The following is a 112,987-nucleotide window of genomic DNA, read 5'->3' as shown; positions in this document are numbered from 1 at the left end:
CACCGAATCGATGTCGGACAGGTCGGCAGGTACGAAGCGCGCGTTGTCACCGATCCGCGCCGCCGCCGCCGCACCACGGGCGAGGTCGCGTCCGGAGATGATGACCTCGGCACCCTCGGCCGCCATCAGGCGAGCGGCCTCCCACCCGATCCCGGCCGTGCCGCCTGTGACCAGGACGTTCTGATTCGCAAGTTCCACCAACTCAGTCTGTCGACCGAGTTGGACCACGGGACCCTTGAAAGTCCGTAGTCATTGCATGGTGTGGCTAGGTGAGCTCGGGTCGCCACCGTAGCTGCCGACGGGATTTGATACCGAGCTTGGCGAACACCTTGCGCAGGTGCCATTCGACGGTGTGGGCGCTGATGAACAGCTGCGCCCCGATCTCCTGATTGGTCAGGCCGGCGCCGGCCAGCTGAGCGATCTGCCCCTCCTGCGCCGTCAGCCCGTCGCCCGTGCCGATCGCACGCTTCTGGGTCTTCTCGCCGGTGACGAGCAGCTCGCGGCGGGCCCGCTCGGCGTAGCTCTCCGACCCCATGCGGACGAACATGTCGTGCGCGGTGCCCAGATGCTCGCGGGCGTCGACCCGCCGATTCATACGGCGCAGCCACTCCCCGAACACGAGATGCGAACGAGCGAGATAGACCTTCATCCGGGTGCGACCGAGCCGTTCGATTGCCTCGCGGTAGAGCATCTCAGCGGTCTGGTCGTCGGCGACGAGAGCCCGGCAGCGGGCCAATGTGCCGAGTGCCCAATCTGTGTCGGCGACGGCCTGGGTCTCCATCAGCGCGACTCCGCGGGCGGCCGCTTCCCGGTCGCCGCACCGGACACCCGCCTCGATGAGTTCGGCGAGCGCCATCCGGTACGGGCCCAGGTCCTCGTGCTCGCACGCCTGCTTCGCCGCGGTGAGCGCTTCTTGATAGCGGCCGAGCCCGTTGTTGAGGATCGCGGTGAAGCATCCGACCAGCCCCGTGACTCGGCCCTCGCCGCGTGACTCCGCGAGCTTCGTGGTGGCCTCGAGCAGTCGCAACGACTCGGTCTCCGCGCCGCGCCAGACGGTGAGCGAGATCGCGTGGTACCGCACCGGCGCCAATCCCGTTGCGGCGGAGATCGTATTGGCCTCCTCGATCAGCGCCGCGGCCGCCTCGAACTCGCCCGCGAACACGTGGCTGCCCGCCCGTGTCGCCAGCGCCAGCGGGAGCATCGCGAGCGCACCCGATTCGCGTGCCAGGCGAACCGCGGTGGTGCCGACGTTGTGCCACATGTCGTCGTCCCACAATTCCCCCGCCGCGCACTCGAGCGCGATGGGAAAGCCCTGCCAGAACGATCGCATCACATCGTCGTCGGTGTGCTGCGCTGCCTCGAGGACCTTCGTCACGGCGGTGCGCAACGTCGGCAGGCTCGCGGCGTGGCCGTCGGTGAACCGCATTGCCAAACCGTCCAGCAGCAGATCGTGCGGGCGCGGCGGCTGCGGTCCCGGAGGTGCGTGGCGGGCCGGTTCGGCGACGACGATCGGCCCGCCGTACGGGCACAACCTGCCCGCGTACATCGCGGCGCCGAGGGCGTCCAGATAGGTCTCTCTCGCGAGCCCGTCCTCGAGCCCTTCCAGACCCCGGGCGGCATCGAGCAAGCCGAGCGCGGTGTCGGCCACCGGCGCGGCACCGTCCACGCCGCCGCGACTCTCCACGAAGGCGATCCGCGCACGCAGTCGCTGAGCACGCGCGCGCTGCAGCGCATCAAGGGGGCTCATCTCCGCGATCGCCAGCAGGCCGAACGCCGCTTCGGAGGACGTGGCCGCGAACTTGGCCTCGGCGGCGGCCAGCGCCCTGGCTCCTCGTTGTGCCGGGTCCGACGTCAGCTCGGTCGCCCGTTCCAGGAACGCCGCCGCGGCGGCGACACCGCCCCTGGCGGCGGCACGGTCGGCGGACCTTTCGAGTTCGTCGGCCACACCGTCGTCGGTGCCGAACGCGGCGTTGGCGCCGTGCCAGGCGCGACGGTCGGGGTCGGAGTTCGGATCGGTCTCTTCCGCGAGGGCGCGGTGCGCCTGTCGCCGATCGTCGATGTCGGCGGCGAGGTAGGCGGCCGAGCGCATCAGCGGGTGGCGGAACCGGACCCGGGTGCCGATCTCGATCAGTCCATCGGCCTCCGCGTGTGCGGCGTCGTCCGGGGTGATTCCCAGCCGACGCGCCGCTCGTATCAGGAGGGCTTTGTCGCCGACGGGTTCCGCCGCAGCGGCGAGCAACAGCTTCTGCGTCGGCGCGGGCAGCGACTTGACCCGTCGCACAAAGCTCTGCTCTAGATGGCTCGATGGGGCGCGCGCGTCGGGACGTCCGTAGCCACCCTCGGCCGCGGCCGGATCGCGCGGCAGCTCCAGCAGCGCCAGCGGATTGCCGCGCGCCTCGGCGATGATCCGTTCGCGCACCCGATCGTCGAGGCGGCCGCGAATCACGGTGTCCAGCAGGGCGCGCGAGTCGCCGTCGGACAGACCGTGGATCTCCATGTCGGGCAGCCCCGTCAACTCGTCGGCGACGGTGGTGTTGCGCACCGCGAACACCAAGGCGACGGGCTCGGCGAGCAGACGGCGCGCGACGAACGCGAGCGTCTGCGCCGAAACCTGGTCCAGCCATTGGGCGTCGTCGACGATGCAGATCAGCGGTCGGTCCGCGGTGAGTTCGGCGAGCAGGCTCAGCGTGGCGAGACCGACCAGGAAGCGGTCCGGCGGCGGTCCAGCACTCTGGCCGAACGCGGTGGCAAGCGCGTCGCGCTGCGGCGCGGGCAGGGCATCCAAACGGTCCAGCATCGGGGCGCACAGTTGGTGCAGGCCAGCGAAGGCGAGTTCGACTTCGGCCTCGACACCGGCTGCGCGGGCGACGTGGAACCCGGCGGCGCGCTCGGCGACGTAGTCCAGCAGTGCGGTCTTGCCCACGCCCGCCTCGCCTCGCAGCACGACGACCTGGCTCTCGCCCCTGCCGGCAGCCTTGACTAGACGGTCCAGCGCCTCGCACTCGTCATGTCGGCCGCGCAGGGGATTTTCCGCACCGCCTGCCATGTACACCGCCGTCGATCTTGAAGGGCGGCCTTCACGTTAGCCTGTGCTGCCGTCCGACGGCGATTTGGCCTTGCGCCGGGCCTCGCGCAGCCCGACCCAGAAGCGGGCCGCTTCCCTGATCGACTCCTCGACGGGTCGCGGCTCCCAACCCAATTCGCGCTTGGCTTTGTCACACGCCACCGGCGCCTCCGCACGCATGAGACGCAGCGAACCCATCGACAGTTGTTCGTCGGTGCCGCGCAGCTTGGCCTTCGCGCTGCCGAGCACGGCCATCGCGTACGACACCGGCAGCGGAATCGACTTGGTCGGTGCGGGCACCCCGGCGGCCTCGGCGGCGATGCGCACCACTTCGGCGTTGCTGATCATCTTCTCCGAGATCAGATAGCGCTCACCGTTCCGGCCCTTTTCGGCGGCCAGGATGAGCGCCCGCGCCGCGTCGTCGATGCCGACGGCCTCGAGCTCGATCTTGTCCATCACGAACGGCAGCTTGCCGAACGCGGTACCGGCGATGATCTGGCCGTGCGGGGTCATGCCCCAGTCGCCGGCGCCGTACGTCGTCGACACACACATCGCGACGGCGGGCAGATCGTGTTCGCGCGCGTACTGGAGCACGAGTTCCTCGGCCTGCACCCGGGAGCGGACGTACGGTGTCAGGCCTCGGAGCCGAGAGGTCGGCGACATTCCACCCCTGTCGACGATCATGTCGTCCTCGGTGGCGACCCGACCGCGTTTACGTCCGACGGTGACGTAACTGCTGGTGAAGACAAACCGGTGCAGCCCGGCATCTTTCGCGATCTCCAGCACGTTGCGGGTGCCGTCGACGTTGGTGTGGAACAGCGGCGCGGGGTCGCGCAGCCAGCCGCGGGTGTCGACGACGCAGTAGTAGACGTCGTCGACACCGGCCATCGCTTCGCGCAGGGTCTCGTTGTCCCAGATGTCGCCGACGAACCGCGTGACGTCGAGATCGTCGATGCCGATCGTGTTGGCACCGTCGCGCACCATCACGCGCACGTCTTCGCCCTTGTCGACCAGCTGACGGGTGACGTGCGAGCCGAGATAGCCGTTGGCGCCGATGACCAGTGCGGTCACTTCTGTCCGCCCTGCTGCCCGCCGAACTGCTTCATCCATTCGGCCGCTTCGTCGGGCAGGGTGCCCAGTTCCTCCGCCTTACGGCACCACTTCACCGCGGCCCTCACGAACCGCAACGGGTTGTAGATGTCCTCCTGACGGCGCCACAGCCCGTCGCCCGCGTACGTGATGATCGAGATGTTGGTGGCCGTGATGATCGTGCCGTCGCCGGGGTCACGCATCGGGTTGTCGAGCTCGCAGATGACCCGGCCGGTCGCCTCGTCGAACACCTTCCAGAGCGCCGGGAACGACGTCATGTAGCTGCCGGGGAAGCTCTCCATCGTCTGCCAGATCCAGGGGCGCACCTCGTCCCGGCCGCGCATGGTGCCCGCCGCGTGCTCGACGTAGAGGACGTCGGGTGTGTACTGCTCAACCCAGGGATCCCAGTCGCGGGTCTGCGCCGCGCGATCGACCGTCGCTTCGAATTGCTCGAACGCCGCGACCAACTCATCGCGGCTGAAAGTGCTGCCAGTCACACCAGAACTAGAACACGTTCTACTGAGGTTTGTCGAGCAGTCAGGACACGCTGAGAACCCGCCGGTCACCGAGCGGGCCGGCCAGCGGCACCTCGACGGTGCCGGATACCGCGATCATGATGCAGGCACGGCCGGCCGCCTCGGGCAGCGCGCCGGAAAGCAACTCGACGCTGACGGTCTCGGCGGTCTCGGTGACGGTGGCATGGACGCCGTAACACTCCGGTGTTCCGGTCGTGAAGTGCACGTCCACGGCCTGGTCGCCAGCGACGCGGCTGAACGAGTCGGCGGGCATCGGATGGGCGTCCACGATCGCCGGATTGTCGACGAAGACGACGCCTGCGGGTCCCTGCCGTTCCGGCAGCACCGTCGTCTCCGCAGCCGCCGCGGGTGCGCCCCAGACAGCGATCGCGACAGCGGCGAGGATCGGGAATGAACGCATCACACTTCGGTAATCTCCGCACGGAACAGCGCCGTTACCCGCGTCGTTAGTCGTTACATGAGCGTGCAATACAACAAGAATCCCGCCGCGGTCAGTGCGTTGTCGCCGGAGCAGTATCACGTCACCCAGGAGAACGGCACCGAGCGGCCGTTCACCGGTGAGTACTGGGACAACCACGAGCCCGGCATCTACGTGGACGTGGTGTCTGGCGAGCCGTTGTTCGCCTCGGTCGACAAGTTCGAGAGTGGCACCGGCTGGCCGAGCTTCACCCGGCCGATCGAGGACGCGAACGTGGTCGAGAAAGTTGACCGCACGCTGTTCATGAAGCGCACCGAGGTCAGGTCGGCACAGGGCGACAGCCATCTCGGGCACGTGTTCAACGACGGCCCGCGATCCGAGGGTGGGTTGCGCTACTGCATCAACTCGGCTTCGCTGAGGTTCATCCACCTCAACGATCTGGACGCCGAGGGTTATGGCGACTACAAGAGGCTCTTCGAGAAGAAGGAGGCACAGGCGTGACGACGAGCGAGAAGCCGGAGGCGAATCGCGCATCTGACGGTGTCAAGAAGGCGATCCTGGCCGGCGGCTGCTTCTGGGGTATGGAGGATCTGATCCGCAAGCAGCCCGGTGTCATCGACACACGCGTCGGCTACACCGGCGGCGAGAACGCCAATGCGACGTACCGCAACCACCCCGGTCATGCCGAGGCCATCGAGATCGTCTACGACCCGACGCAGACCGACTACCGTGCGCTGCTCGAGTTCTTCTTCCAGATCCACGATCCGACCACGAAGAACCGTCAGGGCAACGACGTCGGCACGAGCTACCGCTCAGCGATCTTCTACCTCGACGATGAGCAGAAGGCCGTCGCGCTGGACACCATCGCCGACGTCGACGCCTCGGGGCTGTGGCCCGGCAAGGTCGTCACGGAAGTGACTCCGGCAAGCGACTTCTGGGAGGCCGAACCGGAGCACCAGGATTACCTGGAGCGCTACCCGAACGGCTATACCTGCCACTTCCCGCGGGCCGGCTGGAAGCTGCCCAAACGCGCGGTGGGCCCACGGGCGTAGCCCAGGGGAGTCTAGGCCTACTTCCCGTGGGCTCGCAGTTGATAGAGCCCGCGGGTGAGCGCCACGGTCTGGCCGGCTTCATCACGGACGACCGCGTCCAGCATGAAGTCGGCCTTTCCATTTTCGGCGGCTTCGGCTTCGACGCGACGTAATTCGTCCTCGCCCAGGCTCGCTTCGGCGCGTAGGTCACTGCGCGCCGCCGCGGTGAACTCGATGTCGAGTTTCTTCACCAGCGGGTAGTACTTGGCGGCATCGAAGCTCGCGATCGCGATGATACCGCCGAGGATTTCGGCGACGGTGAACTCGACTCCGGCGTACACGACGCCGAAGTGATTGCCGTTGCCCGCCAATGGCACGGTGGCTGCGGCATAACCGCGGCGCGCCTCGACGGCCTTGATCCCCAGCTTGTGCGCGGCGGGGATGGTGGCTTCCATGCCGCCGTTGATCATCTCGACCAGACTCATGGGACGAAACTAGCCCACGCGCGTCAGCGCCGGTGCACGGTGACGAGCCCACCGTCTTTCGGAGTGAACGCGATGCCGCGGAAGTGGATCTTCTCCTCGGGGGCATCGTCGGTCTCAATGACGAAGTGCCGCAGAATGGTTCGCAGCACGACGTCCATTTCGACGTTGGCGAACGCGGCCCCGATGCAGCGGCGGGTGCCGCCGCCGAACGGTATCCACGCCGTCGGGGTCCTAGTGCCCAGGAATCGGTTGGGGTCGAAACGCTCGGGGTTCGGGAAGGCGTCGGGGTTGGCGTGCACGTTGCCGATCGAGACCATCACCGTGTAGCCGTGCGGAACCCGCCATTCGCCGAGATCGAAGTGCGGCGCCACGACGTGGCGACCGGAGAAGTCGATGACGGTCCGGTTCCGTTGCAGCTCAACGATTGTGGCCTGGCGATACTCGTTGCCGCCCTCGTCGTTCTCCTCGACCAGCTTGGCGAGCACGTCGGGGTGACGGCGCAAGCGCTCGAACGCCCAGCCCAGGGTCGACGCGGTCGTCTCGTGGCCGGCGCCCAGCAGGGTCAGCAGTTCGTCCGAGATGTCCTGGTGCGACATCGGGGTGCCGTCCTCGTACGTGGTGCGCAGGAGCAGCGCCAGGATGTCGGTGCGGTCTTCCAATCGCGGATCGTTCTCGGCCTTTTCGATCAGCGCGAACACCGTGCGGTCGAAGTCCGTGCGGAACTGGGTCAGCCGGCCCCACGGACTGTACCGCCCGGTGCGGAACGGAGGCTCGGGCAGCGTGGCCATCCGCGACGCCAGCTTGGCCCACGGCGGGATTATTGCGCGCAAGTAGTCCAGTTGGGCTCCGTCGGCGCCGAACACGGTGCGCAGGATGACATTCAGCGTGATCCTGTTCATCGGCTCGAGCGTCGCGAACTCGCGCCCCTCGGGCCAGGTCGACGTCTCGCGCAGGGTTTCCTCTTCGATGACCTTCTCGTAGTTCCTGATGCTCTGCCCGTGGAACGGCGGAGCCAGCAGCTTGCGACGCGCCCGGTGCTCTTTGTTGTCGAGTGCGAACACCGAACCGGGGCCGAAGATCCTGCTGAGGTTCGGCTTCACATTGATCAGGTCGTCGGCGCTCGCCAGGAACACCTGGCGGGCCAACGCGGGATCGGAGACCACCACGCTGCGGCCGAAGAACGGGACATTGATGGCGAAGACGGGGCCAAGGCGCTGCAGTGTGGTGCGCAGGAAGTAGCGCCGAAAGCCGGCGAGCAGCACCCCTTGCACCACCTTCGGCAGCCGCACCGCCGGTGGCATCTTGGCCGGCGGGGCCTCGGTGGCTTCAACATTGCTGGTGTCGCTCATGGTTGTATCCGTCATTGCTCTCCTAGCCCAGCGGGGTCTCGCGACGGTGCACGATGATGCGCCCGCCGTCTTTCGGGGTGAAGGCAACACCGCGCGAGTGTGCCTTTTCATCGGGAGCCGAGGTCGTATCGATCTCGAAGTGCCGCAATACCGTTCGCAACACCACATCCATTTCGACGTTGGCGAAGGCGGCGCCGATGCACCGGCGGGTACCGCCGCCGAACGGCATGAACGCGAACGTCGGCCGCGTGCCGATGAAGCGCGTCGGATCGAACATCGCCGGTTCCGCGAAATCCTCTGCGCGGTCGTGCACCTGCGCCAGGGCGACCACGATCGAATACCCGCTGGGGATCACCCACTCGCCGAGCTCGAAGGTCGGCGCATACACGTGCCGACCTGCGAAGTCGATGACCGTGCGGGCACGCTGTACCTCCAGGATGGTGGCCTGCCGGTATTCGTTGTCGTCGGTGGCCGCCTCGGCGACCAGCTGTGACAACACCTTGGGATGACGGCTGATGCGTTCGAACGCCCAACCAAGGGTGGAGGCGGTCGTTTCGTGCCCGGCGGCCAGCAGCGTCAACAGCTCGTCACCGATATCGCTGCGCGACATCGCCGAGCCGTCCTCGTAGGTGCTGCGCAACAGAAGTGCGAGCACGTCGTCGCGGCTGCCGAAGTTCGGGTCGGCCCTGACACGGTCGATCAGCTTGTCGATGATCTGGTCGTACCGGCGCCGGTATTCGGCGAGCCTGCCCCAGGGGCTGAACCGCCCGAAGGTTCGGTTCGGCGTCGGCAGCACGACCAATCGTGACGCGAGGGTGACCCACGGCGGAATGATGCGCTTGAGGTCGGCGAGCTGTTCACCGTCGGCGCCGAACACCGCGCGCAGGATCGAGTCGAGTGTGATCCTCAGCATCGGTTCCATCGTCGGAAACGCCTGGCCCTCTGGCCAATTGGCGGTTTCGCGCAGGGTCTCCTCTTCGAAGATCTTCTCGAAGTTCTTGATGCTCTTGCCGTGAAACGGAGGGGTGAGCAGTTTGCGGCGGAGCCGATGGTCGGCACCGTCGAGCGCGAACAACGACCCGTCGCCCAGCACCCTCGACAAGTTGGGCTGGACATTGCCGACGTCGTCGGTGCCGGCCATGAACAACTGCTTCGCCAACTCCGGGTTGGCCACGATGACCGTCGGGCCGAACACCGGCAGGTTCATTCTGAACACGTCGCCGTGGCGGCGGGCGATCTGCCTGTACGTCCAATTCCGGTTGATCGCGTAGCCAATGCCCTGCACCAGCTTCGGCAGCCGTGAACCGGGTGGCAGTTTGACCGCGCGCGGCGCAGCGGCGGCCTTGTCGAGGATCGCGGTCCCATTGCGCGTGGGGCCATTGCTCATGGTGCACTCCCAGCCATCTCGCCAGGACGCTAGAGTCCTGGAACTGCGGCGGACTGGTACTACGGTGTACCGCAGGTTCGTGTAGTACGGTACCGGTTAGTACCAGCAATGTGCAAGAGTCCGGAGGGAGGCGACGTGACGACAGCGCTCGGCCAGCGTGATTCGCAATCCGAAGAGATGGCCGATCCGTTTCGCGACCGCTTACTCGACGGCATGGCGGCGTCGATCGTCGAGCGCGGTTTCCGAGACACCACCGTCGCAGACATCGTCCGGCACGCCCGCACCTCGAAGCGCACCTTCTACGCGCAGTTCGCCAGCAAGGAAGACTGCCTGATCGAGCTGCTGCGCCGGAACAACGAGACCCTGATCACCAACATTCGCAACGCCGTCGACCCGGAGGCGGACTGGCAGGAGCAGATCCGCCAGGCCGTCGACGCGTACGTCGGGCACATCGCGGCGCGGCCGGAGATCACCCTTGCCTGGATCCGCGAGCTTCCCGCGCTGGGCGCGGTGGCTCAGCCGCTGCACCGCATTGCGATGGAACACCTGACCGACATGCTGGTCGATCTCAGCGACAGTCCCGGATTCCATCGCGCGCAGATCGCACCGATCTCCCGGCCGCTGGCGCTGATCGTGCTCGGTGGTCTGCGCGAACTGACCGCCCTGTTCGTCGAGGCGGGCCACGATATACAGGGCATCGTCGAGCCGGCGATCGTCGCATCGACGGCGATCCTCGGCCCTCACTAGCCGAGCATCAGCCGCGCAGACTTCTCCAACCGCTGCGCGATCTCGGCGTAGGACGCGTAACCCATTCCGGCGCGCACCAGCGCACCGGAGTACAACATTTCCAGCGAGTCGACGACGTCGGGATCGACGGCGGGTCCGAGCGCAGCGGTCAGCCGGTCACGGATGTCGCGCCCGATGCGCAGCCTCAGCACCTCGACGTCGGGATCCCGGCCGAGCAGCGCATTGGTTACCGCACAAGCGAATTCGGGTTCGTCGGCGACCAGCAGGGCGATGTGCCGGAGCACCTCGGTGACCCGCGTCGCCGGGTCATCGGTATCGTGGCTCGCCAGCGGCGCGGCGGCGAGACGGCGCCAGAAGACCTCGGCGACCAGGTGCTCTTTGGACGAGAAATACGTATAGGCGGTGGCCGCCCCGACTCCGGCCTCGGAAGCCACGCGGCGCACGGTCAAGCCGGTGAAACCATCCCTGTTGAGGAGCTCGACCGCGGCTCTTCCCAGGCGATCGACGGTGTCGGCCTGCTTGGCGGTCAGACGGCGCCGAGTCGACTCCAGGGTCGTGTCGGACACATGTCCGGACGCTACTACAACTGCCCATGACCAGCAACGGTAGGTTAGCCACCATGAGCACTACAGACACTGCCCTCTCCGAGGGCGCTGATAACGCGCTCCCCGAGGGCGGCGACACCGCCCTGCCCGAGGCCGCTGCCCGCCTGTTCGCGCTCGCCGACGAGGTGACCGGCTTCATGCCCGCCGACGAGGGGCGCACGCTGTACGACACCGCCGTCCGCTACCTGGGCGACGGTGTCGGCGTGGAGATCGGCACCTACTGCGGCAGATCGACGGTTTTGCTCGGTGCCGCGGCGCAGCAGAGCGGCGGTGTGGTCTTCACCATCGACCACCACCATGGTTCCGAAGAGCACCAGCCGGGCTGGGAATACCACGACGAGTCGATGGTCGACCCTGTCACCGGATTGTTCGACACGCTGCCGACGCTGCGTCACACGCTCGACGCCGCGGGGGTAGACGATCATGTCGTCGCGATGGTCGGCCGGTCGACGACGGTGGCCCGAGGATGGCGAACCCCGTTGCGGCTGTTGTTCATCGACGGCGGTCACACCGAGGAGGCCGCCCAGCGCGACTTCGACGGCTGGGTGCGGTGGGTGCTCGTCGGCGGCGCGCTGATCATTCACGACGTGTTCCCGAACCCCGACGACGGCGGCCAGGCGCCGTATCACGTCTACCGCCGCGCGCTGGACACCGGCGATTTCCGCGAGGTCTCGGCGACCGGGTCGATGCGGGTGCTGGAGCGCGTGTCCGGTGTGCCCGGCGAGGCCCTGTAACGGCTGGCGGACTGGATCAGCCGCGCGGTCCTCGGCCTAACGGGTTGATCGGACGCACGTAGTGCTGGTGATCAACCCGTTAAGCGCACTGAGCCCGTCGCACTACCCGTGCTAGCGGTCGCTGGTCGCGCACTCGCAGTCGTACTCGCCCACGAGGCCGCGCGGCAGATCCGCGCCGCGGAAGATGCCGTTGGCCGGTGTCGTGCACGACAGCGCGTCGGCGGCGAGGATCATCGCCGCGCCGGTCCACGTGGTGCGTTCCACCGGCCACCGTTTCCCGTCGGCGTAGACGAGGCCGGTCCAGTAGGAGCCGTCCTCCTCGCGCAGGTGGTGCATCGCCGCGAATTGCTCGTGTGCGCGGGCCGTATCGCCAATCGCGTCCAAAGCCATTACCAGCTCGCATGTTTCGGCCCCGGTGACCCACGGCCGGTCGTCGACGCAGCGGATGCCGAGACCGGCCACCACGAAGTCGTCCCACCGTTCGTCTATGCGTGTCCGCGCGGCGGCACCGCGCATGGCGCCACCCAGCACCGGGTAGTACCACTCCATCGACCAGCGGTCCTTGGTCACAAAGGCGTCCGGATGCTCGGCGATCACGTGGCCGAGACGACCGACCGCGAGCTCCCACTCCGGCTGCGGGTCCCCGAAGTAGTCCGCGAGCGCCAGTGCGCAACGGAGGCTGTGATAGATGCTCGAGCATCCGGTGAGCAACGCTTCGGGTTCTAGCCCGTTCGGGCTTCTGGCCCAGGAGATTTCGCCACCGCTGAGCTGCATGTCGAGCACGAAGTCGACAGCCTTGGCAACCACTGGCCACATCTTCTCGGCGAATCGGCGATCGCCGGTGATTAGCACGTGGTGCCACACTCCGGTCGCGATGTAAGCACAGAAATTGCTGTCGCTGTTGGAGTCCTCGACGACGCCGTTGCGGAATTGGATGGGCCAGGAGCCATCGGGACGCTGCGTCCTACGGCACCATTCGAACGCGCCGCGCGCGGGTTCCAGGAGTCCGGCCGCCGTCAGTGCCATCGCGTTTTCCACGTGATCCCACGGGTCGGTGTGGCCGCCCTCGAACCACGGAATCGCGCCCGAGGACTCCTGGGTGTCTGCGATCGACTGGGCGGTTTGGCGGCACTGCGCAGGCGTCAGGACGCCGGGCACTCCAGGGATGTCACGAGTCAACGTCACACCACCGGCTTCTCGAAGTACATCGCGACGCTCTTGCCGATCAGCGGGTTGAGCACCGATTCCGCGGTGCGCGTGAGCCAGGGCCGGCTCATCATGTCCCACACCAGCAGCTTGTGGTACGCGGTCACCGCGGGATGATCCGACTTCTCGGTTCCGACAGCACATTTCAGCCACCAGTACGGTGCGTGCAGCGCATGCGCGTGGTGCGTGCCGGTGAGCCGCAGGCCATGGGCGAGCACCTTGTCGCGCAACACGTCGGCCTTGTAGATCCGGATGTGCCCGCCCTCGTTGGCGTGATACTCGTCGGACAGGATCCAGCACACCTTCTCAGGCAGCCAGCGCGGCACCGTGATCGCCAGCGAGCCACCCGGTTTGAGCACGCGGACCAGCTCCGAGATCGCCCGGTCGTCCTCGGGCACATGCTCGAGGATCTCTGAGGCGATCACACAGTCGAAAGTTCCATCGGCATAAGGCAGATCGAGCGCATCACCTTTGACCGCCTGGGCGGTGGCCGAAGCAGGGGCCTCACCCTTGTCCTTCATGGCCTGCAGAATCTCGTCGACGTCGTTGAGGTCCTCGACGCTCTGGTCGAATCCGATGACGTCAGCGCCGCGGCGGTACGCCTCGAAGGTGTGCCTGCCGGCACCGCAGCCGACGTCGATCACCTTCGTACCCGCGCCGACACCGAGCCGGTCGTAGTCCACGGTCAGCATTTGGCGACTCGCTCACGTGCTTGTTCGTATACCGCAACCGTCTGCGCGGCAACGGATTCCCAACTGAAGACATCCAGCGCGCGCTGGCGGCCATTGGCCCCGAGGCGGCGCAGTTCCAGCGGCGAGTCGAGGAGTTCGGCGAGCACGCTGGTCAACTCGTCGACATCGGCCGGAGTGACCAACCGGGCGCAATCACCGTCGGCGCCGACGACCTCGGGCAGCGCCCCCGCGCGGCTGGCGACGATCGGTGTGCCGCTGGCCATCGCCTCCACCGCCGGTAGCGAGAAGCCCTCGTAAAGCGAAGGGATGCAGGCGATTTCAGCGGACGCCAGCAGGTCGGCGAGCTCAATGTCGGTTACCCCGCTAGAGCTGTGCACGATGTCGGAGATGCCGAGTTCGGCGATCAGCTTCTCAGTCGGTCCGTTGGGTTCGAGCTTGGCGACGAGCTGCAGTTCGAGATCACGTTCCACGCGCAGCCTCGCGACGGCGTTCAGTAAGTGTGCGACGCCCTTGAGCGGGACGTCGGCGCTGGCGATCGCGATGATGCGGTTGCGCACCCGCCGCTCGGACGGCTTGAACAGTTCGGTGTCCACGCCGAGCGGTACGACATGCAGCTGATCCGGCGACACCCCGAAGTCCTCGGCGATATCGGCGGCCGACGTCGACGAGACGGTCAGCAGCTCGGGGATGCGCCTCGCAACATCCTTCTGCATCTCGGCGAAGCCGTACCAGCGGCGCACCAGGGGCTTGCGCCACCACGGTGCCGCCGACACGTCCAGCACCCGGTCGCGGGTGATCGGGTGGTGCACGGTGGCGACCACCGGCATGCCGAGGTCGGCGATCTTCAGCAGGCCGGTGCCGAGGCACTGATTGTCGTGGACCACGTCGAAGTCGTCGAGCCGCTCGGCCAGTGCGCGGGCGGCGCGCAGGCTGAACGTCTTAGGCTCGGGGAAACCCGCAGTCCAGGTCGTCAGCAGCTCGCGCAGATCGATGCTCGTCTTGATCTCGCTGGGCCACGGAATGCGGAACGGGTCCGGCTCGCGGTAGAGATCCAGGCTCGGCACCTTGGTCAGGCGTACCCGGGGATCGAGGCCACCGGGGTAGGGCTGACCCGAGAAGACCTCGACGTCATGACCCAGCTCGACGAGGCCGCGGGACAGGTGGCGGACATAGACCCCCTGCCCTCCGCAATGGGTCTTGCTCCGGTATGAAAGCAATGCGATGCGCATATTCAGCTCATGCCGATGCGCGGAGGCGGACACGTCCAGGGCCGATGAGCAGGACAAATCGTGTCACTCAAATACTCCGAACCTCTCTGGACATGTGTCCAGACTATAGTTTGACTAGCTATCGGACGCAACGCGTGCGTACTGCTCTGACTACCACATACGCCGCGCTGCGCGCTCTCCGGCCTTTCGATTCCCAAGCCATCTGGGAGGGTATTCCCCCTCGATGACCACACAAATCAAGGCGGAATTCGAGATCGCCGGTTGGGACGAGAAACCGTTCGAGGACAGCGACGAGGAGACCAAGCTCACCGAGGCGTTGGTCAAGAAGCGCTACTCCGGGGACATCGACGGCACCTCGACCACCAAATGGCTGATGTCCTACGCGCCGGACAAGTCTGCAACCTACGTCGGAATCGAGCACATCACCGGAACCATCGGCGGCCGGCGCGGCGGATTGGTTCTCCTGCACGACGGTGAGTTCGCCGACGGTGTCGCGACGGCGGCCCTGCGCGCCGTGTTGGGCACCGGTGAGCTCTCGTCGGCGTCAGGCACCGGAGAGTTCCGCGCCGACCCGGCCGGCTCGCTGGTGCTCGACCTCGACGGCTGAGTGCTACTGCGCTTGCTCCGGCGGGAAGCCGCCGGTCGCCACCGGACCCCACCGCGTTGGCGTGACGCGGATCAAGCACTTGCCCTGGTCGACCATCGCCTTTCGGTATTCATCCCAGTCGGGATGTTCTCCGGCGACGGCGCGGAAGTAGTCGACCAGCGGCTCGACGGCATCGGGCAGTTCGATGACCTCGGCGTCGCCGTCGACTTGCACGTAGGCGCCGTTGAATTCGTCGGACAACACGGTGACGCTGGCCCTCGGGGTGCGTTTCAGGTTGGCCGACTTGGCCCGTTGCGGGTAGGTCGCGATGACGATGCGACCGTGATCGTCGACGCCGCCGGTCACCGGCGAACTCTGCAACGATCCGTCCGATCGAAATGTGGTGAGCACCATGCGATGTCGTGGCCGGACGAAATCGAGCAGCTGCGGCAGATCGACGGCGTCGGCGGTTGCGTACGTTCTAGCCATAGCAAAAGCCTAGCGACGGGATAGCGATGGAAGCCTTCGAGAAGCTGGTCTCAAAGCTCGACTATCCGATGTACGTGGTCACCACCCGCGCGGGCGACCAGCGAGCCGGCTGTCTGGTGGGATTCACCAGCCAGGTCAGTATCGGGCCACCGCGCTTTCTGGTCGGACTGTCGGACAAGAACCACACGTACCGGGTTGCGCAGGATGCGACGCATCTGGCCGTCCATCTTCTGCCGCGCACACATCGCGAATTGGCCCGGCTGTTCGGCAGTGAGACCGGCGATCGCACGGACAAGTTCGCGCGGACATCGTGGCACGAGGGTCCGCATGGCCTGCCGATCCTCGATGACGCGGCGGGCTGGTTCGTGGGCGAGGTGCTCGGACGTCACGCTCTGGGCGATCACGTCGGGCATCTGCTCGAGCCGGTCGCCGGCGATGCCCCCGACGAGTTCGAGCAGCTGGTGACCTTCGCCGATGTGCGTGATCTGGAGCCGGGACACGAGGCCTGAACGCCTGAGGACAACTTTCGTCACGTGTCAGAACCCGACGCTATGATTCGAACATGCGTTCGGATAGAGAAGCGCTCATCGAAGCGCTCGATGCAATAGAAGCGGGATGCAAGGCGGTCGGGGTGTTCCCCGTGGAGACGCTGTCGCGGACCGACGGCCAGGCCTTACTCGCGCGGCTCGACAAACTGGACCAGAAGTTGGTCGCACTGCAGCGGAGCCTGCGCGGCCGGCTCCTCATGACTCGGATGTCGGCCTAGGGCCGTGGGCGCGGCGCAGGCCGCTGTCGAGCGCCTTCGAGCGGCGCGCGACGAGGTGACGGAGTTGTCGCTCGACGCGTTGACCGTGCCCGAGCTGCTCCACCTGCTTGGCGAGCTCGAGGTGGATCGGCGTCGTCAGCCGACAGTCGAGCATCGCCTGATACAGGCGCTGCGCAGCCGGTGCGAGCCGGCCGCCATCGGCGCCAAAAACTGGACCGGCGCACTGGCCACCGCGTTGCGTATCACCGAGAAGGAGGCGCGACGGCGGATCAAGAATGCCGAACTGCTCGGACCCCGGCAGGCCATGACCGGAGAACCGCTGCCGCCAAGGCTGCCCAATGTCACCATGGCCCAGCAGCGCGGTGCCATCGGCCCCGAACACGTCAAGATCGTCAAAGAGTTCTTCGAGAAGCTGCCCTCCTATGTTCCGGCCGATCTGCGAGACGAGGTGGAGTCCCATCTGGCCGGTATCGCAGGCGGACTCGGCCCGACGGAGTTTCGCCAGGCCGCCGATCGGCTGGCGCACCTGGCGAATCAGGACGGCGACCCGCCCAACGAAGCCGAGCGCGCCCGCCGACGCGGTTTCACGATCCACAAACAGGACATCGACGGCATGAGCAAGATCAGCGGGTCACTCGATCCGGAGGCGCGGGCCACCATCGATGCGGTGTTCGCCAAACTGGCGGCGCCCGGCATGTGCAATGCGGACGATGAACAGCCTTGCGTCGACGGCGAACCACGTGAGGAGCGGGTTCACGGCGATGTGCGGTCGCAAGCCCAACGCAATCACGACGCGTTGAAGGCGATGGGCCGTGCGGTTCTGGCATCCGGCGAGCTCGGCAAGCACAACGGTTTGCCGACGAGCATCATCGTTTCCACCACGCTGCAAGATCTCGAATCCGCTGCGGGACAGGGTGTCACCGGTGGCGGATCGATGATGCCGATGCGCGATGTCATCCGGCTCGCCAGCCACGCTCATCACTATCTGGTGATCTACGACAAGCACACCCGCGAGCCGTTGTACCTCGGACACACCAAGCGCTTTGCTTCACCGGGCCAGCGGATCGTGCTGCACGCACTCGATCGCGGTTGCACGCGGCCTGGCTGCACCACACCGGGCTACTGGTGCCAGGCGCACCACGTCGAAGGTTGGGCAGCCGAGAACGGACGCACCGACATCACCAAGATGACGATGGCGTGCGGGCCCGACAATCGCCTCATCGAGAAAGGCGGCTGGGTGACGCGGAAGCGCAAAGACGGTCGCACCCAATGGATTCCGCCGCCGCACCTCGATACCGGTCAAGCCAGAGTGAACAACTACCACCACCCGGAGAAGTACCTGCTGCCCGAGGAGGACGAGGGCCCCTAGAGCTGGCAGCCGTGAAAGTCGGCTCCGTCGCTAGTTCGCCTTGCGCTTCAGCGTCCAGGCGGGGATCCAATGTGTCACCGCCTTACGGCGCGCGCCATAGGCGATCTCGTAGGTGACCAGGCCCCACCAGAAGCCCTGCTCGCAGGTGGCCCAGCACGACAGCCTGCCCTCAACGATCGAGTGCATCTGCAATCCGGCCGGGTTGTAGCCGCCCGTCCGGTGCGGCTCGCGCGGGAAGACCGTGGCGAGGTCGACGAGCACCGCCACCGGCGGGTCGACCCGCCGGAAGGCCTGCTGCACGGGTTGCCCGTTGTAGCCGATCGACTGGAGCTCGCCCACCGTTCGATCATACGTTCGAACGCGGTAGCACGAACGCGAACGGACGCGGGAAGCCCAGGCCCGTCAGGCGCGACTCCCGTACCGCGGCGACGTCGACCGTGCGCAACTCCCCAGACGACGGTTCGTAACAAGTCAGCCTCTCGCCGGCCACCGCGACGATCAGCACCCAGTGCCTCGGAATCCCGCGTCCGACGAGCATCGCCACCGGCCGATCACGGCCGGCCGCCGCCAGGACATCCACGAGCTTGTCGCGACGGCCCCGAAACAACCGCCACCGGTAACAGACCCCTGCCGTAGCTCCCATGGTTGTGAGCGCGCGCGCCATTCCCCACGGCGTCGTGCCGAGCCGTCGCGGCCAGATCCGATTCACGTCGGCGTGCACGCGAAGCTGCTCGGCCGCGAACAGCGCGGCCCCGGATTCCGGTTCGGCCAACGCTGCATGACGGGCGGGATCGAGCAGCGCACCGGCCATCACCGCGACCGACGGGCCGCACGTCACCCCGTCGCGTTGGCGCAGCCGCAGACCGGCGAGCTTCATCGGCTTCCAGTGTGCTGACACAGCACCGGTTGGTCCAATTGCGCTCGGCGATCGTGGGCAACTCGCGGTTTCTGCAGCGCAATTCCTGCCATTCGGCAACCAATTGCTGCCACCGGAATTAAATCCCTGACCACCAGGTTTACAAGATCAGCTGCAGCTCGAACCGCGACATTCGCCACGGCTCGGAATACGAAAAGCAAGAAGGAAGAGGGCTCGGAAGATGAAGAAGTTTGGATTCGCCACAGTCGCTGCGAGTGCACTCACTGCCGCATTTCTCGGACTGGCCGCGCCGGCTCTGGCGGCGCCGACGGGACCCGGGAACGCGCAGGACACCATCAGCAAGCTGGAGGCGCAGGGCTACCAGGTCGTCGTCAACCGCCTCGGTAACGCGCCGCTCGAACAAGCCAGCGTTGTCGCGGTGCGGCCGGGGCAGACGTACAGCCGCACCGACCACAGTGGTCCCGGTGACGATCTGAGCACCAAGTTGCTCAGCAAGACGGTCTACGTCGACGTGAAGTAGACGGCATCTAGGCCCTCACCCCGACAAGCCCCCGCGATGTCTCCCCCCGGACATCCCGGGGGCTTGTCCCTGTTCAGTGAACAAGTGTTTCGAATGAGCTACGGGTGGCTAATCGAAGGCCTGTGACATTCGACCTCACCCCGACCGCGGCGCAGCACGACCTCGCTCGCCGCACCCACGAATTTGCCGAAGAGGTCGTGCGCCCGGTTGCAGCGGAGTACGACCAGCGCCAGGAGTTTCCGTGGCCCGTCCTGGAAGAGGCGGCGGCCCGCGGCTTCTACAGTCCGCTGTTCTATCGGGATCTCATCGGTGATCCCACCGGGCTTTCCCTGCCGATGTTCATGGAAGAGCTGTTCTGGGGCTGCGCCGGGATCGGCCTGGCCGTCGTGATGCCCGCGCTCGCGCTATCGGCCATCGGCCAGGCGGCGTCGCCGGAACAAATGTTGGAGTGGGCGCCCGAATGCTTCGGAACGCCCGGCGATCTGAAGCTCGCCGCGCTGGCGATCTCCGAACCCGAAGGCGGCAGCGACGTTCGCAACCTGCGCACCACGGCCCACCGCGACGGTTCGGGACCGAACGCCGACTGGATCATCAACGGCCACAAGATGTGGATCGGCAACGGCGGCATCGCCAACGTCCACGTCGTCAACGCCGTCGTCGACCAAGAGCTCGGCCACAAGGGGCAGGCGTTGTTCATCGTGCCCGGCGGCGCGCCCGGTCTGGAGATGGTTCGCAAGCTCGACAAGCTGGGGTGCCGCGCCTCGCACACCGCCGAGCTCAAGTTCACCGACGTCCGCGTCCCGGCCGCCAACCTGCTCGGCGGAGCCGACAAACTCGAATACAAGCTCGCCAAGGCCCGGGAAGTCGTGGCCGGCGGCAAGAAGTCCGGCTCCGCCACTCTCGGCACGTTCGAGCAGACGCGGCCGATGGTCGCCGCGCAGGCTCTCGGAATCGCCAGGGCAGCAATGGAATACGCCACCGAGTACGCCAACCGCCGGGAGGCGTTCGGGGCGCCGATCATCGACCACCAGGGCATCGCGTTCCCGCTCGCCGACCTCGCGACCGCAATCGACGCCGCTCGGCTGCTCACCTGGCGGGCCTCCTGGATGGCCGGCAGCGGTGTCCCGTTCGAACGCGGCGAGGGGTCCATGGCGAAGCTCGCCGCCAGCGAGGTGGCCGTCAAGACCACCGAACGCGCAATCCAGACCATGGGTGGCTGGGGTTACATCAAAGATCATCCCGTCGAGAAGTGGTATCGGGATGCCAAGCTGTACACCATCTTCGAAGGCACCAGCGAGATTCAGCGCATCGTCATCTCCAATGCGCTCGGCGCCGCTGACGGCAAGCCCCCGCTGCACTTCGACCTCGAACCCACCGGCGGACCGCTCAACCGCGTGTTGGGTCGAGGCACACCGGTGCGGACCCGGGTGGCCAGCGCCGCACTCGAAGCGAAGGATCAGATTCCGGCACCGGTCATGCGTCTGGCGATGAAAGTCCTGCGTCCGCCGCGTAGGTAGAGGTTTGGGCCGTCCCCGATCGGGCAGTTGACACGTAGCCCATCAAACTCCAGGAGGATGCGATGCGAGCAGTGACGTGGCAGGGGCGACGGAAGGTGTCCGTCGACAATGTGCCCGACCCGACGATCAAGGAACCCAACGACGCGATCATTCGCGTGACGAGCACCAACATCTGCGGGTCCGATCTGCACCTCTACGAAGTGCTCGGTGCATTCATGACCCCGGGCGACATCCTTGGACACGAGGCGATGGGTGTGGTCGAAGAGGTGGGCCGCGAAGTCGACACCCTCAGCGTGGGCGACCGCGTCGTGATCCCGTTCAACATCAGCTGTGGCAGCTGCTTCATGTGTGACCACGGTCTGCAGAGCCAGTGTGAGACGACGCAGAACCGCGACCAGGGCACCGGCGCGGCGCTGTTCGGCTTCTCGAAGCTCTACGGCGAGGTCGCCGGCGGCCAGGCCGAGTACCTGCGCGTACCGCAGGCGCAGTACACCCACATCAAAGTGCCCGACGACGGGCCCGACGAACGCTACGTCTATCTCTCCGACGTGCTGCCCACCGCGTGGCAGGGCGTCGAGTACGCAGACGTGCCCGATGGCGGCACGCTCGTGGTGCTGGGACTCGGGCCCATCGGATCGATGGCCTGCCGCATCGCGTCATATCGCAAGAGCGCCACAGTGATCGGTGTCGATCTGGTCACCGAACGGCTGGACCGCGCCCGGCCGTACTGCTCGGAGGTCGTCGACCTGCGCAGCGCCGACGCCAAAGAGGTGGTGCAGAGCTACACCTCGGGCCGGGGGGCGGACGCGGTGATCGACGCAGTCGGCATGGAGGCGCACGGTTCGCCGGTCGCGACGGTCGCGCAGAATGCCAGCAACCTGCTGCCGTCACCGGTCGGCCGCGCCGTGATGAAGCACGCGGGCGTTGACCGCCTCGCCGCGTTCAACATGGCGATCGATCTGGTGCGGCGCGGCGGCACGATCTCACTGTCCGGCGTATACGGGGGCGCGGCGGACCCCATCAACCTGATGACGCTGTTCGACAAGCAGATTCGGCTGCGGATGGGTCAGGCCAACGTCAAGAGGTGGATCCCGGACATCATGCCGCTGCTCACAGATGAAGACCCGCTGGGCGTCGAGCAGTTCGCCACTCACCGGCTGCCGCTGTCGGCGGCGCCCGACGCGTACGAGACGTTCCAAAAGAAGGAAGACGGCATGGTGAAGGTGGTCCTCTCGCCATGACAAACGAATACCCGATACCCCTGGTTTCAGGTCGGGTGGTTCTGGCAATATTACCGACGGGTAAGTTTGGGATCGGCACTCGGAGGGTGGGATGACAACGCAGTTTCTTGCTCAGGGCACCGAGGGCGGCGGGGCCGCCATCAGCGAGATCATCATCCTGACGGCGGTCGGTGCCGTTGTGGCCGCCGTGTTGGTGTGGATCGGCTGGATGCACCGTCAACACAAGATCGAGTGGTTGGCGTCGCTGGCCGACTGGTCGGGTCGACGGTTCAAGCGTCCGTCCTGGGTGGCGCTGCCGATCGCGCTGTTCATCTCGTCGATCATCTGCGCACTGTTCGGCTTCATCTGGGACGTGAGCCTGCACATCGGCAACGGCCGTGACAACGGTGCGTTGGCCAACCCCGCGCACTACTTCATTCTGATCGGTTTGTTCGGCATTTTCGTGGCCGGCGCCACGGCGGTGGTGCTGCCCAGGGGCGCGGAGGAGCGCCCCGGCCCCGCAGCGGTCCGCATCACCGACAATTGGTACGCCCCGGTCGGCGGCATCGTGATGGCGGGTTGCGGGTTCTACGCATTGCTGGGATTCCCGCTGGACGACATGTGGCACCGGATTTTCGGCCAGGACGTCACGCTGTGGGGTCCCACCCACCTGATGATGATCGGAGGTGCCGGCTTTTCGACCATCGCGGCGTCGTATCTCGAGACCGAAGGCAAGCGCTCGGTCGGAGCCGACGCGCCGCGTGACGGCATCGGGCTGAAGTTCGTGCAGTACCTGGCGTTCGCCGGTGTGCTCGTCGGTGCGTCGGTCTATCAGATCGAGTTCGACTTCGGCGTGCCGCAGTTCCGTCAGGTCTTCCAGCCGATGCTCATTGCTGCCGCGGCCGGGTTGGCACTCGTCGGCGCCAGGATCTTCCTGGGGCGCGGCGCGGCTCTCATCGCCGCCGTGGTCGCCATCGGGCTGCGCGGCATCGTCGCCTTCCTCGTTGCGCCCGTGCTCGACGCGCCGGTCAACTGGTTCGCGCTCTACCTCGGCCCCGCCCTGGTGGTCGAGATCCTCGCGCTGACACCGTTGATGAAGCGGCCGATCCTATTCGGTGCGGTGAGCGGCCTGGGTATCGGCACCATAGGCCTGTGGCTGGAGTCGCTATGGATCAATGCGGTGTACGACTACCCATGGCCGACCAGCATCTGGCCAGAGGGCCTCGCCATGGCAGTACCGGTGGCCATCATGACCGGTGCGTGCGGAGCCATGCTCGGCATGGTGCTCACCGGACAGCGGTTGCCACGCCGTGCCGTCGGCGTCGGGATCGTCGCTTTGACGGTGCTCGTCATCGGCGGGGCAGCGGCCAACGGCTTGCGTTATGACGTGCCGCCGGAGGCGACCGTCACGGCGACACTCACGGAGGCGCCACCGGTCAACGGCCAGCGCCACGTGACCGCTGACGTGCGGTTCAACCCGCCGAACGTGATCAGCGACAACCCGAACTGGGTGTCGGTCCTGGGTTGGCAGGGCAGGCTGGAGAACCAACGCGGCCAGTTCATCGACCATCTCGAGAAGGTCGGTCCCGGTCACTACGTCTCTACTGAGGCGATGCCGGTGTCGGGCGACTGGAAGACCCTGCTGCGTGTGCACGACGGCAGAACACTTGCGGCCGTTCCTATCTACCTCGCGGGTGATCCCGGCATCGGGGCGGAAGAGGTGCCTGCTGACCCGCAATTCCAGCGCCCGATCGTCGCCGAGATCACCATCCTGCAGCGCGAGCGCAGCCCCGACATCCCTCAATCCCTTTGGCTTGTCGGTTGTTTAGTGGTGCTGTTCTGCACGCTGGCGATGATCGCGGGTATCGCCTGGGGCGCGGGCCGGATCAACAACAACGAACCCTCGGGCAGCGAGGCGGAGCTGGAGCCCTCGGCGCAGGCATGACCATCGAACCCGATGTCGTGATCCTGGCTGATCACTCGTTCTGGCTGGCTGTGCCCGCGTTCGCACCGGCCGTCGTGGTCGCCGGTGTCGTGGTGTACATCGCAGTGCGTAACCGGCGAAAGGGTGACGAGGGGGCGGGCTCACCGAATATCGAAGGGAAACCGTGAAACTGCGTTTTGCGACGACTCTTGCGGTGGCCGCCGCTCTCCTCGTAGCCGGCTGCGGCGGCAGCGAAAGTCCAAGCGACAGTGGTGCTGCCGCGTCGGCTTCGACGGTCAACCCGTCGGACATGCAGGATCAACAGGCGCCGCCCGACCGCCTCGTCGTGGACGTCAAGATCCAGGGCGGCAACGTGACCCCCACGAACGCCCAGTTGGAGGCCTCGGTCAACGAACCGATTGTCTTCAGGGTCGACAGCGACGCCGCCGATGAACTGCACGTGCACTCGAATCCCGAGCACTCGTACAAGATCGAGGCCAAGCCCGGTCAGTCGTTCCAGTTCACCGTCGCCGTACCCGGAAAGGTCGACGTCGAGCTGCACGAGCTGAAGAAGACCGTCGCCACCATCACCGTGCAGTGAACGCGGACGGGTCGGTATCCGTAGTCGCCCATGGGCTGGGCGGGTCGGCCGACCTTCCGATCCCCTTCACGTACGCGCTGATCGGCGCGGCGTGGGCACTGACGTTCACCTTCGCCGTCGTCGCATTGGCATGGCGCAAGCCACGATTCGGTTCCGAGAAACCCGGCCGCGAACTGCCGCCGTGGGTGACTGCGGCGGTGGACGCGCCGGCCACCCGTTGGGTGGTCGGCATCGCAGGCCTGGCCCTCGCGGTGTGGGTGGGGCTCGTCGCGTTCTTCGGTCCGCAGAACGCCGAGAGTCCGCTGCCCGGCGTGTTCTACGTGTTGATGTGGGTCGGGCTGGTGGCGCTGTCGGTGCTGTTCGGCCCGGTGTGGCGGGCGCTGTCGCCGGTACGCACGGTGCATCGGTTGCTCGGCGGAAAGTCGCTGCGTGACTATCCGGCGGCGCTGGGCTACTGGCCCGCCGCATTCGGCCTCTTCGCGTTCGTCTGGCTCGAACTGGCCAGTCCAGATCCGGGATCGCTTGCAGCGATCCGTATTTGGTTGCTGATCTATCTCATCGTCACGCTCGCCGGGGCCTTCGTATGTGGCGCGCGGTGGTGCGCACGCGCAGACCCGTTCGAGGTGTACGGCATCGTGGTGTCGCGGTTGTCCGCGTTGCGGCGCAACCGCAATGGCCGCATCGCGATCGGCAACCCTTTCGATCACTTGCCGTCGCTGCCGATACGGCCGGGCATTGTCGCGGTGCTGTCGGTGCTGCTGGGCTCGACGGCATTCGACAGCTTCTCCGCACGGCCCCAGTGGCGCACGTTCATCGACGAGACGGCGGGTTCCGTGACGGCCGCCACGCTGATCAACACCGCGGCCCTGTTCGTCTTCGCCGGCGTGGTCGCGGCGACGTTCTGGCTGGCGGCCAGGGCGACCGGTGGGGTCGATCGCGAGCAGCGCCGGCTGCTACCTGGGCAGATGGCGCATTCGCTCATCCCGATAGTCGTCGGGTACGTGTTCGCGCACTACCTGACCTATCTCGTCGAGCGGGGGCAGCAGACCGTCTACCTGCTGCTGGGAGTGGACGCCGACGTGAATTACATTCTGTCGCTTCATCCTTCGCTGCTGGCGACGGTGAAGGTCGGCTTCGTCGTCGTCGGCCACGTGGCAGGTGTCATCGCCGCCCATGACCGGGCGCTGCACCTGCTGCCCAAGACGCACCAGTTGACCCGGTCAGCTCGCGATGATGCTGGTGATGGTGGGCTACACCTTCACCGGGCTGTACCTGTTGTTCGGCGGGTAAGTTCTGGCTATGCGGGCGCTGATCATCACCGACGTTCAGAACGACTTCTGCGAAGGCGGTTCGCTGGAGGTGACGCGCGGCGCCGAAGTCGCCAGCGGCATCAGCGAGCTGCTGGCCGGTGATCACGGCTACGCACATGTGGTGGCGACCAAGGACTTTCACATCGATCCCGGTGAACACTTCTCCGACAATCCGGACTACGCGCACTCGTGGCCGCGGCACTGCGTGGTGTCGACCTCTGGCGCGGACTTCCATCCCCACCTGGAGACCGGCGAGGTCGAGGCTGTGTTCCGCAAGGGTCAGTTCGCCGCCGCCTACAGCGGCTTCGAGGGCGCCGACGACGACGGCACCCTGCTGGCCGACTGGCTACGGCAGCGCGGTGTCGAGGAGGTCGACATCGTCGGTATCGCGACGGATTACTGCGTGCGAGCGACTGCCGCGGATGCCGTGGAGGCGGGCTTCGCCACCCGAGTGCTGCTGGACCTGACGGCCGGCGTCGCGCCCGAGTCGACAGCCAAGGCGATCGAGGACATGCGCGCCGCCGGGGTCGAGATCAGCTAGTCGGATCGACCGGGCGTCCCGTCCATTCGGGCGCCCGGTTTTCCAGGTGGGCTCGCACACCTTCCCTGGCGTCGTCGTGGCCCATCACCGCGAGGTGGATCTCGGTTTCGCGGCGACCGACGGCGGCACGGTCGAGGTCGAAGGAATCCCACAGCAGACGCTTGCTGGCTGCCACCGACATCGGCGCGGTATTCGTCGCGATGTCATGCGCCACCTCCAGGGCGGCAGGGAGCACGTCATCTGCATCGAGCACCCGGCTGCCCAGCCCGAGTTCGACTGCCCGGTGACCGTCGAATGTCGTACCGGTCAAGAGGATTTCGGCGGCGTTGGCGATCCCGACGAGCCGCGGCAGAACCCAGTGTGAGTAGGCGTCGCCGACGACCCCGCGCCGCACCTGCACGATGCCGTACCGCGCATCGGCGGCGAAGAACCGCAGGTCGCACTGCAACGCCAACGTCAGACCCAATCCGATCGCGTGGCCGTTCACCGCCGCGATCACCGGCTTGGACAGCGTGAAGGCGGGCACGTCGATACCGGCCGCGCTGAACCCCGACCCCGGGCTGGCGAAGGTGTCCTCACCCGCAGCCAAATCGGCACCCGCGCAGAACGCCGGGGGTGCGCCCGTCAGCACGACGGCGCGGACTCCGTCGTCGCGGTCACAGGTCCGGTAGGCGTCGGCGAGCTCCTCCCGCATTCCGTCACCGACGGCATTGCGCCGCTCGGGGCGGCTGAGCGTGATAGTTGCCACACCACTGTCAACGGCCAGCAGCAATGTGCGGTATTCGTGTGACGGAGTCATTGGTTGCAATGCTTTCGCATTGGGCATCCCCTAACGTCGCCTTCGTTCGTATCCGTACTGATTTTGGAGCTGCAACTTGAGTCAACCCGCCAATCCGCAGGTCAACACCCCTCTTGAGATCTGGCCAGGCAAGGCCTATCCACTCGGGGCGACCTACGACGGCACGGGCACGAACTTTGCGCTGTTCAGCGAGGCCGCCGAGCGCGTCGAACTGTGCCTGTTCGACGCTGACGGCGAACAGACGGCCTGCATCACGCTGCCCGAGGTGGACGGCTTCGTCTGGCACGGTTTCGTCCCGACCATCGAACCCGGGCAGCGCTACGGCTACCGCGTACACGGGCCCTACGACCCCGCCGCCGGCCACCGCTGTAACCCCAACAAGCTGTTGCTGGATCCCTACGCCAAGGCCATTCAGGGTGCGTTCGACTGGAATCAGTCGTTGTTCAGCTACAACTTCGGCGACCCTGACAGCCGCAACGACGACGATTCGGCGGCCAGCATGCCCAAATGCGTCGTCATCAACCCGTACTTCGACTGGGGCGTAGACCGCCCGCCCAGCCACGAATACGCCGACACCGTCATCTACGAGGCGCACGTCAAGGGACTCACGCAGACCCATCCGGACATCCCGGAACAGCTTCGCGGTACGTACGCCGCGGTGGCGCACCCGGTGATCATCGATCACCTGAAAACATTGGGCGTCAACGCGATCGAGCTGATGCCCGTGCATCACTTCGCAAACGATTCCACGCTGATCGACAAGGGTCTGTCCAACTACTGGGGCTACAACACCATCGGGTTCCTGGCGCCCGACCCGAAATACAGCTCGAGCCCGAACCCCGGTGGGCAGGTGCAGGAGTTCAAGGCGATGGTGCGTGCCCTGCACGAGGAGGGCATCGAGGTGATCCTCGACGTCGTCTACAACCACACCGCCGAGGGCAATCACATGGGGCCGACGCTGTCCATGCGGGGCATCGACAACGCCGCGTACTACCGCCTCGTCGACGACGACAAGCGCTACTACATGGACTACACCGGTACGGGCAACAGCCTCAACGTCGGCCATCCGCACTCGCTGCAGCTGATCATGGACTCGCTGCGGTACTGGGTGACCGAGATGCACGTCGACGGGTTCCGCTTCGACCTGGCGTCGACACTGGCCCGCGAGTTCTACGACGTGGACCGACTGTCGACGTTCTTCGAACTCGTACAACAGGATCCGATCGTCAGCCAGGTCAAGCTGATCGCCGAGCCGTGGGACGTCGGACCCGGCGGATACCAGGTCGGTAATTTCCCGCCGCAGTGGACAGAGTGGAACGGCAAATACCGTGACACCGTGCGCGACTACTGGCGCGGAGAGCCGGCCACCCTCGACGAATTCGCCTCCCGGTTGACCGGATCGGCCGATCTGTACGAGGACACCGCTCGTCGACCGGTGGCATCGATCAACTTCGTCATTGCCCACGACGGGTTCACGCTGCGGGACCTGGTGTCCTACAACGAGAAACACAACGACGCCAACGGTGAGGACAACAACGACGGCGAGAGTCACAACAGGTCGTGGAACTGCGGTGTCGAGGGACCGACCGATGATCCCGAGATCAACGCGCTCCGGTCGCGGCAGCAGCGCAACTTCCTGACCACGCTGCTGCTCTCGCAGGGCGTTCCGATGATCGCGCATGGCGACGAGCTCGGCCGCACGCAGCAGGGCAACAACAACGTCTACTGCCAGGACAACGAATTGTCCTGGATCGACTGGGAGAACGCCGATACCGAACTGATCGAGTTCACCCGCAGCGTTTCAGCGATACGCGCCGCGCACCCCGTGTTCCGGCGCCGACGGTTCTTCTCCGGCCGCCCCGTGCGCCAGCGCGGCGGCGACGGACTACCCGACATCGCGTGGTTCGCACCGGACGGATCGGAGATGAGCGACGAGGACTGGGATTCCGGGTTCGCCAAATCGATTGCGGTGTACCTCAATGGGCAGGGCATCCCCGACCTCGATCCGAGGGGTCAGCGGGTGACGGATGACTCGTTCGTGATGTTCTTCAATGCCCACTACGAGGCGCTCGAGTTCGTCCTGCCTGAGGAACGGTTCGGCACCTCGTGGGAGCCGGTGATCGACACCGCGGCCACCAATGGCGAGGAACCGAAGACCCACGATGCAGGAGCGAAAGTCACCGTCGACGCCAGGTCGGTGCTGGTGCTGAGGTCGGCGACGGTCAGCGAGACGTAGTCACCGCTCGACGTTGAAGAACGAGTCACCGTCTTCGGGAGTGCCGTCGATCTGACCGCGGTCGATGCCGTGCTCTTCGGGGTCGATCCGGTCGAGTTCGTCGTCGGACATCGAGACGGTTTCCTGCTCGGTGTCATCGGCGTCGCGTGGATCGACATCATCGGGCCCGACATCGGGCACCTCGTCGGCCAGACGCTCGTCGAGCGTTTCGTCCTCTTTGGCCTCGATCCACTTCTCCGGCGGGTCAACGACCTCGTCGCCGTCGTCGTTTCGCACCTCGTCGGAGTCGAGCTGCTCTTCGGGCGTCAGGGGATTTTCGTCGGATACGTCGCGTGCCATGACTGCCATGTTGCCCGACGCGGCACCCGGTCAAACAGCGAACCCGCTTACTGGCAGAAGCGTGGCGGGCCCGAGCAATCGGGCGTCCTTTTGGCGCACAGAGGTGTATCGGAGATGCCTTAGCATCAGCGGCAGGCCTCGACTGACGCGAGGCCGTTCGCGGCTGGCGCGTGAAACACCCTGGTCAGATGAACGAAAGGGATAGACGGTGAGCAACGACGATCTGCCGCGCGACGTTGGTGAGACCACCCCAATTGCTCCGCGCAGTATCCACGAGGAAGACACGCTGGACGCCGGGCGGTTCCTTTACCCGCAACAACCGCCACCCGCTATCGGTTACCGACAGCAACCCCCATCGGGCAGCACTGGATTTCTCGGTCGCCGGCGGTGGTGGGTCATCGGCGGTGCGGCCGCCGTGGTCGGCGCCGTGATCGTGGCCCTGGTGGTGTTCACCGGCGGCGAGGACAGCTCGTCGACTGATGCCACCGCGACGACCTCGACGCCGATGCCCGCCGGTCCCAGCACGACCGCAGCCGCCACGCCCCGCTTCACGCCGGCGCCCGCTCCCCCACCACCTCCTCCCGTGGTCGATGCTGCCGCGCTGCCTGGACTACTGCTTCCCGCTGACCTGATCAATCAGCGCATGAACACCACCGGCATGACTGCCGATCCCCCGCTCGCCAAACTGTTGCCCGGTTCGGTCACTCCGCCGCATTGCACCGGTGCGTGGGGCCCGGCGTACGAGGCGACATACCAAGGGTCTCGTTACACCGGCCTTGCCATCCAGGGCTTTTTCCAGCCCCCGATTCAGATGGTGCAGGCTGTCGTCTCGTTTCCCGACGCGGGCGCCGCGAAGGCGTTTTACGACCGGCAGGTCGCCGACTGGAACGCCTGCAAATCCACCCATATCAGGTACGAGGGCGGCGGGGTTACCGAAGCTGATCTTGGTATGCCGTCGGTGGCTGCGGGCATCATGACCCTGTTACTGGTTCCGACCACGGCGCGGACTGAAGGTCAGCAGTGTGAACGCAATATGGCCCTGCGCTCCAACGTGATCGTTGATGTGCGGGCCTGCTCGCCGACGGTCGGTAGCGCGGGATTTTCGATCGCGAACGAAATCGCCGAGAAGATCGCGCCCGCGGCGTAGAGCGACTATCTCAATTCGCGGGCCAGTGCCGGCGCAAAATTCGCATCGAGATACTGGCTTGCGAGATAACCCCCGGGCCCGGTCAGCGCAGCGATGGTGTTCGGATCGTCCACGACGACCATCGTTCCCTGATATCCGGCGAAGGGCCCTGGCAGACCGTCGAATCCGCCTCCGCCAGCCTTGCCGTCGGTGCGGATGACCACCAGGACGTCTGTTTCGATGTTGTAGACGCCGGCAGGGTCGGGCATGGGCCGGGTGTCGCCGGTATCGGTGGCCCTATGGGTGAAGTCTTGGCTGTAGCGCAGCCCGAGCGCCTCGAGATAGTCGGCGGCGGTGGAGGGCGTGAGCACCTCCAAGACGGACGTGTCTGAATTGACAAGAGCTACAACAGATTTTCCGTTCCACGAAGGATTCTGGTTCTTCAAGTCATCCTGTTGGGAACGGATGTCACCGATGAGTTCCTTGGCTTTGTCCTCATAGCCGAGAATGTCGCCGATCCAGATCAGCTGGCTCTGCCACGTCCATGATTCGGCGGTTTGATCCGCGGGTCTGGTCAGCGTCGGCGCGATGGCGGCGAGTTTGTTGTACGTGGCGTCGTCGAGCGTTCCGGTCGCAATGATGACGTCGGGACGGGCGTCGGCGACCGCGGCGGTGTTGGTGAAGCCCGTCAGCACGGTCGGTGTGCCGGTGACCGCGGACTGTTCCCAGCTGGGCAGCGCATTGGTAGATGAGCCGATCACGACAGGTTGGACTCCCAGCGACAGCACGGCGTCGCCGTCGCCGGGTCCGATTGCCGCTACCTTTTGCGGCCGAGAGGAGAGCTCGGTGACGCCGTGTTGATGAGTGAAAGTCTGGGCCTGGTAGGCGGGTTCGTCGGGCCCTTGATTCCACAGCACCACGCCGATCACAGCCGCGACGAGGACAACGGCAGCCAGACCGGCAGCGATGAGAGTGCGGGTGCGTCGGCGTTTGGGCCCGCGGGCCTGTCCAGCGTGGTTCTCGGCCATCTGCCACCCACTCGGGTAAGTGATGGCGGCGTTGGGCGGTCGGGCGGGGTCGAAGTATGCCGGCGGGCCGGGTGGCTGCGCACCCGTCGGTGGTGGCGGAGCCCACTCGGTGGGGGCGGGCGGCGGCGGCGTGGCCCTCAGTTGCACCGTGCTGTCGTCGAGTGCGGCGGCGGCGGCCTCAGCGAGCTCCCTGCCGGTTTGGTAGCGCTGTGCGGGGTCCTTGGCCATTGCCTTGGCGATGACCGCATCGATGGCAGGCGGCAGTTCGGGTATCCGGTCGGTGACCCTGGGTGGCGGCGCGGTCAAATGGCCGGTGATGGTGGCCCCCACCTCGGCGCCGGGGCGCGCGAACGGAGTTTGACCGGTGAGCATTGTGTACAGACTGCAGCCCAGGGCGTAGATGTCGGCCCGATGATCAGCGGCTTCGCCGATCAGTGTTTCCGGTGCGGCGTAGGCGATCGAGGCCAGTACCATTCCGGTTTGCGTCAGGCCGGCGGCGTCGTCGTTTCTCTTGGCGATTCCGAAGTCGGCCAGGAAGATTCGCTGATCGTTGGCGGCGAGCAGGAAGTTCGCGGGTTTCACATCGCGGTGCAGCAGGCCGTGCTGATGCGCGTAGTCCAGAGCATCGGCGACCGCGGCGGTGATGCGCAGCGCGCGCGCCGGGGTCATGCGGCCCGCTTTCAGTTCATGGTAGGCGTCGCTGCCTGCAACGTATTGCATCGCGATCCAAAGATGTCCGTCCTCGGTTTCGCCCCGGTTGTAGACCGACACGATGTGCGGATGATCAAGAGTCGCAGCCAGATCGGCCTCACGGAGGAATCGCTCGCGAAAGTGACTGTCGGCTGTCAGGTCCGACGACAAGACCTTGAGGGCGTCGGAGCGTGGCAGGGTGGGATGGGCCGCGCGGAAGACCGTCCCCATGCCTCCCCTGCCGAGAACGGCTTCAATGCGGTAACCGGCCACCACCGATCCCACGTCCAGTGCCATCTGATTGTTCCCTCGTTACGGTCCGTAGGGCGTGTCTGTGAACGGGCAGAACGGCTGTCGCGCAGTGGGTGTGGAGGAGGCGTGCACGGCCGGGTTCATGAGGCCACCAGCATGGTGTACTGCGCGGCGCTCAACTGGTGTGCATCGGCGATCTGGGCCGACCCGGCTTCGATGACATACCGGTCAACGGCGGCGAAGCACACTACGTATTTGCTTAGTGGCTCCTCATGCTGGAAGCAGCGCGAATCCGGCATATTCGGCACAGCCGCCGCCGGTTTGTCTCCGGAGGCCTGCGGTTCGGACGTGAACTGCTCGAACATCTTTGCCGCTGCCTCACCGTCGCGAACCTGATACACAGTGGCTTTACCCCTGGCCCACGGGTCCATGCCCGTGTCAGTGAACAGCTGCGCTGATGTCAGCGGGGAGGTCTGGAAATGCAGAGCGGCATGCGGCCCGTACACCAGGTTCGCACCGACGGGGATCGCATCGCCGATGAATGGGATGGTACGCGCCAAAAGCCCGCCGTCGTCGACGGCGAGGCCGCCAAGCTCCGATACCGGGGTGGGCACGAATGTGTCGATGGCCGGGATCTGCTGATCCAGTGTCTTTGCGACCATATCGGCGGTGGGACCGACCCCGTCAGGGGTGCTGGCGGACTGGATCAGTACAAAGGGGCCGTGGGCGGTGTAGGCGTCGACATTGATGTTCGGGGTGGTCGAACCGGGCGGGGTGGTCTCGTAGATGGAGGCGCGGGTGCCGGGATGATTGGGGATGGTCACCGGCTGCGCCTGGGGCAAGTTGTCGTTGATGCCGGGCTGCAAAGTCAGGTCAGCGAATTCGGTGGCCGCGGCCGCCGCTGATGGGGGATCGGCGAAGCGCAGCACCGCGTTGACCAGGCTGAAGCGATCGGGCTCCGTACGTCGGGCCGAGGAGAACCCCGTTACATAGTTGTGTTTGCCCGCCGCAAAGGCGATGTCCTCGGTCAAGAGCTGCTGAAGCGCTGCGGGATTGTGCAACACGGTGGTCGGCCTCGCCGATTTTGTGAGTGCCATATCGACGTCCCACGGCCCGACGACGTGCTCGGCCATTCGCGCGCCTTCGACCAGCCCGCCCCTTTCCGGGGTGCCGGCAGCTCCGAGGGGAGGGGCGGACCGCGTGGGGTAGTTACCGGTGTCGAGCAGGCTGACGTCCACGGCTCCAGGCGGCGGCCCGCCCGCCGACCGGTGCGCCGCTCCATCGATGACCGTGGTGCACGCCGTGGCGATCATGGCCGCTGCCAGCGCAACTGCACCGGAGACCCGACGCGCTGATGCCCCTGTGCGGCGAGTGCGGAGTGCGCCGACCGGCGTTCCCTGCGGGTAGAACCCCATATGGGGGTACCTTAGCGGCTCGCGGAAGCGCCGACGCGCTCGATCAGTTCACTGAACAGCTATGTCGGCACCTTGGCCAGAATTCGGTCGGCGACGGTGTTGGCCGGCGCTGTGTTGTCCCCGTCGCCGCAGACGAGGACTTCGGCCATCACGTTGCCCCGGTGTGCGACGACGTGGTGACAGTTGCGGGGCAACCCGTCGCGCTTGAAGGTCGTGCCGATGCGATCAGGGCCGGTGGTGATCGGATAGGGCACCCAACGTTGGTTGTTGGCCGGGTCGAGTTCGATGAAGAAGATGTCGCCGTCGGGGCAGTCGCGCCATTCGTCCTCGATCAGCCACATCGCACCACCCTGATTGGTGATGTCGCCAGGTTTCTCGAAGATGGCAACCATCTGCGTCACGGCTTGGCCGTTCGCGCCGCGGTTGGCATTGCCCACCAGGGTCGGCTTGTTGACCAACACCCCGGTCTCTCCGACGAGTGCCCGGGATCGGCACGGCCACGGCTCGATCTTCACGTTGGACTTCTGCGGCCCGGTGTAGGCCTCGGTTTCGGCAAGGTCGGTGGCACTGATGATCTCGCTGAGTTCGCTGCGTTTGAGCAGTAGGTCGGGACCGGCCGCCGCGGGGACCAACGTCGGAGGGGGTGGCGTGGTGTTTGTGGTGGGTGAAGACGGGGCGGATGATGTCGCCGTTCCGGGGGAGGAGGTCGGGCTTGTGCTCTCCTCGACGGCCGCTCCGCACCCGGCCAAAATCACGACCGCGCACATCGCCATGCCGGCGTGGATAGACCGCACTATTTTCGTCTCCTCGGATAGTCAGGACCCCACGGTCGGCGGTCGCCGTGATGTGTCAGCCGCAGTGACAAACTCGGATGCTACGGCTCGCGGCAGCCGCTGACTACCGGGTCAGTAGATTGCTCAGGGCGTCAGCCGCGGGCCCTTCGGACGTTGTGTTCGCCTGAGCGGCAAATCCGCCAACTCGCAGAAGTGTTGTGCGCCAGCAATCTTGCGGCGTAATAGCCCGAATCGTACTAATTCGTATGGTACGGTCGCGAACTATAGCAACCGTGGTCGCCGCATTGGCGGAGAGATTTCTCTTCCGCCGCTGGCCGGGGGGGCCGGAGTTAGGGCCGGGGGTCGGCGGCACCTAGCGGCGGCCGCGGTTGCCGACTCACCTCCTGTGAGTCTCATGCTCCGTCAATAGGTCGGGTGGGCTTCAGCCCGGTCTTGGCGTCCAGATATTGCAATAGCTGGTGCGCGGCGATCTCGATGTCCTTGTGTCGCCATTCGGACGCCCGGTAGACGCAGGCGATCAGGCCTGTGCGGTGCAGTCTCCGCAGGTCACCATAGACGAACGCGTACCGCGCCTTGGTGCCGTCGGTTGCGCCCTCGGTGAGCCCGAGATGCCACCGGGCGTAGTCCTCCCAGGAGTGCGATTCGAGGTAGGAGTTCTGGTCGTCGGCGCGGGGTTGCACGTCTCCCCAGTCGCTGTCGAGCACGTACTGGCGCGCGTCGATCAGGTCCCGCGCCTTGGCCACCGCGTCGTCGTTGAGTGAGTACTTCGCCATGGTGGCACTCCCCTCGATAGTCAGATATCAGGCAGCAGCGCAATATCTTTCGTCATCCGACGAGCCGGGCGATCGACTTCAGTGGGATCGGCAGCCAGCTCGGCCGGTGCCGCGCTTCGTAGCCCGCCTCGTACACCGCCTTGTCGAGTTCGTAGGCCAGCAGCAGCGGTCCGGCCTCGCGGGGATCCGCGCCTGATACCTCGGCGTAACCCTCGCAGAACGAGCCGGCGTTGCGGTCCACCCACTCGCGGGCCCGCGCGGCCAGCTGTCGATCCAGGTCGTCGTCCCGGGAGTCGCTGGAATGGTCCATCAGCCGCTGGTACGCGGCGTACTCGTACGACCGCAGCATTCCGGCCACGTCGCGCAACGGCGAATCGGGCCGCCGGCGCTCGTCCAGCGGTTGTCCCGGCTCGCCTTCGAAATCGATCACCAACCAGCTCTCCGGAGTCCGCAGCACCTGGCCAAGGTGGAGGTCGCCGTGAATGCGTTGCACGACGATCGACTCCTCGGCGAGCTTGCGGTAGCGCTCCTCGATCAGTTCCACGTATTCCCGGAGTTCAGGCACCGCGCTGGCCACCGCCGCTAGACGCTCCAGCATGGTGTCGGCCGGAAAGAGAGTCGATTCGGTGTCGAGCTTCTCGGCGAGCGTCGCGTGCACCGAGGCGACAGCTTCACCGAGACGGAAGGACTCACCGGCGAAGTCGCCGCCGACCTCGTCGGCGTAAAGATCGCCCTCGGCGAACAGATCGCGGGTGCTCGCCAGCGCCATGTCCCAACCCTCGGCGGAGTTGGCCGCGAACGCGGTGACCATCCCCAGCGCGCAGGGCTCGCCGTCGCACGTCGTCTCGAAGGAGCCCAGCAGCTGTGCCACATGGTGATTGCCCGCTCGCGCCAGGACCCGGTTGAGTTCGATGTCCGGGTTGGTGCCGGGTGTGATGCGACGGAAGATCTTCAGGACGGCTTCCTGCTCGAACACCACGCTGGTGTTGCTCTGCTCGGCACCCATCAGTCTCGGCGCGATGTCGAGCGGCAGCGTGGCGTCGGGCTCCTTCTGGAAGCGCACCGCCGCATCCGCCTCCCCGACGGTCGCGGACGCGTCGATCAGCGACAGCAGGTACTGTCCGGCCTCCGGGTCGTAGAGAGCGTCATACGCGGTGCGGTCGCCGTCTGTCCCGATGGTGGCCGCATCCGCGAACTCCTCGATGGGCTCGTGGTTCCACTGAACGATGACCTGGTAACGCTCCGAGCCGCCGTCGGTGTACGACACGTCGAGCAGGACGAGTTCCATGTCGTCGCGCAACGGGACGCGGACAGCGGGCTCGGCGGACGCGAGTTCGCGGCTGCGGCCGGCGTACCAGCGCTGATGCGGCAGCCATTCGGCGAAGGGCAGGTTCACGGCGCAGCTCCAGGTTCCGGTTCGGGTTCGCGCAGTGCGAACCAGTAGAACCCATGGCCGGGCAGTGTGAGTAGGTACGGCAGCTGTCCGATGCGTGGGAACTCGACGTGCCCAGTCATTTCAATGGGGGTGTACCCGTTCCAGTGCTGAAGATTCAGCTCGATGGGCTGCGGGAAGCGCGACAGGTTGTTGACACACAACACGGTGCCACCCTGTTCCTCGTCTTCCATCTCCCGAACGTACGTCAGCACCGACGGATTCGAGCCGCCAAGCTCGCGGAATGCGCCGATCGCGAATGCGTCGTGGCGTCGCCGCACGGCCAGCATGGTGCGGGTCCAGTTGAGCAGCGACGTCGAACTGTCTCGCTGCGCTTCGACATTCACCGACTGGTAACCGTAGATCGGGTCCTGGTTGGGCGGCAGATAGAGCCGGCCCGGATTGGCGGTGGAAAACCCCGCATTGCGGTCGGGTGTCCACTGCATCGGCGTGCGGACGCCGTCGCGGTCGCCGAGCCAGATGATGTCGCCCATACCGATCTCGTCGCCGTAGTACAGCACCGGCGAACCGGGCAGTGACAGCAACAGCGCGGTGAACAACTGCATCTGGTTGCGGTCGTTCTCCAGTAGCGGCGCGAGCCTTCGTCGGATGCCGACGTTGGCCTTCATCCGAGGATCCTTTGCGTACTCGGAGTACATGTAGTCACGTTCTTCGTCGGTGACCATCTCGAGTGTCAGCTCGTCGTGGTTACGCAGGAAGATGCCCCACTGCGCCATCTCCGGAATATCGGGCGTCTGGGCCATGATCTCGGAGATCGGGAAGCGCGACTCACGCCGCACCGCCATGAAAATCCTTGGCATCAGCGGGAAGTGGAACGCCATGTGGCATTCGTCGCCGCCGGTTTTCGGATCGCCGAAGTACTCGACCACGTCGGCCGGCCATTGGTTGGCCTCGGCGAGCAGGACGCGGCCGGGGAACTCGTCGTCGATGACCTTGCGGCAGTGGCGCAGGAAGCCGTGCGTCTCAGGCAGGTTCTCGCAGTTGGTGCCCTCTCGCTCGAAGAGGTAGGGCACGGCGTCCAGGCGGAAGCCGTCGATGCCGAGATCCAGCCAGAAGCGCAGGACGTCGATCATGGCTTCCTGCACGGCAGGGTTGTCGTAGTTGAGGTCGGGCTGGTGTGAGAAGAAGCGGTGCCAGTAGAACTGGCGTCGCACCGGGTCGTAAGTCCAGTTGGACTCCTCGGTGTCGACGAAGATGATGCGGGCGTCCTGGTACTTCTCGCTGGTGTCGCTCCAGACGTAGTAGTCGCCGTAGGGGCCGTCGGGGTTGCGTCGGGACTCCTGAAACCACTCGTGTGAATCGGATGTGTGGTTCATGACCAGGTCGGTGATGACACGAATGCCGCGGCGGTGTGCCGCGTCGAGCAGCTCGACGAAGTCATCGACTGTGCCGAACTCGGGCAACACCTTGTAGAAGTCGCGGATGTCGTAGCCGCCGTCACGCAACGGGGAGTCGTAGAAGGGCGGCAGCCAAAGGCAGTCGACGCCAAGCCATTTCAGGTAGTCCAGCCGCTCGGTCAGACCGCGTAGGTCACCGCTGCCGTCGGCGTTGGAGTCGTGGAAGGCGCGCACGAGGACTTCGTAGAAGACCGCGTGCTTGAACCAGGTGCGGTCCTCAGGCAGCGCGCGGGCGTGTTCGAAGTCTTCTGCGGTCGGATGTTCCACCACGCCGTTCTCGACGTGGCTACCTTCGGCTGGGTCGTGGTTGCTCAAGTCCATACAAGGTTCAAACCTACCCATGTCCGACGGAATTGAACCGCCCGGAATCGACGTCCGTCGGCCCGCTGTTTGCTGGTTTCCTAGCGGTTGTACAGACGGTCCCGACGGGCTACGGTTTCGTCCGTCTCGATCCGTGGAAGAAGCGAGTGGCTGTGGCTGATTCAGCACCCAATGACGGCGAAGCTCCAGTAATTGTCGGCATGTCCGACGCGGCGATGCACATGTACGACGTGGCAATCGACGCCCTGCCGGACGCTCAAGATCCGGAGTTCGCAGATCGCGCCGGGGTGATTCTGGTGGGGCTGCGCAAGCTCATCGGCTCGCTGACCGACGCGGCCGGGCGTAGTCGCGCGACGCCGTCGGTGGTCGTCGCGCTGAGCGCTGTGCGCGGGCGCTACGACGATCTGATGGAAGCGGCGGCCAATGGGCCCAGCGCGACGCTGGGTCAGCGGCTGTATGTGGCGCGCGGGCGGGCGAAGCTGTCCACCAAGGAGGCGGCGAACGGTGTGGGTCTGCGCAAGGACCTGATCGAGGCCGTCGAGGTGGAGGAGCCCGCGACCGAGGAAGAGACCTCGCGGATCAAGGATCTGATCGCCGCACTCGGCGGCTAGCTAGCGCCTCTTTATCGGCTACCTCCGCCGAACGTGGGTTACCCGCACGCTGTGGGTGCCGTTCGCGTGAGGAAACTCCACACTCGTCGGCGGCCGCACATTTGCTCGGCGATATAGGGGTGGTTGTTTGGGCAGTCACAGTTGTTTTCCTTTGCGAAGCCGGCGGAAGCTCTTTCTGCGGGCGACATCCTCGTAGATGGCGATGCCGCTACGCCCATTCGTCGAGGTCGGGTCGGCGGAATTGGTGCACGTGGCGATATTGCAGTTCCGGTAGCATTTTCGTCGTGATGGCGCAGGGGGCTTGCCAAGCACTCAGCGCGAAGCCGATTGCCATGGGGAGTAAGCGTGACTGAGGATTTGCGGGTCGATACCGCGCTGGTCCGTCAGTCCGGCGGCAAGTTGGAGACCATCGCGGGATTGCTCCCGGAACCGCCCGCCTCGTTCAGCCCTTCTGGAGCAGATGCCCTGTCGACGGCGATCGCGGGCCGGGTGTCCGAGGTCGTCGATCCGGTGCTGGCTCAGATGCCGATCGCCAAAGACGAGCTGGTCCGCTTTGCCCAGAACGTCATGGAGGCCGCGGATAGCTATGACGCCGCCGATCGACGGATCGCCGAGGAGATCCTCAAGCAGTTGGGGATCCTCGAGGACGTGGATGGTGCTGGCGGGGGCGGCCAAACAGCGGGCGGAGGTGGGGCGGGATCGGTTGGTTCGGGCGCGGCGGGCGCCCCGGCCGCGGGCCCGGGACAGTCCGATCAGATGGGCCAGCTGATGCAGATGCCGATGCAGCTGGCTCAGCAGGCCGCGCAGATTCCAATGCAGTTGGCGGGCATGGCCGCCGCGATCCCACAGGCGATGATGCAGGGCGTTCAGACCGCTGTGCAGCAGGCGGCTCAGATGGCGCAGTCCGGCGGGGGTGACGAGAAGGTTGCCGAGGACGAGACGCTGATGCCGGAAGAGGCGCGCGAGGAGCGGCCCGACGAGGAGAAGACGGAGCCGCGATCCGAAGCGGCACCTGGGGCTTCGAGTTCGGGTGGTGAGCGGGTGCCGGACGTAGGTGCGCCAGAGCCCACACCGCCGGCACCGGCTGCGTCGAAGCCCGCGCCCACACGTCCTGCTGAGTCCGGCCCGGAGATCGCGCTGTGAGTTTCCCGCCGCCTGGCGGGCCGCCACCTCCGCCTCCGCCTGGCGGTCCGCCGCCGCCTGGGAATCCCTATCCGCCACAAGGCTATCCGGGTCCGCAGCAGCCGTGGGGCGTCGGACCGGTGCCGAAGAAGCGCGGCAATGGCTGGAAGTGGGGGCTCGGCGCGATTGCCTTGCTTGTGGTCATCGGAGTGACTGCGGCAGTGACAATTTCGGTCACGAAGGATGATGCAGACGACGGTCCGTCACCCACAGGCGAGACCTTCGGATTGGCGAGCGCCGACGACAAGGGCCCCGCGAACATCATCACCGAAGATCCGAGTTGCGCTGCTTGGGGTCCCATCAACGACACATTCGTCGCTGTCCAGCGAAGGGGCTGGAACAAGCGTGATCCGGCTATTCCCTCCACAGATTGGAGTCCAGAGCAGCGCGCACAGTACGAGGAGGTCGGGAAGGCGGCCACCGCAGCGGCAGACCAAACCGTAGCTCTAGCGCAACTCACGCCGCACCGCGTAATGCGCGAAGTTTACGAACAGTTCATCGCTTACGCACGCGCGTATAGCGAAACAATCGCCACGTATACGCCCGAATCCAATTATCTGGCTGGCGTCTTCATGGGCGCGACTGCGACCCTCGTCTACACCTGTGCCGCAATTACTTACGGCTCGGCTCAAGCGCGGGGTCCGCTCATCCCCTCGCCGTCTCCGCCGTCGGCCGTCGCGCCACTAAGCGATCCCGCTGATCCTAGGCGGTTCATGGAGTCGCCCGACCCTGGTTGCCCCGAATGGGACCGACTAACGGACAAGTTCGAGTCGGAGACGAAAGCGTGGCAGGCGATCGATTCGGCGATCTCCGCCAGCGATTGGACTCCTGAACAACGAGCCGTTATGGACGCCGTCATCCCGGTAATGAACAGCCAAGCCGATGCGCTCGAAGAATTGGCGCTGTCCAGCTCTAATCCTGTGATTCAGGACTTCGCAACTCTTGCCGCACAATATCGTCGGGCGTACGCGCAAGCGTTGCCCACTTACGTATCAGCGGATGCGTACCTGCAGAGTACGTCTGGTCGTCTTACTTCGCTGATCTACCAAGCGTGCAAAGCGGCTGGGGCATAACAGTGGGTCTGGGTAAACCATCTGATCCCTACGGCATGACGAATCCACCAGCCTGGCCGGATGTAGACGAGGATGTACTTCACAGCTGCGGGGATGCCTTCAGCGCTGTCTCGAACAACATCAAAACTCAACTCGGGGACGCGCTACAGCAGCGTACGCAGTTGTTCGGCGGTGTTGGCCTCTGGGCCGGTGGGGCTGCGCGTGCAGCGTCGGGCGCTCTTGATCGACGGATCGCTGATCTCGAAGCCATCGAGCAAAAACTCGACGAATCGGCCAAGCTCTTTCACGCTAGTGGCGACGAAGTGGGCAACGCTAAGCGAGAGATAATCGACCTCGTTGAGGCGGCGAACCAGGCGATCCAAGATTTATTGAACAACGAAAAGGTTCCCGAAGAAGTCAAAGACTCGGCGATACGGGAATTTGTGGATCGCATGCACGCGGAGCTCACCGGAATTGTTTCTCTCGCGGGTTCCCGTATCTCCGGGGAGCCGGCCGTCATGCCGGAGATACCGAAGCAGTCCGACGCCGAAGCATTATGGTTCGGCCAAAACGCACCAAGAGAAGCGCCTGTTTCGCCTCCGAATTCAAATGGCCCGCTGAATGGTGAGCTATCAAGCGCTCCGCCCCTTACGCCGCAGCAAGGTGCGCCCGCGCCTCCCCAGAATTCGACTGCTTATGATCGCGATCCTATCGAATCGACTACTTCCCCTTTGCCGCCGGCCGGGTCCCAGCCGGAATCACCGCCGCCAAACATGCCCGGCCGAGAGCCAGTCGAATCTCCCTCTGCTCCAACGCCTGTCACGCCACCGCCCGCCGAAGCACCTCCGGGACCAGCTCCCAGCATGCCTGGTTTTCCCGGAATACCAGGCGCGCCAAGCGCTCCCAGTGCGCCGTCGGCGCCCAGTATCGGATCGCCATCCAGCCCGGTGTCGAGCCCCTCGAGTCCTTCGGTGCCGTCCGCGACACCCACACCCAGCGCGCCGGCCGCCAGCGCCGCACCTACCACTCCTGCTCAGCAGCTGACCGAATTCAACCGCGCCATGGCCGAATCGGCGGCCCGCGCCGCGGCACAAATGCCACCCATCCAACCGACACAACCGTCCGTACCGATGGGCTCGGCGCCTACACCGCAGCCTCTCGCTTCCCCGGCCCTTCCCGACGCACCTGCGTCCACCGCGCCGCCTCCTCCAGCCGCCTCGGGTCCGACCGGCGGGACTTCAGCGCCCATCGCGCCCGCGCCGAGTCCCGGTGCTCCAGCCGCACCGCCCGTACCACTCGGCCAGCCGGCCACACCACCGCCCGCCGCACCCGTCGCACCCGCTGGCCCCGTCGCGCCAGCCGTCCCGCCCCCCACCGCGGCCGCCGGTGCCACCACTGTGGGAGCCCCTGCGCCCGTGCCGGTTTCGGCCGCCCGCGCCCACCGCGAGGCCGCCGCCGCAGCAGCCACCGCCGGGGCCCTGCGCCGTCGTTCGCCCGGCAACGATCCCGCCGTGCTCGCCCAACGTATCGCCGCCGCCCTCAACGTCGGCATCACCGACGTCGGCTTCGTCTGGCTCACCGGCCTCGCGAAGGACGGCTCCATCGTCGTCGCCAACAACTACGGCCTCGGCTACATCCCCGACGGTGTGAACCTGCCCGAACAAGTCACCATGGCCACCGCCGACGAGAGCATCCCCGCGACGGTCCGCGGCACCTGGACGACGTATCCGATTCTCGCCCTTCATGGTTGGGCTCAACACCACAACACCGACCTTCGCGCCGTCATCGCCACCGAGGACCAGTTCAAGGGGTTCGACCCTGGAGCGCCCAAGATCGTTCTGCGCCCCGACGACATCCCCGAGAGCGGAACCATGGAAGGTCGGCACCGCCTCCAGGTGATTGCCCCCGACGCCGCGGTCAAGCTCGCCGCGGTCAGCAGCACCGGACTACCCGATCTCCTGCCGCCGGCTCAGGCCGATGCCAATGCGCCCGAGGACAAACGAGCGCAATTGTGGTTCGAGGTGTTCCGTCCGCTCCTGAGCAATGCGCCCGAGCGCGCTGTCGTGCAAATCGAGGCGTTCGTCACCTATGCCGAGCATGCGCAGGAACTAGCCCTGTACCGCGCCCACACCACCGTCGACCCGGCTGACCAGCGCGCCGCAATTGCCGACTGGATCTACTGGCAACACCTGAGCGTGCTGATGTCCGACGCCATCGCGACCGAAGCGACCGTCTAGCGCGACGCGGACCTATCGTCGGGACCGTCCTGTTGCGATTCGTCCCAGAGCGCCCACTCCGGTAGCGGCGTCGGCGGCACCATGCCCATCTCCCCCAGCGTGCCCAGCGTTGGATCGATCTTGTGCCGATAACTCACCTTGCGCCTGCGAACGACGTACACAATCGCGATCGCGAGCACGCCGGACGCGATGAACACCAGCAGCGCCACCTGGAGAATCAGCAGCAACACTCGCTCACTGTACGTAGATCTGCGAGCCCTTCTCGCACCGTTTGCCGCCGCATTCCAAGAACTGCAAATAGTGCATCTACTTACCCGCGATAATCAGTTCGTGGCCACTTCCATCTCAGCCGTCGAGGCGTCACAGCCGGAGCGTCTGGTATCGGCTGCCGCCGACGTGGGCGCCATGGCCTCACAGCTCGACAACCTGATCACGATGCAGCGCGAATCGCTCGCCGAACTGCGTGACGGTTGGACAGGGGGAGCGGCCGACGCGGCGATCGCCCGCGGTGAGCAGAACCTCACCGTTCAGGAAGCGCTGCGCGACAGACTGCACACCCTGCAAGGCGTTCTGGCCTCCGGCGGAGGGCAGCTCAACTCGGCGCGTACGGCGCTGCTGGACATGGTCGGCGAATTGCGGGGCCAAGGTTGGGAGATCTCCGACGACGGGGTGACGACGCCCCCGCCCAATCTGTCGGAAGCTTTCCGCAGTGTCCCGCAGGCATACACGCTGATGATCCAGCGACTGCTCGAGACATACGCTGTCATCGACGACGAGACCGCCGATGGTTTCCCCATATTCGAGCCAGGCGGATGATCAGGCCTCTCGGCGTCCTCGCAGCAGCTCTCGTCGCCGTGTCTGCCTGCGGCACTTCCACTCCGGAGCTGCCACCAGATTCTCCGTCGGAAATGCTCAGCATGCTCACCAGCGACCGGGGCGACGACGTCCTCAACGCCGTGACGACGCACGAATGGGATGACGACGGCGCGGCTGCCGGGGCGCGCTTCATCTGGATCGGCGAGGACGACGGCGCTGCGAACCAAGGTGCCGCACCGTTGGCCGGGTACCTCATCACCAACCATGGCAACTTGATGGCGCTGGACTCCGGGTTCCTCGGTCTCACGAAAGTTGCGGCAGCACAAATGAATCCACAGCTGGTCCGCGACTACGCCACCGCGCTGGCGCCCCACCTGGGCCAACTTGTCGGCGGTCGCCAGAGCGCGTTCGACTCCCTCCGCGCCCAGATGGCGGACGACCCGTTGGCATTACGAAACCTGCTGTCGGTCTTCGTCGCCGACCCCGAGGCCGGACGCACAGCCGTTGAGGCGTCACACGCCGCCACCGAGCAGTACGAGGAGGCCGCGGCTGCGGCCCCACCGGACAGCGACGAGTCTGTTGCCGCCCTCAAGGCAGCGGGTTCACTGCTGGGCGCCGCGTATGGCGCGATCGAACTGGCGGACAGCGACATCCCGACACCATCCAGCGGCCCGGCAACCAGCGAAATGGCGGTGCGGGTCGCGACCATCCTGGTGCCGGCAGATCCCAACCCCGCGATCGTCAGCAAGTACGTCCAGGACGGCCGCCTGATGTCACCCGCTGCGGTCGAGAACACGTTCTCCATCAACGCCATGCGCACGTACTACCTTGATTTGCAGAATTACATCGGCACAAAGGGATTCGAAGACGGGAACAACGCGTTCTTCGCAGCATTCAAGGACAGTGCCGGGGTGCCTCTGTGATGATGTCAGCTCGGGATGTCGACGTTGCCGATGTCGTCGGCGACCTGTTGATCCTGACGAGAATAGGCACGCACAGCGTCATCCAGCCTTTCGCTGTACTCCCGCACACTCTCGATCGCCTCGGTAAGCGCCGCGGTGATGCCCTCCTGCGCCCTGCGGCATGACTCGGCGGTGAGCAACTGACCCAGCGACGCGGCGGCATCACCGACGACCTCGTCGGCCCGAATGCGGCTCAGACCGTCGGCTGCATCACCGAAAGCCACTGTCGCAGTGCGCAGCACCTCGGGATCGAACCCGGGTAGGTTACCGCTCATCGCTCGCTCCCCTCGCAATCAGAACCTCAAATTTCGCAGGAGGTCGTACACGCTGGCGATCCACAACAGCAACGGGATGATCGCCGCAATCGCGGCACCGTCGACCAATTCGAGGATTCGCTTGGTCACCGGCGACACCCGCTGCACGCTGCTGGCCGCTCCGATGACGATCAGCGTGACGATTCCCAACGCCACATACAGAGCGAGCACCAGCCACGCGCGGTCGGGATCCCACAACGACAGCTTCACCATCAAGCCCGTCGGAATCACGACAACCGCCGCCAACAACGCCCACGCACACCAGCGTTCGGCGTAGAGCCGAGACCTGAAGCCGCAGATCGACGTGACGAGGCCCGCGACGATCATGCTGTGGACGAAGAAATGTCCCTGCACCACAACGGTGATCGCGCCGATCGCCAACACCAGCGCACCCGCGGTGACGAACCCGATAAGCAACCGCGTCGCCAACTGGCTGCGCTCGTGCAGCCGCGCAGCGGAGTCCGGCACAGACTCGATTATCGCCTGCCACGTCGGTGACTCGTCGCCGATGGGAGCGGCGACCGGGTCGAGAAGTTCCTCGCTGCCGACGGTTTCGCCGGGTGCGGGAATCGGCGGCAGCGCGATCCGAGCCACCGCAACGGTCAGCTTGGCCGCGTTGGTCACGACGATCAGGCCGAATGCAATTGCGCCGGCGGGCACCCAGTATTGCCATCCATAACCGAACGCGACAGCCGCCGCGGACCCCGCGATGGACGCGACCGCCAAGAACGAAGCCAGCTCGGCCCTTTTGCGCGGTCCGCCTCGGGTCGCCAGCGTCAACAACAACACCACCGCGGCCGCACCCGCGGCTTGCGGCGCGCCGAGCCCGCCGTAGCCGATCGGCAGCGGGACGGCGAGCGCCGCCGCTGCCGCCAGTGTGGGTATCGACGCGACCAGCAGACTCTCCGACATGTTGATGTTCTGGTACCGGTTGGTCGCCAGCATGCTGCCGCCCAACAGTCCCAGCCCGAGGACGGCCAGCGCCACCGCCCACCACCACGCGTGACCGCTGCGGCTCCATACCACCAACGACATCACCGACACCGCCAGCGCGGTGAATGGAATCGCCAGGCCGACAAACCGATTCAATGCGGTGCGATCGAACTCGGGCGACTCGTCAAGTACCGCGATAGCGTCTATCACGTCCTCGACCAGGGGCCGATAACGTTCGGTCCGGCTGACGGAAACCAGCGTCAGCAGCGACCCGTCGACCACACCCGCGTCATCCAACGACTCGTTGAATCTCAGCGGCGGTGCGCCCGGGCGCGCGAACGCCCACACCCCCTGCACCGAGAAGTCGAACCCGGCGAGGACATCCTTCGGCGTGTCCTCGAGTAGCTCGGCCAGCACCGAAACCGTCTCATCGATGTACGTTTCGATCGGTGCCGACGCCGGCAGCACCAGGTCGGTCATCCGCCGACCGGTCAGGATCGTCACGCGTGTGGTCGACGGGCGGCCAGGCGTCACACCCGACGCCGGTGCTGCGGCGGCGGTGGAGGTCAACGCCGTTCGAGCCTGTCGAAGTCGTCGGACAAGGCCGCGGCCAACTCGATGACCCGGCGCCGGAAGTCCTTACCGAGCAGGTCGAGTTGGATCTCGGTGCCTGCCGCGATGTGCTTGTCGTACGGCAACACTATGACTCGCCCCGGCGGGACATGGCGCTCGAACTGCTGCACCAGATCCTCGATATCGATGTTTGGCTTGCCCGGCACCACGTGGTTGATCACCACGCACGAGCGGCCCAGCAGATCCTGATATCCGTTCTGCCGCAACCAGTCCATGGTGATCGCGGCCTGACGTGCACCGTCGATCGAGGCGCTCGCCACGATCACCAGACCGGAAACCGTCGAAAGCACGCCGCGAGCAGCGGGCTGGAACAGCCCGGCGCCGCAGTCGGCCAACACCAGGTTGTAGTAACGCGAGACGATGCTCGTCGCTTCTTTCCAGTCCTCGTCGTCGAACTCTCGGCGCGCGGCGCTGTAATCGTCGGACGACAGGACCTCGAGGTTCGAGCCGTTCATGCTCGTATACGCGCGAATGTCGTTGTACCGCGCAAGTTCCTTGTCCGACAGCAGATCTGCGATCGTCGCCGCCGACTGCCGTCCCGCGCGATCGGCGAGGTTGCCGCCGTCCGGGTCCGCGTCGATGGCCAAGATCCGGTCGCCGCGCACCTTGCTCAGCGCAGAACCCAGCGAGACGGTGATGGCGGTCTTGCCGACACCGCCCTTCAACCCGAAGACGCCAATCTGATACGAGTCGCGCGCATTTCGGCGGATCCGGGTGTGCAGATCCATCTCGTAGAGCTCGTCGGGTGACAACCCGAGATTGATACGCGTCAGCAGGTACAGCAGGTGCCGCCAGCCGCGCTGCGAAGGCATCTTCACCGCGGACTTCACGCCGACGTGCGACAGCGCATCGATGGCGCGATGGTTGCCGATCGTCGCCGCCGACGTCTGCGCGGGCTGGCCCACGCGACGCACCAAATCCATGTCGGAAGGGCTTTCGGCGAAGTGCTGCGACGGCGCGGGTGCAGGTGCCGGCCGTGGGGCGGGTATCGGCGCCGGCCGCTGTTGTTCGAAGCGGGCACCTGCCGGTCCGGTCGCCTTCGGTGTCCGCATCATCCCGTTGGGCTGCGGGCGCTGCGGCGCGGCCGGGCGTGCGGCCGGCATCTGCGTCGTGACCTCAGTCTGGCGCGGTGCCGGCGCGGCGGCGGCCTGAGTCTTGTTCGGATCGACGGGCATCGCCGGCGGTGTCACTTCGCTACGGCCAGGGCCGGTGACGGCGACATCGCGATCCGCGTCGTCGGCTGTCGGCATAGCGTCCACCGAGGACCCTGAAGCGTGGAAAAGCCGGTCATAATCTGCCGACATGAGTACCTCTCATTGCTAGAAGTCACGGCGCACGCGGTGGGCGGGGTTGACGGGCCCCTTTGGGCGGCACCCTCGCCCACCTGCGTGCGCCGTCGTGCTAGACGAACTTTGCGGTAACGGCCGCTTCGGTTTGGGCCATGGTCATGCCAGCCTCACTGATGGCATGGCCCAGTTGTTGGAGCGCTGTGTTCAACTCAAGAGACGTGTTGTCCCAGCGCGTCTGCACGGCTAGGTAAGCCTCGGAACCGCTGCCGCCCCAGACCGACTGGAGCGCCGCCAGCGACGCCTTACCCTCATCGAGTAGCCCGTGCACTCGCGCGGCGGCGCCTCCGACCTCGCCGGCCCCGCCCTCAATCGCGCCGAAATTCCATACCTGCTGTCCAGTAGAGCTCATCCTCTGTCCTTCCTCTGCGATTGATCTGGGTCAGATGCCCATATTGGTCATTGCGGTCTGCACCACCGAAGCTTGATCGGTGTCAGTGGCCGTGTAGTCCGTGCCCGAACTGTGGATATTCATGCTGATTTCGTCCAACAACGTGCGCTGGGTCTGGGCCGCCTCCTGGTAGCGGACCAGCGCCGCCTGGGCGGCAGTACCTGAATCGCCCTGCCACGCCGGCCGAAGGCCATTCGCGGTGGCGTCGACCTGACTCATGATGGCCTGGAGCTCACCCGAGATTCGTTCGAAGTTGCCGGCCTCTTTGGCGAGGACAGCAGCATCGGTTTCCATTCCTGCTGGCATTGTGTGCTTCCTTTTCTCTTTCCTGTGTCCTCACCACGCGATGGCGAGTCTTTCCGGTCACGGGACCGGGAAGTCTGTGGTTACCAGTCGTCTTCTTCGTCTTCGCTGAGGTCTTGGGGCAGCACGGACGGCGCCGTCAACCCCTGCTTGGACCCGCCGCTCTTCCCACGTTGGCCCATCGCTCCCATCGGGCCCATCCCCCCGCCTGCTCCGACGGGCGCCAGACCCATACCGCCCGCACCCGCGGCGGCACCGGTCGACACCAAGGGCTTGCTCTCGCCGATCAGGTTGGCCAACAACGGGGTTCGTGGCGCTGTGCCACCCGCGCCGGGCAGCGACGCCGCACGGACCAGCCCGGCACCCGAGCCCGCACCCGAGCCGCCGGCCAATGGATGATTGGACAGCGGACTGGCACCGATCAGGCCAATTTGGGCCTTGTCAGCGCCGCCCAGGCTGCTGAACAGCGATGACACCTGCTGCAGTGGCTGCGTCAGCTGCTGCATCGGCTGCATGATCATCTGGCTGGCCTGCTGCGGAATCTGACCGACAGCCGATCCGATTTGCGACGCCATCTGCATGCCCATCTGCATGCCCTGCTGCGGTAGTTGGCTCTGTTGGCCGGTCTGCTGAACCTCGTTGTCCGCGCGCTGAACGGAGCCTTGCGCGCGCTGCTCGGCCATGCTGGCCTGTCCGGCGGCCTGGCCGGCGATAAGGGCGACCGACTCGGCCTTGCCCTGCGCGCTGACCTGCGCGATCGCGGCGTTGCGAATCGCGGCCGCGGGCGCCATGGCCGCCGCCGATGCCAGCGCCGCGGCCGCCCCGCTCTCGCCGACGCCGGGCATCACGACCGGCTTCGGCGGCGCGATCAGCTCGAACATCAGGTTCAGCAGGGTTTCGGCCTGGTAGACGTCCATCGCCCCGGCGGCCTGATTCCACATCCGCACGAAGTAATCGATCTCGTTCAATGCGATCGGGATGGTGTTGACCCAGAAGAAGTTGGTGGCCTCGAGCACCGCGTGGGTGATGTGGTTCTGCTCGATCTCCGCCAGCGGAGGCGTGGTCGCCATCGCGGTGGTGTAGGCGTTGGCCTGCGCGATGGCCTGCATCGCCCGCTTCATCGCCTGCGCGGACACCGTCCTCAGCCAGGTGACCATCGGCATGGTCGAGGAGACGGCCCGCTCACTGGCTGAACCACTCCATACCGATGTCAGGGCAGCCAGACTCGCGGCCAGTTCATCGGCCTGAGTCTCGAGGGATATCGCCAGGGCTTCCCACCCCGCGGCAGCCTGGAGCATGGGTGCCGGCCCGGCACCCAGCATCAGCCGCGCAGTGTTCACCTCCGGCGGCATTCCATGCCACTCCATCAGATATTGATTCCTCGCCTACGAAGTCGGCCAGCGAGATGTCAGAAGGTGGCGGCGTTGGCGCTGTCGACCGCTTCGTAAACTCCCGCGATCTCTACGTAGGCCGCCCCTGCGCGGGATAGCTCTTCCTGAGCAAACGTATTCAACGCCAGGGCCTCGACACCCTCCTTGGCGAAGACCGCGGCCGCCTGGGCGGAGACCTCGTCGGCACCGGCGGGCACCAGTGCGGAAACCGCAGCGGCGGCGACGGTGCCAGCGGCCAGACCGCGAACACCGTTTGCGACTACCTGTGTGCCGATGCCGACAGCTCCCGGGTTGTGCTCCAAGGGTTGCATTGCGCTATCTCCCTACATATAGATGAATTGCCTGAATATTCATTTATGAAAGGGCCTAGCTGCATAGCCGGTGCGTCTGGAATCTTCCCCCGACCCCGTCGCTCGCACTGAAATCTATGTTTGCTAGGACGTCTCCGATTAATACTAACCACGTCTGAGGGGTGCTCAGAACACTTCTTCTTCGGGTGGATCCACATAGGCCGCCTGGATGACCTCTTTGGCATCCGGTGAGACCAGAAAGGCCTGGCCAGGAGGCCGCCGCTGCACCTTGATCTCGCGTGAGGGGAAGTCCACCTTCTCCCCAGACAGGAACAGCGTGGGGGTACCGGCGCCGTAGGCGGCACCCACGAACTTGTCCATCGTGGCCCGATGCGCCTGGCTCATCTGGCAGGTCACGATGATGTGCAGGCCGATGTCCGCCGCCGCGGGCAGCAACGGAAACAATGGTGCCATCGGCGGGACCATCCCGCTGGCCGCGACGATCATGTGCCAGTCGTCAACCAGCAGCACCACGTCCGGGCCCTTCCACCATGACCGCGACCGCAACTGCGAGGTGGTCAGGTCCGGCGGAGGCATCCGCTTCTGCAGGTTGCCGGCGAGTGCCTGGATCGACACTTCCAGCGCTGACTGGTTGCGGTTCACCGCCCCCGCATCCAGCAGGTGGCTATGCGGTACCGCATCGAGCAGCCCCGAGCGATAGTCGGCCAGCATGAACCGCACCTGGGATGGGTCGTTGCGCCTGCAGATGGCCTGGGCCACCGCGTGCGCGATCTGGGTCTTGCCCGACTTCGGAGCGCCGAAGATCAGCAGGTGCGGCGTCAGGTGCATGTGGTTATACGCCACCGACAGGTCCGCCTCGCGCACGCCGAGCGGCACCGTCCACCGCGTGCGGTAGTCGCTGTCGGGGCCGGGGGGGTTCGGATCCAGCTCGTGCAGGTAGATGCGCTCGGGCAGCACCCGCACCTTGGGTGCCTGTTCGGTGTTCTGCTCGCTGATGGCCTCCACCGCGTTGGACATCGCCGTGACGAGTTCGTGGTCGCTGTGCACGCCGTCGAGCCGGGGGACGCCCATCATCAGGTGGTGCTTCTCCATAGACACAGCGCGACCTGGCCGATTTTGCGGGATCTCGCGGGTGATGCGGTCGATCTGAGTCTCGTTAACGTCGCCGAGCCGGAATTCGATCTTGGTGCCGAGGTAGTCGCGGATGCGTGATTTCAGCTCGGTCCAGCGCGGGGTCGAGATCACCGTGTGCACACCGAACTGGAGACCCTGCCCGGCGATGTCCTGCACCGTGGGCTCGAGGTCGGGGAACTCCGCGACGAATGCTGGCCAGCCGTCGATGACCATGAACACGTCACCGAATGGGTCGGCGGCGGCGGGGTGGTTCGGATCTGCACGCATCTGCCGATACGCCGCCATGGACCCCACCCGCAGCTGCTTGAACAGCGCTTCTCGTTGGCGCAGAACGGCTTTCATCTCGGCGACGACCCGGTTCACCTTGTCTGGTTCCGCTCGCGTCGCCACACCGCCGACGTGCGGCAGGTCCTCCAGGTACATCAGGCCGCCGCCGCCGAGGTCGATGCAATAGAACTGCACCTGGCGCGGAGTATGCGTGGCCGCCGCGGAGAGCACGAGAGTCTGCAGGAACGTGGACTTGCCCGTCTGAGGCGCGCCACCCACGGCGATGTTGCCGCCGGCCGCCGAGACGTCGACGCCCCAGACCTCCTGGCGGTGCCGACGCGGTTCGTCCATGATTCCCAAGCCGAATCGCAGCGGCTGCCAATGATGATCGCGTTCGATGAGCTCGTTCACCGGGGTCGGATCCGACAACGGCGGCAACCACATCCGGTAGGCACGGGTCTCGCCGATGTCGAGCTGGTCGATGATGACCTCGCGCAGTACCCGCTGTTCCGGTGCCGTTGTCATGATGTCACCGCCGTATCGAAGATCGGCGCGGCGGTGAACTGGCGGACGCGTATCCGGTCCGCAGTCTGAACACGCGGCGTGACTTCACCGTTGTCCTGTACCGACGTGGTCGGCACATAGTTGACGCCGGTGTACACGCTGTGGAATTTGACGGGGTCTTCCATGCCGACCCGCAGGAACCCGACGCCGCTCTCCTTGTTCGTGATGTATTGCGCCTCAGGCGTTCCGATCACTGCCTTGGATTCGGCCGAACTCGTGGTGCGCAGCGCGATACGGTACGTGAGGTTGGGTTCGAGCTTGTCGATACGCACGCCGCCGGTGTTCAGCGACTGCGTGGCGAGCAACAGGTGCACCCGCAGCGACCGGCCAACGCGGCAGATCCGGTCGAACAGCCCGATGAAGTCCGGGTGGTTCTGCAGTAGCTCGGCGAACTCGTCGACGACCACGAAAAGGGTTGGCAGCGGCGGCAAGTCAGCGCCGCGCTCCCGGTGCTTCTCATACTCGGCGACGCCTGACAGCGCACCCGCGGCGCCAACCTGGATGCCGGCCTGCCGCAGGATCGACTGCCTACGGTCCAGCTCACCGGTGAGCACCTCACCCATGCGGCTGACGAGCTCGGCTTCTTCCTCCATGTTGGTGACGACCGCGGCGGTATGCGGCAACCGCTCCATGCCCAGGAACGTCGAGCCACCCTTGAAGTCGGTGAGCAGCAGGTTGATCTGATCCGGATGGTGGGTGGCCGCCAGCGACAGGATCAGTGTGCGCAGGAACTCTGACTTGCCGGAACCCGTTGTACCGATCAGCATCCCGTGCGGGCCGGCACCGAACTCCGCGCCCTCCTTGATGTCGAGATACATGATGTCGCCCGTCTTCAGTTCGTGACCGAACGGGATACGCAGCCGGTCCCGGTCCGCGTCGGCGAACATCCGCCACCTGCTGGGCGTGACGTCTTCGATCGTGTGCGCGCCGACGAGCTGGTGCCATTCGGTGGCAACCTTCTTCTGTACACGCACACTCTTGTCGATGATGGTTCCCGTGATGGACCATCCGGCGAGCTTGCGCGCGATGCGGTTCGCCTGCTCCGGAGTCATCTTGTCGGTCGCCGAGGTCACCAACCGGAACGTCTGGTTGGGCAACCGGTCATCGGCGGTGCCGTCGGCGTCGACGCGAATTCGGTAGGCCGAGCCGCGATGGTTGCCGAGCGTGAGGACGGTGACGCCGGCCCGGCCGTCAATCGGGAAGCCGGCCCTGCCGCCCGAGAGGTCGACGACGACGACGTACGGTCCGCTCGGGGTGGCGTCGGGCGTGTGCGGGCCGCGAGCGGTCAGGTCGCTCAACCCGTCCGGTCGCGTGAACACCAGCCTCGTCGGACCGGCGGCGTCGGTGTCCGTCTGGTGCTGTACATGCGGAAGCCATTTGAGCCAGGCCCAATTCGGATCCTCCGGGTTGTCGGTGAGCACCCGGATCTGCAACAGGTCCGGCGGATGAAACACCGCGAGATGGCAGATCATCGCCGTGAGCAGACCGGCGGCTGCGTCCGGGTCGCCGCCGACCGCGATGGTCGGAAAGGTGCGCAGCTGCACCAGTTTCGGGCAATCGTGGATCAAACCGTGGGTGCGCAGGAACTTGGTGACCCACATGTGGCTGACTGGTTCCAGATGCGGTGCCGGGGCGCCCTGCGGTCCGGCCAGCTCGCCGCCGACGGCGGGCTTGAGCAGCCGGTCCACCGCAGGCTCGGTACCGAGGCCGATGCGCACCGCCGAGAAGAAGTCGGCATTGGTCGGACGTGACCATTGCCGGTTGGTCCCGATGATCGACAGCAGATCGTCGGGATGCGGTGCGTGATAGTTGAAGAACGTCACCTGAGCGGTCGCCGAAGACGTCACGCGGGTCCGGAGACCCGCGAGGTACCGCAGGTATTCCTTGCGGTCGGCGTTGATCTCGGGCACCTTCTTGCCGCCCGGACCGCCGCCCGCCATGAAGCCGACGGTGGCCATCACCATCATCAGCGGCATCATCAGCATGTACGGCGAGAGCTGCCGGATGCCGGTGAAGATCATGATCGCGATCATGCCGAGCATGCCGCCGCCCATGACCCAAGGCAGCGCCTTCTGAATGCCCGACGGCGGGATCTCGACGCCGAGGTCGTCGGGCGGGGTCACGTTGATCTCACCGGGTGTAAGCCGTGGCCCGCGTTTGATGATCGGCGTGAACTTCTTGGTGGTCACCGGCCGCCTCCGGTGTTCGCGGTGACGGGTTGCGCGCCGGCGTTGGTGCCGTCGGGGACCTTGCGCGGGTTGGGGTTTGGCGGCAGGGTGTCGTGTTCGATCAGCGCCGCCTGCTTGGACAGCACAGGACCGTCGACCAACAGGCTGACCACCTGCCACGGCGCGGTCACCGGCGCACTGAGGCCGATGTTGCTTCCCGTCTCCTCGTCGGGCAGCCCGTAACGCACACCCTGCGGGTCGATGTAGTAGAGGCTCTCGCCGTAGCGTGGGTCCGGCGATTGCAGCCGAATATACTTACCGCCGTCGATGTAAACCTTTGCATCGCCACCGATCTGGTCGATGCCGGTGTTCATGGCCGACGGTGCGATCGGCAGGTGACGCCCCGCGATGACGGTGGTCTTGGGCGCCTGGTCGCCCGGCTCGCGCTGCCATGACCAGCACAGCGTCGGCGCATCCTCGCGCAGCAGGATCTCCAGCGGCTCGTCCGGTAGCGGTGAGCCGTAGACCTGCTCGGCGATCTTGGCGACCGTGCTGGCCTCGACGGACGGTGGTGTCACCAGGCCGAACGAGTTGGTGGCGCGCAGTGCCGCCGCGGTGGTGCCGTTGATCCGCGCCACGCCGTCGGGCAATACCACGAAATGCTGTTCTCCGTCTTCGGTCAGCGCCATGAACACCGAACCGATCACCAGATTCGGTGGCAGGCCAACGGTATTGGGCTCGCCGAAGCGCGCGATCGCAGGCAGCCGCAACGGCCCGGCGTTGGGCAGCGCGTTGAAGACACCCTCCGAGATCGGCGTCGCCTTGGAGGTGACGGGGACGCCCACCGCCGACGTCACCGCGCGGTCAGACAGATCGATGGCGTGCCGCCCGGTCTCGGTCACCAGCCAGTTATCGTTCTCGTAGGACACCAACAGGCCCTCGTCGGGGCGCATCGGGCCGACCGAGGAGTCGAGGTAAAGGGGTTGCACGACAACCGATGTCTCCATCTCCGGTGCCACGCTCTCGGGCTTGGCCACGGTGTCGCACAAGGTCCAGGTCGAGCTGGCGCCGCCGACCGGCGTGGCATAGGGCGCACCCGGAATGCCGATCGGCTGCCCCTTGTGCATCCGGTCCAACTCGTCTGACTTCACCGCGACCGGGGTGCCTGCGTTGCCGAGCACCAGTCGCGCCGATGTCAGGTTGTAGACGGGCCGCAACTGGTCGGAGCCTGGGATGACGACGTAGAGCTGGTTGGTGGTGCGGTCGACGAGAAGCGTGTCAGCGCCCCGCTTTCCAAGCGGCTTGAAGTAGGCCAGCAGCGCCGCCCCCAGGCAGATCAGGACGGCGATCACGATGCCTGCCGAGACCGCGCGGCTGTAGAACTGCAGCGGGTCGTCGAACATGCGGGTGTCCCGTCGCACGATCGCGTGCTCCACCCTGCGCAGCAGGAAGCGCCAGCCGCTGACCTGCACCTTGGTGGTGAGCCGGAAACTCGCCATGCTTACTCGCCGATGCTCAATCGGGCGTGCACAGCGGCGATGGCGGCCGCCATGTCATCGCCGCTGATCTGGCTCAGCTCGTCGACCCCGAGGCTCTCGAAGTCCAACGACCGGGCCAGGCGCATGTCGCGGTTCTGCTCACCGGCCTCGACCAGCTGGCGGGCGTAACGACCGTTGCCCGCGATGTCCAGCGCCGGCTTCCCGTTGAGCGCCCGCTGACTCAGTAGCGTCGCGGCTTCGAGCACCCGCTTGGCGGCCTCGTCGTCGAGGCTCGAATCATTGTTCTGGGCAATCACTTTCGCGATTTCCACGATCTCACTCGGCAGATAGGAGTCGAACTCGATTCGTGTCGCGAAGCGTGAACGTAAGCCGTCGTTGGATTCGAGCAGCCGGTCGATGTCGTTGCTGTATCCGGCGATGATCACGACCAGCCGGTCTCGGTCGTTCTCCATGCGGGCAAGCAGCGTGTCCAGCGCTTCGGTGCCGAACGGGTCCGCCCGGCCGTCGCGCTCTTGCACGAGCGTGTACGCCTCGTCGATGAACAGCACGCCGCCGATGGCGCGGTCGATGGTGCGGCTGGTCTTCACCGCGGACTGACCCTCGTACTCGGCGACGAAATCCTTGCGTGAGGACTCGACCAGCTTCGGTTCGCCGATGACGCCGAGCCCCGCCAGGATGTTGGCCACCACCCGGGCGATGGTCGTCTTACCGGTACCGGGCGGGCCCGCGAAGATCATGTGCTTGGAAGCCTGCGCGACCTTCATGCCGCGGGCCGCCCGGATCCTGGCCATTTGCGTTGCCGCGCGATACGCCTCGATCTGTTCCTTGACGCGGGTGAGCCCGATCTGCCGGTCCAACTCGGCTTCTGCGTCGGCGAGCAGCTTCTCGCGGCCCGAATTGTCCGCCTCGACGCTGGACGCGTCCCACGGATCCTTGCGCGCAGCGATCTTCTCGGCGGTGGTGGTCTCCAGCCGGAAGTTCGGATCCTTGAGCGCCGCGGCGACTTTCGGCTCGGGGTGGGTTGCCTGCAGCCACTCGAGCAGTCCTATTGCCGACTCTTCGTTGCCCTGTCCGCGTCGCGTCATCGCCAGGTACCACGCAATGGCGGGCGCACATGCCTCACCGGCAGGAGACGAATTCGACTCGGTCAGACGTCGTTCGGCCTCGGTGAACAGACCCAAGTTCGCCGCGGCCACGCCGTGGGCGACACCGGCGGCGGCCGCGAGGAATTTGTCCGGCCAGGCACCGGCACCCTTGACCTCGTCGATGACGTGGGTCCAGCGTCCGGCGGCGCCGTAGATCACCGCCTTCACCCAGGACACCAAATGCTCCGCACCGTTTGACGGAACGTCTTCCAGCGCCTCTATGGCGTCGGCGAAGTTGCCGACCGCAGCCTCGTGGACGGCGAAGCCCATCGTGATGGCCAATGGCGAGTTGACCGGGTAGGTGATGTCGCCGAACTGGCCGCCGATCGGCACGCGGGCGTTGATGCTGTTCATCGAGATCTCGGCGGATCCGGCCAACTGCCCGAAGTTCGCGCTTGAGTACCAGGCGCGGAACAGCGTCACGCGGTCGGCGTCACCGCAGCGGATCCGTCCCACCCATGCGTCGCAAGCGGTTTCGTCCATCGCGGTGATCTCGGAGAAGATCTCGAACGATCGCGCGGGTGAGCTGGGCAGCATCCCGACCGCGCTGCTGAAGAGGTTAATTAGGTGTTCAGTCATCGTCGCCCCCGTACCGGGTCGCGAAGATCTGCGCCCGTGCCGCTCTTGCTTCCTCGGGCGACGGCAGGCCCAGGTCGCGGGTGAGGAAGTCGCGGGTCGCCGCATCGTCGTTGCCCTGCCCGCGCATGCCCTCGAGCATCAACGAGTACTGGGCCGACTTCGCTTCCTGCGTGGCAAGGCCCGCGATGACGACGATTTCGTCGGCGAGCTCGGGTTCGGTCATATCGGTGGTCCTCGAAGACAATTCGATCTGCTTGACGCGGCCATCCATGTACGTCGTGACGGTCACGGAGCCCGGTGGATTGGTCACGGTGAAGATCGGCACCGGTACGGCGTCGTCCTCGCCGTGGTCAGGACGGGAGAAATCGAGCGCGTCCAGGTCGTCGCGCTCGTCGGGATCGTATGGCTGATGCTCAGCCGCCATGTGGTGCTTTCCTCACTGCGCTTCGGCTCCACCGGCTTGGTCGGTCGAGGTCTGGTCGAACCACTTACCGGAGGGCAGGAATCCGATCAAACCGTCGAGCGCGCGCGCAAGGTTCTCCGTCGTGCCCGGCAGAAAGCTGCCGTACAGCTCGCCGCTCACGCGACGCGGTATCGACACGATTCGGCCCTGCCGGGAATCGAGCACCCCGGCCGCGACATCGGCCTGTGTGAACGTGCCACCGGGGTGGCGTTCGACCGCGGTGATCTCGACCCAGCTCTCCGGGTTCGCGATGATGTCGGCGTAGGCACGCGCCGACGTGGGTGCGATGCCGTACTTCAGCAACTGGTTCGCGTCACGGCATTCGCCCAGCTGACTCGCGACACCGGTCAACGGTTCGACATCGGCGGGGTTCGCTGCCCCGAGGACCGTGGTCACCATGCCCGCCAGGCCGACCTGAGGGGCGACGCGCTGCAAGACGATCATGTCGCCGTCGCGCGCCGCGATGACATGTCGATCTCCCTTGCGGCACACCACGAAACGGATCATCTTGCCGCCGACGTCGCGACGCCACCAGCGTCCCTCCAGGGTCCGATCGGACCGACTGAGCGTGTCGACCATGGCCGCCACCTCGGGGTGGGGTCGGCCGAACACGTCCAGCACACCCTGCGCAGTCAGGTCACGCGCGACCTGCTCCCAGACGATTTCGCGCAGTTCGGGCTGAGGGATGTTGAGCCGGATGCCCAGCGCCGTCGGAAACTCCGAGTGCCCAAGGCGATCGGCGATGACGAGCATCCCGTCGATCGTCACCTCGACGCCGACCACGTCGTCGATGTGCGTGGCATCGGGATGCGCCGCCTGCGCATTGCTGCTCATCGTGGCTCCACCTGCCCATCCAGCACGCGGCCCATCGCGTCGTCGGCGTGGTCGTAGCGCCGAGCGGCTTCGTGCAATTTGTGCCCGAGGTCGTCGGAGATCGCGGCGATCTTCATGCCCGCGGCGCGACGCGCCGCGACGATGTCGCTGACGGCGCCCGCGGTCGCCGACGCGATGACGCCGTGGGTGGATCGCACCGCGGCGTCCACGCCGTCGACGAGAATGGCCGCGGATCTGGTTTCTGCGGCGGCCCGCACCTGTCGGCCGGCGAGTTCGTCAAGGTGCGCCGTTGTCACGCGCACGTCATCCCCCGACATGGACCCCTTCTCCGAACTCGGTTTCTTGCGGATGCACGCTATCGAGCATCGGAGCCGCGAGCCCAGTCGGCGCCGGCCCGGCATCGTCGGCGACTCCGGCGTATCGGCCGACCGCCTGGGAAAGCTCTGCGGCGTTGGCCGACACGTCGGAGTGCAAGTCCTGCAGCGCCTGAGCGCTGGTGAGAAGCGCGCCCGAGAGTGCAGTGGACTCGAGGGCCAGCCTGGCGGCCTCGCCGTAGCGCGGGATGAACTGCAGGGGGAGGGAAGCGTGGCTCGTCTTGGCGAGAATGTCCGACTGGTCGTCAAGAGTGTCCCGACGCAGCTTGATTTGAACGGCTTCGCGGACCAGAACGGAGAAGACGGCCTGATCGGCATCGGCCATCGTTTCGGTTCGCACTTGTTGCCGGGTGTTCTGGTCGGCGTAGGCGCGCGCTGCGGCGCTGTCCCACCGATCGTCGGCGGCCGCCGACCCTAGCGTCTGGCCGGCCATGCTGAATTTTTTGCGTCCCTTGTCGAACTGCGCGCCGTCGTCGGGCTCACCCTCGCCGGTCGTCGACCTCATGCCCGCGATGATCACCTGGCCGAAATCCAGGAGGTCCGAGCCGACCGCATGGCGCAGCGATGTGTCGGGCGTGTCAGCGGACGCCTGCTTGCCGGGCGTCACTGGCCACCAACCACCGACCATTTGCCACGAACCACACGCATGCCATTCGACCCCTTCTGCCAATCCCCTGCGCTGGGTGAAGCGTACCAGCGGTCCGGGGGCGCCGATGTCACCAATTTCTGGCTCGGCGACGGCTTGCACGGGGGCCCTCTCAGACCCGTTCAGCAATGGTTGCACAGTGGATAGCAGCATCTCCAGACAGTTCTGACGCGTCATGGCGAACCGGCAACCCGCTTGGAACGGAGTCCGAACTCTGCCGGTGTCCGGGGCCGGACACGACTCGTCGACGCCGGCCCGATGCGTACCCGACGGCGCCTCCGGACACCGCCGCATGGGGATCGCTGAGCGGATAGTCGGATTTGCTAGCCGCGTCAATAAATCCGGTCGTCGACGCGTCTTCGCTGCAAATCGCGGATTGGTTGATACTTGGAAGGGGCCGCCACACGCATGACACGACATTCCGAGGAGACACTCAGTGACCGACCGCGATGACGAATTGCGGAGAAAGCTCGGATGGACCGGTCCCGAAGACACCGATTTCGAACCGTCAGCCGACCCGGAACCGACACCACCGTCACGGCCGGCCGCCCCACCCGCGTGGGGGGCGGCGGCGCCGCGCCCTCCCGTCGACTACATCCCTCCATCGTCACCGTCCGACACCAGGAACACCGAGGAGGAGAGCCTCTGGAAGACGACGGAAGTCAGCCGGGCACCGCTCGCGCCGACGGCAGAGGCGAGCGCACCCCCACATTTCAGAGAGCCCGAGCGGCCAGGCGGCAATTTCCGTCAACCCGATCCCCGGTACGGCCCGCCGCCGGGAACGCCACGCGAGACGGGGCCTCTGCCGCCCACCCGCGGCGACACCGCGCCGTGGAACACGCAGCCCCCGCAGCCGGATCGTCAGCCGCCGCACGGCCCACGGCCGCCGGCCCCTGGCGGTCCGCCCGGGCCGCAGTGGACTCCCGGCTACGGCCACGCAACGCCAGGAGCGCAGGCGCCGAGCGGTTCATACGCGGACCGGATCCGCGCCGACGAGCTCGTGCCGCAGCGGCGCACCCCGCCGGGCGGCGGGTGGCGTCTGGCGCTGTACAAGGCCACATTCGGTCTGGTGAACCTCGGCCAGAGCCCCGATGAGATCCGCCAAGCCCAACTCGAGGCCAAGGTCAGGTCGGGACTGCGCGGCCACTTCAAGGTCGGCGTGATGGGCAAGGGCGGCGTCGGGAAGACGACGGTGTCGGCCAGCATCGGATCGGTCTTCGCCGAACTGCGCCAGGACGACCGCGCGGTGGCCATCGACGCCGACACCGCGTTCGGCAAGCTCGGCAGCCGCGTCGACCCCCGGGCGCAGGGCTCCTATTGGGAGCTGGCGGCCGACCAACACCTGGAGACCTTCGCCGACGTCCGCAGCCGCATCGGCAACAACGCAGCGGGGCTGTTCGTCCTCGCCGGCGAGGGAACGCCCGCGCGTCGACGGGTCCTGGATCCGGCAATCTACCGAGAGGCGACCTCGCGGCTCGACCGGTACTTCACCATCTCGATCGTCGATTGCAGCTCCACCATGGACACCCCGGTCACCCAGGAGGTGCTGCGGGACCTCGACGCGTTGGTCGTGGTCTCATCGCCGTGGGTCGACGGTGCGGCGGCGGCCGGCCAGACACTGGACTGGCTGGCGGCCCGCGGGCTCAACAGTCTGCTGCAGCGCACGGTGATCGTTCTCAACGACTCCGACGGGCACGCCGACAAGCGGACGCGTTCGATTCTGGCGCAACAGTTCTCGAGTCAGGGACAGCGGGTTGTCGAGGTGCCCTTCGACGGGCATCTGCGGCCGGGCGGCGTGATCGACCGCACGGGCGAGATGTCACCGGCGACGAGGCGGCGCTTCATCGAGATCGCCGCGGCACTGGCCGACTTCTACCCCACCCACGACGACCGAAACCGCGAACGCTACTGACGCTGCCTCACAGCTGTTCGATCAACGATTCGATTTCCTGGACGGCCGCCGCTGACACGGGCTCTTCCGCCTCCGCGGCTATCACGTCCTCTTCGGAAACCCCTGCCGCTTGGGCAGTTTCGAAGATGGTCAGGTTCGCGCCGCGCCGCGCGGCGTACAGCCGCTGGCCGACGGTGGCTTGCGGCGCGCGGGCGGCCCGGAGCATGAGTTCGTCGTAGCGGGTGCGCACCGCGCTCAACGCCTTGATCAATGCCGGTGACACCTTGCTGATGCGGGCCGCCCGAGCGGCGACGGCCTCGAGCTGACGCAAGTCCGCGAGTATCTTCGTCGCGCGGGGCGTGAACTCCGGATCGTCGACGGGTGGCAGGGCCTCAACCGCGGTGGCGAAGGTGTTGACCGCAGTGACGAGAGCCTGTGCAATCAAGGGAATGTCGTCGCCGGTGTCGGCGCGTGTCTCGACGCGCGGCTCGGCCGCGGCAGGCTCGCCCCGCCGCAGCCGCGCGATGGTCCCCGGCGGCCATTGCAGCACCTCTTCAAGCTTTGCTCGAGTGCGTTCGCGCGGCCAGCTGCGGCCCTTCTCGAACGCGATGAGCGCGCCGGCGTTGATGATCCCGTCGGTCGCCAGGCTGCGCTGGCTGATGTCGAGTTCGCGACGACGGGCCGCCGCGGCCGCACCGGCACGCCGCATCCCCTCGTCGAGCACCTCGATCGACTCCGGGTCGGTCATCAACGGGCATTCCTCGAGAACTCACGGGGCGGAGCGGCGACGCAATCCTATCGGCCGCCGGACGCACCGCTACGACTTGGGGCCGCGTGGTGCGCGTGGATCTGTGGCAAAGCTATGTCTTCAAGACCACCCGCACCGCCCTGCCGCTACGGTTTTGCGACGGTCCGGTCCAGCGATCGTAACGTGTTTCTACGCTGATCAGATCGTGTTCTGCAAGGCAGGCGCGCATCGCTCCGCGGGCGCCAAACACCGCGCCAACAACCTAGTCGTAGCGCTAACTGTTGCATCGCTACGGTTTCTACGCTAGCTTGGCGACATCGCGGTGCAGCAGCCGCAGAGCGGACAAGGAGGGGTTCGGATGAACTCAACACACTGGGACGAGACACCCGTCGGCGCCTGCACGCGGGACCCCGAGCGGTGGACGACGTCAGCCGACGAAGAGGCGAAGGCGATCTGCAGGGCATGCCCCAGACGCTGGCTCTGCGCCCGTGAAGCGTGCGAGCTGCCGCGGGCAGAAGGTCTGTGGGCGGGCATCGTCATTCCCGAGAGCGGGCGCGGCCGGACGTTTGCCCTGCGCCAGCTGAAGTCACTCGCCGAGCGCAACGGAGAAGTGGTGCGGCCCCGCCGCTATTACTACGCGGAAATCGCCTGACCGCTGATCTCCCGCTGCCGCGTTCGTGGGGTCGGCAGGGGGCGATCACCAGGTGTCGACGAAACGTCGATCCGTCCGGCGCGGTTCATGCATGGTGGCGGCGTTCAGCGTGTCGATGATGAGCCTGCGAGTGTCAGCCGGGTCGATGACGTCGTCGATCTCGAAGAGCTGAGCGGCGTTGAGCGCCTTGGCATTCTCCTGGGCCGCCGCGGTGGCCTGGCGCACCCGTGCTTCTCGTTCCTCTTCGTCGGCGATCGCCTCGAGTTCCTTGCGGAGCCCCAACCGGACCGCACCTTCGAGGCCCATCGGCCCGAGATGTGCTCCCGCCCAAGCCATTGTGAGCACCGGTTCGTGCAGGCTGCCGCCCAGCATCGCCTGAGCGCCGAGGCCATAGCCGCGGCGCAGCACGACGGCCACGAGGGGCACGCTCAGCGCGGCCCCGGCGACCAGCATGCGCGACGCACGGCGCACCAGCGCTTCGGCCTCGGCCGCCGGGCCCACCATGTAGCCCGGGCAGTCGATCAACGAGACGACGGGCAGTCCGAACGCATCGCACAGTTGCATGAAGCGCGCTGCCTTGTCCGATGCGGCTGCCGTGATGGCGCCGGCCATCACCATGCTGTTGTTCGCCAGGACACCCACCGCGCGACCGTTGATGCGTGCCAACGCCGTGACCATCTCGGCGGCGAAGCGTGGCCGAAGGAACGTCACCGACCCTTCGTCGGCCAGCGTCTCGATGACCGGCGCCACTGGAAACGCGCGACGGGCCCGCTCGGGAACCATTGTGCGCAGCGCTGTTTGGTCGCCCGCGGCGCCCGGCGCCGTCGGGCCCTGGAAGTAGGAGAGCAGGCGTTTGGTCACGGCCACGGCTTCGGCCTCGTCGGCGACGACGACGTCGACCACGCCGTTGGGCTCCTGCATGCTGATCGGGCCGACCTCGTCGGGGTGGACGTCGCCGAGTCCGCCGCCCGCGATCATCGCCGGCCCGCCCATTCCCAGCGAGGTGTCCTCGGTGGCGACGATCAGGTCCGAGCTGCCGGCGATGACAGCGTTGCCCGCGAAGCAGCGGCCCTTGACGACCGCGATGCGCGGCACCAGACCCGACAGCGCCGCCCACAGCTTGAATGCGCGGGCGTCGAGCGCGGAGACGGTGGGGTAGTCGGTGTCGCCGGGGCGCCCACCGCCGCCCTCGGCGAAGAAGACGGTCGGTAGTCGCATGCGCGCGATGAGTTCGAAGAGGCGGTCCTTCTTGCGGTGGCCCAGCGCGCCCTGGGTACCCGCGAGAACCGTGTAGTCATACGACAGCACGGCGCAGGCGGCGTGCTCGGCGCCGAAGAGGTGGCCGTTGACGCGGGCCGTACCCGCCACGAGTCCGTCGCCGGGGGTGCGGGCGATCAGGTCGGCGAGGTCGCGACGGTGGCGCTGGGCGGCGATCGCGAAGCGGCCGTATTCGACGAACGAGTCCGCGTCGACGAGGTCGGCGATGTTTTCCCTGGCGGTGCGGCCGTTGCGGGCGCGCCTGCGCTCGACGGCGTCCGGGCGTGCAGCGTCCTCGGTCAGGGCACGGCGCTGCAACAACTCCGCATGGTCGGCGCGGATCGGCTCGTCAGACATGGCGTGGTGATGCTAACAAGCTGTGATATGTCGCACCCTATTAGTTAGTGCCCTATCTATAGGCGTATGGTGGGGGCATGACGGTCGTCGACGCGGACCTCGATCCCCTGGCCCTCGAACGGCAGGTGTGCTTCGCGCTGGCGGTGACCAACCGCGCGGTGCTGGCCGTGTACCGCCCGCTGCTCGAACCGCTGGGCCTCACCCATCCGCAGTACCTCGTGATGCTCGCGCTGTGGGACAACCACAAGTCCGATGTCGATCGGCCGATGTCGGTCAAGGCGATTGCCACTGCGCTACAACTGGATTCGGCGACCCTCTCACCGATGCTGAAGCGGCTGGAAGCGCTGGGGTTGATCACCCGCACGCGCAGCGCGGCCGATGAACGCGCGACCGACGTCGGCCTGACAAAAGCGGGGATTCAGCTGCGCCGGCGAGCCCTGAAGATTCCGCCGGCGGTCGTGGAGCGGCTCGGGGTCGGGCTCGACGAGCTCGAGCGGCTGCACGACGTACTGACCCGGGTCAACGCCGCGGCGCTGGCGGCGGGCGCGCTCGACGAAGGGAAGGAATCCCGATGACCCCGATGAAGAAGCCTGGCCCTCTGCAGTACATCGCGTACTGCTACGGGAAGCGGCTGCCGGACTCCATGCGCGAGTGGGTGGCTCACGATCTCGCCGACCACGGCGCAGTCCGCCGACACATGATCCGCATGGCGATCCCGCCGCTGCTGGTGCTCGGTCCGTTCTGGCTGCTGCCCGCTTCGCTGTATGTGCATATGGAGATGACGGCGCCGATCTACATCTGGGCGATCCTGATGTCGCTGGCGCTGAACAAGGTGTGGCGCAGACACCGGCTCGCGCAGCACAATCTGGACCCCAACCTCGTCGACCAGATCAAGCGCAAGAGGGACGCCGCCATGCACGAGGCCTACGCCCGCAAGTACGGGCCGCGCCCGGAAGAGGCACGCTGGCAGTCCAACAGCAGCCCGTTCTAGGCGTACAGCGCCTCGACAGCGCGGGTAGCGGTGGCCAGATCGACGTTCATCTCTTCCCGGTAGGCCTTGATGGCGCCGATCTTGTTCCCGGCCGCGACCAGTTCGCGGACACGAGGCGGCGCTTCGTTACGGGCGATCGCCGCAGGGTTGGGCATCGGCACGCCCGTCTGCTCGTAGAGGTGCTTGACAAGCTGCTCGAGTACGCCGAGGCGCTCGTAGATGTCGTTGGTCGTGGTCACCGGCACAGTGTGTCACCGCAGTTATCCACAGGCAGCGCAAACCAGTACCGGATCTGTCAGCACCCGCACTTAGCGTGCAAGTCATGACGAACTGGATAAACACGGTCAGCCGTGGCCACGTCGAGCGCGGGGTGCGCGGGCGCTTCACGCAGGCCAATCACGGCAGGCCGCACATGTTGCGCAAGATGGCACGCGGCGACTGGATCATCTTCTACTCGCCGAAGACGGACTATCCGGAGGGCGATCCACTGCAGGCCTTCACCGCGATCGGGCAAGTCGTCGACGACGAGCCGTATCAAACCGAAGTGACGCCGGACCTCCAGCCGTGGCGCCGCAACGTCGACTTCCTCGAATGCACCGAGATCCCCATCCGGCCCCTGCTCGAAAAGCTCAACTTCATCGAGGACACCTCGCGGTGGGGCTACAAGTTCCGAGCAGGGGTGTTCACCATCGACGATCACGACTTCGCGGTGCTCCGATCGGCGATGACCAGCCCGAATGGCCTCGGCTGACGCCCTCGACAAAAATCTCGGTTTGATGACGTCGCTGCCGGGTACATACAGGTAGCAATTGGGGGACGCTGTTCGGACGACTGCTTCGCTGGTCGTGCGCGCGACGAGGGTCCCGGACCGGGAGAAGGACGATATGGGCACCAGCGCCGACATAAGTAGTGGACGTTTCACCATTTGTCCGGCATGCGGATACCCGAGCGCCGGCCTGTGCGCCCCCTGCAGCCAGATAGGCTCGGCCATCCAGATCGGTCTGCACCGCACTGTTCCTGTTGTGAGGCAAGCCAATCCAGCTGCCTAACTGGGCAGCGGCTGAGGTGCGGCCTACTCTGGTCTGGTGAGCAACACCGACCCGGCCCCCGCCGAAGTCGCCTGTGCGCCATCGCCATTCACCGGAGTACTCCATCCGCGCGAGGTTCCGCTCGGTGGACCGCGCGCGATCCGGGTCCGGCGCACCCTCCCGCAGCGCGAACGCTCGCTCATCGGTGCGTGGTGCTTCGCCGACCATTACGGTCCGCACGACCTCCGCGGGAATCCCGGCGGCATGGACGTTCCTCCGCATCCGCACACCGGGCTGCAGACCGTCAGCTGGCTGTTCACCGGCGAGATCGAGCACCGGGATAGCGCAGGCGTGCACGCGATCGTGCGGCCCGGTGAGCTGAACCTGATGACCGCGGGCGCAGGCATCTGCCACTCCGAGATCTCGGTGATCTCGGGGCCGGCGTCCACCGTCCTGCACGGGGTACAACTGTGGGTCGCGCTGCCTGATGCGGATCGCGACACCGACCGCGACTTCGCGCACTACGCCCCGCCGCCGCAGTCCCTCGGCGACAGCACCATACGGGTCTTCCTCGGCGAGCTCGCCGACGCGCGCTCACCCGTGAACACCTTCACGCCGCTGCTCGGCGCGCAACTCGACCTCGACCCCGGCGCCGAGCTCACGCTGGACGTCGACCGCACCTTTGAACACGGCGTGCTGCTCGACCAGGGCAGCGTCGACGTCGCCGGGACCACACTGGACGTCGCAGACCTCGCGTTCCAGGCTGTCGGCTGCGACCAGCTGAGCATCGTCAACCGTGGCGGCGGGCCTGCCCGCGTCCTATTGCTCGGCGGCACACCGTTTCCCGAGCAGCTGGTCATGTGGTGGAACTTCGTCGGCCGGAGCCACGACGACATCGCGACCTACCGCCGGCAGTGGCAGGACCACGACAGCCGGTTCGGTTCCGTCGCGGGCTACACCGGCGCGACCACCCGGCTGCCGGCTCCTCCCTTACCGCACGCGACGCTGCGGCCGCGGCCGAACCAGACGCTCTAAGCCGCGGCAAACGTGAATGCGGTGCCCACCGCGTTGGGCACGAACGCGTCGGGCAGCGCCGCCGCCAGCCGGTGCTGGGCCTTCCATCCCGTGCAGTGCGCGGGCACCAGGGTGTCGGGGCTCAACTCCACAAACGCATCGACGGTCGGTCCGATGATCGGCTCGAAGACCTTGCCCGTGAGGTGGAACCCGCCGAGCAGCGCATGCAGACGGTCTACCCCCGTCAGCCGAAGGGCGTGCCGCGCGATGTTCACCGCGCCCGCATGCCCGCAGCCGGTGAGAACGACCAGCCCCTTGCCACGGACGTTCACCACCAGCGCCTGCTCGTCCAGTAGCAGCGGGTCGGGCTCCCAGCGGCCGTCGCGCCACGCCTCGTGGTTGGGCAGTCCGCGCTCGAACTCCGTCGTGCGGTCGACCTCGCCGGTGATCAGCACCGAGCCGTCCAACAGCAGCGACGGCTGCCGCCGCTCGATCACCTCGAAACCCTCGGCCTCGATCGCCGCGCGGCTCAGCGTCGGCAGCTCCATCGGCGTTGCGTTCGGCAGCGCGAACCGGCGCCTGCTGAACACCAGGGGATGCACGGCCAGCGGCAACCCGCTTCGACCACGCAGCCGGACCAACCCGGGAAATCCTCCGTCGTGATCGGGATGGCCGTGACTGAGCACAACGACCTCGATGGCCGACGCATCCAGACCCATGCGTTCGAAGTTGGTCGCCATACCATCCGGCGAGATACCGGTGTCGAAAAGCACTGTGTGTGTTCGGTTCCCGCGGCGCGTCGTCACCAGCGCGGAGAAGCCGTGCTCGGCGATCAGTCCCGGCGAGGCCTTGCCGCCCTCGAACTGCGGCGCCTCGACCGGGGGCACGGTCCCCATCCCCCTGCGACGGGCCGGCCCGACGTCGCCCATCAGCGCGTCGTAGCTGTTGTCCACCAGCGTGGTGATGGTGATCTCGTCGACCGGTTCGAGCGTGATCGGATCAACCGCCGTGCCCTCCGCCTGCCGCGGTGTGGACGCCAACGCCTCTGCGGCGGTGCCGCCTTCATCACACATGACTCCATCTTGCGCCCTCCGGGTATAGAGGAGGCATGGCAACCGACAAGACCGGCGCGACGACCACCGTCAACAAGGAGGCCGACCGCTTCACCATTTCGGTGGACGGCACCGTGGCCGGTTTCACCGAGATCTCCGACAGCGACGGCCAGCGCACGTTCCCGCATACCGAGGTGGACGACGCATTCCAAGGCCGCGGCCTGGCGTCCATCCTGATCGGCGAGGCGCTGCAGCAGACCAAGGATGAAGGCCTGCGGATCGTGCCGGTGTGCTCAATGGTTCGGTCGTACGTCGAGAAGCACCCCGAGTTCGACGACGTGGTCGACGCCTAGCCAACCAGGGCCGATATCGTCAGATCCGATGACGACTCAGGACAGTGCTGCCGACACAGCGCAGCGCGGCGGCACCCCGACGGCGTTCTTCACCCTCGACGGTGACCGGTTCGTCCCGGCGTCGATCGCACGCGGACCGTGGGGTCAGACGATCAGCGGCAACTACCTCGGCGGGCTGCTCGGCCACGTTCTCGAACGCGATGCGGGCGAACCGGATCTCCAGCCGGCACGCCTGACCGTCGACCTGTTCCGTCCCGCGGCGCTCGCACCCGTGCGCGTTGACACCAGCGTGGCGCGGCAGGGACGGCGCCTGAAGTTGGTCGACGCCGTCGTCACCCAGGGTGAGACCGTTGTCGCCCGCGCCACCGGATTGTTCCTGCGCCGTGGCGAACAACCGGCGGACGAAATCTGGAGCTCGCCGGTGAACATGCCGCCGATCCCGCCGACACCCGACCCGATTCCGCGCGGGCTGACCACGCTGGTGTGGACCTACGGCAAGGAAGACCACACGCCCGGGCCCGGCTTCGGTCTGTCCGCGTGGGAACACGCCGGCCCGAAGTACATCTGGGTACGCGACATCCGCCCACTCGTCGCAGGCGAACCGCTCACCGCGTTCACCCGCGCCGCGATGGCCGGCGACATGGCGAGCTCGCTAACCCATTACGGCGCACAAGGTTTGCAGTTCATCAACGCCGACTACACGTTGACGCTGAGCCGGCTACCCGAAGGTCCGTACCTCGGCCTGGCCGCGCTGACCCACTACAGCCACGCCGGGGTGGCGACCGGCGTCGCCACCCTCGTCGACGAATCCGGTCCGATCGGCAGCGCCACGGCGACGGCGCTCTCGAACCCCGGCTTCAATCCGCCGCATCCGTAGCCGCCTACTTGATCTTGTCGGCGATGGCGCTGGCAATCGACAACCCTGAGCTTCCGACCGTTGGTGAGCAAGCGCGCACGTCGACAATGACATTGGCGCGCAACGCCATATTGCGTTCGCACTGCTGCCCCGCCGTCGCCGACGTAGTCGGAGTGAGCTTCATCGTCATGACGCCCGCGGTGGTCGACGGCGCGCCGAGATCGGCCTCCGTCGACGCGCCCTGGTACTCGAACCTGATGTGACTGTCCTTGCAGGCGTTCCAGTCGGCGGCCTGCCGGTCGTAGAACATCTTGGCGGCGTTGGCATCTGGGAAGGCCGTGACCGCCTGCACCAGCTTGTGCGTCGGATCTGAGAACACGCCCTGGATCACCATGGACGTGAAGCCGGATCCGTCGTAGGTGGCTTGATAGGCGGGGCCCCACGCCCCGGTGCAGTTGGGTGGTGTGACCGAGCCGGCGAGCGGTGCGTATTCCGTTGGCATCGCCGTCATTCCGGGCTTGTTCATCCGCCCGCTGACGTCGTTGGCCGATAAAAGAAGTCCGGGCAGCGCGTCGTCGGGGATGTTGGCCTGCGCGGGGGGAGCCGGGGCGGGTTCCGACGTCGCCGGAGCACGTGAAGTGGTGGTGCGCGCCGCCGTTGTCTCCGTAGAGGCTGCCGTCGACCCGGAATGGTCGCCGCCGGAGAGGGCCAGGACGAGCACCACGATCACCGCGATGGCTGCCGCGGCCGCCGCGCCAATGCCCAATATGCGTCCCTTACCCCCGAACCTGTCGGGGCGCCCCTGCGGCACGACTGACGGAGGGGCGCTTGGCTGTGGTTGGGGCCGGTAGGCCTGCTGGCCGCCGGGGAAACTCGGCCCGGTGAGCTGAGCATTGGGCCGTACGGCGGGACGGGCGTAGGGCGGTGGTCCCGTCGGCGGCGCCGCCCGCGGCGGGTCCGGCCACGGCCGAGGCGCCTGCCTCGTCGGGGCCGGACGCAGCGCGACCGTCTGCTCGTCGATCGCTCGTTCGGCGGCGGCGGCGAAGTCACGCGCCGACTGATAGCGGTCATCGGGGTTCTTGGCCATAGCCCTGGCGATCACGTGGTCGATGGCCGCAGGCAGCGCAGGCACCAGATCGGTGGCGCGCGGGGGCGGGTCGTTCAAGTGCGCGGCCATCGTCGCCGCCATGCCTCCGGAATTGCCGAACGGCGAGCGCTGGGTGAGAAGGTCGAACAACGAGCAGCCGAGTGAATAGATGTCGGCGCGGCCGTCGACCGTGTAGCCCGAGAGACTTTCCGGCGCGGCGTAGGCAATGGTGGCCACGACCATGCCCGTGGCGGTCAGGTTCGTCGCGTCGTCGAGTGCGCGGGCGATTCCGAAGTCCGCCAAGAAGACTCGCTCGTCGTCGGAGGAGAGCAGAAAGTTGGCCGGCTTGACGTCCCGGTGCAGCAGCTGACGACGGTGCGCATAATCGAGTGCTTTGGCGACCTCGCCCACGATGTGGACGGCGCGCGGCGGCGTCATCCGGCGTGCGCGGGTTTCCTTCTCCGCGTCGCTGCCGTCGACGTACTGCATCGCGATCCAGAGCTGGCCGTCCTCGGTCTCACCCCGGGTGTAGACGGTGACGATGTTGGGGTGATCGAGCGTCGCCGCCAGATCGGCCTCGCGGAGGAACCGGGCGCGGAAATGGTCGTCTCGAGACAAGCCCTCGGAGAGCACCTTCAGCGCGTCGCTGCGGGGCAGGGCGGGGTTTCGGGCCTTGTAGACCGTGCCCATTCCGCCCGCACCCAGTACCGCCTCGATGGTGTAGCCGGCCACCGTCATGCCCGGACTCAACGCCACACTGCCCCCTCATCTCGACCTCGTCTGTCCTAGCATGCCGTGCTGGGCAGCGCGAACACCCCGCGACTTCTCAGTCGCGGGGTGTTCGGTTGAGCGATGGATCGTCGGCTAGCTGAGGCCGACAACCTCCTGCGCGATCTCGGCAACGCGCGTCTGCGCTGCCGACACCAGCTTCTGACGGTTCTTGTTCATTTCCTCGTAGGCGATGATCGTCCGGATGTCAGACGGTGCCTCGAGGTCCTTCACAGCGGCGACGGCCTCGTTGAGGTTCAGCTCGTCGTAATCGGCGATCGGCAGCTCCTCGGCATCGAGAATGCCGCCCGCGGCGCGCGCGTTGTGCAGCGCGTCGGCGGTCTTCTCTGCGCCTTCGTCACGGACCACGGCCTCGGCGCTCTGCAGCGCCGCGTCACGCGAGGCACCGATCGCCTTGAGCGCGACCTCACCGGCGCGCTGCGCGCGACGGACCAGGTCGTCGACGGCCGGGCCGGTGGAACGCACCAGCTCGGCGACGCGCTCGGCGGATTGTGCCGACCACTGACCGGGGAGATTCACGATCTTCACCGCGGTGCCCGCAGCCGCTTGCAGCGGCGTCCGACGCAGGGCCGCCGGCCCGCCGAGGGCGTCCTCGGCCAGCACCGTGGTGAGCCAGTTGACCGTCGCCGAGTGCGCAGTGATCAAGCGATCGGCAAGGGCCTGGACGTCGGTGTTCTTGGCCGAGACCGCGAGCGCCTTGATGTAGCGCGAACGGTCCAGCAGCTGATCCTCCAACGCGAGATCGCCGAGCAACGCCTCGTCGAACGGCTGGGCCTGCTCGGTGAGCGCCTTCACGGCGGCGGCGGCGCGACCGAGGAACGGGCCGATGGTGTCGGGAAATCCGCCGAGGTCACGAATGGCCTTCTCGATGGCCTCCGCGCGGATACGGCCGTTGTTGGCGTTCTTGGTCAACTCATCACGGACAGCGTCGGTTCGTGCCTGCGCAATTCGGGTCTCGGCGACCTGAATTTCGGTATGAGTGAGGTCGAGAACGGTTCGTAGTTGGTTGATCAATGTCGTTTCAGTGGCATTAGCCATCAGTAATCGCCCCTTAAGCGTTGACGGTTTTGGTCGGCGCTGGGGTGCACCTGCCGGTTGGCTACCCGACACTCCGGGCTAGCCAACATTCAGGACTGTGAGATAGATCGCATCAGGCTCAGCGGGGCTTGAGCACGATCACGGGGATATCGCGGTCGGCCCAGCTCTGGTACGTGTCGAAGTCGGCGTAGGCATCGACCAGCTTCGGCCAGAGCCTCGCCTTTTCTTCCGGCGACGCGGTCTCGGCGCGCACGGCGCGGCGATCGGTGCCGATCTCGATATAGGCGTCCGGGATCGCCACCAGATTGTGGTACCACTGCGGGTGGGTGTCGCTACCACCCTTCGACGCCACCACGATCACGTCCTGACCGTCCTCGATGAACACCAGCGGCGAGACGAACGTCTTGCCGGATTTGCGGCCGGTGTGCTCGAGCAGCAACGTGGGCACCGGTTTCTTCAGCCCCGCACCGATGCGCCAGTTGGCGCCGATCTTCCCGCCAGACTTCCGGTACACCCACACATGCGCCTTGCCGGCATACTTCATCACCTTCGTGACGAGCGGCGAATTCAGTTGTGCCGGTTTCTTGTTCGGGTCCATCTCTCCCCTAAAGATACTGGGCGGTGCTGCCGCCGACGGGCATGTCGCCCATGCCGAGCTTGCGGTGATCCCAACTGCGCATCCGGCCGGGTACCACTCGCACGCAGATCCGGTTGTTCATCATCTGATCGACGAACGGACGCATCTCGTCGGTGTACGGACCGGTATAGCGCTCCCACACGCTGATGCCAACGCGCAGATTGGTTTCCGGATCATCGATGATTTCCGCGGTGCCGTCGATCGACACCCCGCGGAGCGTGGTGTAACTCTGCCCGTCCTCGATCATGACGGTGATCGTCGGGTCGCGTCGCAGGTTGACCGCCTTCTGCGACTTGGCCTTCGTCTCGAACCAGATCTCTCCGTCGAGCACGGCGTACCACATCGCCACCAGATGCGGCCGTCCGTTGGGGAGCACGGTCGCCATCGTCGCGGTGCGGCTGCGCTCGATGAACTCGGCGATCTCCTCGTCGCTCATGACGATTTTTGAACGTTCGTTCTTGCCCACGCGTCGATACTTTCAGGTCGCCGCTGCGGTCACCTTCACCGGGATGCCGTTCAGCGCCCCGTTGCCCGACGGCTCATCGAAGAAGTTCGGTGGGGACAGGACATTGGTGTTCACGCCTGGGGAATCGTTGGCGATCGACATCCGGGTGCCCGATTTGCCGTGGCCCCAGCCATGCGGCATCGAGACCACGCCCGGCATGATCGCGGCGGTCACCTCGATGGGCACCTCGATGCTGCCTCCCTCCGACGTCACCGTGACCACGTCGCCGGTCACGACACCGTGCTTTACAGCGTCATCGGTGTGCATCAGCAGCGTGCACCGGTCTTTGCCCTTCATCAGCGGACCGACGTTGTGCAGCCAGGAGTTGTTGGATCGCAGATGACGTCGGCTCACGAGCACCAGCTCGTCGGGCGCGCGGTCGAGACGCCGGGCCAGACGGGGCAGGTCGTCGAGCAGATACTGCGGCGCCAGCCGGATCTTCTTGTCGGCGGTCCCCAGGATGTCGGGGACCTGCGGCACCATCGGGCCGAAGTTGATGCCGTTGGGTTCGGCTTTCAACCTTTCCAGCGTCAGGCCGTCTGGGTTTTCGCCGTACCTGTCACCGAACGGGCCGGTGCGCAGGGTGAGGTCCAGGATGCGTTCGGGGCCGCCGTGTTTGTAGTGCTTGCGGATCTCCGCGCCGTCAAGGCCCTGGGTGAACGCCATGTAGTCGAAGAAGCCGTCGTCGATCGCGGCGACGTCGACGTCCTCGGCGGGCACGCCGGTGCACAGCCCGGTGAGCCTGACCAGGATTTCCCACTCGTGGGGGCGGTCCGGTTGGTCGGGCTCGAAGACCGGCGCCGAGTAGTTGGCGATGCTGTTGACCGCGAAGTTGAGGATCAGGTCGTCGTGGTGGGGCTGCTCCAGCGGCGACAGGCCGGGCAGGATGACGTCGGCGTGCCGTGTCGTTTCGTTCAGCCACAGGTCGACGGAGATCATCGCGTCCAGTTGCGGCAACACCTCATCGAGTTTGTGGCCGGCCGGAGTGGACAGCACCGGATTGCCTGCGACCGTGATGAGGGCCTTGATCTGCCCCTCCCCCGGCGTCGCGATCTCCTCGGCCAGGCACGACACCGGTACCTGTCCCAATACCTCTTTGGCGCCGCGCACGCGGGTGCGAAAGCGGCCGAATTCGGCGGCGCCGTCTTCGAGGCCGGGGATCGGCTGCACGGTCACCGACCACGCGGTGGCGCGCGGGAACATCGAGCCGCCCGGCTTGTCGAAGTGTCCGGTGAGGATGTTGACGACGTCGACGAGCCAGCTGGCCAGGCTGCCGAATTCCTGGTTGCACGTCCCGATTCGGCCGTACACGACGGCTCGTTCGGTGCTGACGAGCTCGCGCGCGAGCTCCCTGATGCGCTGCGCCTCGATGCCTGTGACACCGGCGACCCGCTCCGGGGACCAGTCCGCGGCAACCTCCCGCAACTGGTCGAGTCCGTCGATGTGAGGCGCGAGGTCTCCGAGGGCGACCAGGTCTTCGTCGAACAGCGTGTGGGTGACACCCATCAGCAACGCGGCGTCGGTACCAGGTGTGATCGGCAGCCACTCGCTGGCCCGCGCAGCGGTCTGGGTGCGGACGGGGTCGATCACAATCACCTTGCCGCGCTTGCGAATTCCGTCGATGATGCCCATGACGTCGGGTGCGGCCAGCAGCGAGCCCTGGGAGGCGGCCGGGTTGGCGCCCATCACCACCAGCAGATCGGTGCGCTCGATGTCGGGCACCGGGAACGTCCACCATCCCCCGTACATCAGGTGCGACGAGAGGTTCTTCGGCCACTGGTCGACGGTTCCGGGCGAGTAGGACAGCGGAATGCCCGACATGCCGAGCAGCACGCCGGTGTAGCGGCCGAGGGAGAACGAGTGCGCGAGCGGGTTTCCGGTGTAGCAGGTCACCGCGCCGATGCCGTGCTTCTCGATCACCGGTGCGAGCAGCTCGGTGCAGCGGCGGAAGGCGGCGTCCCAGCTGACCTCCTGCCACTGGCCGTCGACTTTGATCATCGGCCGGCGGATCCGGTCGGGGTCGTGGTGGACCACGCCCAGGCTGGCGCCCTTGGGGCAGATGTGGCCGCGGCTCCAGACGTCGTCGCGGTTGCCGCGGATGCCGGCGACCTGCCCGTTTTCAACCTGAATCTCCAAGCCGCACATGGCTTCACACAGCGGGCAGGTGTACAGATGTCGGCCGTCCTCGCCGGTACCCGCCAGCAGGTTCTTTTGTCCGGTGGTCACATTCGCCCTCCGCTGCTTCCGCCGAACGTGGGTTACCCGCACACCTAACGGCTGGAATGCGTGCGGGTAACCCACGTTCGCCACGGTCTTGTTGTGACACACTGTAACGACAAACGGGTGAAGGCAGGGCGCGATTCATGGAGACCGTCGAACGCCGCCACCGGCGTCAAGGTTCACGCCGCGACCCGTCGATCGACGCGGCGGTGCTCGCCGCGACCCGGCGCCTGCTCGTCGACCGCGGCTATACGGCGACGACCATCGACCTGATCGCCTCCACGGCGCAGGTGAGCCGTCCGGCCGTGTACCGGCGGTGGAGTTCCAAGGCGCAGCTCGTGCACGAAGCGCTGTTTCCCGACCTCGGGCCCGAACCTCCCGCGGACGACTTCGTCACCGAGATCACCCGGCTGTGCCGCGGGGCCCTGGCCATGTACGAGGATCCGGCCGTACGTGAGGCACTTCCCGGTCTGCTCAACGACTTACGGTCCGACCGCAGGATGCGCCGCGTCATCAGCGACCGCCTGGAGGCCGCGGCCCGCAACCAGCTGGCCGGCCGGATCGACGCCGCGGTCGCCGAGGGAACGGCCCGCCCCGGGATCGACGCCGACACCGTCATGGACGTCATCGCCGGCGGTGCCTGGTACGCCGTCTGCGTGCGTCACGTCAACGACATCGATGCCGCAGCGGCAGCGCTCAGCGAGCTGGTCCTGCGCGGAGTGCTCGTCTGAGTCGGTTCAAGAATTGTGGGCGAAGGGGGACTTGAACCCCCACGTCCCGAAGGACACTGGCACCTGAAGCCAGCGCGTCTGCCATTCCGCCACTCGCCCCAACAACCGGGGAAGACTATCACGCACAACACCGTGCTCCCCAACCGTGCCGATGCGGTGCTGGGGGCCGGGACGTCTTCCGGACAAACGCCGCTGACCTGCTGGGTTTCAATTCTCAGAATTCCATTGGTCACGCGCCGACGTGCCGGGCCGATACCATGCAGACAAGGGTGGTGGCCAGGCGACACGCGTGTGAACAGCAGGGTGCGCACCCCGGTCACCGGCAAGGCGACCGACAACAAATGAGGTAGGCGGTGATATGGGTCTGGTCGACCGTTTTGAGCGAAAGCTCGAGTCGACCGTTGGCGACGCATTCGCCCGGGTATTCGGCGGATCGATCGTTCCGCAAGAGGTCGAGGCGATGCTTCGGCGCGAGGCAGAGACCGGTGCGCGTGAATTGGCCGCCGGGCGAGTTTTGGCGCCAAACGACTACGTCATTACCCTCAGTGTGCCTGACTATCAGAAGGTGAGTGCCGACCCGGACCTCACACCAACGACTTTTGCCAAGCACTTGGAGGGATACATCCATGAGCAGGGATGGCAAACGTATGGTGATGTGGTCGTCAGGTTCGAACAATCATCCAGCCTGCACACCGGACAATTTCGCGCGCGGGGGGCGGTCAATCCCGACTCCACCAGTGGCGATCCCGCCTCACCACCCCGAGACCTTTCGTCCAACGCAGAATCAGGAGTACCGATGAGCGACAACCCGACGCAATATGGCGGCCAGGCTCAGGGGCGGCCCGGCGACGAGTACTACGACGACCGATACGGCCGGCCAGACGACCGCGGACAGGATCCCCGCGGCCCCTACCCGCCGCAGGAGCAGGGCGGCTACCCGCCCCAGCGCGACGCGGGCTACCCACCGCGCCAGGGCGGCTATCCCGACCAAGGTGGATATCCCGACCAGGGCGGCTACCCCGACCAGGGCGGCTACCCGGACCAGGGGGGCTACCCACCGCCGTCATACGAGCAGCGGCCGCCTGCCGGCTACGGCCCACCCCAGGGCGGCGGCGGCTACCCGGATCAGGGCTACCGTCAAGCACCCGCACCCGGCGGCTACGGCCCGCCCCCAGGTGGCCAGCAGCAGGGCTACCAGCCGCCCGCGAGTGATTACGACTACGGCCGTCCGCCTGCGCCATCGCGGCCCGACGACGGTGGCTACGGCCGCCCGTCCTATCCCGATCAGGGCGGTTACCCCGACCAAGGCGGCTATCCCGATCAGGGCGGCTACGGCGGGCAGGCCTACGGCCGTCAGGACCAGGGCTACGGAGGCCAGCCCGACTACGGGCGCTACGACCAGGGCGGTGCCGGCTACGCCGAGCCCGGCTACGGCGAAGCCCAGGGCGGATACGACTACGGCCAGCCCGCGGGCGGCGGCTACGGCTACGGGCAGAGTGACTACCCCGCTGCCGGCGCCACCGTCACGCTGCAGCTCGACGACGGCAGCGGCCGGACCTATCAGCTGCGTGAAGGCGCGAACGTGATCGGTCGCGGACAGGACGCTCAGTTCCGCCTGCCCGACACCGGCGTCTCCCGCCGGCACCTGGAGATCCGCTGGGACGGCCAGGTCGCCCTGCTCGCCGACCTCAACTCGACCAACGGCACGACGGTCAACAACGCACCGGTCCAGGAGTGGCAGCTCGCCGACGGCGATGTCATCCGGCTGGGCCATTCGGAGATCGTCGTTCGCGTGCACTGAGGCTCGGCCGATGCGGCCGGCCCTCAACCGGGAGAAGCTGTCGGCTTCTCCCCATGCAGCTGGCCGTCCAAGTATCGTGACGTTGCCGAAGGTGGCGACTTCGATTTGGTTGTCGATGCGACGGAAACGAATGGGGACGGAGAGGACGTCAGATGCAGGGGTTGGTACTGCAACTGACACGCGTCGGCTTCCTGTTGCTTCTGTGGTTGTTCATCTGGTCGGTGCTGCGGATCCTGAGGACCGACATCTATGCACCGACCGGAGCAGTCATGGTGCGACGGGGACTGCCGTTGCGGGGCTCGCTGCTGCCCAACCGCGGCCGCCGGAACGTGGCACGGCAGCTGGTGGTCACCGAGGGAGCGCTCGCGGGAACGCGCATCACCTTGGGCACCCAGCCGGTGCTGATCGGCCGCGCCGACGACTCAACTCTGGTTCTCACCGACGATTACGCCTCGACACGGCACGCAAGGCTGTCCCGTCGAGGTTCGGAATGGTACGTAGAAGACCTAGGATCGACCAACGGCACATACCTCGACAGGGCCAAGGTGACGACTGCGGTACGCGTTTCGATGGGGACGCCGGTTCGAATCGGCAAGACGGTAATTGAGCTGCGCCCGTGACACTGGTGCTTCGATACGCCGCGCGCAGCGACCGCGGCCTGGTCCGCGCTAACAACGAGGACTCCGTTTACGCGGGTGCGCGGCTGCTCGCGCTGGCCGACGGCATGGGTGGTCACGCGGCCGGCGAGGTCGCCTCGCAGCTGGTGATCGCGGCGCTGGCCCATCTCGACGACGACGAGCCCGGCGGCGACCTGCTGAGCAAGCTCGACACCGCGGTCCGGGAGGGGAACTCCGCCATCGCCGCGCAGGTCGAGGCGGACCCCGAGCTCGAAGGCATGGGCACCACGTTGACCGCGATCCTGTTCGCGGGCAATCGTCTTGGCCTTGTCCACATCGGCGACTCCCGCGGCTATCTGCTGCGCGACGGTGAACTGACCCAGATCACCAAGGACGACACTTTCGTCCAGACACTGGTCGACGAGGGCCGCATCACCCTCGAGGAGGCGCACAGCCATCCGCAGCGGTCGCTGATCATGCGGGCGCTCACCGGTCACGAGGTCGAGCCCACCCTGATCATGCGCGAGGCCAGGGCCGGGGACCGTTACCTGCTGTGCTCCGACGGGCTGTCCGATCCGGTCAGCCACGACACCATCCTCGAAGCGCTGCAGATCCCCGACACGGCCGAAAGTGCGGACCGCCTAATCGAATTGGCCCTGCGGGGCGGCGGACCCGACAACGTGACGGTCGTGGTGGCCGACGTCGTCGACTACGACTACGGCCAGACCCAGCCGATTCTCGCCGGCGCGGTCTCCGGTGATGACGATCAGACCGCGCCGCCCAACACGGCAGCGGGCCGCGCGTCGGCATTCAACCCGCGCCGCAATGTGGCCAAGCGGGTGGAACCCCCTCCAGAGGAGCCGGTTCGTGCACCGAGATCGCGGCGGCGAATGTTCATCGCCGCCGCGCTTTTGATTTTGGTGGTCGTAGCCGGTCTGGTCATCGGCCGCGAGGTCGTGCGCAGCAACTATTACGTCGCCGCGCACGACGGCACCGTGTCGATCATGCGCGGCATACCCGGGTCGATCCTCGGCGTCGCGATGCAGGAGACCTACCGGCACGGTTGCCTGACCGCCCGCAACGATCTCAACCTCATCGCACCGGGCCAATCGCCGTCAGGCTGCCAGCTTTTTCGCGTCACAGACCTGAAGCAGGCCGACCGGGCTCAGGTGGAAGCGGGTCTGCCCACCGGTTCCGAAGACGACGCCATCGGCCAGATCAACAAGCTCGCCCAGGGTTCGGTGTTGCCGGTCTGCCCGCCGCCGCCCACCACTCCGTCGCCGTCACCGCGCACCACGGCTGTCCCGCATTCGCCGGATCCGTCGAATTCTCCTGGGCTGCCTAACAATCCACCAACTAGCACGACCGCAGGCCAGCCGAGCGAACGCAGCTCGACACCGGCGCCGGAAACCCCGCGGACGGTCTCGAAGCCGCCTACCGCTCCCGGATCGGACACTCCCCAGTCGCCCGAAACGTCGTCCCCTGCCCCACCTCCCACCCCTCCACCCCCACCGTCTCCGACCGTCACCGCGCTCCCCCCGCCACCGCAGGTACCCGGGACGGACTGCCGGGAATTGTCATGACCACCCAGCCGCAGTCACCGGTGGCCGTCACTCCCCCGCTTCCGAACAGGCGCAACGCCGAGTTGTTCCTGCTCGGCTTCGCCGCGGTCATCACCACGGTCGCGCTGCTGCTCGTCGAGGCCAATCAGGAACAGGGCCTGCGTTGGGATCTGGCGCAGTACGCCGTCGCGTATCTGGCGCTGTTCGCCGGTGCGCATCTCGCGGTGCGACGGTTCGCGCCGTACGCCGACCCCCTGCTCCTCCCCGTCGTCGCGCTGCTGAATGGGTTGGGGCTGGTGATGATTCACCGTCTGGACCTCGCCGAAGGCGTGCAGATCCAGCGCGGCCTCGGCGGTACCGCCGACCAGCAAATGCTGTGGACCCTCCTGGGCGTCGTCGGCTTCTCGCTCATCGTGATCTTTCTGCGGGACCATCGCATGCTCGCGCGCTACGGCTACGTGTGTGGGCTCACCGGTCTGGTCCTGCTGATCATCCCGGCGGTCCTGCCCAGCTCGATGTCCGAGCAGAATGGCGCGAAGATCTGGATTCGGTTGCCGGGCTTCTCCATTCAGCCGGCCGAGTTCTCGAAGATCCTGCTGCTCGTCTTCTTCGCCTCGGTCCTCGTGTCCAAGCGCAGCGTGTTCACCAGCGCGGGCAAGCACTTCCTCGGCATGGACCTGCCCCGGCCCCGCGACCTCGCGCCACTGCTGGCGGCATGGATCGCGTCGATCGGCGTGATGATCTTCGAGAAGGACCTGGGCACCTCGCTCCTGCTGTTCGCGTCCTTCCTGGTGATGGTTTACATCGCAACCGACCGGCTGAGCTGGGTGGTCATCGGCCTGGCACTGTTCGCCGCGGGAAGCGTTGCGGCATATCACCTTTTCGGTCACGTCCAGGTTCGCGTACAAAACTGGCTGGACCCGTTCGCCGACCCCGAGGGCGCCGGCTACCAGATGGTGCAGGCGATGTTCAGCTTCGCCACGGGCGGGATCTTCGGTACCGGTCTGGGCAACGGGCAGCCTGGCACGGTGCCGGCCGCGTCGACCGATTTCATCATCGCAGCCATCGGTGAGGAACTCGGTCTGGTGGGCCTAGCAGCCGTCCTGATGCTCTACACCATCCTGATCATCCGCGGCCTTCGCACGGCGATCGCGGTGCGCGACAGCTTCGGCAAGCTGCTGGCCGCCGGGTTGGCATCCACGCTGGCGATCCAGCTGTTCATCGTCGTGGGCGGCGTGACGAAGCTGATCCCGTTGACCGGTCTCACCACACCGTGGATGTCCTACGGCGGGTCGTCACTGCTGGCCAACTATCTGCTGCTGGCGATCCTGGTCCGGATATCCCATTCCGCGCGGCGCCCCATCGTCACCAGCCCGCAGTCCGCGACCCCGATCGCGGCGGTGAGCACCGAGGTGATCGAGAAGGTATGAACACCTCACTGCGCCGCATCGCCGTCTCGGTCATGGTCCTCGTCGTGCTGCTGCTGGCCAACGCCACACTCACCCAGGTGTTCACCGCGGACGGCCTGCGGTCGGATCCGCGCAACCAGCGGGTGCTGCTCGACGAGTACTCGCGTCAGCGCGGCCAGATCTCGGCGGGCGGCCAGCTGCTGGCGTATTCGGTGTCGACCAACGGCCGGTTCCGCTTCCTTCGCGTGTATCCCAATCCGTACGCCTACGCGCCCGTCACCGGGTTCTACTCACTGCAGTACTCGAGCACCGGACTCGAGCGCGCCGAGGACACCGTGCTCAACGGGTCGGATCAACGCCTGTTCGGGCGGCGGCTCGCCGACTTCTTCACCGGCCGTGACCCGCGCGGCGGGAACGTCGACACCACCATCAAACCCCAAGTGCAACAAGCGGCCTGGGACGCGATGAAGGACGGCTGCGACGGCCCGTGCAAGGGCTCGGTGGTAGCACTCGAGCCGTCCACCGGCAAGATCCTCGCAATGGTGTCGTCGCCGTCCTACGATCCCAATCTGCTGGCCACCCATAACCTGGAGGAACAGTCGGCCGCCTGGCAACGGCTGCGCGACGATCCCGAAGCACCGCTGCTGAACCGCGCGATCTCCGAAACCTATCCGCCCGGATCGACATTCAAGGTCATCACCACCGCGGCGGCACTCGAAACCGGCGCGAACGAGAACACCCAGGTGACGACCGCGGCGCGAATCCCGTTGCCGGACAGCACCGCGACCCTGGAGAACTTCGACGGCTCCACGTGTGGTCCCGGCCCGACGACCACGCTGCGTCAGGCCTTCGCAAAGTCGTGCAACACGGCATTCGTCGAGCTCGGCTTGGACGCGGGAACGGATGCCGTGCGATCCGCGGCGCAGTCCTTCGGGATGGACACCCCGCCCCCGATGATTCCGCTGCAGGTCGCCGAGTCGACCGTGGGACCGATTCCCGACGACGCCGCGCTGGGCATGTCGAGCATCGGGCAGAAGGACGTCGCGGTGACGCCGTTGCAGAACGCATTGGTGGCCGCGACCATCGCGAACGACGGGGTGACGATGCGTCCGTACCTGGTCGATAGCCTTAAGGGACCCGACCTTGCCAATATCGGTTCAGCGGCGCCGCAGGAAGAGCGGCGGGCGGTGTCGCAGGAGGTCGCCGATACACTGACGGATCTGATGGTCGCCGCTGAGCAGGTCACGCAGCAGAAGGGAGCCATCGCCGGCGTGCAGATCGCTTCGAAGACCGGCACGGCGGAGCACGGTACCGATCCGCGCAACACCCCACCGCATGCCTGGTACATCGCATTCGCCCCGGCGCAGGCACCCAAGGTCGCCGTCGCCGTGCTGGTCGAGGACGGGGGCGACCGCTTGTCCGCCACCGGAGGGGCGCTGGCCGCGCCGATCGGGCGCGCCACCATCGCCGCAGCTCTGCGGGAGGGAACATGAGCCCGCGCGTTGGAGTGACGCTGTCCGGCCGTTACCGGCTGCAGCGGCTCATCGCCACCGGCGGCATGGGCCAGGTCTGGGAAGGTATCGACTCCCGGCTGGGCCGCCGCGTCGCGGTCAAGGTCCTCAAGGCCGAGTACTCCGAGGACGCGGAGTTCGTCGAACGGTTCCGCGCCGAGGCGCGCACCGTGGCGATGCTCAACCACCCCGGTATCGCCAGCGTGTACGACTACGGCGAAACCGACATGGACGGTGAGGGCCGGACCGCCTACCTGGTGATGGAACTCGTCAACGGCGAGCCACTGAACTCGGTGCTCAAGCGGACCGGCCGGCTCTCGCTGCGCCATGCGCTGGACATGCTCGAGCAGACCGGCCGGGCGCTGCAGGTCGCCCATACCGCGGGGCTGGTACATCGTGACGTCAAGCCGGGCAACATCCTGATCACGCCGACCGGTCAGGTGAAACTCACCGACTTCGGCATCGCGAAGGCCGTCGACGCCGCCCCGGTCACCCAGACCGGCATGGTGATGGGCACTGCCCAGTACATCGCCCCCGAGCAGGCGCTCGGCCATGACGCCACCGCGGCCAGCGACGTGTACTCACTGGGAGTCGTTGGCTACGAGTCTGTTTCGGGCAAGCGGCCCTTCACCGGGGACGGCGCGCTGACCGTCGCGATGAAGCACATCAAGGAGACGCCTCCGCCGCTGCCCGCCGATCTGCCGCCCAACGTGCGCGAGCTGATCGAGATCACCCTGGTCAAGAATCCGGGTATGCGGTATCGGTCCGGCGGGCTGTTCGCCGACGCGGTCGCCGCGGTCCGCTCGGGGCGGCGTCCCCCGCGGCCGAACCAGGCGCCGACACTCGGCCGGGCCACCCCCGCGGCCGTGCCCTCGGCCGCCCAGGCTCGCGCCGCCGCGGATCTGAGCACGCGTTCCCCGGTCACCGCCGCCCGGCCCCGTCCGGCCACCGGAAGCCATCGCCCTCCCCCGGCGCCGTCTCGCGGCACGTTCTCCTCGGGCCAGCGGGCGCTGCTGTGGGCGGCCGGCGTGCTCGGTGCGCTGGCCATCGTCATCGCGATTCTGATCGTGCTCAACGCTCAGGACCGCAAGGACCAGGAGCAGACACCGCCGCCGACGATCACCGACACGATCACCGAGACCACGCCCTTCTCGCCGACAGCGATGCCGGAACGGCCCGGGCAGGCAGGTGTCGGCGATGGTGGGGCAGAATTCGGGGTAACCCGACTCAATGCGATCGCGTCCCCGGCAACGGTGCAGGTGATGCCTCCGCTCTCCGAGCCGCAGGGCACACGGTCCTCATCAACGCCAGAACAGACATTGCAATGACAACCCCGCAACACCTGTCCGACCGGTACGAACTCGGCGACATCCTGGGCTTCGGCGGCATGTCCGAAGTCCATTTGGCGCGCGATCAGCGGTTGCACCGCGACGTCGCCGTCAAGGTGCTGCGCGCAGACCTCGCCCGCGATCCGAGCTTCTATCTCCGGTTCCGACGGGAGGCGCAGAACGCCGCCGCGCTGAACCACCCCGCCATTGTCGCGGTCTACGACACCGGTGAGGCGGAGACGCCCAACGGCCCGCTCCCCTACATCGTGATGGAGTATGTCGAGGGCGTCACGCTGCGCGACATCGTGCACACCGAGGGGCCGATGGAGCCGCGTCGGGCCATCGAGGTGATCGCCGATGCGTGCCAGGCGCTGAACTTCAGCCACCAGCACGGGATCATTCACCGCGACGTCAAGCCCGCAAATATCATGATCAGCAACACCGGCGCGGTGAAGGTGATGGACTTCGGCATCGCGCGCGCGCTCGCTGACGCCAACAACGTCACCCAGACCGCCGCCGTGATCGGCACCGCGCAGTACCTGTCCCCCGAGCAGGCGCGCGGCGAGAAGGTCGACGCCCGCTCCGACGTGTACTCGCTGGGCTGCGTCCTGTACGAAATCCTTACCGGCGAACCACCTTTCGTCGGTGATTCACCGGTCGCCGTGGCCTATCAACACGTCCGCGAGGACCCGATACCCCCGTCACAGCGCCACGAAGGCATCTCCCCCGAGTTGGACGCCGTCGTCCTCAAGGCCCTCGCAAAGAACCCTGACAACCGGTACCAGACGGCGGCGGAGATGCGCACCGATCTGGTGAAGGTGCACAGCGGCGAGCAGCCCGACGCACCCAAGGTGTTCACCGACGCCGAGCGCAGCTCGTTGATGTCAGCCGCGCCGGGCGACCACCAGACCGAGCCGATCGACCCCGTCGGGCGAGCGCAGCCCCGGTACATCGAGCGGGAGCGGCGCGGCTCGGTCGGCCGCTGGCTGATCGCGGTGGCAGTGCTCGCCGTGCTAACCGTACTGGTGACGCTGGCGATCAACACCTTCGGCGGCAGCACCCGCGCCGTCCAGGTGCCCGACGTCAGCGGCAAGGTGTCCGCCGACGCGATCGCCGAGTTGCAGAACCGCGGGTTCAGAACCCGCACGCTGCAGAAGCCCGACTCCAACGTGCCTCCCGACCATGTCATCGGCACCGACCCAGCCGCCAACGCGTCGGTCGACGCCGGCGACGAGATCACCATCAATGTGTCCACCGGCCCCGAGCAGCGTGAGATCCCCGACGTCAGGAACCTCAGCTACGACGACGCCGTCGAGAAGCTCGCCGACGCGGGCTTCGAGAACTTCAGGCCGTCGTCGTCGCCGTCGACACCGGAGATGAAGGACAAGGTGCTCGGCACCAATCCGCCGGTCAACCAGACGTCGGCGATCACCAACGAGATCACGATCGTGCTGGGCGCGGGCCCCGAGACGCGTCCCGTCCCTGACGTGAAAGACCAATCGCAGGACAGCGCGGTACAGATCCTCACCGCGTCGGGCTTCACCACTACCGTCCCGGTTCAGGTGGACAGCACCCTTCCGGCCGGTCAATTGATCGGCACCAATCCGCCTGCGGGACAAACCGTTCCGGTCGATACGGTGATCCAGCTGCAGGTCTCGCGCGGCAACCAGTTCATCATGCCGGACCTACGCGGCCAGTTCTGGACCGACGCCGAGCCGCGAATGCGTGCCCTCGGCTGGACGGGCGTGCTGGACCGCGGCGGCGACGTGCAGAACAGCGGTCAGCGCACCAACGCCGTGGTGACCCAGAGCCCGTCCGCGGGGACCGCTGTGAACTACGACAGCCGGATCACGCTGAGCTTCGCGTCGTAGCGGCGGCGACGGCGGTCGCAACTTCGTCCTCCAGCCGACGGACGAGGGTCTCGGACGGCGCGGCGCCGCAGTAGCCCAACCAGTTGGCCAGCATGCGGTGCCCGCCCTCGGTCAGGATCGACTCGGGGTGGAATTGCACACCGTGAATGGGCAATTCGACGTGCCGCACGCCCATGACCACGCCACCCTCGGTGCGGGCGATCACTTCGAGTTCGGCCGGCATCGTCTCGGGGAGAATGGTCAGCGAGTGATAGCGCGTGGCGGTGAAAGGATCCGGAAGACCTTGCAGCACACCGCTATTGGAGTGGTGCACCGTGCTGGTCTTGCCATGCAGCAGTTCGGGCGCACGGTCGACGGTGCCACCGAACGCCACGCCGATCGCTTGGTGGCCCAGGCACACGCCGAGCAGCGGCGTCGCGGCCGCCGCGCAGGCCTTCACGAGGGGGATCGACGCGCCCGCACGTTCGGGGGTACCGGGGCCGGGGGAGAGGAGCACCCCGTCGTACGTCGCCGCCACCTTGGCGATGTCGTCCTCGGTGCCCAGCCGGTCGTCGTCGTTGCGCCAGACTTCGGCGTCCACCCCGAGCTGGCCCAGGTACTGGACGAGGTTGAACACGAAGCTGTCGTAGTTGTCGACGACGAGGACACGCATAAGGCCAGGTTACCGGTCTTTCGCCGGGTCAGTAGCCGACGGGTCCCGCGGGCTTGGCGAACTTCATCCGCACCGGCTCGCGGTAGCCCACCAGGTCGACCTGCGTCCGTGGCTCCTCGGTGTAGCCGAGCCCGAACCGGACCACGTACTGGCGGTACAGCGTGACCAACGGCGCGGCGGCCAGGGCGTCCTGCATGACTTCCGCGTCGCCGATCGCGGTGATGACGTACGGCGGGCTGTAGGTCCGTCCGTTGAGGAGCAGCGTGTTGCCCACACAACGCGGCGCCGAGGTGCCGATGATCCGCTGGTCCTGCATCTGGATGCCTTCGGCGCCCGCACTCCACAGCGCGTTGAGCACGGCGTCGATGTCCTGCTGGTGCACGACGAGGTCGTCCGGGGTTGCGTCGCGGGGGAAGCGGCCCTCAGCGTCGCGCTGCGCGTCGTTCAGCGTCACCACCAGGCCGGGCCCGCGCATCGGTTCCAGGCCGGCCTCGACGGCCAGTTGGGCCGACCGCTTGGTGATCGCGGCCAATGCCGCGTCTGCCCCTGGCGAGCCGCCGTGATGGGTGTCCAGGGTGCTCGCCAGCGAGTCACGTTCTGCGGTCAGTCGATCCACCGACTGTTGTGCTTCGCGCACGAGGTCGACCAACCGGGGCGCATCGCTGCGTCTGATCTCGCCACCGTCGGACACATTGTGGGTCGCAGCCAGCAGAAGCCCGGCCAGGAGGCAGACCACGGGCACGCCGAACCGCCACACGGACTTCGACCTGGGCGCCATTGGCGTGTCTCCTGGAGGTGGTGCCTGCGATAGGCTAGGTACATCGTCGCACCGTGTGACGCCGTCTGTCCCGAAGGTACGCATGCCCAAGTCCAAGGTTCGCAAGAAGAACGACTTCACGATCAGCCCGGTGAGCCGGACCCCGGTCAAGGTGAAGGCCGGACCGTCCAGCACCTGGTTCGTGGTGTTCTTCGTCGGCCTGATGCTCATCGGTCTGATCTGGCTGCTGGTGTTCCAGCTGGCGTCCTCCGCGATCCCCTTCCTCGCGGATCTCGGCCCGTGGAACTACGCGATCGCGTTTGCCTTCATGATCAGTGGGCTCTTGCTCACCATGCGCTGGCGCTGAGTAATACAACGAGCGGTATGAATTCATCCACGCTTCCGCGCGTTACCCGTTTAGCAACCTCCCGGTCACCAGATCACACCGTTGTTATTCATCCCCATTGGGGATAGCACTTGTGGATAACGTCATTAGCAACGGTAAAAGGGTGTTAGCGAGCCGTGCAGCAAACTGAGTGGAGTCCACCCACGCTCGGCATCGCGGCCCTCGGCGTAGGCGGCCTTATCTTGGCTGTGGGCGCTGTGACGCTGATCACAGACCCGCCGGGACGTGTCCTGGTTGGCATTGCCGCGGTCGGGTTAATTGTGTTTGCAAGCTTGTCGTGGCGTGCGCGACCCAAGCTGGCAATCAAGAATGACGTCCTCGTCAGCCGCGGTCTGATGGGAGAAACCGAGCTGCGGCACGCCGATATCAAGCTCATCCGGATCACCGAGTTCCGCCGCATCGGGCGAAAGACGCGGCTGCTGGAGATCGACACCGTCGATGACCGGCTACTTGTGTTCACCCGATGGGATCTGGGCACAGACCCACTGCACGTGCTGGACGCGCTGACCGCGGCCGGCTTCGCCGGCTCCTGAAACTCAGGCGATGGTGATGGACTCCACGACCACTGGATCGGTCGGCCGGTCGCGCTGATCGGTAGCTGTCGTCGCGATCGCGTCGACCACCTTCTGCGACTCCGGGTCCACGACCTCACCGAAGATGGTGTGCTTGCGATTCAGGTGCGGCGTCTTGCCGACCGTGATGAAAAACTGCGAGCCGTTGGTCCCCGGACCCCGGTTCGCCATGGCGAGCAGGTACGGCTTGTCGAACTGCAACTCGGGGTGAAACTCATCGGCGAACTCGTAGCCGGGGCCGCCGCGGCCGCTGCCCTCCGGATCGCCGCCTTGGATCATGAACCCGTCGATGACCCGGTGGAAGACCATGCCGTCGTAGAACGGGCCCGACGATCCGCCTGAGGCGTTACCGGTGCTGTAGTCCTTCGTGCCCTGCGCCAGTCCCACGAAGTTGGCGACGGTCTTGGGTGCGTGATTTCCGAACAGCGCGATTTTGATGTCACCACGATTGGTGTGCAGCGTCGCGGTCGCTGTCTGTATGGGGCTCGTCACGGGATGCCAGTGTGCCACGCCGCCATGAACGCTCAACGGGCACCGCTGGCTAGCGCTGCGTGGCAGTCTGGTATCGACTCCCGTTGGCCGCCAGAGAGGTGCACTATGCGCGCGAAGACCGAGATCCGCCTGACCCCCGGGCAGCGGTTGTCCCGCGGCCTCAAATATTCGGCAGTGGGTCCGGTCGACGTCACCAGGGGAGCGTTGGGCCTCGGCGTAGACGGAGCACAGTCATCCGCCGCGTGGATCGGCGATGTCTATCGCCGCAGCCGGCTCAAGGATCAGCTCCGCCAAGAGCTGGCGGCCGCGCAAGACACCATCGCGTCCGAACTCGCCGCCGCCCAGGAGGTGGTGGCCAACCTGCCGGAGGCGCTGCAAAAGGCGCGCGGCCGTCGCCGTAGGCGCCCGCTGCTGCTCGCCGTCCTCGGAGTCGGGGTGCTGGCCGGGGGAGCGGTGGCGTTCTCGATCCTGCGGCGTCCACCAACGGAGGAGCCGCCGACGCTGCAGCCGAGTGTGCCAGTCACGCCGAGGCCTTAATTGCTTGCGCGCGTGGGGTATCGAGTGTCTGAGTGGAGCCTAGGAGATTCGAACTCCTGACATCTGCCTTGCAAAGGCAGCGCTCTACCAACTGAGCTAAGGCCCCTCGGGGAAACTTCAGGCCGGCACGTCGGCCGCTGCGTGCCACACCTCCACGGCGTGCCGTGACCGCCAGATCGCGACGGCGGCAACCGCGGCGACCGCCGTGGCGAGCAGCACCACAACCCTCATGGTGTGAACCTTTCCGTGGGGCTAGGAGGACTCGAACCTCCGACCTCTTCGTTATCAGCGAAGCGCTCTAACCGCCTGAGCTATAGCCCCGTTTGTGCCGGTACGGCCGAGCGACGAGACTACCGCAATCGTAAGCTCCCGCCCAAACCGCGAACGCTCAGTCCCTGTCGGCGAGGGTGACTTCCACACCGCCGACGATGTCGGTGGTCAGGTTGTAGATGAAGGCACCGATGGTCGCCATCGCCGTCAGCAGCACGATGTTGACCAACCCGATCAGTGCCGCGCCGCCGAATATCGTTCCGCTGGAGACGAGCTCGCCGCCGGAGCTACCGCTCGCACTGGTCAGCAGGTCGCCGACGTTGCTGTTCAGCTTGCTCCACACACCCATACCGCCGAGTACCAGGTACAAGAACGCGACCGCGATCATCCACACGAAGAACAGCGCAACCGACAACACCGCGGAGACCTTCAGCACACTCCACGGGTCCACCCGGCGGATCTGCATGCTCGCGCGCACCGGACCCTGGTGGCGGCTGGCCGCCGCCTGAAGCCGCCCGCCTGGGCGAGCGGGACGCCCCGCCGGCTCCTGCCCCGGACGCTCAGGACGTTCCGGACCGCCCGGCTTGCGCGGTCCCGACCTAGGCGCTGCGCCCGACAGCTCGGGAATCTCACTGGCGTACTGCTCGGGACGCGGCTGCTGCTCGGTCCGGGGCTGCTCGGTCCGAGGAGGTTCCGGACGGGGCTCGGGCCGTGACGTCGGCTCCGGACGGGGCTCGGGTCGCGGCGCCGGCTCGGGTCGCGAGGTCGGCTCGGGTCGCGGCGCCGGCTCGGGTGGGTCTGCCCAGCCCGACGCGTCGGCCTCCTCGGGCCCTGCCGACGAGCCGCCGGCCAAGAAACGGTTCAGTCGCGCATCGATTCCGGAGGTCTGGCCCGTCGCGCCGCCATTGCCATGCCGCGGTACATCGGGACGGGCGGGCGAATCCGGCCGTCCAGGGGCATCGGACGCCCGGTTCGTCGGCCCGGCCGGCCGGCCCCGCTGCCAGGGCGGGACCTCGGTCGCGTCGGCGACACGTTCCGGCCCGGATCCACTGGTCACCGGGCCCCGTGGCGTCGGTCCGCTCACCGAGCCGCCGTCGGGACCCGTGCCGGAGCCGTTGCCACCCCCATCAGTCGCGCGGGGATACCCGGGCTCGTTCGGTGAAGTCACCTACGGCTCCTAACTGGCCACTACAGGTCACGCCTGCTGAGCTACTCGCCGACGTCGGTGTTGACCTCGTCGGTGCTGTCGCCTTCCTCCGCGTTGCGCGCGATGGCTATCAGTGTCGTGCCCTCACCCAGGTTCATCAACCGAACGCCCTTGGTCTGCCGCCCGGCCTTGCGCACCTGGCGAGCCGCCGTCCGGATGACACCCCCGCCCGAGGTGATGGCGTACAACTCTGTGTCGTCATCGACGATCAACGCTCCGACCAGACTGCCACGTCGCTTGTCGAACTGGATCGTCAACACCCCTTTGCCACCGCGGCCCTGGACCGGATACTCCTCGATGGCGGTGCGCTTGGCATATCCGCCCGCGGTCGCGACCAGCAGATACGTGTCGTCGCGCACGACGTTCAGCGACAGCAGCTCGTCGTCGGTGTTGAACCGCATGCCCTGCACACCGGAGGTGGCGCGGCCCATCGGACGCAGTGCCTCATCGGTTGCTGAGAAGCGGATCGACTGCCCCTTGGCGGAGACCAGCAGCAGGTCGGCTTCCGCCGAGCACAGCACCGCGCCGACCAATTCGTCACCGTCACGCAGGTTGACCGCGACGATGCCGCCGGTGCGGTTGGAGTCGAAGTCGGTGAGCTTGGACTTCTTCACCAGACCGTTGCGCGTGGCCAGCACCAGATACGGCGCATCCTCGTACGTCTTGATCTGAATGACCTGCGCGATGCGCTCCTCCGGCTGGAATGCCAGCAGGTTGGCGACGTGCTGGCCGCGCGCCGTACGCGACGCCTCGGGCAGGTCGTACGCCTTCGCGCGATAGACCCGGCCCTGAGTGGTGAAGAACAGGATCCAGTCGTGCGTGGAGCATACGAAGAAGTGGTTGACGATGTCGTCCTGCTTCAGCCCCGCGCCCTGCACACCCTTGCCGCCGCGCTTCTGGCTGCGGTAGAGGTCGGACTTCGTCCGCTTGGCGTAGCCGGTTTCGGTGATGGTGACGACGACCTCTTCGCGCGCGATCAGGTCCTCGTCGGCGACGTCGCCGTCCGCGGCGATGATGCGCGTCCGGCGGTCGTCGCCGTACTTCTCGACGAGCTCCTTGAGCTCGTCGCGGACGATGGCGCGCTGACGCTCCGGCTTGGCCAGGATGTCCTCGAGGTCGGCGATCTCGGCCTCGATCTTCGCCAGATCGTCGACGATGCGCTGGCGCTCCAGGGCGGCGAGCCGGCGCAGCTGCATGTCGAGGATGGCCTGAGCCTGGATCTCGTCGATGTCGAGCAACTCGATCAGGCCCTGGCGGGCGACCTCGACGGTCTCCGACGCCCGGATCAGCGCAATGACCTCGTCCAGCGCATCGAGCGCCTTGACCAGGCCGCGCAGAATGTGCGCCCGCTCGTTGGCTTTGCGTAGCCGGTAGGTGGTGCGCCGCACGATGACGTCGAGTTGATGATTGACGTAATGCCGGATCAACTGGTCGAGCCGCAGCGTGCGCGGCACGCCGTCGACGATGGACAGCATGTTGGCGCCGAAGCTGGTCTGCAGCTGGGTGTGCTTGTAGAGGTTGTTCAGCACCACCTTCGCGACAGCATCTCGCTTGAGCTCCACCACAATTCGCAGTCCGACGCGGTCGCTGGACTGATCCTCGATGTTTGAGATGCCGGCGAGCTTGCCGTCGCGCACCTGTTCGGCGATCGAGGTGATGAAGTTGTCGTGGTTGACCTGATACGGCAGCTCGGTGATGACGATCCCGGTGCGTCCCCGGCTGTCCTCTTCGATCTCGCAGACTCCGCGCATGCGAACCGACCCCCGGCCGGTCCGGTACGTGTCGGAGATGCCCTGCGATCCGACGATCAGGCCGTAGGTGGGGAAGTCGGGACCCTTGACGCGTTCGCAGACCGCCTCGAGGGTCGCTTCTTCGTCGGCTTCGAAGTTCTCCAGGCACCAGAACACGGCGTCGCCCAGCTCGCGCAGGTTGTGCGGCGGCATGTTGGTGGCCATGCCGACCGCGATGCCGCCCGAGCCGTTGGCCAGCAGGTTGGGGAACCGGCTGGGCAGAACCGTCGGCTCCTGTACGCGGCCGTCGTAGTTCGGGACGAAATCGACTGTCTCCTCGTCGATTTCACGCAACATCTCCATCGCCAGCGGCGTGAGCCGCGCCTCTGTGTAGCGCATGGCGGCCGGGGGATCGTTGCCGGGCGAGCCGAAGTTGCCCTGCCCGTCGACCAACGGGTAGCGCAGCGACCACGGCTGGGCCATCCGGACCAACGTGTCGTAGATCGACGAGTCGCCGTGCGGATGGTAGTTGCCCATCGTCTCGGCAACGGAGCGTGCGGATTTCGCGTGGCCGCGATCCGGGCGGAAGCCGGAGTCGAACATCGCGTACAGCACGCGGCGGTGCACCGGCTTGAGGCCGTCGCGCACCTCTGGCAGCGCACGCCCGACGATGACGCTCATGGCGTAGTCGATGTAGCTGCGCTGCATCTCGTGCTGGATGTCGACCGGCTCGATGCGGTCGCCCGCTTCGCCGCCTGGTGGCAAGGTGGTATCAGTCATGTGTTTCAGCCCTAAACCGTGGTGATAACTTCGCTAAACATCCAGGAAGCGAACGTCTTTGGCGTTACGTGTGATAAAGCTGCGGCGCGCTTCGACGTCTTCGCCCATCAGGATCGAGAACAGTTCGTCGGCGGCGGCCGCGTCGTCCAGGGTCACCTGGCGCAGCACCCGCACCGACGGATCCATGGTGGTCTCCCACAACTCCTTGGCATCCATCTCGCCCAGACCCTTGTAGCGCTGGATGCCGTCGTCGACGTTGATCTTCTTGCCCGCCTTCTTGCCGGCTTCGAGCAATCCGTCGCGCTCACGGTCGGAGTAGGCGAATTCCGGCTCGCTGCGTTGCCACTTCAGCTTGTACAACGGGGGCTGCGCCAGGAAGATGTGGCCGTTTTCGACCAGCGGCTTCATGAACCGGAACAGCAGCGTCAGCAGCAGCGTCGAGATGTGCTGGCCGTCGACGTCGGCGTCGGCCATCAGCACGATCTTGTGATAGCGCAGCTTGGCGATGTCGAACTCGTCGTGGATGCCGGTGCCCAACGCGGTGATGATGGCTTGGACTTCGGTGTTCTTCAGCACGCGGTCGATGCGCGCCTTCTCGACGTTGATGATCTTGCCGCGCAGCGGAAGGATCGCCTGGAACATCGAGTCGCGGCCGCTCTTGGCCGAGCCACCCGCGGAATCACCCTCCACCACATACAGTTCCGACTTCTTCGGATCTGTGGACCGGCAGTCCGCGAGCTTGCCCGGCAGTCCGCCGATGTCGGTGGCGCTCTTGCGGCGCACCAACTCGCGTGCCTTGCGTGCGGCCATCCGCGCCTGGGCCGACGACACCGCTTTGTTCACAACGATTTTCGCTTCGGCCGGGTTGGCGTCGAACCAGTGTTGCAGTTCCTCGTTACAGATCTTCTGCACGAACGACTTCACCTCGGTGTTCCCGAGCTTGGTCTTCGTCTGACCCTCGAACTGCGGTTGGCCCACCTTCACCGAGATCACGGCCGCCAGACCTTCGCGGATGTCGTCACCGGTCAGGTTGGGATCTTTGTCCTTGAGGAGCTTCTTGTCCTTGGCGTACTTGTTCACCACGGAGGTCAACGCCGCGCGGAAGCCCTCTTCGTGGGTGCCACCCTCGTGGGTGTTGATGGTGTTGGCGAACGTGTGCACCGACTCGGAGTAGCCGGCGTTCCACTGCATCGCGATCTCGACCTCGTGGCCTTCACCCTTGCCCTCGAAGTCGATCACGCTCTGCTGGATCGGGGACTTCGTCCGGTTGATGTGCTTGACGAAATCGACCAGACCGCCGGGGTAGTGGAAGGTGCGGTGCTTGACCTTGTGGGGAGCGGCGGCCTCGGCGGCCTTTTCCTCCGCCGACTTCGGCGCTTCGGCCTGGTCGCTGACGACCTCGTCGACGACCTCCTCGGCCGTGACCCGCTCATCGGTCAACTCGATGGTCAGTCCCTTGTTCAGGAAAGCCATTTCCTGCAGCCGCCGCGCGATCGTCTCGAAGTCATAGCTGGTGGTCTCGAAGATGTCGGGGTCGGCCCAGAACCGGATCGTCGTGCCGGTTTTCTTCGTTTTCTCACCCTGCTTGAGACTGCCCGGAACCGAGCGGTCATAGGTCTGGAACCACTCGTAGCCGTCCTTCAAGATGTCGGCCTCGAGGCGGGTCGACAGCGCGTTCACCACGGAGACACCCACGCCGTGCAGACCACCGGACACCTGGTAGGCGCCCTCTTCGAACTTTCCGCCCGCGTGCAGGACGGTCATGACGACGTCGACGGTGGGGATGCCCGTCGAGTGCATGGCGACGGGGATGCCGCGGCCGTCGTCGGTGACCTGGACGCCGCCGTTCTCGAGCAGTCTCACGTCGACCTTGGTCGCGAAGCCGGCCATCGCCTCGTCGACGGCGTTGTCCACCACCTCCCAGACCAGGTGGTGCAGACCGCGCTCACCCGTGGAACCGATGTACATGCCGGGGCGTTTGCGGACCGCCTCCAAGCCTTCGAGAACCTTGATCGAATCGGCACCGTATTCTTTCGGTGCACTCTTCTTCTGGGCAGCCACGTTGGACGCGTCTCCTTGGGGTTTTCAAGCGAGAGATGACGACTCTCGCGGATCCTCGATCAGTCTACCGTCAACTACCGTCTGGACCGATTCTGAGGCGGCGTTTTCACATACCTATTTGCGCCGTCTGCTGAATTTCTCGCTCCGAGGTGCGTCATGACGCTTGAGAACGCTGCTTTCTGTGTTCTGGCGGCTCTCAGGCAACAGAAAGATCGCTCTTATCCGTACGTGTCGCGAGGTCCTCGCCCGGCGATGTGATATCGCCCCTTGCGCCAGGAGGGACCGACCGGACCGACGATTTTCATCGAATTCACCACGCCGTCGCCGACCGCCGCCGCGATCTTCGCGAGAAGTTGCGCCTGCACCATCCTCAGCTGGGTGGCCCAGGCCGTCGACTCCGCCGAAACCGTGAGCACACCGTCCTGTAGCGACGTCGGCGTCGCGTGGGCCGCGATCTGCTCACCGACGACCACCGACCACCGACCGAACACCGAACCCTCGGCCACCCGATCCGACCAGCCGCGGTTGCGGGCGAGGTCACGGGTGAGGGATCCGAGCAGCTGCGGGTCGCGCGAATCCGGGCCCGGACCCGACCACCGTCGCCGACTGGTGCCCGCGACCTTTTTGCGCGGCTGGGTGCTCCGGCCGCGGCCGACATCCTTTCCTTGACTGCGGGCGGCGCCCCGGGCTTCCTCGAGGGTCCGCCTGACCAGATCCATACCCTTTAGATGCGCCAGGTGCGCCGGCGGTTCCACGTCGTCACTCATTCCGGTCACTCCCGCCCCCACCAGTTCTGTCTCGTACTTCCGAAATCCGGCCGCTGTCGTCGTCGGTCATGACGATTTCGATCCTGGTCGCATCCCAGTCCTGCGGGATGTCCTCGTGGACGGCAGCGGTGACCAACACCTGTTCGGCGGACGCTGCGACGTTGGCGAGCGCCTGCCTGCGCGCGGTGTCGAGTTCGGCGAAGACGTCGTCGAGGAGCAGTACCGGGTCGCTGCCTTCCGCGCGTAACAGTTCGTACGCCGCGAGCCGCAGCGCCAACGCCATCGACCACGATTCACCATGGCTCGCAAAGCCTTTCGCCAATTGGTCGCCGAGTCGCAACTCCAGATCGTCGCGGTGCGGACCCACCAGACAAACGCCACGTTCCAGTTCGGCGTCGCGGCGACGCGCCAGCTCGTCAAGCAGGGCAGCCTCGAACAATTCAGCGCTTCCGGTTCCGGCGTGGGCCTCGCTTTCGATCACCTCCACGCCGCTGCGGTACCGGATGGCCGCCGGCCGTGATGCGGGCGCCAACAGTTGATAGGACTTCTCCACCTCGGGGGCCAGTTGGTTCACCAGATCGACCCGCGCGGCGATGAGTTGTGCACCGTGGGCGGCGAGGTGTCCGTCCCACACGTCCAGGGTGTCGAGCACGCCGCGATCGCCCCGGTACCTCGCGCCGGCCGCCGACTTCAACAGCGCCGTCCGTTGTTTGAGCACTTTGTCGTAATCGGCGCGGATACCGGCCACTCGCGGACGCCGGGTGGTGGCCAGCTCGTCGAGGTATCTCCGTCGTTCTCCCGGATCGCCGCGCACCAACGCCAGATCCTCGGGGGCGAACAACACCGCCCGCAGGGCGCCGAGAATTTCGCGGGCGCTACGGACGGGGGAGCGGTTCAGCCGTGCCTTGTTGGCACGGCCCGGGTTGATCTCCAGGTCGACCGCGAGTTCGCGCCCGTCGTTCACCACGATCGTCGAGATCACTGCGCGTTGGGCGCCGGCCCGGATCAGCGGCGCGTCAGTGCCGACCCGATGTGACCCCAAGGTCGACGAATACCACAGCGCCTCAATCAGATTCGTTTTTCCGAAACCATTGGACCCCACGAATACGGTTCGGCCGGGATCGAGGTCGATCTCGATCCGTGCCCAGGACCGGAAATCGGTAAGCGCAAGGTTTCTGACGTACAACTATCCAGACTCGCTGATCCTCTGCACGGCATGGCCGCCGAACTGGTTGCGCAGCGCCGACACTGCCTTCATGGTGGGGGAGTCCTCTTGGCGCGAAGCGAACCGGGCGAACAGCGACGCCGCGATCACCGGCATCGGCACTCGGTGGCTGATGGCCTCCTCCACCGTCCAGCGACCCTCACCGGAGTCCTCGGTGTAACCGGTGATGTCCGTGAATTTCGGATCTTCCTTCAGCGCCTTGGCCAGCAGCTGTTGCAGCCACGACCGCACCACCGTGCCGTTGGTCCAGGCCTGAATGACCGCCTGGGTGTCTTCGATCAGCTCTTCGGCGGCCAACAGTTCGTAGCCTTCGGCGTAGGCCATCATCAGCCCGTATTCGATGCCGTTGTGCACCATCTTGGCGTAGTGGCCTGCACCGACGGGTCCGGCGTGGACGAATCCGTCCGCCTGTTCGCCGGGCGGACGCAGGGTTTCGAAGATCGGCATGGCCCGCGCGACGTCTTCCTTGCTGCCGCCCACCATGAGGCCGTAGCCCTCGGTCAAACCCCAGACGCCCCCGGACACACCGGCGTCGATGAACGCGATTCCCTTGTCGTCCAACAGCTTCGCGTGAGGTCCGTCCTCGGTGTAGCGGGAGTTGCCGCCGTCGATCACCAGATCACCGGGGCTCAACACGTCGGCGAGCGACACGATGGTCTCGTCGGTGATGGGCCCGGACGGCACCATCACCCAGACGATGCGCGGCGCGTCGAGGGCTTCCGCGAGCGCCGCCAACGTCGGCACGTCGGTGACCTCCGGGCGCGGATCGAAGCCGATGACCTCGTGCCCGCCCTCGCGCAGGCGTTCGCGCATGTTGAAGCCCATCTTGCCCAGGCCGACCAGACCCAATTGCATGTGCGCCCCCGTCGTGGCGTCGGGCCGGTCAGCCAGGAAGCCGAACCGGCATCAGAAGGTAGACATAATCGGTTTGCGCCGCGGGGAACGGCCCCGTGTCGCCGACGCTGCCGTCATCTTCACCCGCCGGCCGCAACACTGCGGGGCGGCTGGGTGTCGTGAAACCAAATGTCACGCGTTCGGAATGCAACGAACTCAACCCGTCGGTGAGATACGTCGGGTTGAACGCGATGGTCAACGGCTCACCCGCGAAGGTGACAGGCAGATCCTCTTCCGCGCGTCCGACGTCGTCCGCGCCGGCGGACAACCGCAGCACGTCGTCGGCGAACTCCATCCGCACCTGCGCGCCGCGATCGGCGACCAGCGCCACACGTTTGATGGCTTCGGTGAGCTCGGCGACGCCGATCGTTGCGATCGCGGTGTGCTCGGTCGGGAGCAATTGACGGAACTTGGGGAACTCCGCGTCGAGCAGGCGCGTGGTGCTGCGCTTGCCGTTGCTGCGGATACCCAACAAGCCTTCCTTGCCGACTTCGGCACCCGCACCCAACGCCAGGTGCACATCCGAACCGTCGGCACCGGCCTTCGCCGCCTCGGCCAACGTCTTGGCCGGAACCAACACCGCGGCCTCCATGTCGGCCGATGCCGTCGACCACGTCAGCTCGCGAACCGCGAGCCGGAAGCGGTCGGTCGCCGCCAAAATGACGTTCTCGCCTGAAATCTCAACGCGAATGCCGGTGAGCATCGGCAACGTGTCGTCACGCCCTGCGGCCACAGCCACCTGACCGATCGCCTCGGCGAACAGGTCGGCCGAGACGACACCGGTCTCGTCGGGAAGGGTCGGCAGCGTCGGGTAATCCTCGACCGCCATGGTCGGCAGCGAGAACCGTGCGCTTCCGCAGGTCAGTGACACCCGAGTGCCCTCGACGCTGACATCCACCGGCTTGGCCGGCAACGCGCGGGTGATGTCGGACAACAGCCGCCCGGACACCAAAACGCTTCCAGGCGAAGCGATTTCAGCCGCCACCTGCACTTCCGCCGATACCTCGTAGTCGAATCCCGAGATCGTCAAACCGTCTTCAGAACCGGTGAGCAACACACCCGCCAGAACCGGGACCGTCGGCCGGTTCGGCAGATTACGAGCTACCCAAGCCACGGCGTCGGCGAAGTCTTCACGCACCAGACGGAACTTCAAATCGGTGACACCAACGGTTGTTGTCGCCACGTCCATACAGTCCCTTCGATCAAAAGCACAACAAGCGCTAAGCAGCGATTTCCTGGTGTCTCAACACGCCGCGAAACGAGACGTAGGGACGACCGTAACGGCTGTCGCTGAACCACCGTAGAGCTTTCGGCCCCAACTTGAAAGCTAATCGATCGCGCCGACATCGGGTTCGGTGAACCGGCTCGCAGAGCCGGATTCCAAGTGTTCCCCAGCAGGCTTCTTCTAAGAACTTTCTAGGTAGATATACAAGCAACAGTATTAGGGCCTGTGGACGCTGGGGATGAACGGGTGTCGGTGCTGCGTGCCGCCGGTGCACCGGTGTGGGGTTCCTGTGGATCGTTGTGAGGTGAATGTTCGACGGCTGTGGAAACGACCGCGCCTGTGAAGCAAGTGCCCGGTCATTCGAAGGTTGATCCCAAGTTGTCCACATCGGTGTGCACAGTGCCGGCCTGTGACAAGTGATACCGACGGTGCGGAAGTTTTTTGAAAAGTTTTGGGCGCCCAGGCGTGATTCGGCGAAAGACCAACCGGGTTGGTCGCGCGTGAAGGGGGAGCCGAAGAGGGTTCAGCGCTTGGAGCGTTGACGGATGCGGGTCGTCAGTTCCTTGACGTGATCGAAGACCTCGCGACGTTCCGCCATCTCGCCGCGGATTTTCTTCTCGGCGTACATCACGGTCGTGTGGTCACGTCCGAACGCCTGGCCGATCTTCGGCAGCGACAGGTCGGTGAGCTCGCGGCACAAATACATCGCGATCTGTCGGGACTGCGCGAGCGCGCGCGTCTTACCGGGACCACGCAGTTCCTCGACGGTGGTTTCGAAGTACTCGGCGGTCGCGGCCATGATCGCGGCGGTGCTGATCTGCATCGTGCTCGCGTCGGAAATCAGATCGCGCAACACGATCTCGGCCAGTGACTTGTCGATCGTCGTCTTGTTCAGCGACGCGAACGCGGTGACACGAATGAGCGCACCCTCGAGTTCGCGGATATTGCGCTCGATGCTGCTGGCGATCAGCTCGAGGACATCACCGGGCACGTCGAGGCGGTCCATCTGCGCCTTCTTGCGCAGAATCGCGATGCGGGTCTCCAGTTCAGGAGGCTGAACGTCGGTGATCAGCCCCCACTCGAACCGGGTTCGCAGGCGATCTTCGAGGGTCGCCAGCTGTTTGGGCGGCCGGTCCGATGAGATGACGATCTGCTTGTTCGCGTTGTGCAGGGTGTTGAAGGTGTGGAAGAACTCCTCCTGGATACCTTCCTTGCCCTCAATGAACTGGATGTCATCCACCAGCAGCACGTCGATATCGCGGTAACTGCGTTTGAACGAGGCCTTGCGATCGTCGCGCAACGAGTTGATGAAGTCGTTGGTGAATTCCTCGGTCGAGACGTACTTGACGCGCATCCCGGGGAAGAGACGCTGGGCGTAGTTTCCTGCGGCGTGTAGAAGATGAGTTTTGCCGAGGCCGGATTCGCCCCAGATGAAGAGTGGGTTGTAGGCGCGGGCCGGTGCCTCGGCGATGGCAAGCGACGCGGCGTGAGCAAACCTGTTGGACGCACCGATGACGAAGGTGTCGAAGGTATAGCGGCGGTTCAGGTTGACGGCGGTGGCATCCTCGTCCGTGGAATTCTGGACCCGGTTGGAGAAATAGCTGGGCCAGCTTTCCTCGGCGCTTGCCAGTGCCGCCTGGTCTTCGTCGATGTCGTCGTCGAGGTCGGCGACCGCGGCGGCCAACCCGTTGTGGGACTCGTCTGGTTCGTCGTTTTCCGGAGCGGCGATGCGAACGCCGAGTTCCACTCGTTGACCAAGCTGTCGGCTCAGGGCACTGATGATCGGCTCGCGGAGATGACGTTCGATCTCGTTCTGCACGAAGGGCGTCGGAACCGACAGGAGGGCAAATCCCTCGGTGATGACCAGCGGCTTGACCAGCTTCAGCCACGCCCTTTGCTGAGGCGTGAGCACCGGGCCCGCATCACCGTTCGCCACTCCGACCGCTTCGATGTCGCCGTTGAGCTCGGCAACGACCGTGTTCCATACGGCCACGAATGGTGGATCGGGGTCAGCAGTCAATGACGCGTACCCCCTCGCGGCCGTTTCAGGGAAGGCCAAAGGAACGATGACGAACTGTCCACATGGTTATCCACAGGTTGTGGAAACAGGACAGTCGTCTTCGTTCGGTTGTCTACGGGCTGGAACGCCGCTGGCCGGGGCTCGTCACAGCAGTGGTGCAATCTGTGGGCTCGCGACTTGGTGGGCATCCCCGCTTCGTTGTCTGTCGTCGTTTCGTTATCGAAACGACACTGGCAGAAGCTAACAGTTTTCTTCGCGGGTGCCAACCGTTCTGCAACATTGCGTTTGGGTTACTTTCGCGGCGCTGGAGCGCCGTGACGGTTGAGGCGTTTGTAAAGATTTTCAGTCCGGTCATGGCGGGGGATAGGGTGGTTTGACCTAGGGAAATCTCGTCAGTACCCTCGAACAGTCGCCCGCACGTGGCGGCACGGCTGCGACCCAGATGTTGTGGGGACCGCGCCGGCTAAGCGAGACGGACGAGCTTACCAACGGGCAACCGCGGTCCACCGGCATGACGTGAGTACCGGTGCGGGCGTTGATGCCGACGGAAACGAGGAGAGACAGCCGTGGCCAAGGGCAAGCGGACTTTTCAGCCGAACAACCGGCGCCGCGCACGCGTGCACGGATTCCGCCTGCGGATGCGTACCCGGGCAGGCCGGGCCATCGTGTCGGGCCGGCGTTCCAAGGGTCGCCGCAAGCTGACTGCGTAACCCGACTCGGGATCCAGCAGTGCTTCCGGCGCGGTACCGGATGACGCGGTCGTCCGAGTTCGGTGCCACGGTCAGTCAAGGGGTGCGGGCGGTGCAACCCGACCTTGTCGTGCACACGATGCGCCATGACATTGATGATGACGGACCCCGCATCGGACTCGTCGTCTCCAAGTCCGTGGGCAACGCCGTGGAACGGCACCGAGTGGCCCGACGGCTACGTCACGTTGCGCGCACCGTGATCGAGGATCTTCAGCCGACCGACCGTGTGGTGATCCGGGCTTTACCGGGCAGCCGGTCCGCAGTCTCGGCGCGACTCGAACAAGAGTTGCGGACGGCGTTGGGTCGTGCGCTCTCCAAGAGCGGGGCGCCGCGATGACGCGATCGATTGCGCGGGCGCTGATCTACGCGATCCAGCTGTACCGGCACATGGTGTCTCCGCTGCGACCGGCATCCTGTCGCTTCATGCCCACGTGCAGTCAGTACGCGGTCGACGCGCTCACGGAGTACGGCGCCGTCAAGGGTGGATGGCTGGCGGTGGTGCGGTTGCTGAAATGCGGGCCGTGGCATAAGGGAGGATGGGACCCGATACCGGAACGTGGCGGCGACGCGCATGACTCGTGCGCCGGCACAGGCGGCCACCGGATAGGTCCGGATGCAGCCGACGATGTGCGGGGTACCCACACATCGCGAGCAGAGAGCGAGACGCGTGTTTAACTGGTTCAGCCTCGACATCATCTACTACCCGGTGTCGGCGATCATGTGGGTCTGGTACAAGGCGTTCGCCTTCATTCTCGGGCCGACGAACTTCTTCGCCTGGGGACTGTCGGTGATGTTCCTGGTCTTCACTCTGCGCGCGATTCTGTACAAGCCGTTCGTCAAGCAGATCCGCACCACGCGACAGATGCAGGAACTGCAGCCGCAAATCAAGGCGCTGCAGAAGAAGTACGGCAAGGATCGCCAGCGGATGGCGTTGGAGATGCAGAAGCTCCAGCGCGAGCACGGCTTCAATCCGATTCTCGGCTGTCTGCCGATGCTCGCCCAGCTGCCGGTGTTCCTCGGTCTGTACCACGTGCTGATGTCCTTCAACCGGACTCAGACGGGCATCGGCCGGCTTGGGCTGTCGGTGGAGGAGAACGCTCAACTCGGCAACTACGTGTTCAGCGCTGAGGACGTCCGGCACTTCCTGGATGCGAACCTGTTGGGTGCGCCGCTGGGTGCCACGATGATCCAGCAGCACGGCCTGGAGGCGTTCACCGAATTCAACCGTGTCGCGGTCATCGGAGTCGGCGTGCCGATGATGATCCTGGCCGGCATCGCCACGTACTTCAACAGCCGCGCATCGGTGGCCCGCCAGAGTCCCGAGGCGGCGGCCAATCCACAGACGGCGATGATGAACAAGCTGGCGCTCTACGTCTTCCCGCTCGGCGTGGTCGCCGGCGGCCCGTTCCTGCCGCTGGCGATCATCATGTACTGGCTCGCCAACAACATCTGGACGTTCGGACAGCAGCACTACGTGTTCGGAATGATCGAGAAAGAAGAAGAGGCGAAGAAGCTCGCAGCCAAGGAACGGCGCGCACAGAACGCACCGCCGCCCGGCGCCAAGCCTAAGAAGCAGTCCAAGGTCGCCGCCGAACCGACCGAGATCACCACGAGCGACGGCATGGAGATGGACGGCAAGGCTGCGGAGAACGGATCGTCCGACGCCAAGGCGACCGGGACGAGTCCGGGCAAGACCGCGTCGGGCACCGGCAGCCGAACGCCGCGGCCGGGCGCGACCCCGCGGCCAGGAGCACGGCCCAAGAAACGTAAGCGCTGACCGGCCCACGGTGAGAAGCGCTGGGGTACCCGCGGCCGCGTGGCTGCGGGCCAACCCGAAGACGACCGGTGCAGACCGTAGATGAGGGAGAGACACAAACATGACCGACGCTGACACGACCGAGCGCAGCGAGGAGTTGGCCGGCGACGAAGTCGCCGAAGACCGCACAGGTTCGGAGGACCTCGAGGAGCGGTTGGTCGCCGAAGGCGAGATCGCCGGCGACTACCTCGAGGAGTTGTTGGATCTGCTGGACTTCGACGGCGACATCGATCTGGACGTCGAGGGTGACCGCGCCATCGTGAGCATCGACGGCGGCAGCGATCTCAACAAGCTCGTCGGCCGCAAGGGCGAGGCGCTAGACGCGCTGCAGGAGTTGACGCGGTTGGCGGTGCATCAGAAAACCGGCGAACGGAGCCGACTGATGCTCGACATCGCGCGCTGGCGCCGGCGCCGTCGCGACGAGTTGGCGGCACTGGGCGACAAGGTCGCGCGGCGGGTGCTGGAGTCGGGTGAGCGCGAGGAACTGTCGCCGATGACGCCGTTCGAGCGCAAGATCGTGCACGACGCGGTCGCCGCGGTCGACGGTGTGCACAGCGAGAGCGAGGGCGTTGAGCCGTCGCGCCGCGTCGTCATTCTGGCCGACTGACCAAGAGTTACATCCGTGTAGTTCGTCCCGACGGGACAGTCGGCCCCGCGATGATCCGGAGGATGTTTCACGTGAAACATGACGAGGCGTCGGCAGCGCCACAAGCCGCCGACGCCTTGTTCGGCCCCGGTCTGGACGGCGCACGGCGGTACGCCGCGATCCTGGCCGGCGCCGGTGTCGAACGCGGATTGATCGGGCCCCGCGAGGTCGACCGACTGTGGGACCGCCACCTCCTAAACAGCGCCGCGATCGCCGAGTTGCTGCCTCAGAACGCCCGGGTTGCCGACATCGGTAGTGGCGCGGGCCTGCCCGGGATACCGTTGGCGTTGGCTCGCCCCGATCTTCGGGTGACGCTGATCGAACCCCTGCTGCGCCGCAGCGATTTCCTTCGCGAGGTCATCGACGAACTCGAGATCGACGTGACGGTGGTGCGCGGCAGGGCAGAGGAGCGGGCTGTGCGAGAAGAAGTGGGGGAAGTGGACGCGGTGGCCTCCAGGGCGGTGGCGTCACTGGACAAGGTCGCGAAGTGGAGCATGCCTCTGCTGCGTCCGGGTGGCGAGATGTTGGCCATCAAAGGAGAGCGTGCCGAAGAAGAGGCCCGGGAACACCGGCGTGTGCTGGCGTCTCTGGGAGCCATCGATGTGAGGGTGATGAAATGCTGCGCGGACGTCTTGGATCCTCCCGCGACCGTCGTGGTGGCGCGCCGGCGGAACCCGGCCGACCACACGCCGGAGGACGGGAGCCGAGCATGAGTTCCGTTCCGGCGTCGCCGCGGCCGGATGCCGGGCCGCTGCCGAATCGCGATGTTTCACGTGAAACAAACGCACCCGATGTTTCACGTGAAACATGGGAAGGGACGCCCGCGCAGGCCGAGCCGTGGCCGGATCCGCCCGCGGTGGATACGCCGATCGGGGCTGAAGCCGAACGCGCCGTGCGTCTGCTGCACGCCGCCGCCAAGGGCGGGCTTCCGCGTCCGCAACGGCAACGCGTCTTCACCATCGCGAACCAGAAGGGCGGTGTCGGAAAGACGACCACGGCCGTCAACATCGCCGCCGCACTCGCGCTGCAAGGGCTGCAAGTTCTGGTGATCGATCTCGACCCTCAGGGCAATGCCAGCACCGCGCTCGGCGTGGAGCACCGCGAGGGCACACCGTCGTCGTACGAAGTACTGATCGGGGAGATCCCGCTGGAGGCCGCCCTGCAACGCAGCCCGCACAGCGAGCGGCTGTACTGCCTGCCGGCCACCATCGATCTGGCCGGCGCCGAGATCGAGTTGGTAAGCATGGTGGCGCGCGAAGGGCGGCTGCGCGGTGCACTCGCCAGTCTCAAGAACCACAACTTCGACTACGTCTTCATTGACTGCCCGCCGTCGTTGGGGTTGCTCACCATCAACGCTCTCGTGGCGGCGCCGGAGGTGCTGATCCCTATCCAGTGCGAGTACTACGCGCTCGAGGGTGTGGGTCAGCTGTTGCGCAACATCGAGATGGTCAAGGCCCACCTCAATCCGGAGCTCAACGTCACCACCGTGATCCTGACGATGTACGACGGGCGCACGCGGCTGGCGGATCAGGTAGCCGACGACGTGCGCGCCCACTTCGGCGACAAGGTGCTGCGGACCGTGATCCCACGCAGCGTCAAGGTGTCGGAAGCGCCCGGGTACGGCATGACGATCCTCGACTACGACCCCGGCTCACGAGGTGCGATGAGTTATTTGGATGCCAGCCGTGAGATCGCGGAACGCCGATGAGCGCTTGCGCGAAGAGGATTAGCCACCGATGAGCGCTTGCGCGAAGAGGATTAGCCGCCGATGAGCGCTTGCGCGAAGAGGATCAGCGACCGATGAGGAGATCTGGATGACTCAACCCAAAGGCAAGCGCAGCGGTCTGGGCCGCGGGCTGGCGTCGCTCATTCCGACCGGTCCGTCCGATGGGGAATCGTCGCTCGGCCGGATGGGGGACGCCGCTGCCGATGTGGTGATCGGTGGACCGGTCAACGTGTCGGGGGCGGTCTACCGCGAAATCGATCCGTCGGCGATCGAGCCCAATCCGAAGCAACCCCGCCAGGTCTTCGATGAGGAAGCCCTCGCCGAACTGGTGCATTCGATACGCGAGTTCGGCCTCATGCAGCCCATCGTCGTGCGCGCGCTGCCCGGCGAGGCCACGCCGAAGTATCAGCTCGTGATGGGGGAGCGGCGGTGGCGGGCCGCGCAGGAGGCGGGGCTGGCGACCATCCCGGCGATCGTCCGGGAGACCGGCGACGACAACATGCTCCGCGACGCCTTGCTGGAGAACATCCATCGCGTCCAACTGAACCCGTTGGAAGAGGCGGCCGCGTATCAGCAGCTGCTCGACGAGTTCGGCGTCACCCACGATGAACTTGCCGCGCGCATCGGCCGTTCGCGTCCGCTCATCACCAACATGATTCGGTTGTTGCGGCTGCCGATCGCGGTGCAGCGTCGGGTGGCGGCCGGCGTGCTGTCGGCCGGGCACGCCCGCGCTCTGCTCTCGCTCGAGGGCGGGGCAGAGCAGCAGGAGGAGCTAGCCGCACGCATCGTCGCCGAGGGGCTTTCGGTGCGCGCGACGGAGGAGGCCGTCACGCTGGCCAACAGTGCCGGCCCGGCGACGCCCGCGGCGCCCCGGCGCAAGCCGATCCACATGCCGGGGCTGCAGGATGTTGCTGAGCGGCTGTCGACGGCCTTCGATACCCGCGTCACGGTCGCTCTCGGCAAACGCAAAGGCAAGATCGTGGTGGAGTTCGGGTCGGTCGAGGACCTACAACGCATAGTTGAACTAATGAGCGCGTCCAACCGCTGACCCCTAACCCGCGGCAGTTACGTCACTGTGACACGTACCCTGGGGAGAGTATCCGTGCCCGTCGGCCCTGAGTGGAAATGACTGTGTATCAACAGCTTTGGACAACGCCGCGGCCGCCCGAGGTTCTCCGCGCAGATTTGGCGTCATCTGCGCCGCGCCCTTCTATCCTGGAGTGGCATCCGTGCACATCGACACCGTGCAAAACCCGGAGAGGCTAGTGCCGCCACGTATCACGCCCATGCGGCTCGAAGCGTTCGAGCAGCTGCCCAAGCACGCGCGTCGTTGCGTGTTCTGGGAGGTCGATCCGTCGACCCTGCAGGGTTCGCAAGCGGGTGGAAACCAGCTGTGGGACCCCGAGTTCGAGAAGGAAGCGTGGCTGTCGATGGTCATGCTCGAATGGGGCGTGTGCGGGCAGATAGCGGTGCAGTGTCCCGATTCGATGGGGGACGACGCCGTGCCGACCGGCGACGAGGCCTGCCTGGGCTACGCGTTCTATGCGCCGCCGCGCGCGATTCCGCGGGCCCGCTATTTCCCGTCCGGTCCGGTCAGTGCCGACGCCGTTCTGCTCACGACCCTGGGGGTGGAGCCCGGGGATGGCGCGGATGCCCTACCGCGCACTCTGATCGCTGCGGTGGTTGGTGATCTCGTACGTCGTGGCGTGCGCGCGCTCGAAGCGTTCGGTCATACCGCCGATGCGTCCGATCTGACCGACCCGCAGGCGGTGTCGCCCGTCCTGCGGCCGATCATCGACGTGCTGGGCGACTGTTCGGTCGACCAGTGTGTGCTCGATGTCGACGTGCTGCAGGACGCCGGCTTCGTGGTTGTCTCGCCGCATCCGTACTTTCCGCGGCTACGGCTGGAGTTGGAACAGGGATTGGGCTGGAAGGCCGATGTCGAGGCGGCTCTGGAGCGCCTGCTGGAAAGCGCCCAGCTGCAACAGCCGGTGGGAGCGGGCGCCAGCCCCTGCTAGGGGGCGCGCCAAAGCTAGCTCGGGCTGACGCGTCCGGCCTGGTCGACGGAGAGTTCGTGCGCCAGCAGTTCGGCGAAAGTGAATGTGCCAGTAGGGCGATCGTTCTTGCCGAGCAAGTACAGGCGCTTGACCGCGGCGAGGATGCCTTCGGCGATCGAGTCCCGGGTATGGCTCGAGACCAGCAGTCCGCGGTCGCGCGGATTGGTCACGTAGCCGACGTCGACCTGCACCGTGGGCATGCGGGTCAGCCGCAGCAGATCCCACGTTCGCCCGTGGGTGCGGCAGTCACGTAATCCGGTGCGCGCCACAACTTCTCGCTGAATGAAGTCGGCGAGGTTGCGTCCGATGGTGGACACCGAACCGTGTGAGTTGCCGAAGTGGAACGATGCGACACCGTTGGCCGCAGGGCTCGGCTGGGTGGCGCAGCGCAGGCTGATCATGAGGTCGGCGCCCACCGTGTTGGCGGTCATGGCCCGTGCGGCGTCGAACGGCGAACGGTTGACGGGGCGAGACAGGAACGTCTCCATACCGATCGCGGTCATGCGGCCCTCGAGCCGGCTCGCCAGATCCCACAGGATGTCGGCCTCGCTGATCGGACCGTCGGGGCTCTGCATGATCAGGCCGTGATCGTCGCCCCCGCGACCCGGATCGATGATGATCCTCTTACCTGACAGCCGCGGACCGGAGCTACGGACGAGCTCCTCTTCGCGGATCGCGTGCGGAGAGCCGCCGGTGACACGTGAACCCAGAAAGTACAAGGAGCGCAACGTTTCTGGGCCACAGATGCCGTCCGGATACAGCCCGTACTCGCGTTGGTACGACATCAGCGCGTTGTGCGTGTGCAGCCCGAAATGTCCGTCGACCATGTCGGTGTAAAAGCCGAGATCCTGCAACCGCGCCTGAAGTGTCGCAACGTCGTCGCCGAACATCGGAGCACCGAACTGATGGTTGAGCGTGCGTGCGCCCAGGCGGTAGGAAGCCTCTTTCAACGCGCGGTAAGTCGCTTCGCCGACAATGCCGTCGACCAACAGGCCGCGGTGCTGTTGGAAGGCGCGCACCGCATGGTCGAGTTCGTCGTCGAACACGTCGAGCGCGACGTGCCGGCCGGTGGTGATGTCGTCGTCGGGATTTTCGACCATGCCCAAGGACGTCAAAGCAGCCCGGATCTCGGTGACCGCACTTCCGCGGTCACCGCGACGCAGACTCGACATAGGCGGCCTTTCGGTCACGGATGCCGGCGACCGCACAACGCCGACACGACGTAATAAAGCTAGACAGCATTGTCTCAGACGGTTCTGGGAATCGAGAAAACGCCAGGCGGGTATCCGCCGGGCCCGAAATTGGGCCCACAGCGAAGCTAGGGGACGAAGCTAGGGGATCGTTACACCACGTCAGCGAGTTCGCGCAACAAGGCTGCCTTGCCTTTTGCGCCGACGATGCGCTTCACCGGCGCACCGTCCTTGAACAGGATCAACGTCGGAATCGAAACCACCTGAAAATCGCGGGCGGTCGCGGGATTCGCGTCGACGTCGAGCTTGGCGACGGTCAACTGACCGGCCTTCTCACCGGCGATCTCCTCGAGAACGGGGGCGATCATCTTGCACGGACCGCACCAGGTGGCCCAGAAGTCCACCAGCACAGGGGTACTGCTCGACAGCACATCGCTGGAGAACGAATCGTCGGTGACGGTTACGGTGGCTTTTCCGGCCGAGGTCTCAGTCATGGGTACAACTCCTAACGTACGGGGGTGGCGGTTGCTTCATCGCTTGGGGCAGAGCCGATTTCGGCGAGCCAACGCTCTGCGTCGATGGACGCCGAACAGCCCGTGCCCGCTGCGGTGATGGCCTGTCGGTAGATGTGATCGACGAGGTCGCCCGCGGCGAAAACGCCTTCCACAGAGGTTGCGGTGCTGTGCTGCTTGACCTGCACGTAGCCGTCGTCGTCGAGGTCGACCTGTCCGCGCACCAACTCCGAGCGCGGATCGTGGCCGACGGCGACGAACACGCCGGTCACGTCGAGCTTGGATTCCTCGCCGGTGACGGTGTTGCGCAGCCGCACACCG

The 112,987-nt window shown here is 66.2% G+C and carries 114 protein-coding genes, 3 tRNA genes and 2 pseudogenes (2 of these 119 running past the window's edge); 53 read left to right on the top strand and 66 right to left on the bottom strand.

Annotated features, from left to right (window positions below; all coding sequences use genetic code 11):
- The 5 genes from G6N42_RS22170 to G6N42_RS22150 form a co-directional block, all read right to left on the bottom strand.
- On the bottom strand, positions 1-198 hold the beginning of the coding sequence (locus G6N42_RS22170; protein WP_163732907.1) for an SDR family NAD(P)-dependent oxidoreductase. The gene continues 525 nt to the left of window position 1, outside the view; only the first 198 of its 723 coding nucleotides appear in the window; the start codon lies at positions 196-198; its stop codon lies off the left edge, out of view.
- 67 nt (positions 199-265) lie between these two features.
- Positions 266-3,046, bottom strand: a complete 2,781-nt coding sequence (locus G6N42_RS22165; RefSeq protein ID WP_163732903.1) for an AAA family ATPase — start codon at positions 3,044-3,046, stop codon at positions 266-268.
- A gap of 36 nt (positions 3,047-3,082) precedes the next feature.
- Positions 3,083-4,174 (bottom strand): NAD-dependent epimerase/dehydratase family protein, encoded by a 1,092-nt coding sequence (locus G6N42_RS22160; RefSeq protein ID WP_163732901.1) that lies wholly within the window; start codon positions 4,172-4,174, stop codon positions 3,083-3,085.
- Positions 4,132-4,650: a nuclear transport factor 2 family protein gene (locus G6N42_RS22155; protein ID WP_163732897.1), complete on the bottom strand. Its 519-nt coding sequence runs from the start codon at positions 4,648-4,650 to the stop codon at positions 4,132-4,134. Before G6N42_RS22155 ends, G6N42_RS22160 begins: the two co-directional genes overlap by 43 nt.
- A gap of 40 nt (positions 4,651-4,690) precedes the next feature.
- Positions 4,691-5,089: a hypothetical protein gene (locus G6N42_RS22150; RefSeq protein WP_163732894.1), complete on the bottom strand. Its 399-nt coding sequence runs from the start codon at positions 5,087-5,089 to the stop codon at positions 4,691-4,693.
- A 57-nt stretch (positions 5,090-5,146) separates the two neighbouring features.
- On the opposite strand from G6N42_RS22150, the gene msrB reads away from it, so the two are divergent.
- Together msrB and msrA are read left to right on the top strand one after the other, a co-directional pair.
- Positions 5,147-5,608, top strand: a complete 462-nt coding sequence (msrB, locus tag G6N42_RS22145) for a peptide-methionine (R)-S-oxide reductase MsrB (RefSeq protein WP_163732891.1) — start codon at positions 5,147-5,149, stop codon at positions 5,606-5,608.
- An 80-nt stretch (positions 5,609-5,688) separates the two neighbouring features.
- Complete coding sequence (msrA, locus tag G6N42_RS22140; protein WP_232076662.1) at positions 5,689-6,159, top strand: peptide-methionine (S)-S-oxide reductase MsrA; 471 nt, start codon at positions 5,689-5,691, stop codon at positions 6,157-6,159.
- Between the two features lie 17 nt (positions 6,160-6,176).
- Here msrA and G6N42_RS22135 read toward each other — a convergent pair whose 3' ends face one another.
- From G6N42_RS22135 to G6N42_RS22125, 3 genes are read right to left on the bottom strand one after another with little or no spacing between them, the layout of a single operon-like run.
- Positions 6,177-6,623 carry a YiiD C-terminal domain-containing protein gene (locus G6N42_RS22135; protein WP_163732885.1) on the bottom strand — a complete coding sequence of 149 codons (447 nt, stop codon included), beginning with the start codon at positions 6,621-6,623 and terminating at the stop codon, positions 6,177-6,179.
- 23 nt (positions 6,624-6,646) lie between these two features.
- Positions 6,647-7,972: a cytochrome P450 gene (locus G6N42_RS22130; RefSeq protein ID WP_163732883.1), complete on the bottom strand. Its 1,326-nt coding sequence runs from the start codon at positions 7,970-7,972 to the stop codon at positions 6,647-6,649.
- Positions 7,973-7,994: 22 nt separating this feature from the next.
- The gene (locus tag G6N42_RS22125; protein ID WP_163732880.1) at positions 7,995-9,359 is read right to left on the bottom strand and encodes a cytochrome P450; all 1,365 of its coding nucleotides are present in this window, start codon (positions 9,357-9,359) and stop codon (positions 7,995-7,997) included.
- 135 nt (positions 9,360-9,494) lie between these two features.
- On the opposite strand from G6N42_RS22125, the gene G6N42_RS22120 reads away from it, so the two are divergent.
- Positions 9,495-10,106 carry a TetR/AcrR family transcriptional regulator gene (locus G6N42_RS22120; protein WP_410506620.1) on the top strand — a complete coding sequence of 204 codons (612 nt, stop codon included), beginning with the start codon at positions 9,495-9,497 and terminating at the stop codon, positions 10,104-10,106.
- Here the strand turns inward: G6N42_RS22120 and G6N42_RS22115 are convergent.
- Entirely contained in the window at positions 10,103-10,672 is a 570-nt protein-coding gene (locus tag G6N42_RS22115) for a TetR/AcrR family transcriptional regulator (RefSeq protein WP_163732874.1), read from the bottom strand. The two genes, G6N42_RS22120 and G6N42_RS22115, sit on opposite strands and share 4 nt — an antisense overlap.
- A gap of 53 nt (positions 10,673-10,725) precedes the next feature.
- Here G6N42_RS22115 and G6N42_RS22110 point away from each other — a divergent pair, with 53 nt between their 5' ends.
- Entirely contained in the window at positions 10,726-11,445 is a 720-nt protein-coding gene (locus tag G6N42_RS22110) for a class I SAM-dependent methyltransferase (protein WP_163732871.1), read from the top strand.
- A 111-nt stretch (positions 11,446-11,556) separates the two neighbouring features.
- On the opposite strand, the gene mmpH is transcribed toward G6N42_RS22110, so the two are convergent.
- From mmpH to manT, 3 genes are read right to left on the bottom strand one after another with little or no spacing between them, the layout of a single operon-like run.
- Positions 11,557-12,630: an MMP endo-(1,4)-3-O-methyl-alpha-D-mannosidase gene (gene mmpH / locus G6N42_RS22105; RefSeq protein ID WP_232076255.1), complete on the bottom strand. Its 1,074-nt coding sequence runs from the start codon at positions 12,628-12,630 to the stop codon at positions 11,557-11,559.
- Positions 12,627-13,343: a class I SAM-dependent methyltransferase gene (locus tag G6N42_RS22100; RefSeq protein ID WP_163732868.1), complete on the bottom strand. Its 717-nt coding sequence runs from the start codon at positions 13,341-13,343 to the stop codon at positions 12,627-12,629. The genes mmpH and G6N42_RS22100 overlap by 4 nt, the downstream gene beginning before the upstream one ends.
- Positions 13,337-14,572 (bottom strand): MMP alpha-(1->4)-mannosyltransferase, encoded by a 1,236-nt coding sequence (gene manT / locus G6N42_RS22095; RefSeq protein WP_163732865.1) that lies wholly within the window; start codon positions 14,570-14,572, stop codon positions 13,337-13,339. The genes G6N42_RS22100 and manT overlap by 7 nt, the downstream gene beginning before the upstream one ends.
- A gap of 223 nt (positions 14,573-14,795) precedes the next feature.
- Between manT and G6N42_RS22090 the strand changes: the two genes are divergently transcribed.
- On the top strand, positions 14,796-15,179 hold the full coding sequence (locus tag G6N42_RS22090; protein ID WP_163732862.1) for a DUF3224 domain-containing protein: 384 nt from the start codon (positions 14,796-14,798) through the stop codon (positions 15,177-15,179).
- 3 nt (positions 15,180-15,182) lie between these two features.
- On the opposite strand, the gene G6N42_RS22085 is transcribed toward G6N42_RS22090, so the two are convergent.
- Complete coding sequence (locus tag G6N42_RS22085) at positions 15,183-15,647, bottom strand: PPOX class F420-dependent oxidoreductase (RefSeq protein WP_163732859.1); 465 nt, start codon at positions 15,645-15,647, stop codon at positions 15,183-15,185.
- Between the two features lie 26 nt (positions 15,648-15,673).
- Here G6N42_RS22085 and G6N42_RS22080 point away from each other — a divergent pair, with 26 nt between their 5' ends.
- From G6N42_RS22080 to G6N42_RS22070, 3 genes are read left to right on the top strand one after another with little or no spacing between them, the layout of a single operon-like run.
- On the top strand, positions 15,674-16,156 hold the full coding sequence (locus tag G6N42_RS22080) for a flavin reductase family protein (protein WP_163732856.1): 483 nt from the start codon (positions 15,674-15,676) through the stop codon (positions 16,154-16,156).
- Between the two features lie 53 nt (positions 16,157-16,209).
- Positions 16,210-16,413, top strand: a complete 204-nt coding sequence (locus tag G6N42_RS22075; RefSeq protein ID WP_163732853.1) for a hypothetical protein — start codon at positions 16,210-16,212, stop codon at positions 16,411-16,413.
- 4 nt (positions 16,414-16,417) lie between these two features.
- The gene (locus tag G6N42_RS22070; RefSeq protein WP_163732850.1) at positions 16,418-17,782 is read left to right on the top strand and encodes an HNH endonuclease signature motif containing protein; all 1,365 of its coding nucleotides are present in this window, start codon (positions 16,418-16,420) and stop codon (positions 17,780-17,782) included.
- Positions 17,783-17,812: 30 nt separating this feature from the next.
- Here G6N42_RS22070 and G6N42_RS22065 read toward each other — a convergent pair whose 3' ends face one another.
- Together G6N42_RS22065 and G6N42_RS22060 are read right to left on the bottom strand one after the other, a co-directional pair.
- On the bottom strand, positions 17,813-18,121 hold the full coding sequence (locus G6N42_RS22065; RefSeq protein WP_163732846.1) for a hypothetical protein: 309 nt from the start codon (positions 18,119-18,121) through the stop codon (positions 17,813-17,815).
- Positions 18,122-18,128: 7 nt separating this feature from the next.
- Positions 18,129-18,659, bottom strand: a complete 531-nt coding sequence (locus G6N42_RS22060) for a cysteine peptidase family C39 domain-containing protein (protein ID WP_163732843.1) — start codon at positions 18,657-18,659, stop codon at positions 18,129-18,131.
- Between the two features lie 220 nt (positions 18,660-18,879).
- Between G6N42_RS22060 and G6N42_RS22055 the strand changes: the two genes are divergently transcribed.
- The 8 genes and pseudogenes from G6N42_RS22055 to G6N42_RS22025 all read left to right on the top strand — a co-directional run bounded on the left by G6N42_RS22055 (position 18,880) and on the right by G6N42_RS22025 (position 26,292).
- Positions 18,880-19,179, top strand: coding sequence for a hypothetical protein (locus G6N42_RS22055; protein ID WP_083127683.1), 300 nt, complete (start codon positions 18,880-18,882; stop codon positions 19,177-19,179).
- A 122-nt stretch (positions 19,180-19,301) separates the two neighbouring features.
- The gene (locus G6N42_RS22050; protein WP_163732839.1) at positions 19,302-20,696 is read left to right on the top strand and encodes an acyl-CoA dehydrogenase family protein; all 1,395 of its coding nucleotides are present in this window, start codon (positions 19,302-19,304) and stop codon (positions 20,694-20,696) included.
- A gap of 62 nt (positions 20,697-20,758) precedes the next feature.
- Positions 20,759-21,937, top strand: a complete 1,179-nt coding sequence (locus G6N42_RS22045) for a zinc-dependent alcohol dehydrogenase (RefSeq protein WP_163732837.1) — start codon at positions 20,759-20,761, stop codon at positions 21,935-21,937.
- Between the two features lie 91 nt (positions 21,938-22,028).
- Positions 22,029-23,861 carry a hypothetical protein gene (locus G6N42_RS22040; RefSeq protein ID WP_163732833.1) on the top strand — a complete coding sequence of 611 codons (1,833 nt, stop codon included), beginning with the start codon at positions 22,029-22,031 and terminating at the stop codon, positions 23,859-23,861.
- Positions 23,858-24,028 (top strand): hypothetical protein, encoded by a 171-nt coding sequence (locus G6N42_RS30980; protein ID WP_174262131.1) that lies wholly within the window; start codon positions 23,858-23,860, stop codon positions 24,026-24,028. The genes G6N42_RS22040 and G6N42_RS30980 overlap by 4 nt, the downstream gene beginning before the upstream one ends.
- A complete protein-coding gene (locus G6N42_RS22035) occupies positions 24,025-24,441 on the top strand; it encodes a hypothetical protein (protein ID WP_163732830.1) in 417 nt (138 codons plus the stop codon). Before G6N42_RS30980 ends, G6N42_RS22035 begins: the two co-directional genes overlap by 4 nt.
- Positions 24,438-25,731: pseudogene (locus G6N42_RS22030) on the top strand (hypothetical protein). The gene G6N42_RS22035 and the pseudogene G6N42_RS22030 overlap by 4 nt, the downstream one beginning before the upstream one ends.
- A gap of 9 nt (positions 25,732-25,740) precedes the next feature.
- Positions 25,741-26,292 (top strand): nicotinamidase, encoded by a 552-nt coding sequence (locus tag G6N42_RS22025; RefSeq protein ID WP_163732826.1) that lies wholly within the window; start codon positions 25,741-25,743, stop codon positions 26,290-26,292.
- On the opposite strand, the gene G6N42_RS22020 is transcribed toward G6N42_RS22025, so the two are convergent.
- Positions 26,285-27,118: an enoyl-CoA hydratase/isomerase family protein gene (locus tag G6N42_RS22020; protein ID WP_163732823.1), complete on the bottom strand. Its 834-nt coding sequence runs from the start codon at positions 27,116-27,118 to the stop codon at positions 26,285-26,287. The two genes, G6N42_RS22025 and G6N42_RS22020, sit on opposite strands and share 8 nt — an antisense overlap.
- A gap of 49 nt (positions 27,119-27,167) precedes the next feature.
- Here G6N42_RS22020 and glgX point away from each other — a divergent pair, with 49 nt between their 5' ends.
- Positions 27,168-29,327 (top strand): glycogen debranching protein GlgX, encoded by a 2,160-nt coding sequence (glgX, locus tag G6N42_RS22015; RefSeq protein ID WP_163732820.1) that lies wholly within the window; start codon positions 27,168-27,170, stop codon positions 29,325-29,327.
- Here the strand turns inward: glgX and G6N42_RS22010 are convergent, their stop codons facing one another.
- Complete coding sequence (locus G6N42_RS22010; protein WP_174262130.1) at positions 29,328-29,675, bottom strand: hypothetical protein; 348 nt, start codon at positions 29,673-29,675, stop codon at positions 29,328-29,330.
- A 199-nt stretch (positions 29,676-29,874) separates the two neighbouring features.
- Here G6N42_RS22010 and G6N42_RS22005 point away from each other — a divergent pair, with 199 nt between their 5' ends.
- On the top strand, positions 29,875-30,813 hold the full coding sequence (locus G6N42_RS22005; protein ID WP_163732814.1) for a sensor domain-containing protein: 939 nt from the start codon (positions 29,875-29,877) through the stop codon (positions 30,811-30,813).
- A gap of 5 nt (positions 30,814-30,818) precedes the next feature.
- Here the strand turns inward: G6N42_RS22005 and G6N42_RS22000 are convergent, their stop codons facing one another.
- The 6 genes from G6N42_RS22000 to treS all read right to left on the bottom strand — a co-directional run bounded on the left by G6N42_RS22000 (position 30,819) and on the right by treS (position 38,915).
- Positions 30,819-32,807 (bottom strand): serine/threonine-protein kinase, encoded by a 1,989-nt coding sequence (locus tag G6N42_RS22000; protein ID WP_163732811.1) that lies wholly within the window; start codon positions 32,805-32,807, stop codon positions 30,819-30,821.
- Between the two features lie 95 nt (positions 32,808-32,902).
- Positions 32,903-34,177, bottom strand: coding sequence for a DUF7373 family lipoprotein (locus G6N42_RS21995; protein WP_163732808.1), 1,275 nt, complete (start codon positions 34,175-34,177; stop codon positions 32,903-32,905).
- A gap of 59 nt (positions 34,178-34,236) precedes the next feature.
- Positions 34,237-34,971, bottom strand: a complete 735-nt coding sequence (locus G6N42_RS21990; RefSeq protein ID WP_163732804.1) for a sensor domain-containing protein — start codon at positions 34,969-34,971, stop codon at positions 34,237-34,239.
- Between the two features lie 392 nt (positions 34,972-35,363).
- A complete protein-coding gene (locus tag G6N42_RS21985) occupies positions 35,364-35,744 on the bottom strand; it encodes a hypothetical protein (protein WP_163732801.1) in 381 nt (126 codons plus the stop codon).
- Between the two features lie 52 nt (positions 35,745-35,796).
- A complete protein-coding gene (locus G6N42_RS21980) occupies positions 35,797-37,140 on the bottom strand; it encodes a maltokinase N-terminal cap-like domain-containing protein (RefSeq protein ID WP_163732797.1) in 1,344 nt (447 codons plus the stop codon).
- Positions 37,137-38,915 carry a maltose alpha-D-glucosyltransferase gene (treS, locus tag G6N42_RS21975; RefSeq protein WP_163732795.1) on the bottom strand — a complete coding sequence of 593 codons (1,779 nt, stop codon included), beginning with the start codon at positions 38,913-38,915 and terminating at the stop codon, positions 37,137-37,139. Before treS ends, G6N42_RS21980 begins: the two co-directional genes overlap by 4 nt.
- Positions 38,916-39,136: 221 nt before the next feature.
- On the opposite strand from treS, the gene G6N42_RS21970 reads away from it, so the two are divergent.
- From G6N42_RS21970 to G6N42_RS31785, 4 genes and pseudogenes are all read left to right on the top strand, one after another.
- A complete protein-coding gene (locus G6N42_RS21970; protein WP_163737989.1) occupies positions 39,137-39,526 on the top strand; it encodes a hypothetical protein in 390 nt (129 codons plus the stop codon).
- A 345-nt stretch (positions 39,527-39,871) separates the two neighbouring features.
- Positions 39,872-40,669, top strand: a complete 798-nt coding sequence (locus tag G6N42_RS21965; RefSeq protein ID WP_163732792.1) for a hypothetical protein — start codon at positions 39,872-39,874, stop codon at positions 40,667-40,669.
- Between the two features lie 119 nt (positions 40,670-40,788).
- Positions 40,789-41,781 (top strand): ESX-1 system-associated protein, encoded by a 993-nt coding sequence (locus tag G6N42_RS21960; RefSeq protein ID WP_232076250.1) that lies wholly within the window; start codon positions 40,789-40,791, stop codon positions 41,779-41,781.
- Positions 41,782-41,816: 35 nt separating this feature from the next.
- Positions 41,817-42,065, top strand: a pseudogene (locus tag G6N42_RS31785) (hypothetical protein); the annotation flags it as partial.
- Positions 42,066-42,579: 514 nt separating this feature from the next.
- Here the strand turns inward: G6N42_RS31785 and G6N42_RS21950 are convergent.
- Positions 42,580-42,780, bottom strand: a complete 201-nt coding sequence (locus G6N42_RS21950) for a hypothetical protein (protein WP_163732783.1) — start codon at positions 42,778-42,780, stop codon at positions 42,580-42,582.
- Positions 42,781-43,175: 395 nt separating this feature from the next.
- Here G6N42_RS21950 and G6N42_RS21945 point away from each other — a divergent pair, with 395 nt between their 5' ends.
- Positions 43,176-43,997, top strand: coding sequence for an EspK C-terminal domain-containing protein (locus G6N42_RS21945; RefSeq protein WP_174262129.1), 822 nt, complete (start codon positions 43,176-43,178; stop codon positions 43,995-43,997).
- Here the strand turns inward: G6N42_RS21945 and G6N42_RS21940 are convergent.
- On the bottom strand, positions 43,994-44,227 hold the full coding sequence (locus tag G6N42_RS21940; protein WP_163732780.1) for a hypothetical protein: 234 nt from the start codon (positions 44,225-44,227) through the stop codon (positions 43,994-43,996). The two genes, G6N42_RS21945 and G6N42_RS21940, sit on opposite strands and share 4 nt — an antisense overlap.
- A gap of 100 nt (positions 44,228-44,327) precedes the next feature.
- Between G6N42_RS21940 and G6N42_RS21935 the strand changes: the two genes are divergently transcribed.
- Together G6N42_RS21935 and G6N42_RS21930 are read left to right on the top strand one after the other, a co-directional pair.
- On the top strand, positions 44,328-44,813 hold the full coding sequence (locus G6N42_RS21935; RefSeq protein WP_163732777.1) for a WXG100 family type VII secretion target: 486 nt from the start codon (positions 44,328-44,330) through the stop codon (positions 44,811-44,813).
- A gap of 101 nt (positions 44,814-44,914) precedes the next feature.
- Positions 44,915-45,736: a hypothetical protein gene (locus tag G6N42_RS21930; protein WP_163732774.1), complete on the top strand. Its 822-nt coding sequence runs from the start codon at positions 44,915-44,917 to the stop codon at positions 45,734-45,736.
- 5 nt (positions 45,737-45,741) lie between these two features.
- On the opposite strand, the gene G6N42_RS21925 is transcribed toward G6N42_RS21930, so the two are convergent.
- The 15 genes from G6N42_RS21925 to G6N42_RS21855 all read right to left on the bottom strand — a co-directional run bounded on the left by G6N42_RS21925 (position 45,742) and on the right by G6N42_RS21855 (position 61,031).
- Positions 45,742-46,050: a type VII secretion target gene (locus G6N42_RS21925; protein ID WP_163732742.1), complete on the bottom strand. Its 309-nt coding sequence runs from the start codon at positions 46,048-46,050 to the stop codon at positions 45,742-45,744.
- 18 nt (positions 46,051-46,068) lie between these two features.
- Positions 46,069-47,592 (bottom strand): type VII secretion integral membrane protein EccD, encoded by a 1,524-nt coding sequence (gene eccD / locus G6N42_RS21920; RefSeq protein ID WP_163732739.1) that lies wholly within the window; start codon positions 47,590-47,592, stop codon positions 46,069-46,071.
- The gene (locus G6N42_RS21915; RefSeq protein ID WP_163732736.1) at positions 47,589-48,959 is read right to left on the bottom strand and encodes a MinD/ParA family ATP-binding protein; all 1,371 of its coding nucleotides are present in this window, start codon (positions 48,957-48,959) and stop codon (positions 47,589-47,591) included. Before G6N42_RS21915 ends, eccD begins: the two co-directional genes overlap by 4 nt.
- Before the next feature lie 97 nt (positions 48,960-49,056).
- A complete protein-coding gene (locus tag G6N42_RS21910; RefSeq protein WP_163732734.1) occupies positions 49,057-49,353 on the bottom strand; it encodes a WXG100 family type VII secretion target in 297 nt (98 codons plus the stop codon).
- A gap of 30 nt (positions 49,354-49,383) precedes the next feature.
- Positions 49,384-49,698 (bottom strand): WXG100 family type VII secretion target, encoded by a 315-nt coding sequence (locus tag G6N42_RS21905; RefSeq protein WP_232076248.1) that lies wholly within the window; start codon positions 49,696-49,698, stop codon positions 49,384-49,386.
- An 80-nt stretch (positions 49,699-49,778) separates the two neighbouring features.
- On the bottom strand, positions 49,779-51,062 hold the full coding sequence (locus tag G6N42_RS21900; protein ID WP_163732731.1) for a PPE family protein: 1,284 nt from the start codon (positions 51,060-51,062) through the stop codon (positions 49,779-49,781).
- A gap of 41 nt (positions 51,063-51,103) precedes the next feature.
- Complete coding sequence (locus tag G6N42_RS21895) at positions 51,104-51,397, bottom strand: PE family protein (RefSeq protein WP_163732728.1); 294 nt, start codon at positions 51,395-51,397, stop codon at positions 51,104-51,106.
- A 165-nt stretch (positions 51,398-51,562) separates the two neighbouring features.
- Positions 51,563-53,323: a type VII secretion protein EccCb gene (gene eccCb / locus G6N42_RS21890; RefSeq protein WP_163732726.1), complete on the bottom strand. Its 1,761-nt coding sequence runs from the start codon at positions 53,321-53,323 to the stop codon at positions 51,563-51,565.
- Positions 53,320-55,551, bottom strand: coding sequence for a type VII secretion protein EccCa (gene eccCa, locus G6N42_RS21885; protein WP_163732723.1), 2,232 nt, complete (start codon positions 55,549-55,551; stop codon positions 53,320-53,322). Before eccCa ends, eccCb begins: the two co-directional genes overlap by 4 nt.
- A complete protein-coding gene (gene eccB / locus G6N42_RS21880; protein ID WP_163732720.1) occupies positions 55,548-57,029 on the bottom strand; it encodes a type VII secretion protein EccB in 1,482 nt (493 codons plus the stop codon). Before eccB ends, eccCa begins: the two co-directional genes overlap by 4 nt.
- Before the next feature lie 2 nt (positions 57,030-57,031).
- The gene (gene eccA, locus G6N42_RS21875; RefSeq protein WP_163732718.1) at positions 57,032-58,753 is read right to left on the bottom strand and encodes a type VII secretion AAA-ATPase EccA; all 1,722 of its coding nucleotides are present in this window, start codon (positions 58,751-58,753) and stop codon (positions 57,032-57,034) included.
- Entirely contained in the window at positions 58,746-59,177 is a 432-nt protein-coding gene (locus G6N42_RS21870) for a YbaB/EbfC family DNA-binding protein (protein ID WP_163732715.1), read from the bottom strand. The genes eccA and G6N42_RS21870 overlap by 8 nt, the downstream gene beginning before the upstream one ends.
- 12 nt (positions 59,178-59,189) lie before the next feature.
- Positions 59,190-60,050: an ESX secretion-associated protein EspG gene (locus G6N42_RS21865; RefSeq protein ID WP_163732712.1), complete on the bottom strand. Its 861-nt coding sequence runs from the start codon at positions 60,048-60,050 to the stop codon at positions 59,190-59,192.
- The gene (locus G6N42_RS21860) at positions 60,047-60,367 is read right to left on the bottom strand and encodes an ESX-1 secretion-associated protein (RefSeq protein WP_163732710.1); all 321 of its coding nucleotides are present in this window, start codon (positions 60,365-60,367) and stop codon (positions 60,047-60,049) included. The genes G6N42_RS21865 and G6N42_RS21860 overlap by 4 nt, the downstream gene beginning before the upstream one ends.
- A complete protein-coding gene (locus tag G6N42_RS21855; protein ID WP_163732707.1) occupies positions 60,354-61,031 on the bottom strand; it encodes an EspA/EspE family type VII secretion system effector in 678 nt (225 codons plus the stop codon). Before G6N42_RS21855 ends, G6N42_RS21860 begins: the two co-directional genes overlap by 14 nt.
- 475 nt (positions 61,032-61,506) lie before the next feature.
- Between G6N42_RS21855 and G6N42_RS21850 the strand changes: the two genes are divergently transcribed.
- Positions 61,507-62,982 carry a MinD/ParA family ATP-binding protein gene (locus G6N42_RS21850; RefSeq protein ID WP_163732704.1) on the top strand — a complete coding sequence of 492 codons (1,476 nt, stop codon included), beginning with the start codon at positions 61,507-61,509 and terminating at the stop codon, positions 62,980-62,982.
- Positions 62,983-62,989: 7 nt separating this feature from the next.
- Here the strand turns inward: G6N42_RS21850 and G6N42_RS21845 are convergent, their stop codons facing one another.
- Complete coding sequence (locus G6N42_RS21845) at positions 62,990-63,709, bottom strand: transcriptional regulator (RefSeq protein ID WP_163732701.1); 720 nt, start codon at positions 63,707-63,709, stop codon at positions 62,990-62,992.
- Positions 63,710-64,067: 358 nt separating this feature from the next.
- On the opposite strand from G6N42_RS21845, the gene G6N42_RS21840 reads away from it, so the two are divergent.
- Complete coding sequence (locus G6N42_RS21840; RefSeq protein WP_163732699.1) at positions 64,068-64,361, top strand: WhiB family transcriptional regulator; 294 nt, start codon at positions 64,068-64,070, stop codon at positions 64,359-64,361.
- Between the two features lie 45 nt (positions 64,362-64,406).
- On the opposite strand, the gene G6N42_RS21835 is transcribed toward G6N42_RS21840, so the two are convergent.
- Positions 64,407-65,975 (bottom strand): acyl-CoA carboxylase subunit beta, encoded by a 1,569-nt coding sequence (locus G6N42_RS21835; RefSeq protein WP_163732696.1) that lies wholly within the window; start codon positions 65,973-65,975, stop codon positions 64,407-64,409.
- A gap of 77 nt (positions 65,976-66,052) precedes the next feature.
- On the opposite strand from G6N42_RS21835, the gene G6N42_RS21830 reads away from it, so the two are divergent.
- Positions 66,053-66,550, top strand: a complete 498-nt coding sequence (locus tag G6N42_RS21830) for a MarR family winged helix-turn-helix transcriptional regulator (RefSeq protein ID WP_163732693.1) — start codon at positions 66,053-66,055, stop codon at positions 66,548-66,550.
- Positions 66,551-66,555: 5 nt separating this feature from the next.
- Positions 66,556-66,966, top strand: coding sequence for a DUF5313 domain-containing protein (locus G6N42_RS21825; RefSeq protein WP_163737983.1), 411 nt, complete (start codon positions 66,556-66,558; stop codon positions 66,964-66,966).
- Here the strand turns inward: G6N42_RS21825 and G6N42_RS21820 are convergent.
- Complete coding sequence (locus G6N42_RS21820) at positions 66,963-67,205, bottom strand: hypothetical protein (RefSeq protein ID WP_083127782.1); 243 nt, start codon at positions 67,203-67,205, stop codon at positions 66,963-66,965. The genes G6N42_RS21825 and G6N42_RS21820 overlap by 4 nt on opposite strands.
- An 83-nt stretch (positions 67,206-67,288) precedes the next feature.
- Between G6N42_RS21820 and G6N42_RS21815 the strand changes: the two genes are divergently transcribed.
- Positions 67,289-67,717 carry an EVE domain-containing protein gene (locus G6N42_RS21815; RefSeq protein WP_163732690.1) on the top strand — a complete coding sequence of 143 codons (429 nt, stop codon included), beginning with the start codon at positions 67,289-67,291 and terminating at the stop codon, positions 67,715-67,717.
- 334 nt (positions 67,718-68,051) lie between these two features.
- Positions 68,052-69,029 (top strand): pirin family protein, encoded by a 978-nt coding sequence (locus G6N42_RS21810; RefSeq protein ID WP_163732687.1) that lies wholly within the window; start codon positions 68,052-68,054, stop codon positions 69,027-69,029.
- Here G6N42_RS21810 and G6N42_RS21805 read toward each other — a convergent pair.
- Positions 69,026-70,081 carry an MBL fold metallo-hydrolase gene (locus tag G6N42_RS21805; protein ID WP_163732684.1) on the bottom strand — a complete coding sequence of 352 codons (1,056 nt, stop codon included), beginning with the start codon at positions 70,079-70,081 and terminating at the stop codon, positions 69,026-69,028. The two genes, G6N42_RS21810 and G6N42_RS21805, sit on opposite strands and share 4 nt — an antisense overlap.
- Before the next feature lie 35 nt (positions 70,082-70,116).
- Here G6N42_RS21805 and G6N42_RS21800 point away from each other — a divergent pair, with 35 nt between their 5' ends.
- Positions 70,117-70,413, top strand: coding sequence for a GNAT family N-acetyltransferase (locus G6N42_RS21800; RefSeq protein ID WP_163732681.1), 297 nt, complete (start codon positions 70,117-70,119; stop codon positions 70,411-70,413).
- A gap of 28 nt (positions 70,414-70,441) precedes the next feature.
- Complete coding sequence (locus tag G6N42_RS21795) at positions 70,442-71,290, top strand: acyl-CoA thioesterase domain-containing protein (protein ID WP_163732678.1); 849 nt, start codon at positions 70,442-70,444, stop codon at positions 71,288-71,290.
- A 4-nt stretch (positions 71,291-71,294) separates the two neighbouring features.
- On the opposite strand, the gene G6N42_RS21790 is transcribed toward G6N42_RS21795, so the two are convergent.
- The 5 genes from G6N42_RS21790 to G6N42_RS21770 all read right to left on the bottom strand — a co-directional run bounded on the left by G6N42_RS21790 (position 71,295) and on the right by G6N42_RS21770 (position 77,551).
- Positions 71,295-73,112 carry a serine/threonine-protein kinase PknH/PknJ gene (locus G6N42_RS21790; RefSeq protein ID WP_163732677.1) on the bottom strand — a complete coding sequence of 606 codons (1,818 nt, stop codon included), beginning with the start codon at positions 73,110-73,112 and terminating at the stop codon, positions 71,295-71,297.
- 108 nt (positions 73,113-73,220) lie between these two features.
- Entirely contained in the window at positions 73,221-74,183 is a 963-nt protein-coding gene (locus G6N42_RS21785; RefSeq protein WP_163732674.1) for a ferritin-like domain-containing protein, read from the bottom strand.
- A 118-nt stretch (positions 74,184-74,301) separates the two neighbouring features.
- Positions 74,302-74,781, bottom strand: a complete 480-nt coding sequence (locus G6N42_RS21780) for a nitroreductase family deazaflavin-dependent oxidoreductase (RefSeq protein WP_163732671.1) — start codon at positions 74,779-74,781, stop codon at positions 74,302-74,304.
- Between the two features lie 7 nt (positions 74,782-74,788).
- Positions 74,789-75,286: a pyridoxamine 5'-phosphate oxidase family protein gene (locus G6N42_RS21775; RefSeq protein ID WP_163732668.1), complete on the bottom strand. Its 498-nt coding sequence runs from the start codon at positions 75,284-75,286 to the stop codon at positions 74,789-74,791.
- Positions 75,287-75,298: 12 nt separating this feature from the next.
- The gene (locus tag G6N42_RS21770; protein ID WP_163732665.1) at positions 75,299-77,551 is read right to left on the bottom strand and encodes a molybdopterin-dependent oxidoreductase; all 2,253 of its coding nucleotides are present in this window, start codon (positions 77,549-77,551) and stop codon (positions 75,299-75,301) included.
- 137 nt (positions 77,552-77,688) lie between these two features.
- Here G6N42_RS21770 and G6N42_RS21765 point away from each other — a divergent pair, with 137 nt between their 5' ends.
- Positions 77,689-78,276: a TetR/AcrR family transcriptional regulator gene (locus G6N42_RS21765; RefSeq protein WP_163732662.1), complete on the top strand. Its 588-nt coding sequence runs from the start codon at positions 77,689-77,691 to the stop codon at positions 78,274-78,276.
- A gap of 16 nt (positions 78,277-78,292) precedes the next feature.
- Here G6N42_RS21765 and G6N42_RS21760 read toward each other — a convergent pair.
- A tRNA-Leu gene (locus G6N42_RS21760) sits at positions 78,293-78,375 on the bottom strand.
- 259 nt (positions 78,376-78,634) lie between these two features.
- Between G6N42_RS21760 and G6N42_RS21755 the strand changes: the two genes are divergently transcribed.
- From G6N42_RS21755 to pknB, 7 genes are all read left to right on the top strand, one after another.
- Positions 78,635-80,077 carry an FHA domain-containing protein gene (locus tag G6N42_RS21755; protein ID WP_163732660.1) on the top strand — a complete coding sequence of 481 codons (1,443 nt, stop codon included), beginning with the start codon at positions 78,635-78,637 and terminating at the stop codon, positions 80,075-80,077.
- 152 nt (positions 80,078-80,229) lie between these two features.
- Entirely contained in the window at positions 80,230-80,697 is a 468-nt protein-coding gene (locus G6N42_RS21750) for an FHA domain-containing protein FhaB/FipA (protein ID WP_163732657.1), read from the top strand.
- Positions 80,694-82,277, top strand: a complete 1,584-nt coding sequence (locus G6N42_RS21745) for a PP2C family protein-serine/threonine phosphatase (RefSeq protein WP_163732654.1) — start codon at positions 80,694-80,696, stop codon at positions 82,275-82,277. The genes G6N42_RS21750 and G6N42_RS21745 overlap by 4 nt, the downstream gene beginning before the upstream one ends.
- Positions 82,274-83,686, top strand: coding sequence for an FtsW/RodA/SpoVE family cell cycle protein (locus G6N42_RS21740; RefSeq protein WP_163732651.1), 1,413 nt, complete (start codon positions 82,274-82,276; stop codon positions 83,684-83,686). Before G6N42_RS21745 ends, G6N42_RS21740 begins: the two co-directional genes overlap by 4 nt.
- Positions 83,683-85,158, top strand: coding sequence for a D,D-transpeptidase PbpA (gene pbpA / locus G6N42_RS21735; RefSeq protein WP_163732648.1), 1,476 nt, complete (start codon positions 83,683-83,685; stop codon positions 85,156-85,158). The genes G6N42_RS21740 and pbpA overlap by 4 nt, the downstream gene beginning before the upstream one ends.
- Entirely contained in the window at positions 85,155-86,504 is a 1,350-nt protein-coding gene (locus tag G6N42_RS21730) for a serine/threonine-protein kinase (RefSeq protein WP_163732645.1), read from the top strand. Before pbpA ends, G6N42_RS21730 begins: the two co-directional genes overlap by 4 nt.
- Entirely contained in the window at positions 86,501-88,375 is a 1,875-nt protein-coding gene (pknB, locus tag G6N42_RS21725; RefSeq protein ID WP_163732642.1) for a Stk1 family PASTA domain-containing Ser/Thr kinase, read from the top strand. Before G6N42_RS21730 ends, pknB begins: the two co-directional genes overlap by 4 nt.
- Here pknB and G6N42_RS21720 read toward each other — a convergent pair.
- Positions 88,353-89,027, bottom strand: a complete 675-nt coding sequence (locus tag G6N42_RS21720; RefSeq protein WP_163732639.1) for an aminodeoxychorismate/anthranilate synthase component II — start codon at positions 89,025-89,027, stop codon at positions 88,353-88,355. The genes pknB and G6N42_RS21720 overlap by 23 nt on opposite strands.
- A gap of 28 nt (positions 89,028-89,055) precedes the next feature.
- Positions 89,056-89,805, bottom strand: a complete 750-nt coding sequence (locus tag G6N42_RS21715) for a DUF881 domain-containing protein (RefSeq protein WP_163732636.1) — start codon at positions 89,803-89,805, stop codon at positions 89,056-89,058.
- Between the two features lie 82 nt (positions 89,806-89,887).
- On the opposite strand from G6N42_RS21715, the gene crgA reads away from it, so the two are divergent.
- Complete coding sequence (gene crgA, locus G6N42_RS21710; protein WP_163737982.1) at positions 89,888-90,151, top strand: cell division protein CrgA; 264 nt, start codon at positions 89,888-89,890, stop codon at positions 90,149-90,151.
- Positions 90,152-90,306: 155 nt separating this feature from the next.
- Complete coding sequence (locus G6N42_RS21705; protein ID WP_163732633.1) at positions 90,307-90,723, top strand: PH domain-containing protein; 417 nt, start codon at positions 90,307-90,309, stop codon at positions 90,721-90,723.
- A 3-nt stretch (positions 90,724-90,726) separates the two neighbouring features.
- On the opposite strand, the gene G6N42_RS21700 is transcribed toward G6N42_RS21705, so the two are convergent.
- Entirely contained in the window at positions 90,727-91,254 is a 528-nt protein-coding gene (locus G6N42_RS21700; RefSeq protein ID WP_163688787.1) for a peptidylprolyl isomerase, read from the bottom strand.
- 105 nt (positions 91,255-91,359) lie between these two features.
- On the opposite strand from G6N42_RS21700, the gene cwsA reads away from it, so the two are divergent.
- Entirely contained in the window at positions 91,360-91,791 is a 432-nt protein-coding gene (cwsA, locus tag G6N42_RS21695; RefSeq protein WP_163732630.1) for a cell wall synthesis protein CwsA, read from the top strand.
- A gap of 33 nt (positions 91,792-91,824) precedes the next feature.
- Here cwsA and G6N42_RS21690 read toward each other — a convergent pair.
- From G6N42_RS21690 to dnaA, 10 genes are all read right to left on the bottom strand, one after another.
- Positions 91,825-91,897 (bottom strand) — tRNA-Ala (locus G6N42_RS21690).
- Positions 91,898-92,038: 141 nt separating this feature from the next.
- Positions 92,039-92,112: transfer RNA gene (locus G6N42_RS21685), tRNA-Ile, on the bottom strand.
- A 67-nt stretch (positions 92,113-92,179) separates the two neighbouring features.
- Positions 92,180-93,229: a DUF3566 domain-containing protein gene (locus tag G6N42_RS21680; RefSeq protein ID WP_163732627.1), complete on the bottom strand. Its 1,050-nt coding sequence runs from the start codon at positions 93,227-93,229 to the stop codon at positions 92,180-92,182.
- 41 nt (positions 93,230-93,270) lie between these two features.
- Positions 93,271-95,778, bottom strand: a complete 2,508-nt coding sequence (gyrA, locus tag G6N42_RS21675) for a DNA gyrase subunit A (RefSeq protein ID WP_163732624.1) — start codon at positions 95,776-95,778, stop codon at positions 93,271-93,273.
- A gap of 33 nt (positions 95,779-95,811) precedes the next feature.
- Positions 95,812-97,839 carry a DNA topoisomerase (ATP-hydrolyzing) subunit B gene (gene gyrB, locus G6N42_RS21670; protein WP_163732621.1) on the bottom strand — a complete coding sequence of 676 codons (2,028 nt, stop codon included), beginning with the start codon at positions 97,837-97,839 and terminating at the stop codon, positions 95,812-95,814.
- A 218-nt stretch (positions 97,840-98,057) separates the two neighbouring features.
- The gene (locus G6N42_RS21665; RefSeq protein WP_163732618.1) at positions 98,058-98,606 is read right to left on the bottom strand and encodes a DUF721 family protein; all 549 of its coding nucleotides are present in this window, start codon (positions 98,604-98,606) and stop codon (positions 98,058-98,060) included.
- Positions 98,599-99,792: a DNA replication/repair protein RecF gene (gene recF, locus G6N42_RS21660; protein ID WP_163732615.1), complete on the bottom strand. Its 1,194-nt coding sequence runs from the start codon at positions 99,790-99,792 to the stop codon at positions 98,599-98,601. Before recF ends, G6N42_RS21665 begins: the two co-directional genes overlap by 8 nt.
- Entirely contained in the window at positions 99,793-100,686 is an 894-nt protein-coding gene (gene gnd, locus G6N42_RS21655; RefSeq protein WP_163732612.1) for a phosphogluconate dehydrogenase (NAD(+)-dependent, decarboxylating), read from the bottom strand.
- A gap of 28 nt (positions 100,687-100,714) precedes the next feature.
- On the bottom strand, positions 100,715-101,914 hold the full coding sequence (gene dnaN / locus G6N42_RS21650; RefSeq protein ID WP_163732609.1) for a DNA polymerase III subunit beta: 1,200 nt from the start codon (positions 101,912-101,914) through the stop codon (positions 100,715-100,717).
- A gap of 559 nt (positions 101,915-102,473) precedes the next feature.
- Positions 102,474-103,970 (bottom strand): chromosomal replication initiator protein DnaA, encoded by a 1,497-nt coding sequence (gene dnaA, locus G6N42_RS21645; RefSeq protein ID WP_163732606.1) that lies wholly within the window; start codon positions 103,968-103,970, stop codon positions 102,474-102,476.
- A gap of 566 nt (positions 103,971-104,536) precedes the next feature.
- On the opposite strand from dnaA, the gene rpmH reads away from it, so the two are divergent.
- The 9 genes from rpmH to G6N42_RS21600 all read left to right on the top strand — a co-directional run bounded on the left by rpmH (position 104,537) and on the right by G6N42_RS21600 (position 110,925).
- Entirely contained in the window at positions 104,537-104,680 is a 144-nt protein-coding gene (gene rpmH / locus G6N42_RS21640) for a 50S ribosomal protein L34 (RefSeq protein WP_083129102.1), read from the top strand.
- Positions 104,681-104,699: 19 nt separating this feature from the next.
- Positions 104,700-105,056, top strand: a complete 357-nt coding sequence (gene rnpA, locus G6N42_RS21635; protein WP_163732603.1) for a ribonuclease P protein component — start codon at positions 104,700-104,702, stop codon at positions 105,054-105,056.
- Positions 105,053-105,394, top strand: coding sequence for a membrane protein insertion efficiency factor YidD (gene yidD / locus G6N42_RS21630; protein WP_163732600.1), 342 nt, complete (start codon positions 105,053-105,055; stop codon positions 105,392-105,394). The genes rnpA and yidD overlap by 4 nt, the downstream gene beginning before the upstream one ends.
- Positions 105,395-105,437: 43 nt before the next feature.
- Complete coding sequence (gene yidC, locus G6N42_RS21625) at positions 105,438-106,496, top strand: membrane protein insertase YidC (protein WP_410506628.1); 1,059 nt, start codon at positions 105,438-105,440, stop codon at positions 106,494-106,496.
- A 100-nt stretch (positions 106,497-106,596) separates the two neighbouring features.
- Complete coding sequence (locus tag G6N42_RS21620; RefSeq protein ID WP_163732594.1) at positions 106,597-107,142, top strand: Jag family protein; 546 nt, start codon at positions 106,597-106,599, stop codon at positions 107,140-107,142.
- Between the two features lie 71 nt (positions 107,143-107,213).
- The gene (gene rsmG, locus G6N42_RS21615) at positions 107,214-107,894 is read left to right on the top strand and encodes a 16S rRNA (guanine(527)-N(7))-methyltransferase RsmG (protein WP_163732591.1); all 681 of its coding nucleotides are present in this window, start codon (positions 107,214-107,216) and stop codon (positions 107,892-107,894) included.
- A complete protein-coding gene (locus G6N42_RS21610) occupies positions 107,798-108,889 on the top strand; it encodes a ParA family protein (protein WP_410506619.1) in 1,092 nt (363 codons plus the stop codon). The genes rsmG and G6N42_RS21610 overlap by 97 nt, the downstream gene beginning before the upstream one ends.
- 106 nt (positions 108,890-108,995) lie before the next feature.
- Positions 108,996-109,955, top strand: a complete 960-nt coding sequence (locus G6N42_RS21605) for a ParB/RepB/Spo0J family partition protein (protein WP_163732588.1) — start codon at positions 108,996-108,998, stop codon at positions 109,953-109,955.
- Positions 109,956-110,172: 217 nt separating this feature from the next.
- Positions 110,173-110,925, top strand: a complete 753-nt coding sequence (locus tag G6N42_RS21600) for an acetyltransferase (protein ID WP_163737980.1) — start codon at positions 110,173-110,175, stop codon at positions 110,923-110,925.
- Between the two features lie 14 nt (positions 110,926-110,939).
- Here G6N42_RS21600 and G6N42_RS21595 read toward each other — a convergent pair whose 3' ends face one another.
- The 3 genes from G6N42_RS21595 to trxB all read right to left on the bottom strand — a co-directional run.
- Complete coding sequence (locus G6N42_RS21595) at positions 110,940-112,136, bottom strand: N-acetylmuramoyl-L-alanine amidase (RefSeq protein ID WP_163732585.1); 1,197 nt, start codon at positions 112,134-112,136, stop codon at positions 110,940-110,942.
- Positions 112,137-112,306: 170 nt separating this feature from the next.
- A complete protein-coding gene (gene trxA / locus G6N42_RS21590; protein ID WP_163688804.1) occupies positions 112,307-112,648 on the bottom strand; it encodes a thioredoxin in 342 nt (113 codons plus the stop codon).
- Positions 112,649-112,659: 11 nt separating this feature from the next.
- Positions 112,660-112,987: the 3' end of a thioredoxin-disulfide reductase gene (trxB, locus tag G6N42_RS21585; RefSeq protein ID WP_163732582.1), read on the bottom strand. The gene runs 647 nt beyond the window's last position; only the last 328 of its 975 coding nucleotides appear in the window; its start codon lies off the right edge, out of view; it ends in the stop codon at positions 112,660-112,662.

Source organism: Mycobacterium gallinarum (assembly GCF_010726765.1).
Taxonomy (GTDB): domain Bacteria; phylum Actinomycetota; class Actinomycetes; order Mycobacteriales; family Mycobacteriaceae; genus Mycobacterium; species Mycobacterium gallinarum.
Note: the sequence above shows the minus strand (reverse complement) of the source record. Positions and strands in the feature narration are given on the sequence as shown.

Excerpts from the sequence above, each read along its gene's own strand:
- G6N42_RS22165 (WP_163732903.1), bottom strand. The coding sequence starts at position 3,046 with ATGGCAGGCGGTGCGGAAAATCCCCTGCGCGGCCGACATGACGAGTGC.
- G6N42_RS22160 (WP_163732901.1), bottom strand. The coding sequence starts at position 4,174 with ATGGATGAAGCAGTTCGGCGGGCAGCAGGGCGGACAGAAGTGACCGCA.
- G6N42_RS22150 (WP_163732894.1), bottom strand. The coding sequence starts at position 5,089 with ATGCGTTCATTCCCGATCCTCGCCGCTGTCGCGATCGCTGTCTGGGGC.
- msrB (WP_163732891.1), top strand. The coding sequence starts at position 5,147 with ATGAGCGTGCAATACAACAAGAATCCCGCCGCGGTCAGTGCGTTGTCG.
- msrA (WP_232076662.1), top strand. The coding sequence starts at position 5,689 with ATGGAGGATCTGATCCGCAAGCAGCCCGGTGTCATCGACACACGCGTC.
- G6N42_RS22135 (WP_163732885.1), bottom strand. The coding sequence starts at position 6,623 with ATGAGTCTGGTCGAGATGATCAACGGCGGCATGGAAGCCACCATCCCC.
- G6N42_RS22130 (WP_163732883.1), bottom strand. The coding sequence starts at position 7,972 with ATGAGCGACACCAGCAATGTTGAAGCCACCGAGGCCCCGCCGGCCAAG.
- G6N42_RS22125 (WP_163732880.1), bottom strand. The coding sequence starts at position 9,359 with ATGAGCAATGGCCCCACGCGCAATGGGACCGCGATCCTCGACAAGGCC.
- G6N42_RS22110 (WP_163732871.1), top strand. The coding sequence starts at position 10,726 with ATGAGCACTACAGACACTGCCCTCTCCGAGGGCGCTGATAACGCGCTC.
- G6N42_RS22100 (WP_163732868.1), bottom strand. The coding sequence starts at position 13,343 with ATGCTGACCGTGGACTACGACCGGCTCGGTGTCGGCGCGGGTACGAAG.
- manT (WP_163732865.1), bottom strand. The coding sequence starts at position 14,572 with ATGCGCATCGCATTGCTTTCATACCGGAGCAAGACCCATTGCGGAGGG.
- G6N42_RS22090 (WP_163732862.1), top strand. The coding sequence starts at position 14,796 with ATGACCACACAAATCAAGGCGGAATTCGAGATCGCCGGTTGGGACGAG.
- G6N42_RS22085 (WP_163732859.1), bottom strand. The coding sequence starts at position 15,647 with ATGGCTAGAACGTACGCAACCGCCGACGCCGTCGATCTGCCGCAGCTG.
- G6N42_RS22080 (WP_163732856.1), top strand. The coding sequence starts at position 15,674 with ATGGAAGCCTTCGAGAAGCTGGTCTCAAAGCTCGACTATCCGATGTAC.
- G6N42_RS22075 (WP_163732853.1), top strand. The coding sequence starts at position 16,210 with ATGCGTTCGGATAGAGAAGCGCTCATCGAAGCGCTCGATGCAATAGAA.
- G6N42_RS22060 (WP_163732843.1), bottom strand. The coding sequence starts at position 18,659 with ATGAAGCTCGCCGGTCTGCGGCTGCGCCAACGCGACGGGGTGACGTGC.
- G6N42_RS22055 (WP_083127683.1), top strand. The coding sequence starts at position 18,880 with ATGAAGAAGTTTGGATTCGCCACAGTCGCTGCGAGTGCACTCACTGCC.
- G6N42_RS22045 (WP_163732837.1), top strand. The coding sequence starts at position 20,759 with ATGCGAGCAGTGACGTGGCAGGGGCGACGGAAGGTGTCCGTCGACAAT.
- G6N42_RS22040 (WP_163732833.1), top strand. The coding sequence starts at position 22,029 with ATGACAACGCAGTTTCTTGCTCAGGGCACCGAGGGCGGCGGGGCCGCC.
- G6N42_RS30980 (WP_174262131.1), top strand. The coding sequence starts at position 23,858 with ATGACCATCGAACCCGATGTCGTGATCCTGGCTGATCACTCGTTCTGG.
- G6N42_RS22025 (WP_163732826.1), top strand. The coding sequence starts at position 25,741 with ATGCGGGCGCTGATCATCACCGACGTTCAGAACGACTTCTGCGAAGGC.
- G6N42_RS22020 (WP_163732823.1), bottom strand. The coding sequence starts at position 27,118 with ATGCCCAATGCGAAAGCATTGCAACCAATGACTCCGTCACACGAATAC.
- G6N42_RS22010 (WP_174262130.1), bottom strand. The coding sequence starts at position 29,675 with ATGGCAGTCATGGCACGCGACGTATCCGACGAAAATCCCCTGACGCCC.
- G6N42_RS22000 (WP_163732811.1), bottom strand. The coding sequence starts at position 32,807 with ATGGCACTGGACGTGGGATCGGTGGTGGCCGGTTACCGCATTGAAGCC.
- G6N42_RS21995 (WP_163732808.1), bottom strand. The coding sequence starts at position 34,177 with ATGGGGTTCTACCCGCAGGGAACGCCGGTCGGCGCACTCCGCACTCGC.
- G6N42_RS21985 (WP_163732801.1), bottom strand. The coding sequence starts at position 35,744 with ATGGCGAAGTACTCACTCAACGACGACGCGGTGGCCAAGGCGCGGGAC.
- treS (WP_163732795.1), bottom strand. The coding sequence starts at position 38,915 with ATGGACTTGAGCAACCACGACCCAGCCGAAGGTAGCCACGTCGAGAAC.
- G6N42_RS21970 (WP_163737989.1), top strand. The coding sequence starts at position 39,137 with ATGTACGACGTGGCAATCGACGCCCTGCCGGACGCTCAAGATCCGGAG.
- G6N42_RS21930 (WP_163732774.1), top strand. The coding sequence starts at position 44,915 with ATGCTCACCAGCGACCGGGGCGACGACGTCCTCAACGCCGTGACGACG.
- G6N42_RS21925 (WP_163732742.1), bottom strand. The coding sequence starts at position 46,050 with ATGAGCGGTAACCTACCCGGGTTCGATCCCGAGGTGCTGCGCACTGCG.
- G6N42_RS21915 (WP_163732736.1), bottom strand. The coding sequence starts at position 48,959 with ATGTCGGCAGATTATGACCGGCTTTTCCACGCTTCAGGGTCCTCGGTG.
- G6N42_RS21910 (WP_163732734.1), bottom strand. The coding sequence starts at position 49,353 with ATGAGCTCTACTGGACAGCAGGTATGGAATTTCGGCGCGATTGAGGGC.
- G6N42_RS21905 (WP_232076248.1), bottom strand. The coding sequence starts at position 49,698 with ATGCCAGCAGGAATGGAAACCGATGCTGCTGTCCTCGCCAAAGAGGCC.
- G6N42_RS21900 (WP_163732731.1), bottom strand. The coding sequence starts at position 51,062 with ATGGAGTGGCATGGAATGCCGCCGGAGGTGAACACTGCGCGGCTGATG.
- G6N42_RS21895 (WP_163732728.1), bottom strand. The coding sequence starts at position 51,397 with ATGCAACCCTTGGAGCACAACCCGGGAGCTGTCGGCATCGGCACACAG.
- eccCb (WP_163732726.1), bottom strand. The coding sequence starts at position 53,323 with ATGACAACGGCACCGGAACAGCGGGTACTGCGCGAGGTCATCATCGAC.
- eccB (WP_163732720.1), bottom strand. The coding sequence starts at position 57,029 with ATGGCGAGTTTCCGGCTCACCACCAAGGTGCAGGTCAGCGGCTGGCGC.
- eccA (WP_163732718.1), bottom strand. The coding sequence starts at position 58,753 with ATGACTGAACACCTAATTAACCTCTTCAGCAGCGCGGTCGGGATGCTG.
- G6N42_RS21870 (WP_163732715.1), bottom strand. The coding sequence starts at position 59,177 with ATGGCGGCTGAGCATCAGCCATACGATCCCGACGAGCGCGACGACCTG.
- G6N42_RS21865 (WP_163732712.1), bottom strand. The coding sequence starts at position 60,050 with ATGAGCAGCAATGCGCAGGCGGCGCATCCCGATGCCACGCACATCGAC.
- G6N42_RS21860 (WP_163732710.1), bottom strand. The coding sequence starts at position 60,367 with ATGTCGGGGGATGACGTGCGCGTGACAACGGCGCACCTTGACGAACTC.
- G6N42_RS21845 (WP_163732701.1), bottom strand. The coding sequence starts at position 63,709 with ATGACCGACCCGGAGTCGATCGAGGTGCTCGACGAGGGGATGCGGCGT.
- G6N42_RS21840 (WP_163732699.1), top strand. The coding sequence starts at position 64,068 with ATGAACTCAACACACTGGGACGAGACACCCGTCGGCGCCTGCACGCGG.
- G6N42_RS21835 (WP_163732696.1), bottom strand. The coding sequence starts at position 65,975 with ATGTCTGACGAGCCGATCCGCGCCGACCATGCGGAGTTGTTGCAGCGC.
- G6N42_RS21830 (WP_163732693.1), top strand. The coding sequence starts at position 66,053 with ATGACGGTCGTCGACGCGGACCTCGATCCCCTGGCCCTCGAACGGCAG.
- G6N42_RS21825 (WP_163737983.1), top strand. The coding sequence starts at position 66,556 with ATGAAGAAGCCTGGCCCTCTGCAGTACATCGCGTACTGCTACGGGAAG.
- G6N42_RS21815 (WP_163732690.1), top strand. The coding sequence starts at position 67,289 with ATGACGAACTGGATAAACACGGTCAGCCGTGGCCACGTCGAGCGCGGG.
- G6N42_RS21805 (WP_163732684.1), bottom strand. The coding sequence starts at position 70,081 with ATGTGTGATGAAGGCGGCACCGCCGCAGAGGCGTTGGCGTCCACACCG.
- G6N42_RS21800 (WP_163732681.1), top strand. The coding sequence starts at position 70,117 with ATGGCAACCGACAAGACCGGCGCGACGACCACCGTCAACAAGGAGGCC.
- G6N42_RS21795 (WP_163732678.1), top strand. The coding sequence starts at position 70,442 with ATGACGACTCAGGACAGTGCTGCCGACACAGCGCAGCGCGGCGGCACC.
- G6N42_RS21785 (WP_163732674.1), bottom strand. The coding sequence starts at position 74,183 with ATGGCTAATGCCACTGAAACGACATTGATCAACCAACTACGAACCGTT.
- G6N42_RS21780 (WP_163732671.1), bottom strand. The coding sequence starts at position 74,781 with ATGGACCCGAACAAGAAACCGGCACAACTGAATTCGCCGCTCGTCACG.
- G6N42_RS21765 (WP_163732662.1), top strand. The coding sequence starts at position 77,689 with ATGGAGACCGTCGAACGCCGCCACCGGCGTCAAGGTTCACGCCGCGAC.
- G6N42_RS21755 (WP_163732660.1), top strand. The coding sequence starts at position 78,635 with ATGGGTCTGGTCGACCGTTTTGAGCGAAAGCTCGAGTCGACCGTTGGC.
- G6N42_RS21750 (WP_163732657.1), top strand. The coding sequence starts at position 80,230 with ATGCAGGGGTTGGTACTGCAACTGACACGCGTCGGCTTCCTGTTGCTT.
- G6N42_RS21740 (WP_163732651.1), top strand. The coding sequence starts at position 82,274 with ATGACCACCCAGCCGCAGTCACCGGTGGCCGTCACTCCCCCGCTTCCG.
- pbpA (WP_163732648.1), top strand. The coding sequence starts at position 83,683 with ATGAACACCTCACTGCGCCGCATCGCCGTCTCGGTCATGGTCCTCGTC.
- G6N42_RS21730 (WP_163732645.1), top strand. The coding sequence starts at position 85,155 with ATGAGCCCGCGCGTTGGAGTGACGCTGTCCGGCCGTTACCGGCTGCAG.
- pknB (WP_163732642.1), top strand. The coding sequence starts at position 86,501 with ATGACAACCCCGCAACACCTGTCCGACCGGTACGAACTCGGCGACATC.
- G6N42_RS21720 (WP_163732639.1), bottom strand. The coding sequence starts at position 89,027 with ATGCGTGTCCTCGTCGTCGACAACTACGACAGCTTCGTGTTCAACCTC.
- G6N42_RS21715 (WP_163732636.1), bottom strand. The coding sequence starts at position 89,805 with ATGGCGCCCAGGTCGAAGTCCGTGTGGCGGTTCGGCGTGCCCGTGGTC.
- crgA (WP_163737982.1), top strand. The coding sequence starts at position 89,888 with ATGCCCAAGTCCAAGGTTCGCAAGAAGAACGACTTCACGATCAGCCCG.
- cwsA (WP_163732630.1), top strand. The coding sequence starts at position 91,360 with ATGCGCGCGAAGACCGAGATCCGCCTGACCCCCGGGCAGCGGTTGTCC.
- gyrA (WP_163732624.1), bottom strand. The coding sequence starts at position 95,778 with ATGACTGATACCACCTTGCCACCAGGCGGCGAAGCGGGCGACCGCATC.
- G6N42_RS21665 (WP_163732618.1), bottom strand. The coding sequence starts at position 98,606 with ATGAGTGACGACGTGGAACCGCCGGCGCACCTGGCGCATCTAAAGGGT.
- gnd (WP_163732612.1), bottom strand. The coding sequence starts at position 100,686 with ATGCAATTGGGTCTGGTCGGCCTGGGCAAGATGGGCTTCAACATGCGC.
- dnaN (WP_163732609.1), bottom strand. The coding sequence starts at position 101,914 with ATGGACGTGGCGACAACAACCGTTGGTGTCACCGATTTGAAGTTCCGT.
- yidD (WP_163732600.1), top strand. The coding sequence starts at position 105,053 with ATGACGCGATCGATTGCGCGGGCGCTGATCTACGCGATCCAGCTGTAC.
- yidC (WP_410506628.1), top strand. The coding sequence starts at position 105,438 with ATGTGGGTCTGGTACAAGGCGTTCGCCTTCATTCTCGGGCCGACGAAC.
- G6N42_RS21620 (WP_163732594.1), top strand. The coding sequence starts at position 106,597 with ATGACCGACGCTGACACGACCGAGCGCAGCGAGGAGTTGGCCGGCGAC.
- G6N42_RS21610 (WP_410506619.1), top strand. The coding sequence starts at position 107,798 with ATGCTGCGCGGACGTCTTGGATCCTCCCGCGACCGTCGTGGTGGCGCG.
- G6N42_RS21605 (WP_163732588.1), top strand. The coding sequence starts at position 108,996 with ATGACTCAACCCAAAGGCAAGCGCAGCGGTCTGGGCCGCGGGCTGGCG.
- G6N42_RS21595 (WP_163732585.1), bottom strand. The coding sequence starts at position 112,136 with ATGTCGAGTCTGCGTCGCGGTGACCGCGGAAGTGCGGTCACCGAGATC.
- trxA (WP_163688804.1), bottom strand. The coding sequence starts at position 112,648 with ATGACTGAGACCTCGGCCGGAAAAGCCACCGTAACCGTCACCGACGAT.